Consider the following 112763-nt stretch of genomic DNA (forward strand, 5'->3'; position numbering starts at 1 on the left):
GGTCTACGCCCGCTACCTCTCCTACCTGATCCCGGTGGCCTTCGTGGTGGGCGTGGCGGTTCTGAGCCGCTTCACCCGCCGCAACCTCGGCTACGCGCTGGCCGGCACGGTCGGACTCACCCTGCTCCTGGCCCAGTTGGTGATCTGGTCCGCGGGCTCGAAGCTCCACACTCAGGTCTTCATACCCTGGGGCATGCCGGACGTGCTGTTCCTCGCGGCCGACTGGGGCCGGCTGAACATGATGCGGTCGACGGCCGCGGCCTTCGTCGTCCTGCTCGCGGTCGTCCTGCTGCTGCTGGCCGGCGGCCGCCGGGTGCTCTGGGCGGTCGGCATCTCGCTCGCGCTCTTCGCCGGGTTCGCCACCGCCACCATCACCGAGCAGCTCAGCTACCCCCACTGGAAGGCCCGCAAGGGCTCGGCGACCGGGTTCACCAAGAGCACCGGGATCAAGCCCGGGGACAACGTGGTGTTCGCCTGGGACATCGACTGGGCCCTGCGGGGGACGCAGGCCTTTGAGGTCTACCAGGGCCGGGTCTGGTCCCGCGACCCGCGCTGGCAGCCGATTCCGGCGGAGGCGACCGCAGTCGTCACCCCGCCGCCCGCCGAGGGCAAGGAGCCGGACTCGTACTGGCCGAACCACCCCGCCGAGTGGTACGTCGAGAAGTTCGACCGGAAGCAGGGCTGGACGCTCTGGCGCAAGCACTGACCGGACAGGGCGGACTCCGCGCACTGCACATACCCTGCGCACTGCACGCACTGCACGCACGCCGTCCACGGCCTCCCGGGGCGACGTGGGAATCCGTGCGACGACCCCCGGACCCGGCGCGACGAACCGCTGACGCGCCGGGTCCGGGTGTCCGGGGGAGGCGAGCCGGGCCGGCGCCCGACGGTCCCTCAGGGATTCCCGGGTCGGGTGGACTTCGGTGAACGGGCTGCGGTCCGCCGACGGCGTCCGCTAACACTGGCGGCATGGATGATGACGCTGTGCAGTTGCCGGACCACCTCACCGTTCGGATCGCCCACACCGACGACCCGGTCTCCGCGGTGGCGGGCCTGGAAGCCTGGGCGGCCCGCGAGCGGTACCCGAATCTGCTGATGATGCCACCCGTCTTCGGCTGCCTGGAACGCACCGAGGAGGGGGCCTGGCGGATCCTCGGGTTCCGCTCGACCACCCCGCAGACGGCCCGGGACGACCTCGGCCATGTCTTCCGCTGCTGGGCGCTCGCCGAGCCCGGCCAGTGGGGCGCCGCCACCTGGGAGATCACCGACGAGGAACGGGCCGCCTACACCGCCGGGTACCAGCGGCTGGAGTGGGAGCGACTCGACGAACTGGCCGTCGCCGGGCGACAGTACCGGATCTTCCGCGCGGAACAGGTCCTGCGCGGGGGCCCCGAGGGCGTCGAACCTCCGCGTCCCACCGATCCGGACCCAGCCCCGGTCGGCCAGGGGTACAAGGCGCTCTCCCGCGTCAACGGGTTCGTCATCGACCCGGCCGCCGACGTCACGCTGGTGGACGGCATCCTCCGGCTGGACATGATGTCCCTGGTGCCGACCGGCCACGGCATTCCCGAGGACGTCCGGGCCGAGGCCCGGCTCGCCTCGTACCTGTACCCCAATGTGTTCGTGCTGCCGGTGCACTGCGCCGTCGCCGAGTACGAGGACGGCCGCTGGGGGCCGATGACCAACGCCTGCGAGACCCCGCAGGCCGCCCGCGACAGCCTCGCCGCCTATCTGCGCGAGTTCGCGCCGAGCCTGCTGCCGCACCTGACGGAGGACGAGCGCGCCCGGTACGCCGAGGCGGCCGACCGCCTCGACGCCGAACGCGGGAACAGCGTCGAGGCCGCCGACCGCCGGTTCCAGCTGGTCCGCGTCGAACCGGTCGTCCGCCTCGGCCCCGACGGACCCGAACTGCCCCGCACCTCGGACTGGGACCCGGACGTCCCGTTCAAGGTGCAGGAGCAGCAGGAGCGGGAGGCCGGCCTCTGCTACGACGACGAGGACGACGAGGTGGAGGCGGACGGCTGAGGCGGCGCCGGCGGGGTCAGCGGGCGGTGGGCGAGGGGGAGAGCCCGGCGGTCGGGGTGGCGGCGGCCGTCGGCGCGGACGTGGTCGCCGAGGCCGAGGAGGTCGGCTCGGGGGTGGCGGTCGCGCAGCCGGGAGCGGTGGGCGTCGCGGTGGCCGAGGCGGACGCCGACGGGCTCGGGCCCGTGGTCGGGGTGCCGGAGGGGGCCGCCGTGGGCGTGGTGGTGGGGCACTCGGTCGGGGTGCCGGTGGGCGTCGCCGTGGGTGTGGCGGTGGGCGTCGCGCTCGGGGCCGGGGTCGCCGTGGCGGACGGCGAGGGCGACCCGGTGGGCGTGGGCGTCCCGGTCGGCGTCCCCGTCGGCGTGGTGCCGGGGGTCGTGGTGGGCACCGTCGTGGGAGTTGTGGTGGGGGACGGGCTTCCGGACGGCGACGGCTGGGTGACCGGCGGCTCGGCGCTCGACGAGGGCTCCGGCAGAGGCTGCACCGGCGTCGGCGTGGTCGTCGGGGCGGTCGGCGGGGTGGCGGCGGCCGGGAGGTCCGGGGTGGTGGTCGTGGTGCCGCTGCCGAAGTGGGCCATCCAGTTCTTGACGGTCCGAAGGTACTCGCCCGAGTTGTTGTAGCTGAGGATGGCCCGGTCGAGCTGCGCCGGGTCGGAGAGGTTCCGCCCGCCGGCGCAGAGGTAGCGCCCGGCGGCCTCGGCGGCGTCGAAGATGTTGTTGGGGTCGGCCTTGCCGTCACCGTTGGCGTCCACGCCCCAGACCGCCCAGGTGGAGGGGATGAACTGCATCGGGCCGACGGCCCGGTCCCAGCGGCTGTCGCCGTCGTAGCGGCCGCCGTCGGTGTCGGCGATCGCGGCGAAGCCGTTGCCGTCGAGCACCGGGCCGAGGATGGCGCGGTAGGTCGTCCCGGCGGCGTCCACCCGGCCCCGGTCGGCCTGGCCGGACTCGACCTCGCCGATCGCGGCCAGCAGTTGCCACGGCAGGTGGCAGCCGGGCGAGCGCTGCGCGAGCGCGGCCTCGGCCTTGTGGTAGGCGGCGGAGACGGTCTCCGGCAGCGCGGGCCCGGTACGGAACGGCCCGGCGGACGGGTCGCCCGGCAGGGTGGTGGGCGGCTGCGGCTGCGGCAGGGCCAGCGGGCCGCCGCCGTCCACCGGGCCGCCGGTGCCGGGCGTGCCGAACGCCGTGGGCAGCACGGTGCCGGGCGGCACGGGGAAGGAGGAGCCCCGCGTGGCCGGGTCGGTGACGGGCGGCACGGCGTCGGCGGCCGCGACCGGGACGAGCCCGAGGCCCGTCACCTGAGAACCGGTCAGCGCGGCGAGCGCCGTGAACGCCGCTGCCGTCCCTGTCACCCGCTTGCCCAGTCGCAGCCTGCGGCCGCCCTGTCCGCTGCCGAACCTCGCCATCATGCGGTGCCCCTCCCCGTTGCCGTCCGGACTCCCCGAGAACGGACAGGCTGTCAACATCGTGCCTGCCAGTGCATGACAGAGCTCGTTTCCGGAATGATTAGTATCACGACGATCTGACGCGGACAGGGTGGCCGATGGCGGTCCGGGGCCCCACGGTTCGGTGAACGGGCAGTTCACGGTGGTCGGTCCGGGCAACCGGCGCAGGGCCGGCGGCCCGCGCCCGGTCAGGAGGTGAGCGACACCGCGAGCGTCGTCGCCAGCGCGGCCTCGGCGAGGGTCTCCGCGGGCGCGTTGACGTCGTCGCCCGGACCGCGGTCCTTGACCACCGCGACGGAGTAGGTGTGACCGCCCGCCACCAGGTACAGGATCGGCCGGGTGCCGTCCTTCTTCCACGCGGTGGCGACGGCCTCCTGGCCGATCCCCGGCACGGTGGTGACCGCGAGGTCGCTGTCGGCCCTGACCCGCGCGAGCGTGTCGGGCGCGGTCTCCTTGATGGCGGCGTACGACTGGCGGGATCCCCAGGTGCAGCCCCAGACCGCGCTGCCGTCGCTCGCCGGGTCGGGGTGGGTGCCCCTGAACGGTCCGGCGGTCCCGACGACGGCGACGACCTGGGCGGACGTCAGCATCGTGCAGGCGTCGGCGGGCCGCTTGCCGGCCGGTGCGGGGTTCGCCGCTCCGGTGGCGGGTGTGGCGGGTGTGGCGGGTGTGGCGGGCGTGACGGGTGTGGCGGCCGTGGTCGCGGGTGGGGTGGACACCGGCGCGGACGCGGCCGCCGCACCACCGCCGCCCGAGGAGGAACACCCCGCCACCGCGACCGCCGCGAGTGCCAGCGCGGGCAGCCAGCCGTACCGGCGGCCTTCCTGGATCGATGAGTTGACCTGCATGGGGACTCCTTCCGGTGGCGCCCGCCGCTTCGGCGGACTGCGACGGTCAGGATGCTACTGGTTGCCGTCGGCCGGTATTTTCCGTTCCTGCAACGGGAGTTGCCCGGGCGCGTAACGGACGTGAACCGGGCGTGCCCGGGGGCGGAACGGGCGGTTCGGGGCACGGGGGTGGTACAGACCTGCCCGCCCGGGCTCCCCGGCGGCGCCTGCGGCCGCCGACCCTGACCTGGCCCGATGCGCCGCCCCGAACCCGCCGTGCACGGTCAGGACGGGTGTGCGGGCGGCCGGTTCTACACCATCGCCTCCCCGGGCGGGTGACGTTCTGGTGAAAGTGGTCATGCCAGGAATCGCGGCCCGGCATGCTGTGCCCGTTGACCATGCGGATGGAGGCCCTGACAGTGAGCACGAACCTGCCGGAGACCGTCGCCGAGGGGCCTGCCGTCCTGCCGGCGCCACCTCGGGTGATCGACGACCTGGCCCGCGACCTGACCCATGCCGCGGCCGCCGTCCGGGCGGTGTCCCGCGTCGGCCGGAGCGGCGGGGACGTGTCGGTCGCGGCGTACACGGCGGTGGTGTGCACCGGTCGTTCGGCCGCCCGCGCGCTGGAGGAGGCCGCCGCCTGGTGCCGCCAGGCCCCGGAGGCCGAGGTCCACTCACTCGCCTGGGCCCGCGTCCCGGGCCACCGGGACGACGTCTTCGAGTACCGCGTCACCCTGGCCGTCAGCTTCCCCGACCACGAGACCGGTGAGCATGTCGGCGACACCCATCACGCACCCCACTGACCGCGGTCGGGCCGCCCCGAGTGCCCGCGGGCGGGACCGGCACTCGTCGGTCCCGCCCGCGGGCAGCGGCTCCGTCCGGTCTCAGGCACCTTGCGGCGACGGGCAGATGAGGTCACGGGCCGGGGTGCGGCCGGTCAGCAGATAGCCGTCGACGAGGTCCCGCACGCAGGAGTCGGGCCCGGGCGGTCAGGGGATCAGCAGGCCCCAGTAGAGCGCCCAGGGGACGAACACCACGGCGGCGACGGCCAGCAGGCCCAGCCGGACCCGCTCGGCGCGGGCGGGTACGGACGCGCCCGCGGCCGGTCCGCCGCCGGCGCCGCGGATGCGCCGGCGGCGGACGGCGAGCGTGGCGGCGAACCTGACGGCGAGCGCGGTGGCGGCCACCACCGCGGTGACGGCGGCGAGTTGGAGCAGGAGCCAGGGCAGCGGTCGGCCGAGCAGGACCGGGCCGGGGAGGGCGCCCGCCGTGACGACCATGAAGAGGAGGTAGAGCGGGCCGCCGGCCAGGGCCGTCAGCCCGGCGCCGGCCAGCCAGCGGGCGGGGCGGGCCGACGGGGTGCGCGGGGCGTCGGCCCGCCCTCCGGGCCGGAGGCGGCGGACCAGCGCCGTCAGCGGATAGCCGGCGAAGCCGACGCCGCACACCAGGACGGCCGCGAGCTGGAGCCACGGCCCCTCGTAGCCGGCGAGCGGGGTGAGCGCCGTGCTCCGGTACTCCTGCGGCGGCATCGCGTCGACGCTGATCGCGGGCGGCCCGTCGGCCAGGTGGTGGATCCAGGCGGACTCGGCGTCGGCGTAGTCCGGCGGGAGGTCGGACGGGCGGTCGAAGCCGTCGTCGGCGGTGCGGTTGAGGTTGTGCCGGACGCCGGGGACGGCGCGCAGGGTGTAGTGGGTGTTGCCGCCCCGGTCGAGCGCGTCCCGGATGATCGCCGCGCTCTCCTGGGGCGCGGCCTCCCGGTCGAGCGTGCCCCATTCGGCCAGCACCGGCTGGCGCACCCCGGTCCAGGCGGGCACCGGGTCGTAGTCCGCCTCGGGGAAGAGCCCGGCGCCCGCCACCACCCGGGCGGCGGTCCGCTGCATGGCCGGGAGCAGCGACCCGTGCACGCCGTGGTGGCGCAGGTAGCCGCCGTACGCCCAGGCCTGCTGGCGCAGCGGGCTGAGGCCGACCGCCCCGGCGGTGACCACGAACGCGACGTCCGACGAGCGGCCGGCGGCCAGCGAGACCACCCAGGCACCCTCCGACAGCCCCCACACCCCGGTCCGCGACCGGTCGACGCCGGGCCGCTCGCGCAGCGCGGCGAGTGCGGCGAGGGCGTCGTCGGCGAGCTGGGAGTAGTCGCGGTGGGTCATCGAGTACCCGTCGGTGCGCTTGTCGTAGACCAGCGTGACGATGCCGTGCCGCGCGTAGGCCTCGGCGGCGGGGCGCAGTTCCTCCCGGCCGCCGGGTCCGGCCCCGGGCACCATCACCAGCGCGGGCCCCGGTGCGCCGCCCGTGCCGCCGGGGGCGAGCACGGTGCCGTGCAGGGTGACGCCGTCGGCGCCGGTGAACCGGACGTCGGTGGCGGCCACGTCCGCCGTCGCGTTCCCGGTGCCGGCCGAGGCGGGTGGCTGTCCGAAGGCGGCGGACGGTGCCAGGAGCAGCACCGACAGTGCGGCGAGGAGGGCGGCCCGCAGCAGGCCGGCCCGGGCGGTCCGGCCCGGTGGCCGCTCGCGCGTCCGCTTCGGTGGACGAGGCATGGTGGTTTCCCCATGAGGTCGGGCCGTCTCCCGGCGGCGGTGGATCTCCGGCGGGTCCAGCCTGGCCCGCCGGCCACCCGACGGACCATCAGGAGGGCCCCCGTCCGGGGGTGGGGGCAGCCCCCGGGCCTCAGTACGCCACTGTGAAGCGGGTGCGGGTGGACGGGGTGCTCGGCCTCGTCGAGGAGGGCGACGGCGAGGTCCTCCATGGAAATGCCCTCGGTGTCCACCACGAGTACGTCACGGCCGAGCCGGTAGCGGCCGGTGCGCTCGCCGGGGGTGAGGAGGGCTGAGCCGGGCGGTGCGGGGTTCAGGCGGGCTCGGCCAGGCGGGCCGGTGCGGGCGCGTCGGCTGCCGCAGGGGCCGGTGCGGGGGTCGGTGCGGGGCGCGGGCGCTGGGTCTGGGCGGCGACCAGTGAACCGAGCACGATCAGCGCGCCGAGGGCCTGGACGGGTGAGAGGTCCTGGCCGAGGGCGAGCCAGCCGAGGGCGGTGGCGACCACCGGGCTGAGCAGCCCGAGGAAGGTCACGGAGGTCGGCGGCAGGGCCCGGATGCCCCGGAACCAGAGCGCGTACGCCACGGCCGCGCCGATCAGGCCGAGGTAGCCGTAGCCGAGCAGGTTGGCGCCGGTGAGGTGGGAGGGCGGGGCACCCTCCACGGCGAGGGCGACGGGGAGCAGCAGCAGGCCGCCCGCGGTGAGCTGCCAGCCGGTGGTGGCGAGCAGCGGCGCCGGTGACGTCCACCGCTTGGCGAGGACCACGCCGGTGGCCATCACCACCGCGCCGCCGAGCGCGGCGGCGACCCCGAGGGTGTCGAGCCGGGCGCCGGCCCGCAGCACCAGCAGGCTGACCCCGGCCACTCCGGCGATGCCGGACAGGACGGTTCGCAGCGAGAGCCGTTCGCCGAGCAGCCCGGCGGAGAGTCCGGCGGCGAGCAGCGGCTGGACGGCGCCGACGGTGGCCGCGACCCCGCCGGGCAGGCGGTAGGCGGCGATGAAGAGCAGTGCGAAGAACGCGCCGATGTTGAGCGCGCCCAGTATCAGTGAGCGCCACCACCAACTGCCCTTCGGCAGGCGGCGGGTGACGGCGACGAGCAGCAGCCCGGCGGGCAGGGCCCGGAGCACGCCGGCGAGCAGCGGGCGGTCGGGCGGCAGCAGTTCGGTGGTGACGAGGTAGGTCGAGCCCCAGATGACGGGGGCGAGGGCGGTCAACAGGACGATTCCGAGTCGATTCCTTAGCACTAAGCCAATGTATCTCAGCGCTAAGGCACATCTGGGTCCAATCGGGTGGTGTGAGGTATCTCACCGCTAAGGAATCCTCTAGGCTGAAGTGGTGGCAGATCACGTGGACCGAGTGGTGAAGCAGTGGGGCGCGGAGCGCCCGGACCTGGACGTCTCCCCGATGGAGGTGATCGGCCGGCTCAAGCGGCTCTACCGGCTGGTGGACGCGGAGCTGAAGCGGAACTTCGCCGACTACGACCTGGACGCGGCCTCCTTCGACGTCCTCGCCACGCTGCGCCGCAGCGGCCCGCCCTACCGGCTGACCCCCACCGGCCTGATGCGGTCCGCGATGGTCACCTCCGGTGCCATCACCCAGCGGCTCGACCGGCTGGAGGCCCGGGGTCTGGTCACCCGTACGCCCAGCGGCTCGGACGGCCGCAGCCGGGACGTCGCCCTCACCCCCGAGGGCCACGCCCTGGTCGACCGGGCGCTGCCGGCCCATCTCTCCGCCGAACGCCGCGTCCTGGCCGGTCTGGACGCGGCGCGGACCGACGCGCTGGTGGACGCGCTGCGGACGCTGCTCGCGGCGCTGGGGGACGACGCGCACTGACCCGGCCCCGGCCCGGGCGGCCCGTCACTGGGACGGCGTGGTGGTTTCCAGGGCGGCGGTCAGGAGGGTGTGGACGGCCGCGGCGGCGGCCCGGGTGACCGGGTCCGGGTCGTCGAGGCGGTCGGCGATGAGCTCGGCGGCGGCCGCGACGACCGGGGCGGGCAGGGTGGTCTCGCGCAGGTGGAGCAGCTGGGCGGCGGCCCGGTCACCGGCACTGCTGGTCCGGCCGGTGGGGATCAGGGAGGTCAGGCCGCGCGGCTGCTGCTGAGGGCTCGTCATGCGGCCATTCTTCCGGCTGTCGCGCCGCCCGCCGGTCACCCGCCCGTCGCCGCGCGGGTGGCGCCGTCCGTACCGGTGAGGGCGGGTCGGCGGCGCCCCGCGTCCGAACCGTGCGGGGACGGCGACGGGCGCCCGCGCGGGGGAGTCCCCGCACGGGCGCCCGTCCGGACGGCGCGCCCCGCCCGTTGCCGGGGCGTGAGGATCACGGCGTGAGGACCAGCCGGATCGGATTGCCCTCCTTCTTCTCCAGCGCCTCGACGGCCTTGGCGGCGTCGGAGAGGGGGAAGGTCGCGCTCACCGAGCGGGAGAACTCCAGCCGCCCGCCGCGCACCAGGTCGACCAGGTCGACGACGTCCTCGGGTGCCGAGCCGTAGTGGCCGCGGATCTGCTGCTTGAGGTAGCTCAGCAGGGTGCCGTTGGTGACCGTCAGCGGCTTGTCGGTGAGGCCCACCAGCACCAGCCGTCCGTTCGCCCCCAGCGAGGCCATGGCCTGCTCGCGCACCGGTGCCACCCCGGCGAAGTCGAACGCCGCGGCCAGGCCCCGACCGCCCGTGGCGGTGCGCACGGTGGCGGCGAAGTCCGGGTCGGCCGGGTCGAGGGCGAGGTCGGCGCCGAATTCCAGGGCCCGGTCGCGGGCGGCCGGCAGCGGGTCGACGGCGATGATCGGGTACGCGCCGATGGCCCGCAGCGACTGGACGCCGTGGGCGCCGAGGCCGCCCACGCCCCAGACGCCGACGGCCTCGGCGGGGCGCACCGCGCCGGTGCCGGTGATGGCGGCCCAGGGGGTGGAGACCGCGTCGGGGATGAAGCACGCCTGCTCGAACGGCAGGTCGTCCGGGATGGGGACGAGGGTGCCGACGGTCGCCAGTGCGTACTCGGCCCAGCCGCCGTCGTAGTCGACGCCGCGGGTGTGGACGGCGCCGTCGCGGGTCTCGCCGGCCTGGAGCAGCACCCGGTCGCCGACCCGGGCCCCGGTGACGCCCTCGCCGAGGAGGTGGACGGTGCCGGCCACCTCGTGGCCGAGGGTGACCTTGTCGCCCTTGAGGAAGAGGGGCTTGAGCATGCCCTCGATCAGGTGGACGTCGGACAGGCAGACGCCGGCGGCCTCGACCTTGATCAGGACCTCGCCCGGGCCCGGAGTGGGGACGGGGACCTCTTCCAGGGCGAAGGCGCCCTGGGCGACGTCGAGCCGTCCGGCGAGCATCGTTGCGGTGGCGGTCATCCGGATCTCCCTTCCGACGGGGCGGCGGCAGGGGGGTCGCCGACCCGCAGACTTACTTGTTGTTCAACAAGCAAGTTCGACTCTATCATGGGGGTATGGACAATCACGGGGAGCCCTCGGCGGCTCGGACCGCACCGACCGGGTCCGCGGCCGGCCCGATGACCGGCCCGATGGCCGGCCCGCAGACCGGTTCGGCGGCGCGCGAGGCGTCGGGGCAGTCCGGTCGGCGGACCCAGGCGCAGCGTCGGGCCGCGGCCGAGTCGGCGCTGCTCGCCGCGGCCGCCCGGCTGATCGCGGAGCACGGCAGCGCCGGGGTGACGCTGGCGCGGGTGGGCGAGGCCGCGGGCTTCAGCCGGGGCCTGGCCACCCACTACTTCGGCTCGAAGGCCGTCCTGCTGGCCCGGCTGCAGGAGGTGGTGCTCGCCGACGCGACGGCCTCGGCCGTGCCCGAGCGGGCGGGCGGCGGCGCGGTCGAGGAGCTGTTGCGCTTCACGGAGACCTGGCTGGAGGTGGCCCGGCACCCGACCGACCTCCAGCGGGCGCTGCTGGTGCTGGGTGCCGAGGCACTGGCGGGCGCGTCGGAGCTGGCCCCCGCGGTGGCCGAACTCGACGCGCGGATGCGGCTCTGGGTGGCCTCGGTGGTGCGCCAGGGCGCGGCGGCCGGGCAGGTGCGGGCCGGAGTGGACCCGGAGGCGTTCGCGGTGGTCGCGGTCGCCGTGCTCAAGGGCCTGGTCGTGCAGGCCGCGGCGGCGCCCGGAGAGCTGGAGCTGACGGCGGCGGGCGCCGAGGCCCGGCGGTGGATCGCGGGCGCGCTCGCGCCGTGAGGCCCGCCCGGCCGGCGGCGCCGGGGCGGTTTCGCCGGTTTTCCTCCGGAATCGTCCGCATGGCCGTGGCGATCCGGGGCAGGCGCCTGCTGGGCGGGCACTCGGCCCGCCCGGCACGGAGAGGAGTCGCCGCGATGGGTACGGACGACAAGCTGCACAACGCCGCGGAGAAGGCCCGGGGCAAGGCCAAGGAGGTCGCGGGCAAGGTCACCGGTGACCGGACCAAGGAGGCCGAGGGCAAGGGCACCCAGGTGAAGAGCGACCTCAAGCAGGCGGCCGAGAAGGTCAAGGACGCGACGAAGCACTGAGCCCGGCCGGGCGGACCGTCGTACGCGCCGAGTCCCGCGCGTACGGCGGTCCGCCCGGCACGGGCCGCCCCCGTCAGGGCCGCACGGCGACCGCCTTGAAGAAGGTGTAGTGGAACGTTCCGCCGGGCTCCGCCGTCCGGCGCAGATCGGCCAGCCCCCGGTCGAACGCGGCGGCCGTGGTGAGACCGGCGGCGAGCGCGTCGGCGCGTACCGACTCGACCATGGCGATGAAGGTCCGCCGGGTGAAGCCCTCGACCAGCGCCGGGCGGCTCCCGTCGGCGTACACGGTGCGCGGCTCGACGGCGACGTCCCGGAAGCCCGCGTCCGCCAGCAGCGGGTGCAGCCGCCGGCCGAGCAGAGCGTCACCGCCGGCCGCCGCCTGCAGCCGGACCAGCTGGTCCACGACCGCCCGGGCGGGGGCGCTGTCCGGGTGGAAGAAGGCCGAACCGTGGTCGCCCTCGACCACCGTGATCGTGCCGCCCGGCCGCAGCACCCGCCGCAGCGCGGCCAGTGCGGCCTGCGGCCGCGCCAGGTGTTCCAGCACGAAGCAGACGAAGACGTGGTCGAAGGAGCCGTCCGCGAACGGCAGGTCGTGCAGGTCCCCGTGGTGCCAGTCCACCCGGGCGCCGGGCGCGTGGGCCGCCACCGCTTCGCGCGCCCGGGCGAGCGACTCGGCCGAGAGGTCCGCCGCCGTCAGCCGCACGCCCGGGCTGGACGCCAGCAGGTGCACCGTCTGCGCCCCGACGCCGCAGCCCGCCTCCAGCACCCGGCCGCCCGCCGGGTACGCCGTACCGGCGTGCAGCAACTCCGCCAGGGTGTCGGCCTGTTCGCCGAGCCGCCGCGCCTCGGTGACCGAATACCCGTGCACATAGCCGGGACGGTGGTCCTGAACGTCCTCGTGCACCGCCGTGCGGTGCGTCGTCTCCGTGGTCATGCCCCCACCCTGGCCGCACAATGGACCGGTGAACAGGTCCAATGAGAGCGCCGTTGACAGGTCCAAAAGGGCCGGCGCCTCCGACTTCCTCCAGCTCGACACCGCCGACGCCCCGCCCGGCGGGCTCGCCGACTGGCTGGCCCGGCGGCTGCGGGAGGCGATCGCCGACGGCCGCCTCCCGGTCGGCACCCGGCTGCCCGCCGGCCGGGTACTGGCCGGAGAGCTGCGGGTCTCCCGGGGGGTCGTCACCGACGCCTACCGGCGCCTCGCCGAGGAGGGCCAGGTCGCCGGCCGGGGGAGGGGCGGCACCGTCGTGGTCGGCGCGCCCGCCCCGCCCCGGCCCGCCCCGACGGACGCCGCGGACCCGCCGCCACCCGGGCGGTCGTGGCACCCGGGCGAACCCGCCGCACTGTTCGACGCCGACCCCGTCCCCGAGACCTTCGACGCGCTGCGCGCCGCCCCCGCCCGGATCGACCTCTCGCCCGGCGTGCCCGACCTCGCCGCCTTCCCCCGCGCCGCCTGGCTGCGCGCCGAGCGCGTCGCCCTCGACGGCCTCCGCCCCCACGACCTCGGCTACGGCGACCCGTGCGGCACCCCCGCGCTGCGTCGGGCCGTCGCCCACTGGCTGGCCCGCAACCGCGGCATCCGGGCCGACCCCGACGAGGTGCTGATCGTCGTCGGCACCGCCCAGGCGCTCGGTCTGCTCGGCCAGGTGCTCGGCGGCAGCGGCATCACCGAGATCGCGGTGGAGGACCCGGGCTCGCTCGGCACCCGCCAGCACCTCGGCCACTGGCTCACCGCCACCCCGCCCGTACCGGTGGACGCCGAAGGCCTCCGGGTGGACGCGCTGCGGGCCACCGGCGCCCCCGCCGTCCTGGTCACCCCGGCCCACCAGTACCCGACCGGCGTGGTGCTCGGCGGCGGGCGGCGGCGCGAACTGATCCGCTGGGCCGGCGAGGGCGGCCTGGTCGTCGAGGACGACTACGACGCCGAGCACCGCTACGACCGGCCCCCGGTGCCCGCGCTGCGCGCCGTCCTCCCCGACCGGGTCTGCTACGCGGGCAGCGTCTCCAAACTGCTCGCGCCCGCCCTGCGCACCGGCTGGCTGCTCGTCCCGCCCCGGTACCGGGAGGCCGTCGTCGCGGCCAAGCGGTTCGCGGACCTCGGCAACGCCGTCCTGCCGCAGCTGGTCCTGGCCCGGCTGATGGACTCCGGCGAGCTGGAACGGCACCTGCGGCTGCTGCGCCGGCGCCACCGCCGCCGCCGGGACGCGATGATCGCGGCGATCGGCGCCCACCTGCCGGGCGCGGCCGTCCACGGCGCGGCGGCCGGGCTGCATCTGATGCTCACCTTTCCGGCGGGCCTCCGCTGCTCCGACACCGAACTCGCCGCGGCGGCCCTCGCCCACGGGGTGAAGGTGCAGCCGCTGTCCTGGCACGCCCGGCTGCCGCACCCGCCCGGGCTGGTCCTCGGCTACGCGGCGGGCGCACCGGGCGGGATCGAGGACGGCATCGCGGTGCTCGGCCGACTGCTGCGCCGGATGGGGTGAGGCGGGGGCGGCGGGTGGGGTGACGCGGGGCGCCGACGGGCGCGTTGCGCGGCCCGGGGCCGGACCGGTCTCGGTACCGTGACGCACCGACCCCCCCACCCCCACCCCGGGAGGCCCGATGCCGTCGCTCCGGCGGACCGTCCGTGCCGCGGCGCTCGCGGTGCTGCTCACCGCCCTGCTCCCGGTCCTGGCCGGGTCGGCGTGGACACCCCATCGGGCGGCCCGGTGGTCGCCCGCCCCGACCGAGAGGGCGACGCCCATGTCCACACCGGAGTCCCGGCTGCTCGCCGGCCGGCGGATCGTCTACTCCTACCCCGGCCCGGTCCCGCCGCCCGCCCTGCTCCGGGCCATCCGCGAGGGCCGGGCGGCCGGGGTGATCCTGTTCGGCGAGAACGTCACCGGAACCGAACAACTCCACTCCGCCGTCGACCAGTTGAAGCGGGCCGCGGCGGAGTCCCCGGGGTCCGCGCCGCTGCTGCTGATGACCGACCAGGAGGGCGGAAAGATCCGCCGGCTGCCCGGGGCGCCCGAACTCTCCGCCCGCCGGACCGGCCTGGCGCCGGACCCGCTCGCCGAGGCCGCCCGCTCGGGCACCGGGGCCGGGAGCAACCTCGCGGGCGCCGGTCTGAACGTCAACCTCGCACCCGTCCTCGACGTCTACGACACCGCCGACGACTTCATCGACCACTTCGAGCGCTCCTACGGCCAGGACCCCGCCACCGTCGGCGAGTTGGGAAGCGCCTTCCTCGCCGCCCAGCAGAGTCTGCGGATCGCCGCCACGGCCAAGCACTTCCCCGGCCTCGGCTCCGCCGCCCGCGACCAGAACACCGACGAGCGGCCCGTCACCCTCCCCGTCCCGCTCGCCGACCTCCGCGCCCGCGGTGAGGAGCCGTACCGGGCCGCGATCGCCGCCGGGGTGCGGCTGGTGATGGCCTCCTGGGCCGTCTACCCGGCGCTGGACGGGGAGCGCCCGGCCGGCCTGTCGCCGGTCGTGGTCCAGGGCGAGCTGCGCGAACGCCTCGGCTTCCGGGGCGTCACCGTCACCGACGCCCTGGAGGCCGGCGCCCTCGCCCCGTACGGCGACACCGGCGCCCGGGCGATCGCCGCCGCCGAGGCCGGGATGGACCTGCTGCTCTGCTCGGCCCGGGACGTCCAGCAGGGCGACGACGCGGCGGCCGCGCTCGCCGAGGCGCTGGACGGCGGCCGGCTCGACCGTGCCGCTTTCACCGGGGCGGTCCACCGGATCGGCGAACTCCGGTCGGCCGTACGGTAGTCCGCCCCGTCGGGGCCGCCGGACGGGCGCTCCGCCCGCCCCGGCGGTCCCGACGGCACCCGGTCAGCTGCCGCTGTGGCGGAGCATGTCCTCCCGCTCGACGACCTTGACGCGCTCGCGGTCCTCCGCCGCGCCCAGGGCCCGCTCGTGGGCGTCGAGCCGGTACCAGCCGTCCCGGGTGGTGTAGCGGACGCCGCGCTCCTCCAGGAAGGCCGTGACGGCGTCCGGCTCCGGTGCGGTGGCGCCGGGGAGGCGGCCGGCGGTGTGGTCGTCGAGCAGGCAGGCGACGGTCTCGTTGGCGTCGCCCTTGGTGTGGCCGATGAGCCCGACGGGGCCGCGCTTGATCCAGCCGGTGACGTAGACGGCGGTCTCGTGGCTGCTGTCGGCGGCCAGCACCCGGCCGGCCTGGTTGGGGACGGTGCCGGAGGCCAGGTCGAAGGGCAGCTTGGGCAGCTCGTCCGAGTAGTAGCCGACCGCCCGGTAGACGGCCTGGACGTCCCAGTCGGTGAAACGGCCGGTGCCGCGGACGTTGCCGGTGCCGTCGAGCTCGGTGCGTTCGGTCCGCAGCCCGACCACGCGCCCGTCCTCGCCGAGGATCTCCTCGGGGGACTCGAAGAAGTGCAGGTGGACCCGGTGGGGGCGGGTGCCGGTGTCGCGGATGGCCCACTTCTCCAGGGTGGAGGCGACCATGTCGGCGTGCCGGTTGCCGCGGCGTTCGGCGATGGAGCCCTCGTCGTACTCGATGTCCTCGGGGTCGACGATGACCTCGATGTTCGGGGAGTGGTCGAGTTCCCGCAGCTCCATCGGGCTGAACTTGGCCTGCGCGGGGCCGCGGCGGCCGAAGACGTGGACCTCGACGGCCTTGTTCTGCCGCAGGCCCGCGTGGACGTTCGGCGGTATCTCGGTGGGCAGGAGCTCGTCGGCGGTCTTGGCCAGGATCCGGGCGACGTCCAGGGCCACGTTGCCCACGCCCAGGACGGCGACCTTCTCGGCCTCCAGGGGCCAGGTCCGCGGGACGTCCGGGTGGCCGTCGTACCAGGAGACGAAGTCCGCGGCGCCGAAGGAGCCGTCCAGGTTGATCCCGGGGACGTCCAGGGCCCGGTCGGCCATCGCGCCCGTGGCGAAGACCACCGCGTCGTAGAAGCGGTGCAGGTCGTCCAGGGTGATGTCGCCCGGGTAGTCCACGTTGCCGAAGAGCCGTACCTGCGGCTTGTCCAGCACCCGGTGCAGCGCGGTGACGATGCCCTTGATCCGCGGGTGGTCGGGCGCCACGCCGTAGCGGATCAGCCCGAACGGCGCGGGCATCCGTTCGAACAGGTCGACGGACACCCCCGGGTCCTGCGCGGCGTCGGACTTCAGCAGCGCGTCAGCGGCGTAGATGCCGGCCGGACCGGCGCCGACTATTGCGACACGGATGGGACGAGGCATGCGAGACGTTCCTCCAGGCAGCGCGGACAGACGGATCGAGACAAGCCCACCCGGTGGGCCCGCGGTAGTCGGTGGCGGTCTATGGGCCCATAGCTCCAAGCTATGACCGGCGTGTCCCGGCCGACCCGCGTGCTCCTGACGGCATCAATGTCACCGGCCCCGCCGAGAGCCGGGCAGTCATGTCACCCAGAAGCATATGGCACCAGGTGACAGAATCCTCGGGCAGCCCTCGGGCAGCCCTCGGGCAGCCCTCGGGCGGCCCTCGACCCGCCACCACCGGTCCCGCCCAGGAGGAACCCCGCATGCACCCGAGCCCGGCAGGCCGCACCGCCGCCTCCACCGGACTGCGCGACCGCAAGAAGCTCAGGACCCGCGACGCGCTCCGCCACGCCGCCCTCGACCTGTTCGGCTCCCGGGGCTTCGAGGGCACCACCCTGGACGACATCGCGGCCGCGGTCGACGTCTCCAAACGCACGGTGCTGCGCTATTTCACCGGCAAGGAGGACGTCCTGCTCGCCGTGTTCCGGGAGATGGCCGCACTGACCGCGCACGAACTCGTGCGCAGACCCGCCGGTGAGGCCCCGTTGACCGCGCTGCGCGAAGCCACCCGCCATGCCCTGTGCGAGGTGGCCCGGGCCCTTCCCGACCACCGCGGCACGCCGACGTGCGTCGCCGTCCTGGAACTGGTCGCGCGCACGCCGGGTCTGCTCGCCTCCCTCCACCACGCCCTCCTGGCCCACCAGGACGCGCTCGCCACGATCCTCGCCGCGCGTGAGCACCTCGGGGACCCGGCCGACCCGCGCCCCCAGCTCCTGGTCTCCGTGCACGCCGCGGCCATGACGGTCGCCGTCCGCTCCTGGCAGGCGAGCGGCACCCGGGACCTGGACACCCTGCTCGGCACCGTCGACGCCTGCTTCGGCAGCCTCGGCTCCGCGATCGCCGGCCGCTGGTCGGAGGCCGGCTGATCCGCCCGGCCGCCGCCGCTCAGGTGTCGAGCAGGGTGCGCAGATCCACGGTCCGGTAGCCGCGGGCGTGGACGGCGTCGATGACCAGGGGCAGCGCCTCGGCGTCCAGACAGGTGCCCGGGCCGTTCTCCTCCGGTGTGCCGACGTGGAGCTGGAGGATGGCGCCGAGCCCGTGCCCGGCGGCGGCCATCGTCCGGACGGCGGACGGGTGCCGGTCGGCGAACTCCCCGGTGGGGAAGAAGGTGGCCGGCGCCGTCCGCTCCCGCGGCACCGCCAGGGTGGTGTCCAGGCCGGTGTCGTTCCAGGCCGCGTTGAAGGTCGGCGCCAGCACCCGGTCCTCGGTCGGGATCCGCCGGACCTCGGTGCCGAGCAGCCGCGCGGGCGGGGTGGCCGCCGCGACCAGGGCGAGGACGGCGGCGAGGGCGGCCACGGCGGTGGGGATGTGTTTCACGCTCCGTCCAACGCGCCGGCCCCCGCCGGGACACGCGCGGCCCCGGGCACGCTGGGATCTCGCCATCGAAGGTCAACTTTTAGCCTGTTGCACGGTTTCCTGTGCAGAACTTGACCCAGGCATTGGAAACCCATGAGAAGGTCACGTCATGGCACATGTGAAATGTCACATGTGCCATGACGTTGTGTCCACCAGATGAACAAGATGAACGTCAGGAGACTTCGATGAACCGAATCGCCAAGATCGCGGCGGGCGCCGCCGGTGCGGTCGCCCTGCTCGCCGTCCCTGTCCAGGCCGGCGCGGCCACCACCGGTGCGACCACCCTCACCACCACCACGACCTGTGGTGCCTGGGGGCTGCAGTCCGGACTGGGGACCACCCTGTGTGCCGACGTCACCGGTGACAGCGTGCAGCTCTACGGCCAGATCAGCCTGGCGGGCCCGCCCAGCCCGGGCAGCCCGGAGCTGCCGACCCGTCAGCTGCTCACCAGCGTCTCCGGCCAGGTGGTCGGCGGCGCCTCGCTCGGTACGGTCAGCGGCGGCACGCTGTTCAGGGCCACCACCGTCCGGGTGAACGGCTTCAGCGGCACCGTGCCGTGCGGCTCCACCGTCCACGGCAGCTTCAGCGTGGTCGACTTCGGGTGGGGCCCGTCCCCGGTCACCGTGGACGTCCCGGTCGTCTGCTGACCGCCGACCACAGCGGCTGACGGGTCCGGGGCTGCCAGCCCCGGACCCGTCGGTCGTTTCCGGGTGTCTCCTGCCCCGTCGGCGTGGGCCGGGCCCGGCCTTCCCCGGTGGCCGTCGACGGTGACAACTTGAAGAAATCTTCATCCATAAGGATGATGCTTCCTGGCCGTGTGCGCCCCGCGTGCGAGGCCCGGGTGCCCGGCCCGGCTGTCCACCCACGCGAGGCACACCCACGCGAGGCCCGGCCACCCGGGCACCACCCGCCCGGGCAGCAACCACCCGAGCACCAGGGAGAGAGCGGACGATGGCGGTCCCGCTGTACCAGGCCAAGGCGGAGTTCTTCCGCACCCTCGGGCATCCCGTCCGGATCCGCGTCCTGGAACTGCTCCAGGACGGGCCGCGCCCGGTGCGCGAACTGCTGGCCGAGATCGGGATCGAGCCGTCCAACCTCTCCCAGCAGCTCGCGGTGCTGCGCCGGACCCAGCTGGTCACGGCCACCCGGGAGGGCAACACCGTGGTCTACGCGCTGAGCACCCCGGACGTCGCCGACCTGCTGCGCGCCGCCCGCCGCATCCTCACCGAGCTGATCACCGACCAGGGCACGCTGCTCACGGAGCTGCGGGCGCCCGCAGCCCAGCTGAGGAGCGGCTGAGCGCCGGGTGGCCCCGCCCCGGCCGGGCCACCCGACGGCCGTGCCCGCCGCACCCGACCCACCGAAGGAGAACCCGGCCATGGCCGACGGCACCAGCGACGAGAAGAGCAGGCGCAAGGCCATGCTCATCCGCGCGGGCATCTACATCTTCGCCACGCACCTGTTCGCCGGCTTCGTGCTGCTGCTGTTCACCCTCGGCGACCGTCACTGAGGTAGCGGCGGCTGGTACTGGTCCAGGCGTAGACGCCGTCGACCAGTTCCCGGGTGCCGTTGAGGTACCAGAGGCCCGCCGGGTGCCGGCGCAGCAGCCGGCGGCGCAGGGTCTCGCTCTCCTCCCTCAGGTCCGAGATCCGGGCGCGGACCTCCAGGACGGCCTCGCGGCGGGTACAGCCGCGGACCCGTTGCAGGGTCAGGACGGTGTTGAAGGCGGTCGCCGTCTGGCGCTCCTCCCGTTCCAGTGAGAACAAGTCGTTGATCAGCGTCGCGGCGTCGGCGGTGTGCGCGCGCAACCGGTGCAGCGCGGGCTCGGCGTGCAGCCCGTCCGGCGCGTCGGCGCCCTGGACCCGTTCCAGTATGTTCATGAACGGGTAGAGGCAACTGGCGTGGCGGCGCAGGCCCATGGTCTCGGGGAGGCCGGGGGCGGTGCCCTTGGCCCGGTGCGCGGACTCGGTGAGGAAGGTCTCCAGACAGGTCCGCCATTCGCGGGCGGCCCGGTCCCGCCAGGCGGGCGACATGGGACCGCCCTGGCGGTGCCAGAGTTCCCGCCAGGCGTACAGGAGTTGGGCGCCCACCGAGGTCGGGGTCGGGTCGTCTCCGGCCAGGACGGCGAGCAGCGGGTCGATGATCGCGTGGGCCTCGGCCGGGTGGCGGCCGGGGGTGCCGTCGAAGCGGTCGTCGAGGATGGTGAACCAGCCGAGCAGGTCCACCAGCAGGTCGAGTTCGGCGCCCCCGGCACGGGGGTACGCGTGGCCGATCAGCTTGGGCAGCCCGTAGGCCTGGTAGCGGGGCAGGCCGCTCAGGGGAAGCAGGCCGTGGTCCAGCACCCAGTCGGCGTGCCGTGCGGTGGTGGCCCGTAGCTCGCCGGAGGCCTGCGACCCCTCGGGGGTGCGCAGTTCGGCGGGGATGCGGGCGGGCATGAGGACGGCGGCCGGGCAGACGGTGGCGGGCGGATGGGCGGTCAGGGCCGGCTGAACCGCCGAGGCCGGCCGTGGCACGGCGGCGGTGCGCGGCACCGGGGCGGCGGTGCGTGCCGCCGGGACGGCCCGTGCCGCCTGGGCGGCCGGCGACAGCGGTGCCGCCCGCGGGCCCGGGATCAGGCACGGGCTCGGGGCCTCACCGTCACCGGGGGCCGCGCCGTCCTGCGGGGTGGCGGCGCCGCCGGGGCGGGAGCGGGACGCGTGACCGTTGCGCGGGGTCAGCCGGATGCGCAGCCCCTGGGCCTGGACGGTCGTCCAGACCACCTCGCGGGCCCTGGTCCCCGCGACGGCCACCGGCCGCCACCGGCGCAGAATCGCGGCGGCGGCCACGGTCAGCTCGGCCCAGGCGAAGGCCTCGCCGATGCACTTGTGCTTGCCCGCCCCGAACGGCAGGAACGCCTGCCGCCCGGCACCGGCCGCGTCGCCGCCCTCACGCCAGCGTTCGGGCCGGAACCGCAGCGGCTCGGGGTAGAGCGCCGGGTCGCGGTGCAGGGCGGTGAGGCTGTACAGCAGCTCGGTGCCGGCCGGGATCAGGTACGGGCCGAGCTCGACCGGGACGGCGGCGGTCCGCATCAGGAAGGCGTTCGGCGCGTGCAGCCGCACCACCTCCTGGGTGACGCTGCGGGTGTACGTGAGCTTCGCGAGCGCGTCGGGGGTGGGCACGGCGCCGGCCGGGAGGTGCTCGTCCAGCTCGGCGAGGACGCGGGTCTCCACCTCGGGGTGCCGCAGCAGTTCGTCGAGCAGCCAGGTGAGCGTGGTGGAGACGGTCTCGGTGCCCGCGCCGAACATGGTGATCGCCTCGGAGCGTACGTCCGCCTCGGTGAGCGGCCGTTCGGTGGCCGGGTCGGTGGCGGCGCGCAGCAGCGCGGGCAGGGTGCCGTTCGTGCCGCCGGACCGGGCGCCGCCGCTGACGGCCTGGTCGACCACCCGGTTGAGCACCCGGACGGCGTTCTCGAAGCGACGGTTGACCGGTAGCGGCAGCCGGGCGAGCTTCGGGTGCGGGTAGAGCGACTGGACGATCTGGCCCTTGACCAGGTCCGGCAGCGCCCGGTGGAAGTCGACGGTGGCGTCCTCGCTCAGCCGCGCGTCGAACAGCGTCCTGGTGACGATCTCCAGCGCGAGGTGGTTCATCTCCTTCGCCACGTCCAGTTCCTGGCCCGGTCGCCAGCGTCCGGCCCGTTCCTCGGTGACCTGGTGCATCACCGCGAGGTAGTCGGCCATCCGGTCCGGCCCGAAAACGGGCTGGATCAGCCGGCGGCGGTCCCGGTGGGCCTTCCCCCCGGACATCAGCAGACCGTCGCCGAACGCCGTTTTGAGAGTGTCCTGGACGGCGCCGCGTGGGCAGTCGTAGGCGAGGGCGACGAGCAGGGTGTGGACGAGACTCGCGTCGGTGACCACGCAGACCGTCCGTGGGCCCAGCCGGACCTGCACCACACCGCCGTGGCGGGAGAGCGAGCCGAGGAAGCCGAGCGGGTCGCGTAGCAGGGCCGGGGCGTGGCCGAGGCCCGGTACGGCGCCGGGCGCCGGCGGGGGAGCGGTCGAGGGGGTTTTCGCGGGAGCCGTTCCGGGCGGAACGGCTCGTCTACGCGTCTCGGTCGTCAGGATCATGGCATCACCTCTCACCAGATGGGCCGACGCGGCGGTACTGCCGGAGCCGGAGCCGCGAGAGCCGGGAGACGAGGGTCCCTCCAGCGCGGACCCCCGCGCGCGCCGCTCCCGGAGGGCGCACTCAATAGAGAACGCGCCGTTCGATCAGGCGTTGCGCCAAATGCCCGTGGATCACCCCATTGGTGGATCGGCCGCGCGCACTCGGGCGGAATTCCGGCTCCGGGCGGGCCGGACGGCGGTTCGGGGGGTGGCGCGGACGGCTCAGAACCGGCGGCCGGGGCCGGCCGGTTCCTCCTCCGGGCGGGCGGGCGACAGCCGGCGCGGATGGCCCGGTTCCAGCGGGATCGTCTCTTCCACGGGCGGAGTCTGGCCCGGTCGCCCCCGTGCCCGCAACTGACCCATCGGCCGATCGAGCGGACGCGCCGGCGCGGGTCGTCCGGCAGGCCCTTCCGCGGCCCCGGCCGACCTGCGCGGACCAGGCCGGAGCGGGGGGAGGACCGTTGCCCGGCAGGCAGGGTCTTTCGGCCCTCGGCCGGAGGCCCTCCGCAGGTCCAGCATGGTCCGGAACCAAGGAGGATCCTGATGACCCGTCTGCGCCACCGGCCTGCTCTCGACGTGCGGGTGGAGATCCGAGGCGAACTCCACCGCGACGACGCCGAGTACGCGCGCGCCCGGGCGTTGGAGCTGACGGCGGCGCTCGGACCGGACGCGCACGCGGCCCGTATCAGGCTCACCCACACCCGCTGCCGGGAGGTGTCCAGGCCCGCCGTGGCCCAGGCCGAGATCGAACTGGACGGCGTCGGCACGGTCCGGGCGCAACTGGCCGCCGGGACCATGCGCGAGGCGGTGGACCTGGCGCTCGGCACGCTCGGCGGCCGGGCCGCGCGGCTGCGCGAGCAGGGGGACATAGGGCTCGCCGCGGCGCACGACAGCGCTTATCGGCCGCAGTACGCCCCGCGCCCGCTCGCCGAACGACGGATCGCCCGCCGGAAACCGGTCGTTCTCGCCCGCCGCGCGCCGGACGAGGCCGTGCGCGAGATGCTCGCCCTGGACCGCCGCTTCCATCTCTTCTCCGACGCGCTCACCGGCCAGGACAGCCTGGTCCACCGCCGGCCGGGGGGAGACGGCTTCCGGCTGGTCCGGGCCCATTCGACCGCCCGGTTCGGCGGCTCCGCGCTGCCCCTGACCGAGAGCCCGCACCCCGCGCCGCGGCTCGACCTGTCCGAGGCGGCCCGCCAACTCTGGCTCACCTGCTGGCCCTTCGTCTTCTACGCCGACCCCGGGGACGGCCGCGGCCGGGTGCTGTACCGCCGCTACGACGGCCACTACGGCTTGATCACGCCGGTAGCGGAGGCCCACTGATGGGCAGGAACTGATCGCCACCGGCTGACGGGTACGCGACGACGGCCGGTGCGGCACGGCGGCCACGACACGGCCGGCGTGGGCACGACAGGCGTTGGCACGACAGGGCGTTCACGACCGACGGGCACCTCCACAAGACGGGAACTGGGACCATGGACTGCGAAGAAGTCATGCTGACCGTCCGGATCACCGCCGCGGAGCGGGGGCTGCTGCGCGAGCTGGCGCGTGGTCACGGCAGCGACGTCTCCGAGGTGGCGGCGGACGGTCTGCTGGACGTCATCCCCGCCCTGCACGGCGACGCGGGCGTGCTGCGCCTGCTGTGCGTCCTCTCCCGCCCCGCGCCCTGCGCCGTGACGCTCTGGCTGCCCGCGCCGCTCGCCGACCTCCTCCCGCTGGTCGGTGACCGGGTCACCCGGGCGAGCGGACTGCACATCGGGCCGGCCAGCGCCGCCCTGGCCGCCGCCCTCCGGCTCTGGCTGGCCGAGGACCCGGACCAGCTGGCCGCCTCCCTCTCCCGGCTGCACGCGCACGGCCAGCCGGTGGGCGTCGTGCCCGTGGTCCGGTCGCCCGCGCTGGGCGCCCGGGTCGCGGCCTGACGGGGCCTCGACCGGTCTCCGGCAGCGTGCGGGAGTGGGGTGGGTGACACCTGTTCGGACCTGGGGCCGACGCGGCCCGGGTGGCATGTCCGGGGCGGGAAATCGGCTGGTCAGGGCTCTGGCCACGGACCCCCGGCGGGTCTAGCATTCCGGTCACGGCCGCCGGTGTCCGAGCCTGTGGACGACCGGCCGGGTGGCCGCCACCACCCCATGCCGGGGAGCGCACACCCCCCCGAGTGCGCTCCCCGGCGCCGCTGCCCGCTGCCCGCTGCCTGTTGCCGCCACGACCGCCGGAACCATCGCTCCTGAACCATCGTCCCCACTGTCACCGGCCGCCACCCGAGGCGTCCGGCCGACCGCAAGGGAGCGTCCGCGTTGAAGAAAGTTCTGATCACCGGCGGCGCGGGATACATCGGCAGCACCGTGGCCTCCGCGCTGCTCGACCAGGGCATCACGCCGGTCGTCCTCGACGACCTCTCCAAGGGCCGGGCCGAGTTCGTCGAGGGCCGCGTCTTCTACCGGGGCGACATCGCCGACGCGGCCCTCCTCGACCGCATCTTCGCGGAGCACCCCGACATCGACGCCGCCCTGCACTGCGCCGCGCGGATCGTCGTCCCGGAGTCCGTCTCCCAACCCCTGTACTACTACCGCGAGAACGTCGCCAAGACCGTCGAACTGCTGGAGTCCCTCCAGCGCAACGGCTGTACCCGCGTCGTCTTCAGCAGCTCCGCCTCGATCTACGCGCCCACCCCGGACGCCCGGGTCGACGAGAGCTGCCCGGTCGACGCCAACAGCCCGTACGCCCGCACCAAGCAGATGATGGAACAGGTCCTCCAGGACTGGACCCGCGGCCATGGCGCCGAGGAGGTCCGCGTCATCACCCTGCGCTACTTCAACCCGATCGGCGCCGACCCGCGGCTGCGCACCGGTCTGCAGGACCTCCACCCGACGCACGCCCTCGGCAAGCTGATCGAGGCCCACGCCACCGGCACGCCGTTCACCATCACCGGCGTCGACTGGGCGACCCGCGACGGCTCCGGCATCCGCGACTACATCCACGTCCAGGACGTCGCCGAGGCCCACGCCGCCGCGCTCACCCGCTTCGACGAGGTCATCAAGCCCGCCGCCGACGACCGCTACCGGGTCATCAACATCGGCACCGGCGAGGGCACCACCGTCCGGGAACTGGTCACCGCCTTCGAGCGCGCCGTCGGCACCACCCTCGGCACCCGCGAGGCGGACCCCCGCCCCGGCGACGTCATCGGCTGCTACGCCGGCATCGACACCGCCCGCGACCTCCTTGGCTGGACCCCTCGCCGCACCATCGGCGAAGCCGTCACCGACGCCCTCGCCTGGCGCACCAAGTGGTCCACCCACCTGGCCGCCTCCTGACCTTCCCGCCGCGTCCTCCGGTGGGCCCGCGCGTCGCGAACGCGCGGGCCCACCGGTCGTTGTGCGGACTGCGGCGTGATCCACCGCGGCAGACCACGGCCGGCGGCTGATCCACGTGATCGGGGGCGGCGGTGGCCAGTCGGCTGAAGTGGGCTTTGGTCAACCGGATTTGACGGCGGTGGCGGACTTCTGCCAGTTGTCGTGGAGACGGTCGAGGTAGGACTGGGCCTGGGAGCCGGGCTTGATGCCGCGGGCGAAGGCGGACATGTTGCCGGCGCCGGTGTTGTAGCCGAGGGCGAGGAGTTCGTCGCGGGTGAGGGAGGTGGCGGGGCGGGCGGGGAGCTGGGCGGCGAGGTCGTGGAGGTGCCAGGCGGCGGCCTCGATGGCGAGGTCGCGGTCGTCGGGGAGCTCCTCCCAGCGGCGGTCGGCGAAGTCCCGGCCCTGCTTGGTGTCGTCGAAGGCGGCGCGGTGCATGTTGGCGATGCCGAAGGAGGCGTCGGGTTTGGTCCGCTGCCAGGCGCGTTCGAGGTCGGGGTCGTGGGGTTTGTACGACTCGTTGTAGAGGATCGCCATCAGCAGCTGGGGGTTGATGCCCGCTCGGGCGGCGTGGGTGCGGACCGGGGCCGCGTAGTCGGCGGGGTCGTAGCGGCCGGAGGGGCGGGAGGGCGACGGGGCGGACGCGGCCGGGGCGGTGGTGGTGCCGGCGGACGGGGGCGAGGGGGAGGCGGCGGAGTCGGCGGGGGCCGGGTGGCCGCCGCCGCGGATGATGCCCCAGCCGGCCGCCGCCAGGACGGCGGCGGCCAGCCAGCGGCCCCAGCGGGGGCCCGTCCGGTCTTTCGTCACTGCCGCCCGCCCGTCCGTTCGTTGATCCCGATGGCCCGTTGGTGGTTCCGGCGGCAGTGCCGCGCCGGGGTGTTACTCCGTCGGCTTCTTGTCGTCGTCCAGGTTGCGGATGAAGTCCTTGGCCTTCTCGACACCGGTGTCGATCTGGCTCGCGTACTTTCCGTCGGTCTTGTCGTCGATCACGTCGCCGACCTTCTCCAGCCCCTGGCCTATGACGCCGCTGTGCTCGCGGGCGAGGTCGGTGGCCTTGTCCGCAAGGTTCTTCAGGTTCTCGAACATGGTGACGCGCTGCTCCTCTGATGCGTTCCTGATGGGTGCCGACGGGTGGGGATCACGCCCATCCTAACGAGGCCCCACCTGGCGGTTCCGCCGCAGCCGGGAGGGCGGCGGGTGACGCGGCGGGGGCGGGTTTGTATGCTCCAGCCGAGTTCTACAACAGTGTAGAAGTTCGGGAACCGTCATCCGGACGGTTCGCGTCCCGGTACGCAGGACGGCGCGCCGGTGCCGTGGCAGCCGAGTTGACGAGGGGTGTGTGGATGGCCGGGCAACGGGCGAGAACGCCGGACCGGGGCACGCGATCGCGACCGGGGGCGCATCCCGGGGAGTCCGGCGTTCCTGCGCAGCGCTCGGGCGCGGCGGGCCGTGGTGCCGACGACGGGGGCGCCCGGGACGACGGTGCGCGGGGTGGCGGCGGTGAGGCCACGCCGAGGGCGGTCGCGGCGCGGCGGCGGGAGGCCCCGCGGCGCGGTGGCCCGCCGGTGGTGCTGGTGGCCGTCGGGCTGCCGGTGCTGGGCGCGGTGGCGGACGAGCTGAACGGACCGGGCACCGGGCTGCTGTTCGCGGTCGGCGCGGTGCTGGGCACGGCCGCCGCGGTGGTGCTGTGCAGCCGGCCGGGGCGCTGGTGGGTGGTCACGGCCGCACCGGTGGTGGTGCTGGCGGTCCGGGCGGGCGTCGAGTACCTCGCCCGCCGGGAGGACTACCAGGGCAAGGCGCTCGCCTCGGGGGCGCTGCGCTGGGTGGTGGGGGCGTTCCCCGTGATGGCCGAGGCGGTGGCGGCCGCACTGCTGGTGATCGCCGTCCAGACCGTGCTCGGCAGGAGCGGGAGCAGGAGCGGGAGCAGGGGCGGGAGAGGACGCGGCACCGGGGGCGGTAGCGGGAGCAGGGGCGGGAACGCCAGGAGCCGAGGGAGTCGTCGTGGCTGACCGGAAGAACACCAGGGCGCGGGCCCCGCGCCGCACCGCGCCGCTGACCGTCGCCGGGCGGGGCCTGGCCTGCACCGTGTCGGCGGCCGTGCTGGGGGCCAGCGGCTTCACCTGGTACGAGTACCGCAGCCTGGACAGCGGCATAGTCAAGTCGGCGGCGCTGGCGGAGGCGAAGAAGAACGCGCCGCCGCACCTCGACAAGTCGGTGAACCTGCTGCTCATCGGTCTCGACAGCCGCAAGGACATGGACGGCAACGACCTGCCCAAGGAGTTCGTCGAGGACGAACTGCACGCGGGCTCCAGCGAGATCGGCGGGTACAACACCAACGCCCTGATCGTCCTGCACATCCCGGCCAACGGCGGCAAGGTGGCCGCGCTCTCCGTCCCGCGGGACGACTACGTCCAGACCGTGGGCGCGGACGGAAAGATGCACAAGATCAAGGAGGCGTACGGGATCGCCAAGGACGCCGCCGAGCAGAAGCTGGCCGGCAAGGGGCTGTCCAAGCCGGAACTGGAGCGCCAGAGCAGGGAGGCCGGCCGCTCGGCCACCATCCAGACCGTGCAGGCGTTCCTGAACATCCCGATCGACCACTTCGCCGAGGTCAATCTGATCGGCTTCTACGACATCGCCAAGGCGGTGGAACCGATCCAGGTCTGCCTCAACCACCCGGTCGACGATCCGATCGTCGCCCGCACCGCGACCCGCGAGGGCGGCGGCACCGGGCTGAAACTCCCGGCCGGGATCAGCTCCCTCAACGCGGCGCAGGCGCTCTCCTTCGTCCGCCAGCGCCACAACCTCCCCAACGGCGACCTCGACCGCACCCACCGCCAGCAGGCGTTCATCTCCTCGGTCGAGTACCAGCTCAAACAGCAGGGCATCCTCAACGACTTCGGGAAGCTCCAGCGGCTGTTCGACGTGGTGAAGAAGGACGTCGTCATCGACAACGAGTGGAACATCCTGGACTTCGCGCAGCAGGCCCCCAACCTGACCGGCGGCAACGTCGAGTTCAACACCCTGCCGATCACCGGGTTCAAGACCATCGGGGGCCAGGAGGTCAACACCGTCAACCCGGACCTGATCAAGCGGATCGTGCAGCAGCTGTTCAACCACGATCCGGCGCCCGCCGCCCCGGCCGGGGGCGGCGACACCGCTGCGCCCGGGGCGACCGACCCGACCACCCCGGCCGCGTCGAGTCCGGCCAGGGAACGGGCCACCGTGGACGTGTACGGCGGGTCCGCCGCCGGCGAGTCCAAGGCGCTGGCCGAACTCGGTTACCAGGCCGGCAAGGTGGGTGAGGCCGCGGGCCGGCCCAAGGCCACCACCGTCACCTACGGCAGCGGGGCCAAGGCCGACGCCCAGCAGATCGCCGCCCATTACGGGGTCACGGCGGTGGCCGCCGCCGGCGCGCCCGCCGGCCACGTCGTGGTGACCCTGGGCAGTACGTTCAGCGCCTCGCCCACGACGCCGCCCCCGGCGGGCTCCGGGCCGCAGCCCGCCGACGCCGCCCCGGACCCGGCCGCCGGCCTCCCCATGCAGGGCCCCGCGGTGAAGGCCGGCGGGATCCCCTGCGTGGACTGACGGGCGGCGCGGCCTGCCCGCGCGGCCCGGCGCCGGTCCGAGCCCGAGCCCGAGCCCGAAGCCGGTGCCTGAGCCCGAGCCCGAGCCTGAAGCCGGTGCCCCCGGAACCGGACCCGGCCGCTCCGCGTCTTCAGCCGGAGCGGCCGGACGACCGGGCGCCGCAGGGGTGGCGAGAATGACGGGTGGGGAACCGCGTGCGTAGCAGATCGGGCAACAGGACGGCGAGCGGCCGGGGTTGGTGGCGCCGGACCCGGACGGCCCTGGTGGTGCTCTGCGTGGTCGGGCTGCTGCTCTCGGCGGCCCTGGTCGTGGTGCGGCTGGCGGGCTGGGACGACGGGACGTCGCTGGCCCTGCCGATGGTGCTGCTGCCGTACGCGGCCCTGACCACCGTCCTGGCCCTGGGCGTCCTGCTGGTGCTCCGCTCGTGGTGGGCGGCGGGTCTGGCCGGACTGCTCACGCTGGTCCAACTGATCTGGCTGGTACCGCGTTTCGTGCCGGACGGCGGCTCGGTGGCGGCCGACGCGCCCCGGCTCCGGCTGGCCACCAGCAACGCGTACATGGGGCAGGTGGACGTCGCCGCACTGGTCCGCCTGGTGCGTGAACAGCGGGTGGACGTCCTCGCGGTGGAGGAGCTGAGCGGCTCCGCCGCCGCCGCCCTGGACCGGGCGGGCATCGCGGAGCTGCTGCCGTACCGGGAACTGCCGGCCGGCCAGGACACCGCGCTCTACTCGCGACTGCCGCTGACCCCACTGGCCGTCTCCGCCTCGGCGCAGGTGGCGGCCGAGGTGTCGGTCGGCGGCCGGACGGTGCGGCTGACCGCCGTGCACACCTACTACCCGCTGGGCGACGCCCGGCGCTGGTCGGAGGACTTCGACGGCCTGCGGGCCGCGGCGGCCGACAGCACCCGCAACGCCGTGTTCTTCGGCGACTTCAACGCGACCCTCGACCACGCGCCGATGCGCGACCTGCTCGCCACCGGACTGGCGGACACCCACGCCGAACTGGGCCGCGGCGGTGCGCCGACCTGGCCGGAGGACAACGCCGACTTCCCCTTTCTGCCGCCGGTGATCCAGATCGACCACGTCCTGCACGGCGACGCGCTGAGCGCGGTGTCGGTGGCCGAGCACACCGTGCCGGGCGCCGACCACCGGGCGGTGGTCGCCGAACTCGCCGTCACCGGCTGAGGGTTCGGCGGTCTGAGCGGACTTCCGGCCGCCCCGGGGTGTCCGGCCGCGTGGCGCTGCCACCGCCGAGAGGTGAACGGCGGTGGCAGCGGGGGGTGGTGGGTGATCAGGAGGTCCGGGAGTCGGCCGTCGGCAGGGTGACGACCTCCGCGCCCCCGTCGGCGGGCGCCGGGAGGTGCGCCGCCGGAGCGGGACCGCCCCGCCGACGGGCGAGGGCCAACAGGCAGGCGCCCGCCGCGACACCGCAGAGCAGCACGACCGCGCCGACGGAGGCCGCGTGGCCGACGGCGTCCGTGAACGCCTGCGCCACGTCCTGCGGGCGGGGCCGGCCGAGCGCGCCGAGGCGCTCCTCGAACCGGGTGGTCATCAGGGTGCCGAGGACGCTGGTGCCGAGCACCGCGCCGACCTGGCGGGCGGCGTTGACCGTCCCGGCCGCCGCGCCCTCCTTGCCGCGCGGTACGTGCCCGACCGCCAGTGCGGTGGAGGGGGCGTTGGCCAGGCCGCAGCCGAAGCCGAAGACCACCAGGGAGAGGGCGTACCCGCCGAACGCGTCCGTCGGCTCGACGGTGGCGAACAGCGCGGCGCCCGCCGCCGCCAGCAGCAGCCCGACGACGATCAACGGCGCGGCCCCGAACCGCCGTCCGAGGATCCCGGCGACCACCGAGGCGAGAATGAACGTGCCGAACTCCGCCAGGAGTTGGACGCCCACCTGAAGGGCGGTCAGCCCGCGCACCTGCTGCAGCCAGAGCACCTGGAGCAGCGAGAGCCCGACGAAGCCGAACAGCACGGTGGCGGCCAGCAGCAGGGCTGCGCTGTACGACGGGTCGCGCATCAGCCGCAGATCGAGCAGCGGGTGGTCGCGGCGCAGTTCGACCACCGCGAAGACGGCGAGCAGGACGGCCGCGCCGACGGCCGCGGCCAGCGGCAGACCGCCGGCGTAGCTGTGGTGCCCGCCGTCGATCAGCCAGTAGATCAGCAGCGCCAGCCCGGCCGTGACGAGGAACTGTCCCGGCCAGTCCAGCCGCCCGCCCTCGACCCGCGACTCCGGCACGCCGAGCAGCGCGGCGCCGGCGGCGAGGGCGGCGATCACCGGGCCGAGCCAGAACGCCGTGTGCCAGGTGGACCAGCGCAGGGCCAGCCCGGCCGTGATCGGTCCGAGGGCGAGCCCGAGCCCCGACGTGGCCGCCCAGGCGGAGATCGCGCCGGCCCGGCGGCGCGGGTCGGGGAAGGCGTTGGTGATGAGGGCGAGCGAGCTGGGGGTGATCAGCGCGCCGCCGAGCCCGGCGATCGCCTGGCCGGCCAGCACGGCGGACAGGCTCCCGGCGAACACCAGGACCACCCCGCCGACGGCCATCGCGAGGGCGCCGAGCAGGAAGATCCGCCGCCGCCCCCACCGGTCGGCGAACGCGCCGGCGCCCAGGACGACGGAGGCGACGACCAGGGTGTACATGCTCGGGACCCAGACCAGGTCGGCGGAGTCGAGGCCGAGGTCCTCGCGGACCGCGCCCAGGGTGCCGATGGTCTGGGTGGTCTGGACGAAGACCGTGAACAGGCCGAGGCAGGCGGCCAGTAGAACGAGTCCGCTGCGGTCAGTGCGCGACATCGGACGCCCCCGGGTGGGTCGTGGCGGTCGCGGGGGCGCTCGCTGCGAGGGCCGCGGTGCCGGCTCCCGTGCTGGTCCCGTTGCTGGGGCGGACGGGGGCGGGCCCTGGATCCGCGCCGGCTGTGGTGGCCGGTGCGGTACGGCGGGCGAGTTTCACTGGGCTCTCCATGGCTGGGGTGTGTGGGGTTGTGCGGAAGGGGGTGTGCCGGAGCGCGCCGGGCTGGGCCGGCGGGGTTCGCGGGACGCGACTCAACGGGGCAGGTGGGGGGCGGCCGGATCTCAAGCCGCTCCGCCAGGGCCGCCGACTGCCCGGGGAGGGAGGGGGACCGGCGGCTGGTGGGCGACGGGGCGACGGGGGTGCCCAGGGTGCGGACGGGCCGGTCGGGGCCGGTCTGCGGCGGAGGTCTCCGCCGGTGGACTGTGCACGCTCGTCGTCCCCTCGTCGCCGGTTGGTTGGAATCTGAAACTCACCCTAGCCTGGCGAGTTTGATAATCCAACTTAAATGGTGGCGTGGGGACGGTTCGACCGGTCAGCTCGGTGAACGGCCCGGGGCGGCGGTGCCGGTCGGGGGCAGGACCGTGGTCGGGCCGGTCGCCGGATTCGTCGCGGTCGTCGCGGTGGACGGCGCGCCGGTCGCGGAGGACGGGCCGGACGGCCTCGGTGCCGACGGAGGCCCGGACGACCCAGGGGTGGACGACGGCCCGGACGATTCGGGCGCCGACGAGGTGGACGACGTGGGCGAGGACCCGCCCGAGGAGGTGCCCGGCGCCGAGGACGGCCCGGACGGCTTACCGGACGAGCTCGACGCCGAGGCCGAGCCGGACGAAGGCCCGGAGGAGGAGGTTGCTTCAGAGGTCGAAGCCGACGACGAGCCGGACGACGAGCCCGAGTAAGAGCCGGACGACGCGCCCGGGGACGAGGCAGAGGTCGAAGCCGAGGTGGCCCCGGAGACGGACGCCGAGGGCGACGACGGCTTCATCGGCGCGGCCGGCGGAATGCCCACCGCCAGCGGCCCGCTGGGCCCCGGAACGGGCCGGTCGATCACCTCGACCCGCCCGGTGGCCCGGGCGAAGAAGGTGCCCGTGTCGACGTTCACCAGCACGATCTCCGTCACCGGCTGGGGCGCCGGCACCACGACGACCAGTGTGGTCGGCCGGAAGCCAGGCCAGGCCTTGCCGGTGTACTCGGCGTCGCTCACCAGCACCGGGGGCTTGAGCGGGTTGCCGCAGGCGCACCGCACCCGCGGCACGCCCTGGGCGTCCACCAGGACGGCGGTGCCGGCCTGCAGCACGGACTGGTAGCCGGTCACGGCGCCGCTCTTGTAACCGTGGTTGGTCACCCGGGTGTCCACCCGCAGGTAGGCCGAGGTCAGCGAGCGCAGATAGCCCGGGATGGCGGACTGGCTGATGCCCTGCGCGGAGGCCCAGGCGCGGCCGACGTCCCCGGAGGACGTCATGGTGATCAGGCGCTCCACGTCGCAGCTCGGCTTGGACATCGACCCCGCGTAGAGCCCGGGGGACGTCCCCTCCACGCTGTGGATGCCCGCCGCCGGTGCGGCGGTGGTCCGGGTCCCGCTGGGCCGATCGGTCGGCTGGGCCGGCGGGGACGCGGGTGCCGGGGCCGTCACGCCGGCCGTTTCCACCGACTGGGTGAACGGGGCCTGACCCGGATCGGAGGGCTGCTGGAGCGCGACCTCGTTGGCGGTCGGGACGGCATCGTTGTGCTGGTTGCTGACGATCAGCACCGTGGCCACCGCCGCCAGCACCACTGCGCCGGCGACCAGCGTCAGCTTCCGCCCCGAGCGCCACCAGGGCGTCCGGGGCCCGCGGGAAGCACCGCCAGGCCCGCCAGGCCCACCCGGCGCCCCCGGTCCTGGAGGGCCCGAGGGGCCGGACGGGGGAGCGGTCGGCGGGCCCGCGCCGCCGTCGGACGGTGGCCCGGACGCCGGGGGCCCGGACGGCGGGCCGGAGGGAGGGCTGGGCGGCGGGCCCGGCGACGGCCCCGGCGGCGGGCCTGCTGGGGGGCCGGGCGGGGGTGGTTGGGCACTCATCGAGGCTCCGTTTCGCAGGCGGCCGGCGAACACGGCCGGCACAGGAAGCTCCTGCCACTGGCTTCCATTTCTGCCCGGCTTCCCAACCCCCGCAACAGCGGGTCTCCGAGGGTGTGCAGCGCGCGGCGGCCGCTCCTGGGTGAATCTGGAGTCAGACGCGAGGGGGGCACCCGAGTCCACCAGGAGCCCGCATGCACCAGGAGCCGCACCCCGTGCCGCCCGGCCCGCCCGGCGCCCTGCGGGGCTGGCTGGACGCCTTGGCCGTGGTGGTCGCCGGACTCGCCGCGATGGCGGCGGTGGCCGCGCTCGGTCTCTGGCTGGCGGGCGCCAACGGCCTTCCGGACGGTGGATTCCCCTCCGTGCTGGCCGGCACGCTGGCCCTCGCGGTCGGCGGTTCCGTCCAACTGGACGGCGGCGCGGGCTTCTTCGCCAAGGTCGATGCCGGGATCACCGCCATGCCGCTCTCCGTCGGCCTGGTCGGCGCGCTGGTGATGGCCGAGGTGTTCCTGCGCCAGCTGCGCTTCCGGGCGGTCGCCGGGGGAGGGGAACTGCTCGGCCGGGTGGCCCGTACGGCGGTGCTCTGGGTGGTGGCGCTGGTGCTGCTCACCCTCGGTGCCCGGCACACCTTCGTGGTCCCGTTGGGCGGCGGCCTCGCCGATGTTCTCGGCGGCGCCCTGGGCCTGACCCCCGAGGTCGGCTTCCACGCGGACCCGCCGAGCACCGTCGGTCTCGGGCTGCTCTGGCTGCTGGTGGTGCTGGCGGCGGCCTTCGCGGTGTCCCGCCGGGCGCCGCTGCCACGCGGCCTGGTGCCGTTCCAGCAGGCGGTCCGGCCGGCCGCGTTCGCGATGCTGCTGGTCCTGCTGGCGTATGTGGTGATCGGGGTGGTGGCCGGCGCCGTGACGGCCGTCGTGCACGGCAACGCGCGCGAGACCATGGCCGTCGTCCTGCTGGCGCTGCCCAACCTGGTCTGGCTCGCCTTCGGGGTCGGGCTCGGCGCCGAGTGGCACGGGCACCTCGTCGGCGCGGTCGGCCTGCCGGTGCCGAACGCGCTGGCCGAGGTGCTGCGGGCGCCGAACGGACAGGACGCCACCGTCGGCCTCGGCACGCTCGCCGACCACGACGCCCGCGCCTGGTGGCTGCTGCCGCTGGCCGCCGTCCTGCTGCTGGCGGCGGGCTTCCTCGCGGCCTACCGCTCGCCGCGCGGCGTCCGGCTCTGGCAGCACGCGGTACGGCTCGGCGTGGCGGCGGCCGTCACCGTGCTGCTGGTCGGCGTCTGGTCGCGGGTCTCGGCCGACTACGGCCTCTCGGTGCTGGGCGTGGGCGTCGGCGAGGGCGGCCTCGGCGACCTGCTCGGCGCCGTTCTCGGCGGCGGCAATCCCCTGGCCGGGCTGGGCGGCGGCACCCTGGCGCTGCGCCCCGACCTCTGGGTGGCGGTGCCGCTGGCGGCCGGCTGGGGGCTGGTCACCGGCTGGCTGGGGGGCCTGCTGGCGGCTCATGTGGGTAGGCGCGGTGAGGTCGAGACGGGGCAGCCGGCGGTGAACGGCCCGGTCCCGCCGGGATAGCGGCCCGGACAAGCGGACCGGGCTAGGGTCCGGGCCACCGTCGCGGCGGGTGGACCACCGGTGAGGCCCAGGCCGGGGGCTCCGGCACGGCGGGCGAACGGGGGCCGGGCGAACGGGGGACGGGCGAGCGGGGCGCGGGCGAGTGAGGAGCGGGTGAGTGAGGGGCGGCGGCCGCGTCGTGCGGCGGTACGACCCGGGTCGGCGGGCCGGTCGACCGCCACTGGCCGGTCGGTGCGGGCCCGGCGGCCACCGCACCGGCCGCGCGGAGTTCGGCGACGAACCGCAGACAGCTGGTGTACCGCTCCTCGGGGGCCTTGGCGAGCGCCCGGGCCAGTACGGCGTCGACGGCGGTGGGCAGGTCGGGGCGGTGTTCGCGCAGGGTGGGCGGCGGGTCGTTGAGGTGGGCCCAGAGCAGGGCGACATCGCTCTCCCGGCGGAACGGCGGCGCCCCGGCCAGCATCTCGAACACCACGCAGCCCAGGCTGTACTGGTCGCACCGGCCGTCCAGCGGCCGTCCGGTGATCTGTTCGGGCGCCGCGTAGTCCAGGGTGCCGACGATCTGGCCGACGCCGGTCAGCCCGCTGAGCGAGAGCGACTTCTTGGTGAGGCCGAAGTCGGCCAGGTAGAGGTGTACGGGGTGTTCGCTGTCCGTGCCGGCGGCGACCAGCACGTTGCCGGGCTTGACGTCCCGGTGGACCAGGTCGTGGTCGTGCGCGGCGTCCAGGGCGGAGGCGATCTGCAGGGCCAGCCGGGCCGCTCGCCTGACCGTGAACGGCTCGCTCCGGTCGATCAGGGCCCGCAGGTCGCCGCCCTCGACGTAGCGCATCGCGATGAACAGGATGCCGTCGGTCTCGCCCGCCTCGAACACCGGGATGATGTGCGGGTGGTCGATCGCGGCGGCGGCCTCGGACTCGTGGATGAACCGCTGCCGGAACACCTCGTTGCGGGCCAGTTCGGGTGCCAGCAGCTTCACCGCGACCGTCCGGCCGAGCCGCAGGTCCTTCGCCCGGTAGACGACCGCCATGCCGCCCCGCCCGATCTCCGACTCCAGCCGGTAGCCCGCCACCCGCCGGCCGACCATGCCCGACGGCAGGTCCAGCGCCGCGTCGTCGCCGTCGGGCTGTTCCGGCGGGAGGTCCTCGTCGCGGGGCCGCTCCGGCGGGGTCACGGTTCACCGGTCCGGGTGCGCTGGTACGAGCCGGGCACCGGCCCGGCGGGCCGGTCGGTGGCGGCGTACGTCTGGAGCTGGAGCCCGTCGCAGTAGCACCAGCGGTCGCGCGCCGGGTCGAACAGCCAGAGCTCCTCGCCGTCGATGACCAGCCCGATCCGCAGACCCCGGGCGCGCTCCCGGAAGACCTCCAGGTCCGCGTCCCCGGCGGCGAGCTCCTCCAGCAGGCCCCGGTAGCGGGCCAGCGCGCCCTCGGCCTCGGCGAGCGCCGGGCGCGGGTCGGCGGTCCGGGCGGGCGGCCCGGTGGCGGCGGGCGGTGTGTTCGGGAGACTGACCAGCAGCCGGCCGTCCACCCAGGCGGACCAGCCGTTGGAGCACAGCACGTGCGCCCAGTAGCCCTGGCGGCCGACCAGCCGCACCGGCAGCAGCGGATCCAGCCGGACCGACGGCTGTGCCGGGTCCGGGGCCGCCCAGGTGGCCATCCCGTCCGGCGGGGCGACGTGGGTGGGGCGGAACGCGAACTCGTCCATGGGTGGCGGTTTCCTCGGCTCCTGGCTCGGCGGTTCCCCCGGCTGCCCTCGCGGGCTCCGGGGCGGTCTACCCGCGCATGATCGCGGGCTCCTGCCGGCGCAACAGGGCGAGCACGGCCACGCCCAGGACCACCGAGAGCGCGACCAGCATGCCCATGGAGAGCAGCCAGCCGGCGCCGTCGTGGCGGAACATCGGGTCGGCGGTGATGGCGGTCGGCAGGATCGTGTGCAGGTCGATGGTCCTGGCCATCGCGGCCAGGCCCCAGCGGGAGGGCACCAGCCAGGCGAACTGTTCCAGGCCTGGCACCCCGTGCAGCTTCAGCATGGCGCCACTGAACACGATCTGCACCACCGAGAGGAGCACCAGCAGCGGCATGGTGGCCTCCTCCTTGCGGACGGCGGCCGAGACCAGCAGGCCGAGCATCATGGCGCAGAAGGAGAGCATCGCGACGGCCAGGATCAGCTCGGGCAGCGGCGGCATCAGCACCCCGTCCGGTACGGCCGTGGTGAGCGTGACCCCGGCCAGGCCGACGACGGTCAGGACGGCCGCCTGGACGACGGTGACGGTGCCGAGCACCACCACCTTGGAGACCAGGTACGCGGATCTGGACAGCCCGACCACCCGTTCCCGCTGGTAGATCGGCCGCTCCTTGACCAGCTCGCGCACCGCGTTGGCCGAGCCGGTGAGCAGGCCGCCGATGCAGAGCGTGAGCAGGCAGTTGAGGGCGTTGTCCGAGGTCAGCCGGGTACCCGCCATGGCCCGGCACATCACGCCGATGAGGAACGGCAGCGCGGTCATCACGGTCAGGAAGAGCCGGTCGGCGGCGAGCACGGCGGTGTAGCGGCGGACGAGCGTGCCGAGCTGGGAGAACCAGCCCTGCGGCTGCTCCGGACCGGCCGCCGCCCCCTCCGCCGGGGTCCGGGGCCCGGGGTGGACGGCGGGCAGCGCCTCGGCGGTCACGTACCGCTCGTACTGCGGGGATTCGCGGAAGCGGCGCTGCCAGGCCTCGTGGTCCTCGCTCTCGAACGCCTCGAACGCCTCGGGCCACTCGGTGAAGCCGAAGAACGGCAGCGCCTCGCCGGGCGGGCCGTAGTACGCGGTGCGGCCGCCGGGGGCGAGCACCAGCAGCCGGTCGCAGACGTCCAGGCTGAGCACGCTGTGGGTGACCACGACCACCGTGCGGCCGTCGTCGGCGAGGCCGCGCAGCATCTGCATCACTGAACGCTCCATGCCCGGGTCGAGGCCGGAGGTGGGTTCGTCGAGAAAGAGCAGCGACGGTCTGGTCAGCAGCTCCAGGGCGACGCTGACGCGTTTGCGCTGGCCGCCGGAGAGCCGCGAGACGACCAGGTCGGCCCGGCGGTCCAGACCGAGTTCGTGGATCACCTCGTCGACCCTGGCCTCCCGCTCGCGCTTGTCGGTGTCGCCGGGGAAGCGCAGTTCGGCCGCGTAGGAGAGGGCACGGCGGACGGTGAGCTGGGTGTGCAGGATGTCGTCCTGGGGCACCAGGCCGATCCGGCGGCGCAGTTCCGCGTAGTCCCGGTACAGGTCGCGCCCGTCGTAGAGGACGGTGCCCTCGTCGGCCGGGCGCAGCCCGGTCAGGGCGTTGAGCAGGGTGGACTTGCCCGCGCCGCTGGGGCCGGCCACCGCGAGCAGCGCCTTCTCGGCGAGCGGGAAGCTCACGTCGTCCAGCAGCACCCGCCGTTCGGCGCCGACCCGGACGACCAGGCCCTGGATGTTGAGCGAGATCTCGCCGGTGTCGGTGTACTCGACGAGTTCGTCGCCGGCCAGGCAGAGCACCGAGTGCCCGACACCGATGATGTCGGCCGGGCCGACGGGGGAGCGCTCGACCGCCCGGCCGTTGACGTAGGTGCCGTTGTGGCTGGTCAGGTCGACGATCTCGTGACCGCCGTCGGGCCGGGCGCGCAGCTCCGCGTGGTGGCGGGAGACCACCAGGTCGTCCAGGACGAGGTCGTTGTCGTCCGCCCGGCCGATCTGCACCGTCCGGTCGGGCAGCCGCAGTACGGCGCTCGGCCGCCGGAAGACACCGGACGCCGCCGGGGCGACCAGGGACGGCCGGTCGCCCGGCTTCGGCGCGGGCAGGCCCGTGAGAGTGGCGGACGGGCCGTCCGCCTGGCTGCCGAACCGCAGCCGGGTGCCCGGGCCGACGTCCTCCTGCCGGACCCGGCGGCCGTCGGCGAAGGTGCCGTTGGTGCTGCCGACGTCCTCCAGCAGCCAGTGCCCGTCGGCCGCCCGCAGCACGGCGTGGTGCCAGGAGACCCGGGGGTCGTCGAGGACGATCTCGCTGGTCGGGTCGCGGCCGACGTGGTACGCCCGGCCGGGGTCGATCAGCTGCGAGTCCCTGTCGGTGACGAGAACCATCGGCGGCGCGGTGGGCACGCCTGCGCCCTCTCCCATAGCTCGGATTCTATCGCCGCCGGGCCGCCGGGGCCGGTCCGGTTCCCCGCCGGCGCCAATGAATTGGACTGGACCACTGGATCAGTGACCGGCCACTGCCCTATCGTTCGGGGTGCCGCCCCGCCGTATCGGAGTGCGGCCCTGCCGTTCGGGGTGACGTGCACGACTCCCCGCGAACCCTCCGGGATGGAACATGAGCGTCTGGCCCCAGTTGCGCGATTCCCGGACCGTCAGGGCCGGCCGGGCCCCGGGAACGGTACTGCGCTGCGGGCTGATGGACACCATGCTGGCCGACCTCTCGGTCTCGGTGGTCCTCTTCTTCGAGCAGACCCTGGACGAGGACCGGCTCGCCGCCGGGCTGGCGCGGGCCCTCGACCGGGTGCCGGTGTTCGCCGGCCGGCTCCGCACGGACGGGGAGGAGCTGACCGCCGTCTGCGACGACTCCGGTGTGCCGATGGACAGTTACCAGGTGGACGGCACGCTCGCGGAGGCGATGGGCCGGGTCACCTCGGTCGGCGCGCAGCTCGTCGACCCGGTGGACGCCCCGGCCGCGCGGGCGGGCGGTCTGCCGCTGCTCACCGTCCGGATCACCCGGCCCTCGGGCGGCGGCACGGTGCTGGGCTGCTCCTGGCACCACGCGATCGGGGACCTGCAGAGCTTCATGCTGCTGCTGCGCGCCTGGTCCGCCGCGGTGGAGGGGGAGGAGCTGCCGGAGGCCGAACTGGTCGAGGACCAGGACGCGTTGCTGGAGAAGGTGCTGCCCGCCGAGGACTGTGGCCGGCCCGGCTTCCGGCTGCCCGGGCCGGAGGAGGCCGCCCAGCTGGCCCGCGAGGTGGCGAGCGGGCCACGGGCCAACCGGACCGTCCAGCTGTACTTCGGTGACGCCGAAATCGCCCGGATGCGCGAGGACTTCACCGCGAAGGCCGGGCGCCGGCTCTCCTCGGGCGATGTCCTCTGTGCCCATGTCACCAGCGTCCTGCGGGAGTTGGACGACGACCGGGAACAGCGCTGGCTGACCGTGCCGGTCGACGCGCGCCGCTGGCTGGGCCTGCCACCCGCCCTGGTGGGCAACCTGCTCAGCGAGGTCCACCTGCCGCAGACCCCGCAGGACGGGCCCGCGGCGCTCGCGGGCGCACTCCGGGCGGCGCTGGACGACTTCGCCACCGGGCACCTCAACCTGCGCGCCAACCTCGGCTTCCTGGAGGCGATCGGCCGGGCCCGGCTGCGCGACTGCATGCCGCTCGGCTTCGACCCGCAGCGGCGGCGCTTCAGCTTCTCCAACTGGAGCCGCTTCGGCGCGTACGAGCTGCGGTTCCAGGGCCAGCGGCCGGTGTTCTTCAGCCCGGCCGCCAACTACCCGCTGCCGTGGGTCTCCTGGACGGTCGAGGGCTTCCACGGCACCGGTTTCCTCACCACGGTGGTGCTGCCGGCGCGGCTCGCCGCCCGGCTGCGCGGCGCCGAGGGGCGGGCGGCGCTGCACCGCTTCCGCGACCCGGCGGACGTGCTGCCGCCGCTGGCCGCCACCGTTCCCAAGGTGCTCTGAGGGAGCGGTACCTGGCAGACGGGAAGGGGGGCGGCCGGCCGGCCGCCCCCCTCCCGTCCGTGCCCCGGGATCAGGCCGGGAACGCCTCCTCGATCGCCGTCCACAGCCGGACCCGGGCCCGCAGCGCGGTGCGCACGGTCTCGGCGCAGGCCTCCCACTTGGCGGTGTCGTCGCCGCAGAGGTCGATCAGCATCTGCATCGCCATCGGGGTGTGCTGCTCGCCGTCCACCTCGATGTGCCGGGCCAGGTAGTCCTTGAAGACGGTCAGCCCGCCGTCCGGGTCCTCGATCTTGATGACCTGCGCGAACATGTCCGGGATGAGGTCCTCGCGGCCGAAGGCGAAGGCCGCCGCGCGGCAGTGCACCGGCGCGTTCTCGATGATCTCCCAGGTGGTCGCGGTGAAGTCGACGGCGGCCTGCGGCACCCCGGCGGTCTTCAGCGCCTCGGGCACCGCGGTGCCCGAGCGGAGCAGCTCCAGGAAGGCCTCGACCGGCTTCGGGTCGGCGCCGGCCTGCCGCATGCCCTCGACGTACAGCTCGAAGTGGCTGGTGAAGCCCTCGCCGAGTTCGTCGCTCTCCTCCACCAGCACGATGTCGTTGATCAGCCGACGGCTCGCGGTCGGCCCGTTCGGAACCCACGGCACGTCGACGCAGGTCAGCTCGCGCTGCAGGCTCTTCAGCAGCGACATGAAGTCCCAGACGGCGAAGACGTGCCGGTCCAGGAAGGTGCGGACGCGCTCGACGCTGTTCAGCCCGCCGTAGACGGTGTGCCCGACGACCTCGCGGCGCAGCGGGTCGATGGCCTGCTGGAGGCCGGTCAGGCCGGGGTGCGAACGGTCCCAGTGGTAGCGGTTGGTGGACATGGAGACTCCTTGGGGCGGGGTGGTGGTAAGGGCCGTGCCGGGGTGGCTACTTCATGACGGCGTACAGGGCGTGGCGCAGCTGCTCCCGGCCCGGCTGGAGGGCGCGGTCGAGTGCGGGGGCGAAGGGCAGGACGGTTCCGTCGGGGCGGGTGATCCGCCGGGGCGGGGCGATCAGGCGCATCTCCTCGGCGGCGGTGGCCAGTACCTCGGCGCCGATGCCGCAGCTCCGGTTGGAGTCGTCGACGACCACCAGCCGGCCGGTGCGTTCCAGGGAGGCGGCGAGCGCCGGCCAGTCGAAGGGGTGGAGGGTGCGCGGGTCGAGGACCTCGACGGAGATGTCGTCGGCGACCTCCTGCGCGACCGCCAGCGCGTCGTGCACCAGGTGGCCGACGGCGACCACGGTGACGTCCGTCCCGGTGCGGTGCACCCGGGCCGAGCCGAGCGGGACGGGGGCCAGCTCCCAGGTGACGTTCTCCCGGACGGGCAGCGCCGCGGCGGGCGCGAACACCACGACCGGGTCCGGGTCCTGGACGGCCGAGCGCAGCAGGCCGTAGGCGTCGGTGGGGGTGGCGGGCACCACGGTCTTCACCCCGGCGTGCGCGAACAGGCTGTACGGGTGGTCGGAGTGCTGGCCGGCCCAGCCGTCCCGGGAGCCGGAACCGGGCACCAGGCAGGTCAGCGGGACGCTCGCCTGGCCGCCGCTCATCAGCGAGAACTTGTGGGCCTGGTTGACGAGCTGCTCGAAGACCAGAAAGAGCAGCGAGGGGATCTGGAACTCCAGCACCGGCCGCCGCCCGGCGAGTGCCGCGCCGACCGCCATGGCGGTGAAGGCCTGTTCGGACAGCGGGGTGTCCACCACCCGGTCCGGCCCGAAGCGGTCCAGCAGGCCGAGCGTCGGCCCGGCCAGCCCGGCGCCGATGTCCTCGCCGAACAGGCAGACCGAGGGATCGGCGGCCAGTTCGTCGGCGAGTGCCCGGTTGAGCGCCTTGGTGTAGGAGAGCCGGCTCATGCCACCGCCCCCGCCCGCGGCCTGGTCCCGTCGGCGTACAGGTGGTCCAACGCGCCCGCGGGGTCGGGATGTTCGGAGGCGAGGGCGAACCGCTCGGCCTCGGCCAGCTCGGCCGCCACCTCGGCGTCCAGTGCTTCGCCGCGGGCCGCGCCGATGGCCTCGGCCGCCCGGAGCAGCGGGTCGCGGGCCCGCCAGCCGGCCACCTCCTCCGGGGTGCGGTAGCGCAGCTTCATCCGGCGCTCCATGGTGTGGTGGCCCTCGAATCGGTAGGTGCGGCACTCCAGGAAGGCGGGGCCGCCGCCGGCCCGGGCCCGCCCGACGGCCTCCTCGGCGGCCGACCGGACGGCCTCGGTGTCCATGCCGTCGACCTCGGCGGCCGGGATGCCGAAGGCGGCGGCCCGGCCGAGGGCGCTGCCCGCCACCGCGGTGGCGGCGGGCAGCGTGGTGGCGTAGCCGTTGTTCTCGCAGACGAAGACGACCGGCAGCCGCCACATCGCGGCCAGGTTGAGCGACTCCAGCAGGACGCCCTGGTTGAGCGCGCCGTCCCCGAAGAACGCGACCGCGACCCGGTCCTCGCCGGCCTGCCGGGCGGCCCAGGCGGCGCCGACGGCGATCGGCGCGCCCGCGCCGACGATGCCGTTGGCGCCCAGGATGCCCAGCGAGAGGTCGGCGGCGTGCATCGAGCCGCCCCGGCCCTGGTTCAACCCGTCGACCCGGCCCGCGAGTTCGGCGAGCAGCCGGCGCGGGTCGGCACCCCGGGCGAGGACGTGGCCGTGACCGCGGTGGGTGCTGGTGAGCCGGTCGCCGTCGCCCAGCGCGGAGCAGACGCCGACCGCGACCGCCTCCTGCCCGATGTACGGGTGGATGCCGCCGGTGATCACCCCGGACCTGACCAGGGTGAGCGCCAGTTCCTCGAAGTCGCGGATCAGCCGCAGCATCCGGTACCGCCGCTCCGGCGTGTCGAGCGGTGTCGTCACCCGGTCTCTCCCCGCCAGACGGTGGGGCAGATGTCCGGGTCGGCGTAGTCGGGCCGGCCGTCGGCGGTGCGCCGGACCACCACGTCGTGGTTGTAGACCACCGGGCTGCCGTCCGCCTTCTCGTGCCGGCGGTACTCGTTGGCGCCGTCCTGGAGGTGCAGCGAGACCGCCCGGCGCGGCGCGGTGGAGAGGTTGGCGCCGCTGCCGTGGTAGGTGCGGCAGTGGTGGAAGCTGACGTGCCCGCGCGGGATCACCATCGGGACCTTGCGCACCTGCTGCCCGTTGTGGGCGGCGTTGGCGGCCAGGATGTCCTCCAGCTCGGCGCGGGAGCGCTGGGCGAAGTGGCGGGTGGAGTCCTCGCCGGAGTCCAGCTCGCGCCAGCGGTGGCTGCCGTCGACCATGGTGATGGTGCCGTTCTCCTCCCCGCAGTCGTGGAACGGGAGGAAGGCGGTCAGCATCCGGTCGGAGGTCGAGGTCTGCCAGTAGTGCCTGTCGAAGTGCCAGGGCACCTGGTTGCTGGGCTCCCCGGGCACCGGCGGCTTGTAGATCAGGGTGGCCTGGAAGACCCGGATCTCCTCGGCCTCGGCGAGCAGCGCGGCGACGGCGCCGAGCAGCGGCTTGCGCAGGATCGAGCCGATGGCGTCGCTCTCGTAGTGCACGTAGTCGTTGTGCCGCTGGATCGGCCCGTGGGCGGGCTCCCAGGAGGCGAGGTTGGGCGGGCGGACCGCCAGGGTGCGGTCGCGGTGGCCCTCGTAGTACTTCTCGGTGGCGGCCTGGAGGGTGTCCAGCTCCTCGTCGCTGAACAGCCGGCGGGAGAGGTACCAGCCGTGTTCGAGGTAGCCGGCCACCTCCTCGGGGGTGGGCAGCATGGCGCGTTCGGCGTCGGTGAGCCGGAACTCGGTTGCGGTGGTCATGGGGTGGGCCTCCTCGGGGAGAGGGCGAGGGTGGGTTTCGGCGGGGCGGGGTGGTCCGGTCAGGCGGCGGCGGTGGACTTCTGCCGCTCGACGGCCTCGTACAGGGCCTTGATGTTGGCGGTGCCGAAGGTGCCCGCGCCCTGGCGCTCGATCAGCTCCAGGAAGTGCGTCCGCCGCGGGTGCGTCGAGCGGACGAAGATCTGGAACAGCTGTCCGCCGTGGTCCTGGTCCACCAGGACGTCGAGCTCGCGCAGGGTCTCGATCGGGATGGCGGTCGAGCCGAGGCGCTCGGCCAGGGCGTCGTAGTAGGCGCCCGGGGTGGTGAGGAACTCCACGCCGCGGCCGCGGGCGGTCCGGACGGCGGTGGCGATGTCGGCGGTGCGGAAGGCCAGGTGCTGGACGCCGGCGCCCTCGTTGGCGTCCAGGAACTCGTCGATCTGGCCGGGCCGGCGGGTGGTGTCGGGTTCGAGCAGGGTGAAGGTGACGTCGCCGGAGACGCTCTGCACCACGCTGGAGTCCATGGCCTGCTCGCCGACCTCGATGTACTCGCCGAAGATCCGGTGCAGGCCCAGCGCGGCCTCGCAGAACTGTACGGCGGGGCCGAGTTCGCCGGCCGGGACGCAGATCGCGACATGGTCGAGCGCGTCCAGCAGGTCCTTCGGGCCGCCCTCGCCGCCCTCGTCGGCGGCTCCGGCGGGGGTCGCGGTGGTGCTCGTGGCGGTCGTGGCGGTGAACCGCAGGGCCACGTCGCCGAAGCCGGCGACCAGCCCGCCGGCCCGGTCGAGCACCCGGGCGCCGTGCCGCTCCGCCCGCTCCAGCGCGGCCTGCGGGTCGGTGCAGCCGAGCGCGAGCACGGCGACGCCGTCCCCGTGCCGGGCCGCGAACCGGGCCACCGGGTGGTCGGGGTCGGCGGCCGAGGCGAGGGACAGCCGGATGCCGCCCTGGCGCAGCCACACGACCCGCAGCCCGGGTTCCGGCTGCCCGGTGGGTTCGTCGGGCCCGGACGCCCCGGGCGTGGAGGTTTCGGGCGTGAACTCCTCGGCCGTGAAACCGAAGTCGGCGCAGAGGCCGGCGGCGGTCTTGTCGGCGTCCGCGCAGTGGTACTCGACATGGGTGATGGTCTGGATGGACAACGGTTCTCCCCGGACGTACGGAAAAGACGGTGGGCGGAGCGCTACTTGGTGGCCCGGGTGGACGCCGGGCCGAAGATCAGGCTGAGGTTGTGGCCGCCGAAGGCGAAGGCGTTGCTCAGCGCGGGGCGCGGCGGTGCGGACCGGGCCGCGCCCCGGACGTGGTCGAGATCGCAGGCGGGGTCGGGGTCGGTGAGGTTCACCGTGGGCGGCAGCGTCCCCCGGGCCACCGCCAGCGCGGTGACCACGGCCTCCAGGGCTCCGGCGGCACCCAGCAGATGGCCGGTCGCGCCCTTGGTGGAGCTGACGGCGGGCCCGTCCCCGCCGAAGACGGAGCGCAGCGCGGCCGTCTCGGCGACGTCGCCCAGTTTGGTGCCGGTGCCGTGCGCGTTGACGTAGCCGATGTCGGCGGGGGACAGGCCCGCGTTGGCGAGTGCGGAGCGCATCGCGTCGGCGGCGCCCGCGCCGTCCGGGCGCGGCATGGTCGGGTGGTGGGCGTCGGTGGAGGCGCCCCAGCCGGTCAGGTCGGCGTAGCCGGCCGCCCCGCGCGCGTCCGCGTGCTCGGCGCGTTCCAGGACCAGCACGGTGCTGCCCTCGCCGAGCACGAAGCCGTTGCGGCGGGCGTCGAACGGCCGGCTCGCCTGCTCCGGGTCGTCCCAACCACTCGACAGCGCACGGGCGTTGGTGAAAGCGGCGGCGATGGTCGGGTGCAGTGAGGACTCGCTGCCGCCACACACCACCACGTCCGCGTCCCCGGCCCGGATCAGCCGAAGCCCCTCGGCGACGGCCTGGGCGCCGGCCGCGCAGGCCGTCACGATCGCCGAACTGTAGCCCCGGATACCGTGCTTGATGGCGATCCGGGCGGTGGCCATGTTGGAGAGCATGCCGGGCAGCAGGTACGGGCTGACGCCGGGCCGGCCGCGTTCCAGCCGCCGGTGCGACTGCTGCTCGAAGGTCTCCAGCCCGCCGCCGCCGGTGGCGAGGACGACGGCGGTGCGGTGCGGGTCGGCGTCCCGGCCGACCACCAGGCCGGCGTCGGCGAGCGCGTCGTCGGCGGCGGCGAGGGCGAGCAGCACGAAGCGGTCCACGCAGCGGGTCTCGGTCGGTGGCAGCACCTCGCGGCCGTCCACGGCGGGGGCGAGCCCGGCGGCGGTCAGCCAGCCGTGCGCGGCGTGGCCCTCGGGCAGGGCCCGGATGCCGGAGCGGCCGGCGGTCAGCGCGTCGAACACCTCGGCGGGCTTGCGGCCCAGCGGGGTGACCAGGCCGATGCCGGTGATGACGGCGGCGGGGCGCCCGCCGGCCGGGCTCATCGGGCGCCCGCCGAGTCCAGGTAGCGCTGCCGGAGCAGCACCTTGCGGACCTTGCCGGTCGGGCCGAGCGGGATGTCGTCGCCCGCCACGACCAGGACCTGCCGGACGGTCGCGGCGGTGGCCTCGTCGAGGGCGGCGGTGACCTCCTTCGTCCGGTCGGTCCGCGGGTCGGCGTCGGCCGCCAGGATCAGCAGCACGTCGGTGACGACCCGGTCGCCGTCCCGGACGGCGACCACCGTGCAGTCCGCCACGTCCGGGCAGCGGGCCAGTACCCGCTCCTCCGACATCGCGGTGAACAGCCGCTTGCCGCCGCCGAGTTCGATCGAGTCCACGGCGCGGTCGACGTGGTAGTAGTAGCCCTCCTCGTCCCGGTACATCAGGTCGCCGGTGAGGAAGCGGCCGCGGAGCCGGGTGCGGAAGGTGGTGGCCGAGTCGTTCCAGTAGCCGAGCGCCAGGGTGGGGGAGGTGGTGGCCAGTTCGCCGACCTCGCCGGGGCCGAGCGGCTCGCCGTCCGGGCCGACCACCTCGCAGTCCACGAAGGCGTGCGGGCGGCCGACGCACCGGCCGTAGCGCTCGGTGCCGGGGCCGTGGGTGATGAAGAAGTGGGAGTGGCCCATCTCGGTGGAGCCGAGGCCGTCCACGAACAGCGATCCGGGGGCGCGCACCCGGCCCTGGCGGGTGACGGTCTCCCGGCTGCCCGCGGCGATCAGCCGGCGGATGTGCACCTCGTGCGCGCAGTCGCCGGTGTTCCACCAGAGCGCGACGGAGTCCAGGTGCCGCTCGCTGAGGTCGTGGTGGGCGAGCTCGGCCCAGGTGGCGGCGAAGCCGATCACCCCGGTCGGCCGGCGGCGCTCGATCGCGTCCAGCACTCCGGTGCCGGACTGCTTCGACAGCAGGGCGAGTTCGGTGTGCGAGCTGAGCGCCAGGTTGACCGCGATCAGGGTGGCGGCGTGCGGCGCGGGCAGCGCGCTGAGCATCCGCTCCTGGCCCTGCGGGCGGGGCATCCGCAGCCGGTGGCGGATCGCCGCGTACAGGCTCGCGTGCGAGTGCACCACGGCCTTGGGCATGCCGGTGGTGCCGGACGAGTGGGTGATCGCCACCGGGTCGCCGGACCAGTGGCGGTAGGGCGCCGGGGCGGCGTCCGGGTCGCCCGCGCCGAGCGTGCCGATCTCGGGAAGCACGGGGGTGCCGGTGTCGTGGCCGGCGAGGGCGGCGAGGTGCGGGCCGTCGGCGAGGACGCCGGCCGCGCCGAGCCGGCCGATGTAGCGGGCGGCCCGCTCGCCGTCCACGTTGGGGTTGAGCAGCGCGGGGATGGCACCGAGCCGGGTGAGGGCGAGGAAGGCCAGGACGTGGTCGGCGGCGTCGGTCGCGTACACCACCACCGGGTCGCGGCGGGTGATGCCGAGGGAGTGCAGGGCCGCGGCCCGGGCCCGGACGGCGCGGTCGAGTTCCCGCAGGGTGAAGGGGTGCCAGGCGGCGTGGCCGTCCACCGGGGTGTCGAAGGCCAGCAGCGGCTCGTCCAGGCCGAGGCCGAGCGCCATGCGGCTGGTCAGTACGTTGCCGGCGCCGACGTCCGGGTCGTCCGCCAGAAGGGTGCGGATACTGCGGATGCTCACGGTGGTGGATCCTCCGATGGTGCTGGGTGTGCTGCGGCGGCGCGCGGCGGGTGGGGCCGTCCGCCCGATGGCGGTGGGTGGGCGCGGTGGGGCGCGCTCCGTGCGGGGTGCTCGAAGGGCGCGGAGGTGTCCGGCCGGGGCGGCCGGGGGGTCAGCCGGCGGCGACCAGCAGGGCCACGGCCCGGTCGGGGCGGCCGTCGTCGTCCGCCTGCTCGGCGGCGATGACGAGGACCTGGTCGGCGTCGCCGTCCGCGAGCAGCAGCGCCGCCAGGTCGAGCGCGTCCTGCGGGACGTGCCCGGGTACGGCCTCGGCGGGGCTGATCGCCACGACGGGGCCGGTCAGGCCCCAGCGGGCGGCGATGTGCCCGAGTACGGCGTTGGGGTTGGACTGGAAGAACAGCAGGGGCGGCACCCGCTGCCCGGAGGCGGCGGCGGTGTCGATGGCCCGCGCGGTGGCCCGGTCGCCGCCGCTGCTGGCGAGCAGCAGGGCGGTGCGGCCGGGGGCCGGTGCGTCGGCGCCGTGGTGGGCACGGAGACAGCGCTCGGCGGCCTCGGCCACCAGCGGGCTGAACGAGGAGGCGGAGAAGCCGGGCAGCGGGGGGAGTCCGCCGGGCAGCTCCGGGTCGGGCCAGCGGCCCTCGGCGAGGATGCGGGGTCCGTTCATCCGGCGGCCACCAGAAGTGCGGTGTTGGCGCCGCCGAAGGCGGAGTTGAGGCTGAGCGCGTAGCGGGGGCGAGCGGCGCGCGGGCCGTCCAGGACCAGGTCGAGGCCGACGTCCGGGTCCGGGTCCGGGCCGAGCCAGCCGGCGTTCACCGGCAGCAGGCCGTCGCGCAACGCCGCTATGGTGACGGCGAGTTCGAGCAGTGCGGAGGCCTCCAGGGCGTGGCCGTGGACGGACTTGCTGGAGCTCGTCGGCAGCCGGTCGGCATGCGCCCCGAAGACCCGCCGCAGCGCGCGCGCCTCGGCCAGGTCGGCGAGCGGCGAGCCGGTGCCGTTGGCGTTGACGTAGCCGACCTCCGTCGGGTCGGCGCCCGCCCGGGCGAGTGCCGCCTCGACGGCCCGCGCCGCCCCGTCGCCGTTCGGTTCGGGGCGGCAGACGTGGTGGGCGTCGCCGGCCCGGCCCCAGCCGGCCAGCCGGGCGAGCACGGGCGCGCCGCGCCGCTCGGCGGCGGGCCCGGCCTCGACGACCACGGCGGCGGCCGCGTCGCCGAGCAGGGTGCCGGTCCGTCCGGCGCTGAACGGGCGCAGCTCGCCGTCGCGGGCCAGCGCCCGGCCGGCGTCGAAGGCTCCGAAGACGCCCGGCTCCACCAGGTGCCCGGCCGCCACCAGGACCCGGGTGTGCCGGCCGGCGGCGACCAGTGCGGCGGCGTCGGCCACCGCCGTCCCGGCCGCGACGCAGGCGCCGGTGTAGACCCGGGTGACGCCCCGGACCCCGAGGGCCGCTCCGGCCCCCGCGGTGACGGCCGCGGTGACCTCCCTGGTCCGCAGATCGCTGTGCAGGGCCAGCAGGACGGGCATCTTTGCGCCGTCCGCGGCGGTCAGGCGGGCCTGCCGGCAGGCCTGGGCCGTGACGTCGAGCACGGCGTCGGCGAGCGCCACCGGTTCGGCGAGCAGCGCGGCCCGGGTGGTCCGGCGCCGGGACACGTCGAACCGGGTGACCGGGCCGAACGCGGCCTTGCCGTGGGCGGTCGCCTCGGCGAGCGCGTCGAGCCCGCGGCCGACGGCGCTGAGCACGCCGAGCCCGGTGACCACGGGCCGGACGGCGGGCGGGGCGTGGCCGGTCATGGCTGCGCGGCTCCGGCGGGCGCGGCGGCGAGGACGGCCTCGCGCAGCAGCTCGGTGGCGGCGTCGACCGTGCGGACGGCCTCGAACCGCTCGTCGTCGAGATCCAGCTCGATGCCGTAGCGCTGCTCGAACTCGGCTATCAGCCACGTCAGTTCGAGCGATCCGAGCTCTTCGGGAACGGTGTCGGCGGTGCGCTGCCCGAACGCCGCCAGCATGCCGAGGACCTCGGCCCGGCCGGGGAGTGCGGTGCCGGTCACGCCGGGCTGCCCGCGGTGGCGGTGGTGGTGGCGGCGGCGGTGGTGGCGTTGATCCGCGCGGCGATGTCGGCGGTGAACTGGTCGAGCGTCATCAGCGCGGTGGACTCCATCTCGTCGAGGTCGAACTTGACCCCGAACTCGTCCTCGACCTGCACCGACAGGTCGGCCAGGGCGAGCGACTCGAGGTCGAGTCCGGCCGGGCCGAGGTCGGTGTCGCCGGTCACCTCGGAGACGTCGTACTGCATTTCGGTCAGTGCGGCGAGGACGAACTCGCGGATGCGGTCCTGCATGGTGTGCTCCTTGTGCTCGCGCGCGTGCGGCGCGCGCGGTGTCGGGGAAGGTCGGGTACGGGCCGGGTCTCAGGTCGGGACCGCGGCGGTGGCCGCGTCGCGCAGGGCGGCGGGGTCGCGCAGCAGTTTCCCGGTGGCGGTACGGGGGAGGAGGGGCAGGAAGGCGAGGCGGCGCGGCCGCTTGTAGGCGGCGAGCCGCCCGGCGAGTCCGTCCTGGACGAGGGCGGGGTCGGCGCCCTCCTCGACGGCGAGGTAGGCCTCCACGGCCCCCGCGTCGAAGACCACGACGGCCTCGCGGACCCCGGGCAGGGCGGCGAGCGTCTGCTCGACCTCGGTGAGGTCCACCTTCAGGCCGCCGATCGAGACCTGGGAGTCCCGGCGGCCGAGGACGGTGACCCGCCCGGTGGCCCGGTCCAGCACGGCGGCGTCCCGGGTGTGCAGCCAGCCGTCCGACCAGCGGGTCGGATCGTCCAGCCCCGGATACGGCGAGGCGGCCGTCCGGATCTGCAACTCTCCTTCCACCATCCGTAGTTCCATCCCGGCGACCGGCTCCTTCGCCGGGTGCAGACCGGCCGTCAGATCGGTCGCGATGACGCCGAGTTCGGTCATCCCGTACATGGTGCCCAGCGGCACGCCGTAGCGGGCGGTGAAGAGGTCCGGCAGTCCCGGGCGGACGAGTTCGCCCGCCACGATCATCCGGCGCAGCTGCGGCAGCGGCGGGGGTGCGGCCGTGCCGGACAGCAGTTCGGCGTGGAAGGGTACGCCGATCACCGTGGTGGGCCGGTCGTCGGCGGCGACGGTGGCGAGGATGCCCGCGGCCGTCATCCGTTCCGGCACGGTCAGCGGGGCGCGGGCGTGCAGGCTGTTGAGCAGCCCGCCGACCAGTCCGAGAACGTGCACCACCGAGGAGAGCAGCACCACCCGCTCGCCCTCGCCGGGAAAGTCCACCAGCTGCTGGTAGCAGCCGAGTTCGCGGATCAGATCGCTGGCGGTGCGGGCGATCACCTTGGCCGGGCCGGTGGACCCGGAGCTGAGCTGGACCAGGGCGTGCCCGGTCCCGGCGGGCCGGCCGTTCGACAGTCGGACGGCCAGCGGCTCGACCTCGGAGAAGCCGCGCAGCGACCCCGAGGGCCGGTGTGCCGACCCTACCAGCACCTGTGGGGCCAGCCGTTCGACCGCCAGGTCGATCTCATGGTCCGTCAGGCGGTGGTCCAGCAGGATCACTTGGGCGCGCAGCCGCCAACTGGCCAGCAGCACGGCGACGAAGGCGGTGGAGGGCGGCAGCCGCAGGGCCACCGTCCCGCCGGGGCCCAGGCCGGCGGCGGAGAGCCGCTCGGCCTGTCCCTCGACCAGGGCGCGCAGGGCGTCGCGGTCGAGGGGTGTGCCGAAACGAAGGCACTCCTCGCCCCCGGGGCCGGCCAGCAGGAACCGTTCCGCCCAGTGTTCCGGGGCGTCGGTGTGCGGGGGCGAGAAGGGCGGAGGTGAAGAGAGGGAAATGCCGGTCAACGCCACTCCACGCAGTGAGGAGATTTGACATGGACGCCGTTCAAACCAATACGGCCAATTCCGTTGCCAGACGATTGCACAGACGATTGGTCAAATCAAGGTCTATACCAATGTGGTCTGGACCTCCTACGCTCCCGTTCCGGGACAGGTCCGAGCGCGGCCGTCCGGGAACGAGGATGCCCGTGGGACCACTCACGCTGGCCGGGATCGAGCGCGCTGCGCGCGCCGAACTTCCCCCAGAAATTTGGGACTTCATCGAAGGTGGAAGCGGTGCGGAACGCACCATGGCGGCGAACCCGGAAATGTTCGGCCGGTACGCACTGCGGCCCCGTACGCTCGTCGACGTCTCGGTCTGCTCGCTCGCGCAGACCCTGCTCGGAAGCCTGCTCGAACTGCCGGTCGGAATTGCCCCGATGGCCTACCACCGACTGGTCGATCCGGAGGGGGAGACCGCCACCGCCCGCGCGGCCGGCCGGGCCGGGGCGCTGCTCGTCGCCGGGATCTTCGCCAGCCGCACCCTGGAGGAGATCGCCGCCGCGGCCACCGGCCCGCTCTGGCTCCAGCTGTACTGGCTGCGCCGCCGCGACGCCCTCGCCGCGCTGATCGAACGCGCCGAGGCGGCCGGCTTCGGCGCCCTGATGCTCACCGTGGACGCCCCCCGGATCGGCCACCGGCTGCGCGACCTGCGCAACGGCTTCGCCGTCCCGCCGCAGATCCGCGCGGTCAACCTGGACCCGGCCCTGATGGCCGCCAGCCACCGTGCCGACGCCGGCTCCTCGGGCATCGCCGACCACGCCCGGGAGCAGTTCGACCCCACTCTGACCTGGGACGATCTGGCCTGGATACGTGAGCGCAGCCGACTGCCGCTGGTCCTCAAGGGCATCCTGACCGCCGAGGACGCCAGGCTCGCCGCCGAGCACGGCGTCGACGCGGTCGTGGTCTCCAACCACGGCGGCCGCCAGCTGGACGGCGCCCTGCCCGGCCTCGCCGCCCTCCCCGAGGTCGTGGAGGCCCTTCCGCCGGACTTCCCGGTCCTGCTCGACGGTGGTGTGCGCAGCGGCACCGACATCGCCGTCGCGCTCGCCCTCGGAGCCCGCGCCGTCCTGGTCGGCCGCCCGGTCCTGTGGGGGCTCGCCACCGGGGGAGAGGCCGGGGTGGCCCGTGTCCTCACCCTGCTGAGGGACGAACTGGAGCACACCATGGCCCTGTTGGGGCGCCCCCGGCTCGCGGAGCTGAACCGGACCGCCCTCGCCCCCTGGCCCGTGTCGTAGGGCCCGGCCCGTCAGGACCTGCCCGGCCTGTGCCCAGCAGCCCGGCCCGCACCCCGAACCGGCCCCGGCCCGCACCCCGAACCGGCCCCGGCCCCGCGCCGGGGCCGCGCCCGTCCGCCCCGCCGGACCAGGGCCCCGCACCCGCACAGAAAGACCGACGCCATGAAGAAGCAGGACGCCTTCCCCGGCTGGGACTGGGACGACCCCGACGGCCTCGCCGCCCGCCTAGACGGCTTCAGCGCCGGGGTCGCCACCTGTCAGAAGCTCGAACCGGCCCCCACCGGCCTTCCGCGCGATCACGAGGGATTCCGCGAACTCGGACTCACCGGAATCGAGTTCGCCGCCTTCCGGACCGCCCACCCGGCCGGCCTCGGGACCGACCTCACCGCCCTGCGGGCCCCCGGCACCACGACCGAACCCGGCACCCTCTACCGCGTCGACGGAGACCGCTGGTTCACCCAGCTCGACATCGCCGAACCGCTGCCCTTCGCCGACGCCAGCGTGGACTGGGTCTACGCCGAGCACCTGATCGAGCACGTCACCATGCCGGTCGCGGTCGGCTGGCTGCGCGAGGCCCGACGGGTGCTCCGCCCCGGCGGCGTCCTGCGGATCACCACCCCCGACCTGGCCCGCTACCTGGCCGGCTACACCACCGACGCCGGCTTCCTCGCCAAGCACCGCCGACGGCTCACCACCATGGGCTTCGGCCCGCCGATGCCGCAGCGCCCGGCCTTCCTGGTCAACCAGATCTTCCGCTACTACGGCCACCAGTGGATCTACGACCTGGACGAACTGCGGCACGTGCTCACCCTGGCCGGCTTCGAGCCCGGGCAGATCCGGCACTGCGCCTACCGGGAGGGTGTCCGCGCCGACGTCGCCGACCTCGACACCGCGTTCCGCACGGACGAGACCGTCTACGTCGAGGCCGACCGCTGAGAGCCGGGCCCCCGCTCGTCCGGCGGGCTCCGAACCCCTGCCCGGGCGGCCGTCCGCAGGTTGCCCGACAGGCCACGACCCGCTGCCCGTAAGGCCGTTCGACGTTCGTCGGCGGACACCGGCCACTGCCCGCCGGGCCGTCCCCCGGATGCCCGCCGGGCGGTGACCCGCCGCCCGCGAGGTCGTTCGCCGATCGTCCGCCGGGGCCCGACCTCCCGCCCTTCAGGCCGACCGCCGGGGCCCGGTGCGCAAGCCCGGCCCCGGCGCAGGCCGTTCGACCCCCCAGCCCGATGGGATGACCACATGCCACTGCACCCCCAGGCCGAGGCGCTGCGCGACCGCCGCGCGAGCGCCGGCACGCCCCCGCTCTACACCCTCACCCCGGCCGAGGCCCGAGCCGCCGACCTCGCCGACATCCGGGCCGCCGCCGGCACCCCCGAACCGGTCGCCGCCGTCGAGGAGCACCGCGTCCCCGGCCCCGACGGCGGCCGGCTCGCCCTCCGGCTCTACCGCCCCGAGCCCACCGGCCGCAGGCTGCCCGCCCTCCTCTATCTCTTCGGCGGCGGCTGGACCCTGGGCTCGCCCGACACCAGCGACGCGATCTGCCGCCGCCTCACCAACGCCGTCGGCTGCGTCACCGCCTCGGTCGGCTACCGCCTCGCCCCCGAACACCCCTTCCCGGCCGCCGTCCACGACTGCCGTGCCGCCGCCCGCTGGCTCGCCGACCACGCCGCCGACCTCGGCATCGACCCCGAACGCCTCGCCGTCGGCGGCGACAGCGCGGGCGGCAACCTCGCCGCCGCCCTCACCCTGCTCGCCCGCGACGAGGGCGGCCCGGCCCTCCGCCACCAACTGCTCGTCTACCCGAACACCGACCACCGCGCCGACACCGCCTCGCTGCGCGAGCACGACGACCCGCTGCTCTTCAACCGCCGCTCGGTCGCCTGGTACTGGGGCCACTACCTCGCCGACGCCGCCGACGGCGACCACCCGCACGCCTCCCCGCTGCGCGCCCCGAGCCTGGCCGGCCTGCCGCCCGCCACCGTGATCACCGCCGAGTACGACCCGCTGCGCGACGAGGGCGAGCAGTACGCCGAGGCCCTGCGCGCGGCCGGCGTCCCGGTCGAGGCCCGCCGGTACGAGGGCGTGCCGCACGGATTCTTCGCCATGACCGGCGTCCTGGACGCCGCCGGCGAGGCCCAGCGGTACGCCGCCGAGCGGCTGCGCGGGGCCCTGCGGTGAGCGCCGCGCCGCCGCTGGCACTCGGCGAGCTCCACGCCTCCCTCTCGGACCCGCTGCTGGACGCGATGACCTTCCTCAACGAGGTCACCACCCGCTACCCCGGGGCGGTCTCCTTCGCCCCCGGCCGCCCCTACGAGGGCTTCTTCGAACCCGAGGACGTCCACACCTATCTGGACACCTACCTCGCCCACCTGGCCGACCGCGGCCTCGACCGGGACGCCGTCCGCACCGCCCTGTTCCAGTACGGGCCCACCAAGGGCATCGTCGCCGACCTGGTCGCCCGCACCCTGGCCAACGACGAGGGCCTCACGGTGGCCCCCGAGGCCCTGGTGCTCACCGTCGGCGCGCAGGAGGGCATGCTGCTGACCCTGCGCGCGCTCTGCGCCACCCCGGACGACGTGCTGCTGGTCAGCTCGCCCTGCTACGTCGGCGTCACCGGCGCCGCCCGGCTGCTGGACCTCACCACCGTCCCGGTGCCCGAGGGCCCGGACGGCGGGCCCGACCCGCAGGCCGTCCGGGCCGCCGCGGCCGCCGTCCGGGCCGGGGGGCGGCGGCCCCGCGCGCTCTACGTCGTCCCCGACTTCGCCAACCCCTCGGGCACCAGCATGCCTGTCCCGGCCCGGGCCCGGCTGCTGGACGCGGCCGCCGACGAGGGGCTGCTGGTGATCGAGGATAACCCGTACGGCTTCTTCGCCCGTGACCCCGGCGAGCGGCCCACCCTGAAGGCGCTCGACCACCGCCGCCAGGTGGTCTATCTCGGCTCCTTCGCCAAGACCTGCTTCCCCGGCGCCCGGCTCGGCTATGTGGTCGCCGACCAGGAGGTGGCCGGGCCCGGCGGGCGCCGCTCGCTGCTCGCCGACGAACTCGCCAAGCTGAAGAGCATGACGACCGTCAACACCCCGGCGCTGAGCCAGGCCGTCATCGGCGGCATGCTGCTGCACCACGACTGCCGGCTGCGCGCCGCCAACGCCCGCGCGACGGCCTACTACGCGGCCAACATGACGGCGCTGCTGGGGGAGTTGGAACGGCGGTTCCCCGAACCGGAGCGCCGGCGCCTGGGGTTGGCGTGGAACCGTCCGGAGGGCGGCTTCTTCGCGGTGCTGACCGTGCCGTTCACCGCCGACGACGCGGCCATGGAGCGGTGCGCCCGCGACCACGGGGTGCTCTGGACGCCGATGGCGCCGTTCTACCCGGGGGGCGGGGGCGAGCGGCGGCTCAGGCTCTCCATCAGCTCACTGACGACGGAGCAGATCGCGGACGGCGTCGAGAGCCTGGCGCGCTTCGTCCGCGCCCAGGTGTGACCGCCGGGAACACCTGACGGCCGGGAGCGCCTGACCGGGCGTTTCGCCCTGGAACGCGCCGGGCGACATCGGTCACCGCCTGGCGCGTTCGGGGTCATGGGACCATCGGCCGCACCAGCGACGGATACGGCACTACGGCCCGGCCGGCCCGCCCGGGTTCTCTCCGGCGTCAGCGCGGGCCGCCGAGGGGAACAGCCCGGGATTGTCCCGGACGTACTCCCGCAGCCCGGTGGGCGGCCGTCCGGTGACCAGCTCGATGTCGCCGGTGGCGCGGTCGTAGCGGTTGAGGGCGTGCAGGCGGGCCATGGTCGCCAGGTGCTCGAAGACGTGGCCGGGAAGCCCCAGCGGGCGCAACTCCCGGTCGACCCACCGGTCGTACGGCGGGTCGAGGTAGCGAACGGGCCGGCCCAGCACCGCGGAGAACTCCGCGGCCAGCTCCGTCAGGTCCCGCGAGACGGGTCCGGTCAGTTCGTAGCGGCGGCCGGCGTGCGCAGCGGGGTCCGCCAGGACCGTCGCGATGACCTCCGCGACATCCGCGGCCGCGACGGGGGAGGTGCGGCCGGACCCGAAGGGCAGCCGGATCGTCCCGTCCCTCGCCATCGACTCGTACGCGAAGACCCGGAAGAGCGGATTCTCCAGGAACACGGTCGGCCGAACGTGTGTCACGGGCAGGCCCGACCAGTCCAGGACCTGTTCGGCCAGCCAGTGCTGGCGCTGCTGCGCCGATTCGGCCGTACTGGTGAGATCCATCTGCGAGACGGTCATCTGGCTCATGTTGACCAGCACCTCCAGGCCGCCGTACCGGCGGGCCGCGGAGGCCACGGTCACCGTCGCCTCCAGGTACTGCGCGGACACGCCCATGCCGAAGTACATCCGCCCGCAGCCGTCCAACGCGCGAGCGACGTCCGCACCGCGGGTCAGGTCTCCCACCACGACCTCGGTACCCAGTGCGCGCAGCACCTCGGCCCGCTCGTCATCCACCCGGACGAGGGCGCGGACCGGCAGGTTACGCCGTCGCAGCGCGTCGGCCACCAGCCTGCCCACGCCGCCCACACTGCCGGTGGCGCCGGTCACGAGAACCGGTTGCTCGCCTGTCATGAGGCTCCTCCTGTCATCGAGTCGTGCTCTCCGGCGGCCTGGGGCCCCGGGCACGAGGGTACGTTCGCCGCGCCCGGTCGGCAGGATCCGGCGGCCCTTCCCCGCCCGTAGCCGGTCACGCAGCGTGTCGTCGACGGCGCGTGACAGCCGAAAGCGGGGGCGGGGCCGAATGGGCCCCGCCCCCGCTTCCGCCGGTGCTCAGCGCACCCGGGTGGAGAACAGCCGCGCCGACCAGTACACGGCGGCCACCGTCATCACGGCCACCACCAGCAGTCCCTGCCAGACCGCGCTGTCCCCGAGGTGGCCCGAGAACAGCGCCCGCATGCCCTCCACGGCCCAGTAGAAGGGGTTCCACCGGGCCGTCTGCTGCAGCCAGTCCGGCGCCAGGGTGAGCGGCAGCAGCACCCCGGAGAGCAGCGCGATCGGCTGCGCGATGGTGTTCACCACGGGGGCCATCGCCGCGTCGCTCGGCACCATCAGGGCGATGCCGTAGGAGACGGCCGAGGTCATCAGCGCCAGCAGCCCCAGCAGCAGATAGGCGAGCAGCAGGTTCACCGGCCCCACCCGCAGGCCGAACGGCAGGGCGATCACGGTGATGATGACCGCCTGCACCAGCAGCGCCACCATCTCCCGCAGCGCCCGCCCGAGCAGCAGCGCCAGCCGGCTGACCGGGGTCACCCGGGACCGCTCGATGATCCCGGCCTTCAGCTCGCCCAGCAGGCTGAAGCCGGTGAACAGGCCGCCGAAGATGCAGAGCACCGCCAACAGGCCCGGTACGTACACCTGGTAGGCGTCGGCGTAGGAGGACGCGCCGTCCGGCGCCAGCACCTTCTTGAGCAGCGGTGCGAACAGCAGCAGGTAGAAGACCGGCTGGATGATTCCGACGGCGATCCAGACCGGGGTGCGGATCATCAGCAGCAACTGCCGCTGGAAGACCAGCCAGGTGTCGCGGGCGAGCTTCATCGGTGTCCCCAGAAGGTGGAGTCGGAGCGTGGAGGCGGAGAGGGGCTGGAAAAAGGGGGAGAGAGACAGGGCCGGAGCCGCGGCGGGTCAGGCCTGCTTCAGCGAACGGCCCGTCCGCGCCAGGAACACGTCGTCCAGGCTGGGCCGTTGGAGCTGCACGGTGCCGGGCGTCACGCCCGCGCCGTCCAGGACACGCAGCAGCTGCGGGATGGCCGCCGCGCCGTCGTCCAGGTAGAGCCGCAGCCCGTCCTCGCCCTGCAGCTCCAGCCGGTGCAGGTACGGCTGCGCGCGCAGGGCCCGGGCCGCCCGCTCGGCGGTGGAGCCGTCCTCCTCGGAGCCCGCCCCGCCGGGCTCCAGCCCGACCAGCACGACGTCCCCGGAGATCTCCCGCTTGAGCGACTCCGGGGTGCCCTCGGCCACCACCTCGCCGTGGTCGACGATCGCCACCCGGTCGCAGAGCGCGTCCGCCTCGTCCAGGTAGTGCGTGGTCACCACGACCGTCATGCCCTCGGTGCGCAGCCGGCGGATCTCCTCCCAGAGCCGGCCGCGGCTGACCGGGTCCAGGCCCACGGTCGGCTCGTCGAGGAAGAGCACCTGGGGCGCGTGGATCACCCCGAGCGCGATGTCCACCCGGCGGCGCTGGCCGCCCGAGTAGGTGACGCACGGCCGGTCGCCGAACTCCTCCAGGTCGAAGGCCTTCAGCGCGGCCTCGGCGGCGTGCTGGGCCGGTGCCTTGGCGGCGCCGTACATCCTCGCCTGGAGGACGAGTTCCTCGCGGGCGCTGACCGTGTCGGTGGTGCCGCCGCCCTGGGCGACGTAGCCGATCCGGCGGCGGACCTCGGCCGGGTCGGTGAGCAGGTCGGCCCCGGCGATCCGGGCCTGCCCGCCGTCCGGGCGGATCAGGGTGGCGAGCATCCGCATGGTGGTGGTCTTCCCGGCCCCGTTGGGGCCGAGGAAACCGAAGATCTCGCCTGCGGCGACGGACAGGTCGATGCCGCGGACGGCGTCGACGGTGGTGTTCTCACCGCGCTTGCGGGAGGTGTTCTTGCGATAGGACTTGCGCAGTCCCTTGGTCTCGATCAACCAGAACTCCCGTGCTGGGATGGGCTGCCGGGGCACCTGAGAAAACGGTGCTGCGCGCCCACCCTAGAGTCTCCGACGGTCGGGAAACAATGGCCTAGACCAATGGATGTGCACGTTCTTCGGCCGTCGGCGCCGCGCCGGGCACCGCGGCCGCCCCGCCGGTGACCAGCGCCTCCAGCCGGTCCGCCGCCGTCACCGCCCCGCCGCCCGCGCGCAGCGCGGCACCCACCCGGACGGCGGACTCCCGGTGGGCGGCCGAGTCCAGGACGGTCCGCAGCCGGTGCGCCAGCAGTTCCGGTGCGACCCGGGCGAACGGTACCCGCAGCCCGGCGCCGGCCGCCGCGACCTGCGCCGCGACGAACGGCTGGTCGTGCCGGATCGGTGCCGTGACCAGCGGAATCCCGTGTGCCAGGGCCTCGCCGACGGTGTTCATCCCGCCGTGGCAGAGCACCGCGTCCAGCGCCCCGCGGGCCATCAGCTCCAGCACCGGTGCCCGGTCCACCGCCACCGCGTGGGGCGGCAGTTCGGGCAGCAGCTCGCGCGGTGCGGCGATCACCGGCTGCACGTCGTCCCCGCACAGCTCCAGCGCCCGGACCGCCCGCGCGTGGAAGTCCGCGCCGATGTCCCCGGCCAGCGTGCCCATGGTCACCAGGACCCGCCGCCGCCCCGGCAGCAGCCGCTCCCAGGGGAAGTCCGGGTCGGCCGGCCGTTCGGCCAGCACCGGCCCGACCAGCGCGTAGTGGTCCGGGAACGGCTCCGGGCCGGTGAGCGCGGAGCCGGTCAGCGCCAGCACCAGGGCGGGGGAGAAACGGGGATCGGTGTACTCCTCCCCGGGCAGTCCGGCCCGCTGCCAGAGCCCGCCCAGCAGGCCGGTCATCCACGCCTCGACCTGCGGCAGCGTCCGGAACGGCCGGCCGAGCTCCATCGCGCCGGGCGCCAGGCTCGCCCACGGCAGCCCGTGCCGGTGGGCGACCAGCGCACCGGCCGGGGTGTGCTGGTCGACCAGCAGCGCGTCCGGCCGGTACTCCCGGACGACGGCGTCCAGGGGCTTCGCGGTGAACCGCGCGTACGGGACGATGAAGCCCTCCCAGAGCGACCGCAGGGCGGCGAGCCCGTGTCCGCCCTGCGCCCGGAACGCCCGGGTGCCCGTCCCCAGGACCATCGCCCCGGGCCCGAGCAGCGGCCGCAGCACGGACTCCGTCCCCGTCCAGGCCACCTCGTGCCCGCGCGCGGTCAGCTCGCGGGCGAGGCCCACCGTCGGGTTGATGTGCCCGGTCAGCGGCGGCACCACCAGCAGGAAGCGGCTCATCGGCGCACCTGCGCCGCGATCAGCCGCTGCACGTCGGCGACGGTCAGGGCCTCCAGGCCGGCCAGGTCGAGCCCGGCGCGCAGCCGGTCGAGATCGGCCGCCGGGCCGTAGCGCTCACGCAGCTTCGCGGCCAGGGCCGCCAGTTCGACCTCGTCCAGCGTCAGGTCGCCGTCCAGCCGGGCCTGCGGGGTCACCAACGATGCCCATTCGGGCGGCGCCTCGGCGGCCTCCAGCAGCAGCGCGATCAGCTCCGGGCTCACCGGGGCGGGGGAATCGGGGGGTTCACGATCGGTCATCGGGGGGGCTCCACCTGCTCGACGGCACGGGGCGTGTGAGTCTCAGAACGGCCCGAGATCACTTGTGCGACCCGTCGGGCGTCGGAATACTAGCCCGCGTGACAGCACTGGAGGCAGTGGCCGTTCACCTCCCCCACCTCACCGTGCCCATCGAGGCGGTGGGCGAGCGGATCGGCCTGACCCCACGTCAACTTCGACTCTTTCGCCGCTTCCACGGCCTGGACCAGTTACGGCTGGACCCGGACGGGACGCTGCCCGACCTGCTCGGCGCCGCCGTCGAGGCCCTACCGCAGCTGCGCGGACGCGAACGGCATGTCCGGTTCGTGATCCACGCGCGCAGCATGCCGGTGGCGGTGCCCTACCCGCTCAACCCGCTGCACCAGCTCCTCGGCCGCTACGGCCTGTCCCACGCCAACGCCTTCACGGTGACCCACCACGCCTGCGCGGTGGGCCTGCTGGCGGTGGACCTGGCAGGCAGGCTGCTGGCCGGCGACCCGGATCCGGAGGCGCTGGCGCTGGTGCTGGCGGGGGAGAAGACCTTCACCAAGGACGCCCAGGTGGTACCCGAGACCGGGATCTTCGCCGAGGGCGCGGCCGCCTGCCTGGTCCGCGCCACCGGCGAGCGCAACCGGGTGCTCTCCTACGCCGTCCGCCACCGGCCGGAGTTCGACGGCCGGCTGGCCGAGGACCCGGACCTGCTCGCGCGCTACCAGCGGGAGTACCCGGCGGTGATGATCGAGGCGATGGAGGCCGCCCTCGACCAGGCAGGTCTGGACCTCTCGGACCTCGCGGCGGTGCTTCCGCACAACGTCAACCAGGCCTCCTGGCGGATGATCTGCCGCCGGATCGGCTACCCGGTCGACCGGGTGGTGCTGGACAACGTGCCGAAGGTCGGGCACAGTTTCGCTGCGGACAGCCTCATCAATCTCCACACCGCCACCACGCGGGGGCTGCTCCAGCGCGGCGACCGCTACCTGATCGCCGCCGCCGGTGTCGGAGCCACCTTCTCCGCCATGGCCGTCGAACACTGACGTACCGTCAGCCTGGCGGGCCCGGGCGACGTATCGGCGCGGCGGGGACGACCACCTCGGCCGGCCGCCCCCCATTCACATTCCACGTACGACGGGACGGGACACCCATGTCAGAACCCGCGGTCCAGACCACCGATACCGAACTGCGCGACCGGATCCTGCGGAGCATCGGCGAGCTGCTGCCCCGCGTCCTCAAGCGCGACCTCCCCGAGATCCCGGAGAACGCCTGCCTCTTCGACGACCTCGGCCTCACCTCGGCCGGCACCATCGAACTCATCCTGGAGGTCGAGGAGTCGCTGGACATCCAGGTGGACGTCGAGCAGATCGACGAGGACGACCTGCGCTCGGTGACGAAACTGGCCGACTACGTCGCCGGGCACGTCATCCCCGAGGACTGACCGGGTGGCCGCCGAGACCGGCCGGGGCCTGCGGATCAGCAAGGTCCTGGCGAGGTACGTCGACGGCCGGTCGGAGACCTCGCTCGACCCGGACCTGCGGGTCTTCGTCTCCGACCTGGTCCGCCCGTACGGCCTGCCGCTGCGGGAGGACCTGCTGGGCGAGGGCGTCGGGCACTCCTACGCGGAGATGGCCGAGGGCCTGCTCGGCGAGGCCCTGGCCGACAGCGGACCGGTGGACCTGCTGATCCTGGCGTTCGACACCCCGGACGTCCGCCCCGGCGCCCCCGCCTCGCTCGCCATGAGCCGGTCCTGTCCCGGCTCGCCGCTGGCCTTCGCCGTCTGCGACCAGGGCTCGGCCGCCGCCTTCACCGCGCTGCGGATCGCCGCCGACTACCAGCGCACCGGGGTCTGCCGCCGTGCGGTGGTGGTCGTCGTCGAGCAGGCGGCGCTGCACTACCGGCCGGCCGAGCCGGTGGAACTGCCCGAGCGGCACTGTGTCGTGGTCCTGGTCTGCGAGGAGGCGGACGGGGATGGACTGACGGTACGTCAGGCATCGGAGCCGGAGCCGGCGTCGGAGGCCTTGGAGAAGGCCGTCCGGGCGCAGGCCGAGACCCTGGGCGCGGGCCTCGCGCTCGTTCTGGGCCCGGGCCTGGCGGTGGGCGACGACTCCGGGGAGGCGGTGACGGCCTCCGCCGCCCAGCCGTTCACCGGGGTCTGGGCGGAGCTGGCCGGGCGGCTGCCCGGCTGGCAGGCAGAACAGCGGCCGGTGCTGGTCGCCGGCCACGACCGCAGGCTCGGCGTGCTGAGCACCCTGGCCCTGCGGCCCGGCCCGTGACGGCCGAGCCGGCCGCCGACCCTGCCGATTCCGCTGATTGCGCCGACCCTCCGGGCCCGACCTGCCCGACCGTTCCTGTGAGTTGGCCCGACCTGTCCGAACTGGCCGACCTGCCCGAACTGACCCGACCGATCGACCCGGCGGGGCGGCCCCGGCCGTCCGACGGGGCAGTTCCGACCGGCCCGTCCGTCCGGCCCGAACTGCCCGGCCGGTCCGTTCCGGCCGACCCGGCCCGCCCGTCCGTCCGGCCCGAACTGCCCGACCGGGCAGGCCCGATCGCCCGGGCGGACCCGACCGGCCCGGCCGACCTGATCGACCTCTGGGTCATCCCGACAGACCAGCCCGAGCCCGTGCTCCAGCGGCTTCGGCACCTGCTCGACCCCCGTGAACGCGCCCGCGCCGCCGGCCCCGACCGGCTGCTCGGCCGCCGCTTCACCGCCGTCCACGGCGCCGTCCGGCTGCTGGTCGCCGAGCGCCTCGGTATTCACCCCGCCGAGGTCGTCTGGCGTCACGGTCCGCACGGCAAGCCCGAACCGGTCACCGACGACGGCCGGTTGCGGATCAGCTACTCCGCCTCCGGCACCCTCGCCGTGCTGGCGCTGGCCGAGCACCGGGAGGTCGGTGCCGACGTCGAGGAGATCCGCGACGCCCGGGTGGCCTCCCGGATCGCGAACCGCTACTTCCCGGGCGCCGAAGCGCGATTCCTGGCCGATGCGCCCTCGCCCGCCGCCCGGGCCGAGCGCTTCACCCGGCTCTGGTGCCGCCGCGAGGCCTGCGTCAAGGCGTACGGCGGGCGGCTGGTCCAGGGCTTCGGCCTGCCGCTGGCCGGACCGGCCCCGCTGCGCCTGGCCGAGGTGGGCGCCCTGGGCGAGGGCCCGTGCCAGGTCCACGACACCCCCGTCCCCGGACCGTTCCGGGCCGCCGTCGCGGTCGTCGGCGAGCGGCCGGTCCGGGTCCGAAGCCGAGCCTGGAATCCGCCGACAGCCCTTGCCTGGCAAGAAAGCTGACGATCCGTCAGTTATCCCAGATTTCTGGTCTGGACCACTTCTCGGGGCCGCTGATAGCGTCCCGATCCGCATCCCGCCGAGACCCCGGCCAGCCGAAGGGCGCGTATCACGTGACAGAGACCAGCCGACGGATCACGGTCCGGTACGGTGGCGCGAGCAGCGGCTCAGGGCCGCTCACCCTCGGCCAGGACAACATGATCCGCTGCATCCGGCGCGACAACCCCGAGCAGATCAACAAGGAGTCCGTCTGGCCGGTGCCCGACGACACCACCCTGCCCGCCGCGCTCGACGCCCTGCGCGCTCTCGTCGAACGCCATGAATCGCTGCGCACCGCCTTCCCGCCCGGCCCCGGCCCGGGCGCCTTCCCCGACCGTCAGGAGGTGTGCCCGGAGGGCGAGTTCACCGTCACGACGGTGGAAGCGGGCGGCCTCCAGGCCGTCGAACTGGACCGCCTGGCCGATGAGTTGGGGCGTATCGGGGTCGCTGTCGGGTTCGACCTGACGGTCGCGCCGCGGCTGCGCTTCACCCTCCTCACCGAGGCCGACCGGGTGCTGCGGCTGATCGTGGTGGTCTGCCACGCCGGTGCGGACGGAGCGGCCACCGCGCTGCTCATCCAGGACTGGCTCGCCCTCGCCGCGGGCAAGGAGCTCCCGCCCGCCACCGCGCGGACCCCGCTGCAGGTGGCCGCCCTCGAACAGAGCGACCAGGGCCGCCGCAAGGCCGCAGCGTCCCTGCGGCACTGGGAGAAACTCCTCGCCACCGGCCCGCAGGCCGTCTTCGCCGACTCCCGGATCACCGGCCCTCCGGACGGCGTCGCCGCGGTGGTCCTGCGCTCCCGCGCGGCCGCCGAGGATCTGGCCGCGGCCTCCCGGCGGACCGGGGCGAGCCCGTCCGTCGTCCTGCTCGCCGCCTTCGCCGCCCTGGTCGCCCGGTGCGCGGACCAGCAGGCCCTGGTGATCTCGGCGCTGTCCGCCAACCGTCAGCGGGCCGTGCTGGCCGACCATGTCGGCACGCTCGCCCAGGACGCCCTGCTCACCCTGGACGCCGACGCCGCCGACCTCGACGAGCTGATCGGCCGCGCCAAGTCCGCCTCCCTCGCCGGTTACTGGAACAGCACCATGGACGCCGCCAAGGTCTGGCAGACCATCGAGGACGTCGCCCATCTGCGGGGCTCCCGCTTCGCCCGGCAGGTCGTCGTCAACGATCTCAGCCTCACCATCCCGGAGTCCATGTCGGACGCCCGCCCGGCGCCCGTGGCCGACCCCGAGCTCACCTGGCTGCCCGACCAGCCGATCCCGGTCCGGATCATGTTCAACATCCTGCGGATCTCCGGGAGCCTGGAGTTCGCCCTGGTCACCTGCCCACAGGTGCTCGACCGGGCGGAGACCGCGGAGTTCGCGCACGGTCTGCTCGCCGTCCTCAAGGCCGCCGCGGCCGGTCCGCTGCCGCTGGCCGGCCTGCCTTCCCTGCCCGCCCTGCGGCCGACCGTCCGAAGCGGCGACTGGCACCGGATCGACGGCTCCTGGATCGACCTGGACGCCGTTCGCGCCCTGCTCGCCCATGCCCTCGGCGGTACCGCGGCCGCACGGGTCGAACTCACCGACGGCCGCCTGGTCGCCCGGCTGCTCACCGCGGACGGCACGCTCACCCCGCTGACCGCCCACCGCGCCGTGGTCGCCGCCCTGCCCGGGCGGGACACCGCGATGGCCCCCCATCACTACGTCGTCCACCGTGCCGGGCCGGGCGCTCCACCGCCCTGGGACGCCCTGCCGGTGGCCGCCGAAGGGGGCGGTCGCGCCCCGGAGGTCGCCGCCCGGCTCGTCCGGCTCACCTGAAAGGGTGCGCTCGGCGCGGCGGCAGCTTCACCCGGACGTGTCACCGCGTCACTCGTTCGGCCCCTTGTTCTGCGTGTCGCCCCATGGGCCGTCCCAGGAGCAGGCGGAGGTCGTGCCCGAGGTGAGCCCCCACGGGCTGGGCACCTCACCCGGCTCCTCCGCGTCGTCCTGGAGCGGCAGCCGGTCGATCACCGCGACCAGCGCGGGCGGCAGTCGCGGCGCCATGCCGCGATGGCAGCGGGAGAGGACGTCGCGCCGCACGTCGTCCGGCAGCAGCGGTTGGCCCACCCGCAACGGGCCTGTCCCGCCCGGGCGTTCGGCGGCGGTGAGCTGGTCCGACCAGGCCCGCCAGTAGTCCGCGTCGTCGGTCTCGCCCAGCTTGAGGTGGTGCAGGTGCAGACAGTACGCCGCCGTGCCGCTCCCGGAGCCGGCGGCGAACCGCCACCAGAACTCCGCGCCCTCCGCGCGGCCCGTGGCGTACAGCAGGGCGCCGAACACCTCCGCGCCCTCGGGCTGGATCCGCCGCGCGTCGACCAGGAGGTCCAGGCCCCGGGAGGCGTCCGGCGCGCTCAGCACCAGGGCGACCACCAGGCCCAGTTCGAAGGCGGCCTGCTCGTGCTCGGACGGCAGGTGCGCGGGGGCGGCCGTCAGCCTGGCCCGGCGCAGCGCCGCGATCCGTGCGGCGTGCGCCCGTTCGGCCCGGGGGACCAGCAGCGGCGCGCCCGGTTCGGTGAGCGCCTCGGGCCGGGGCCGGGGGTTCACTGACCGCCCTCCCGGTCGGGCAGTTCGCGGACCCCGAGCCGTCTGGCGAGCCGGTCCCTGGCGTGCCGGAGATTGGAGTGGACGGTCGCCACCGGCCGGCCCAGGTAGGCGCCGATCACCTTGACGTGCAGGCCGAGCAGATAGCGCAGCACGATCACATCCCGTTGCCGGTCCGGGAGTTCGAGGATCGCCGCGTAGAGCCGGACCTCGTCCGCCTCGCTGTGCAGCAGGCCGTTCGCCACGTCCTTGAAGGCGCCGATCACGGCGGCGAAGGTGACGGCCTCCACCTCGACCGGCTCCTCGCCGGCCACCCAGTCGGCGACGTGCCGGTTGGCCAGCCGCCAGGCGTACGCGGCCGGCTCCTCGAACCGCAGCACATGCGGCCAGCAGCGCGCGAGGTCCTCCTTCACCGCCTCGACGACCAGCGCCATGTCCGCGCGGTTGCCTATCCGGGTCAGGGCGAGTGCCCGCCAGGCCGGTTCATGGGTCTCGCAGAACGCCGAATAGGCCAGCTCCAGGCGGATGTTGGCGGGCTCCTCGGCGGTCTGTCCGCCTTCGCCCCGGCCCCCGTCGCGGTAGTCGCGCTCGCCGTAGCCGCCATAGCCGCCGGGCCCGCTGTACTCACCGGGCCCGCCGTGCTCACCGTACCCACCGTCGCCGTACGCCCCGGCCGGGCTTGCCACCGTCGGCCCGCCCCGGTGCCCGCGCGGGCGGACACCCCTGTCGATCGTCATCGAGCCTGCTTTCCGCGGCCGTGGTCTGCATGCCGGGCCGCCTGAGGGTGGGGGCTGTCTGGTGCCCACCGACATTCCATCAGCTCTGTTACTCCAGGCTGCAATTCGAACACAGATTGTCATCTTCTCTGATCTGATGATCGTTCGTTGCCTCGAACCCGGCTGTGACAGGGGGTGATTGGTCCCCGGGTGCGATGGGCACCTATCGAAAGGTCCTGCCACCAGGTCCTGTCATCGGGTCCTGCGCACAGAGCCCGGCCGCCGTGGGCCCGGCCGTCGTGGGCCCGGCCGACGCCCCGGGCCGGGGCCGTCACCCCGGGGGGAGCGCAATGAGCCACTACGACGGGGCCGACCTGCGGCTGAACGTGCCGCACTCGGCCCGGATGTACGACTACTACCTGGGCGGCCTCACCAACTTCGCGGCCGACCGCGAGGCCGCCGGCCAGGCGCTCGCCGTCGCACCCTGGCTGCGCGCCGCCGCCCGCGCCAACCGGGCCTTCGTGCACCGCTCGACCCGGGCCCTCGCCCGGGCCGGCATCGACCAGTTCCTCGACATCGGCACCGGCATCCCCACCTCGCCCAACCTGCACGAGGTCGCCCAGCGGATCCACCCGCAGGCCCGGGTCGTCTACGCCGACAACGACCCGATCGTGCTCTCGCACGCCCAGGCCCTGCTCACCGGCACCCCCGAGGGCCGCACCGCCTACGTCGCGGCCGATGTCACCGACCCCGCCGCGCTGCTCGCCTCACCCCGGCTACGCGAGACCATCGACCTCACCCGCCCGGTCGGGCTCTCCCTCAACGCCCTGCTCCACTTCGTCCCCGACGCGCTCGGCGCCTACGAGATCGTCGAGCACCTCAAGGACTCCCTGGTCCCGGGCAGCGCCCTGGTGATGTCCCACGTCACCCCGGAGTTCGCCCCCGAGGAGGTCGCCCGGCTGGTCCGCGTCTACGAGGCCGGCGGCACCGCCGCGCAGGCCCGTACCCGGTCCGAGTTCACCCGCTTCTTCGACGGCTGGGCCTTCGTCGCCCCCGGCCTCGTCCCCACCCCCCGCTGGCGCCCCGACCACCCCGGCGACGGCGCCGGCCCGGTCGGCGACGCCGAGGCCGCCTCCTACGCCGCCGTCGCCCTGAAGCCGTAGGGCCCCCCGGTCCCACCCGACCGCCGGTGCGGTCCGCCGGGCGCGGGGACAGACTGGGGGTGGATCCTGCCGCCGAGGCTGGGAGAGCCATGCTGCTCGGACTCACCACCGCCGTGGTCGCCACCGTCTGCTTCGGCTTCGGGTCGGTCTTCCAGGCCCGCGGCGCCCGGACGGCCCCCCGGGCGGACCGGGTGCGGGCCGGGCTGCTGGCCGCGCTCGCCCGGTCCTGGCAGTTCCTGCTGGGCACGGCACTGGACATCGCCGGCTTCGCCCTGAGCATCGTCGCCCTGCGCAGCCTGCCGCTCTTCCTGGTCCAGGCCCTCACCAACGCGAGCCTGGCGGTGACCGCGCTCGCCGCCGTCCGGCTGCTCGGCGCCCGCCTGCGGCGCGGGGACGTCTGCGGGATCGCGGCCGTGGTCGTCGGCCTCACCCTGCTGGCACTCGGCTCGGGCCGGGAGGGCCGCGAGCACGCCGGGCCCGTCTTCCACTGGGCGCTGCTGGCCGCCACGGTGGTGATGGTGCTGCTCACCCTGGTCCTGGTCCGGCGTGACGGGAACGCCGCCGCGGCCGGCCTCGGCCTGCTCGCGGGGGCCGGCTTCGGCGTGACCAGCCTGGCCGTCCGCGTCCTGGACCCCACCGGCCCGGTCGGTTTCCTGACCGACCCGGCGACGTACGCGCTCGCCGCCGGAGGCCTCGGCGGGTACCTGGCGTACGCGCTGGCGCTGCAGCGCGGCACGGTGACGGCGGCGACCGCCGCCGGAACGGTCACCGAGACCTTCGGTCCGGCGCTGGTCGGGGTCGTCGTGCTGGGCGACGCGGCCCGGCCCGGCTACGCCTGGTGCGCGCTCACCGGCTTCGCGGTGGCCGTCGGCGGCACCTTCCTGCTCTCCCGCTTCGGCGAACCGGAGAGCGAGGCCGCCGCCGGCGCCCGGGCCGCCGCCGAGCAGGAGACGGAGGCGGCGGTCCCGCCCCGGTAGCCCGGGCGGCGCCGCCGTGCGAAGGTGGCTTGCCGGACAAAACGGACGGCGAGGCACGGACAGAGCGGCAGGTGACCATGGCGGACGAGGTCCACCGACGACCCCACCGGGCCCGCCGGCCCGGCCCCGCCGCCGCCGATCGCCCGGTCGTTCTGGTCACCGGCGCCTCCTCCGGCATCGGCGCCGTCACCGCGACCCGCCTGGCGGCCGCCGGCTGGCAGCTGCTGCTCTCCGGCACCGACCGCGCCCGCCTCGACGCCGTCGCCGCCCGCACCGGAGGCCACGCCCTGCCCCAGGACCTCGGCAAACCGGACGGTCCGCTGCGCCTGGCCGAAGCCGCCCTCGCCACCGCCGGGCGGGTGGACGTGCTGATCGCCAGTGCCGGCCTCGGCTGGCGCGGACCGTTCGCCACCATGCCCTCCGACGCCCTCGACCGGATGATCGAGGTCAACTTCGCCGCCCCGCTCCGGCTGGTCCGGCTGCTGCTGCCCGGCATGCTGGAACGGCGCCGCGGGCGGATCGTCCTGCTCGGCTCGATCGCCGGCCAGGTCGGGGTCCGTGACGAGGCCGTCTACGCGGCCACCAAGGGCGGGCTGGCGATGTTCGCCGAGAGCCTCCGGTACGAACTGCGCGGCACCGGCGTCGGTGTACGGCTCGTCCTGCCCGGACCGGTGGACACCCCGTTCTTCGCCCGGCGCGGCACCCCCTACCAGCGGGAACGGCCGCGCCCGGTCTCGGCCGACCGGGTCGCCGACGCCGTCCTCGCGACCATCGCCACCGACCGCGACCGCCTCTTCGTCCCGCACTGGCTCGGCCTCCCCGCGCGCCTCCACGGCGTCGCGCCGGGGGCGTTCCGGCGCCTGGCGGCCCGGTTCGGCTGAGGCGGGGGAGGCGCAGACCGATGGACCGGGCCCGCGCCGCCCGCCGGGCCGCGGCAGTGGCCGCGGGCCTCCAGCTCCTGCACCTCGCACCGGCGGCCGTCCGGCTGCCGCCCGTGCGCCGCACGGCGGCCCGGCACCTGGCCGGCTACGGTTCGGCGCCCGGTCATGTGGCGCTGACCTTCGACGACGGACCCGACCCGCGCAGCACCCCGTACGTCCTGGACACCCTGGACGCACTCGGCGTGCGCGCCACCTTCTTCCTGCTCGGCGCGATGCTGGAGCGCGCCCCCGGCCTCGGCCGCGAACTGGTCACCCGCGGCCACGAGGTCGCCGTCCACGGCTGGTACCACCGCCGGCCGTGGTACCCCGCGCCCGCCCGTGACCTGTGGGAACTGCGCCGCACCGCCGAGGCGGTCACCGACCTCTGCGGCGCCCGTCCGCGCTGGTACCGGCCGCCCTACGGCGTCCTCACGGCCGGCCCGGCCCTCGCCGCCCACCGCCTCGGACTGCGCACCGTCCTCTGGACCGCCTGGGGCCGGGACTGGACCGACGACGCCACCGCGGCCTCCGTCTACGCCACCGCCCGCCCCGGCCTCACCGACGGCGCCACCCTCCTGCTGCACGACTCCGACTGCACCTCCGCCCCCGACTCCTGGCGCGCCACCCTCGCCGCCCTCCCCCTGATCGCCACCCACTGCCGCACCCACACCCTCACCCTCGGCCCCCTCCGCGACCACGGCCTGCACTCCGGCCGCGACAGCCGCCTGTGGACGCCGGCCCTGCACACCACCTGACCGGTGCGGGGTGATGTATCGGCCGGCGTTCGGGGGCGGGACGGGGGAGATGGGCTGCTATCGTCCGCAATGTGCCGCCCCACCGGCTAACTTTGTTGGTGTCAGAGGGATTTGGGAGCTAATACGTGAATAGCGACGGCGTCGAGTGCCTTCCGCGGCGGGCTTTCCGGCTGGTCGTTACGGGCGGTGGTACCGGCGGCCACACGTACCCGGCCCTCACCGCGGTGCGGGCGTTGGAGCGGCGTCTTGCGGCGTCCGGCCGGGAGCTGGAGGTGCTGTGGGTCGGCACGGCGGCCGGGTTGGAGGCGCGCGTCACCGCGGCGGAGGAGATTCCGTTCGTGACGGTGGCCACGGGCAAGATCCGTCGCTCCAGCAATCCGCTGAAGCTGGCGTCGCCGGAGAATCTCAGGGACATGGGCCGGGTACCGCTGGGTGTCGCGCAGGCCCGCCGGATCGTCTCCGAGCGGCAGCCGGACGTGGTGCTGGCGACCGGTGGCTACGTGGCGGTGCCGGTCGGGCTGGCGGCCCGGATGTGCCGTCGGCCTCTTGTCGTGCACGAGCAGACGGTCCGCCTCGGGCTGGCCAACCGTGGCTTGGCACGCGCCGCGACGGTGTTCGCCGTGTCGTCCCCCTCGACGCTCGGACACCTGCCGGAGGCCGCCCGCCAGACGGCGGTGGTCACGGGCAACCCGGTACGGCCGGAGGTACTGGCCGGCCACGCAGAGAAGGCGGTCGAGGCGCTCGGCCTGCACGGCTTCGACCGTGCTCTGCCCACCGTCTACGTCACCGGCGGCGCACAGGGCTCCCAGCAGATCAACGGGCTCGTCCGCGAGTTGCTGCCGTGGCTGCTGACGCGGGCCAACCTGGTCCACCAGTGCGGTCCCGCGAACATCGACGAACTCCGCCGGCATGCCGCCGGCCTCCCCTCTCACCTTGCGGACCGCTACCTGATCACCGGGTTCGTCGGCGCCGAACTGCCCGACGTCCTGGCCCTGGCGGACGTGGTGATCTCCCGCTCGGGTGCCGGGACGATCGCCGAGCTGACCGCGCTGGGCAAGGCGGCGGTCTTCGTCCCGCTGGCCACGTCGGCCGGCAACGAACAGGAGCACAACGCCCGGCACCTACAGGAGGCCGGGGCGGCGAGGGCGCTGCTCGGCCGGGCGACGCCCGATGCCCTGCGGGAGGCGGTCGCCCCACTGCTCGCCGACCGGGCGCTGCGCGAGGACGTCGCGCAGCGGGCCCGGTCGCACGGTCGGCCCGATGCGGCGGAGCGGTTGGTGGAGGTGCTGCTGTCCGTCGCGGTCGACGGGCAGCGGTCCTAGGCCAGGTGGCGGTCGGCGTCAGCCTGGATGGTCTTCACGCAGATGAGGAACGCCGGGTAGGCGTCCTCCCAGGGGTCGTGGACGTCCTGGCCGTCGAGGTAGAGCCGCAGCTTGGGCGCGGCCTGTTCGTCGGCCAGCTCGTGGAGTTCCTTGAGGACGTCGTTGTCCATGGCCAGGACGGTGTCGGCCCAGGCGAGCATGTGGTGGTTGACCTCTGTGCTACGTCTTCGGCGCCGCCACCCCGGGCGAACTCGGGCTGTACTCCAAGAAAGCCCAGCTGCTCGATGAAGGGGTGAGGACCTCGCACCGCCGTACGCTCCTCGCAGGTTCCCTCGCCGGCCTTGTCCCGGTTCCCTCACGCGCACCGGCGCCCGGCCGACTCGGTATGGACGATCTCGACGCCATCGCCGAGCGCGTGCACGCGCTCGGCGCGCTTGACCGCCAGAGCGGCGGCGCGCTACTACGCCCTTGACGACTCATCCCGGGCCCGGGTGAAGGCCATGGTCGGTGCGCGCCTGGCCACCGCGCTCTACCTGCAGGGCTCCCGTGAGGAGGCCGACCATTACGCCGCGTCGGTGGCGGGGCTGGCCGTCACCGTCAAATCCGTCCGGCTCGACCTCGCCGTGGCGGAGATGCGGGCGAACGCGGCGGCAGCCTGACCGAGCGCGACATCGAGCCGGCCGGGCCTGTTCTCAGGCACCGGGGCAGTCGGGGGGCAGGTGCCCGAACGCGTGGAGCATGTAGATCGTCCGGGCCGCGTTCGCGGTGCCGAGGTGAGAACAGGTACACAGCCCCCTTCTTCGGGTGGACAGCAGCCCTGACCTCCTCGGGTGGACAGCAAGCCTTGACCCGAGGAGCGTACGCCGAGACAGCGCTACGCCCAGCCGTGCGTCTATCAGGAATTCCAGATACTCCCGGTCGACGGCGTCACCGGAAGAAGTGCCGTGATCACCGGGCTGAGGCGGCGCCTGTCCGTCTCAACGGGGTCAGCGAGCGCCAGCTCAGGGCTCCCGTCATTGCCAGGTTCACCGGGACCGGACAGGTGTCTCCGGCAGTGCCGTGTGGTCCCGGTCCGGCACCGCTGTCGCAAGCGGTGCCGGACCGGGCGTCCCCCGCTACTCCGCCGCCAGGCCCACCCGTCCCAGGGCCGCCGCGAAGCCCGTCCGCCAGGCCTCGGGGGAGGCGCCGGGTGACGGGGCCGGGGCGGGGCGGGCCAGGGCGGCGAGGGCGCTCCGGACGACCTCGGCGGGGCGGGCGGAGGTGACGTCGGCGTGGCCCAGCTCCAGTTCGTGCTGCAGGTTGTCGCGGCCGTGGCCCTGGACGACGTCCAGCAGCAGCAGGCGCCGACCCAGTGCGCGGGCCTCGCTGCAGGTGTCGCCGGAGCTGGTCACCACCAGGTCGGCGGCGGCCATCAGGGCGGGGATCCGGTCGGTGTACCCGAACGGGTGCAGACGGGGGCGGCCGTCGGCGGCCCGGCGCAGCCGGCGCTCCAGCTCCCGGTTGCGTCCGGCCACGGCCAGTACGTGCGGCCCGGCGTCGGCGAGAGCGGCCGCCGTGCGGGCGAGCGGGCCGAGGCCCCAGGAGCCGGACATCAGCAGCACGCACCGGGCGTCCGCCGGCACGCCCAGCCCGGCCCGCGCCGCCGCCCGCCCGGGCGGGCGGTAGAACGGCGCGCGCAGCGGTGCCGGCAGTACGGCGATCGCCGCGTCCGGCCGGTAGCGCCGCACCGCGCACGCGGCGACCTCGGAGGTGACCAGGAACAGGTCGGTGCCGTCCTGCACCCAGAGCCGGTGCGGCGTCACGTCCGTGCAGAGCACCAGATGCCGGAACCCCCGCCCCGGCAACCGGTTCACCGCCGAGCTCGCGGTCGCGAACACCGACACCACCAGCTCCGGGCGCTGCCGCGCGACCAGCTCCCGCAGGGCCGGCACCAGCCGGGCCCGCGCCGCCGCGTCGGCCAGCAGCGCGAGCCGCGCGCCCGGCCGCAGCGCCGAGAAGTGGAGGGCGTCGTACACCCCTGGCAGGTCGAGCAGCCGCCGGAAGACCGCCTCCCCGGCCGCGCCCGCGCGCTGCCCGAGCAGCGCCATCGCGTCGACCGTGGACGTCGTCCAGCCCCGGGCCCGCAGCGAGTCCGCGCACGCCTGGGCCATCACGTCGTGCCCCTGGCCGAGCGAACCGGAGACCAGCAGGGCGTGTGGCACGGCGGTGCCCCGGCTCAGGACGGGTCGGGCCCGGCGCCGGTGGCGTCCCGGTACCAGTCCGCGTACCGCCGCACCCCGTCGGCGAAGTTGGTCCGCGGTGACCAGCCGAGCAGCCGCTTCGCCTGGGCGGACGAGATGCGGCGCCCGGCGTAGTCGGCGGCGCGCGCCTCGATGTGCGAGATGGTGACCGGTCCGAGCAACCGGTCGACGGTGTCGGCGATGTCCCGGACGGAGACCGCGGCCGAGCCCTCCAGCGCGAAGGTCTGGTCCTCGGCGGCGGGGGAGAGGGCGCGGACGTGGGCGTCCGCGAGGTCCTCCACGTAGACGAAGTTGCGGCTCTGCCGGCCGTCGCCCGCGATGGTGATCGGCCGCCCGGCCAGGGCCGCCTGCACGAACCGGGCCACCACCAGCTCGTCGCGCATCCGCGGGCCGTACGGGATGCCGTAGCGCAGGATGGTGAAGTGCCGCCCGTACAGCTCCCGGTAGCTGTGCACCAGCATCTCGGCGGCGAGCTTGGTGGCGACGTACAGGTGCCCGCTGCGCTCCAGCTCGACCGGGACGTGCTCGTCCACCTCCTGCTCCTCGCCCTCCGGCCCCTCCCCGGCGAGCGCGGCGCCGTACACCCAGACGGTGCTGGCCAGTACGGTCCGGCTGAGGCCGCTGCGCCGGGCCGCCTCCAGGACGGTCGCGGTGCCGTCGATGTTGGTCCGCACGGCCCGGACCGGGTCGGCGGAGACCTGTTCGACGTCGGCCATCGCGGCGAGGTGGAAGACCACCTCGCTGCCGTCGAGGGCGGTGGTCAGGGCGGGCAGGTCGAGGACGTCGATACGGGAGTGCTCGGCGTCGGGGTTGAGGTACTTGTCGGTGGCGTCCACCGCGAGCACCTCGTGCCCGGCCGACAGCAGCCGGTCCACGACGTGTGAGCCGATGAATCCGCATCCCCCGGTGACGGCTACGCGCACGTTCTCTCTCCTAGTCCGGTCTCTTCGGTCGGTGCGGGCGGCCGGTCCCGGGCCTGCCGGGGACCGGCCGCCCGGGGGTCATCCCGCGAACCGGCGGTGGACGGCCGAGACCGCCTCGATCACCTGGTCGGTCTCGTCCGCGGTCATGTCGGAGTGCACCGGCAGGCAGATCTGCCGCGCGCAGAGGTCCTCCGCCACCGGTAGCGGCGCCGTCCGGTAGGGCGCGAACACGGGCTGCAGGTGCAGCGGCAGGTCGTACACCTCGCCGGAGAGCCGGACGCCGTACTCCTCGGCCACCGTCCGCTTGAACGCGGCGCGTTCGACGCCGTGCGGCAGCAGCGCCACGTACTTGTAGTAGTTGCCGCGGCAGCCGGCCGGTTCGGCCACCGTCCGCAGCCCGTCCAGCCCGGCGAGCGCCGCGTCGTACCGCTGGGCCACCGCGCGCCTGGTCTCCACGAACTCCTTGAGCCGGCGCAGGTGCACCGCTCCGGCGGCCGCGTTCAGCTCGCTCATCCGCCAGGACGCGCCGAAGCGGACGTGGTGGTTGGTGGTGAACGAGCCCTTGCCCTGGTCGCGGTAGATCCGCGCCTCGTCGCGCAGCTCGGCCGACTCGGTGAGGATCATGCCGCCCTCGCCGCTGGTGACGACCTTGGTCGGGTAGAAGGAGAAGGCGCCGGCCAGGCCGAACGACCCGGCGGGCCGCCCCTGGTAGCTGCTGCCGTGGGCGTGGGCCGCGTCCTCGACCAGCGGGATGCCCCGGCGGTCGCAGACTGCGCGCAGGGCGTCCGCCTCGGGTGTGATCAGCCCGCCGATGTGCACCAGCACCACGGCGGCGGTGTCCGGGGTGAGGGCCGCCTCCAGGGTTTCGGGGCTGAGCGCGAAGGTCGCCGGGTCCACGTCCGCGAGGACGGGCCGGCCGCCCGCGTGGACGACGGCGCCCGCGGTCGCGTAGAAGGTGACGGCCGGGACGACGACGTCGCGGTCCCGGACGCCGACGGTGCGCAGCACCACCTCCAGGGCCGCCGTGCCGCTGGCCACGGCGACCGCGTGCGAGGCGCCGTGTTCGGCGGCGAACGCCTGCTCGAAACGCTCGGTCCACGGGCCGAGCGTCAGCGCGCCGGTGGCGAGGATCTCCGTCACCGCGTCCGCGACGGCCGTACGGTCGCTCTCGTCGAACACGATGCGAGCGGCTGGAACCCCCATTGGGCCACCTCCGGCAGCGGGATGAGCACATCATCGAAAAGGGTCGGATCTGGACGGACCGGACAAAAGGGTCAGGCCAGGCACATCACGCTACTTCGCCCGGCCGCCCACGGCCCGTCGTCACCGCCCGCCCGGGTGACGCGACCGGGGGCGCGGCGCCGTAGGGGGAGGCCCGCCGTACTCCGTTCGGGACCGCTTCCTACTGCATGCGCAGTACGGAAAGTGTCTGCGGAGCGAGGACGACCCGACGGCCCCGGCCGACCGAGGATGGCCATGCTGCGGGCGACCCGGGCCGCGAGGCCACCGGGGGCGCCCCGGCGCGCACTGTGATCGTCCTTCGAAGGAGTCTGCTCTTCCGTGGCCACATTCCTGTACCGCCTGGGCCGATGGGCCTTTCTCCGGCGCCGCCTGGTGACTCTGCTCTGGGTCGCGCTGCTGGCGACCGCCGGTGTCCTGGCCGCCAAGGCGCCGGCCGCCCCCGACGACGGCTTCGCCATGCCGGGCACGGAGGCGCAGAAGGCCTTCGACCTCATGGAGGAGCGCTTCCCCGGCGCCAAGGCCGACGGGGCCTCGGCCCGACTGGTCTTCGTCGCACCGTCCGGGCAGAAGATCACCGCCACCGCGAACCAGCAGGCGGTCGAGCGGACCGTCGCCGAGCTCGCCCACGGTGAGCAGGTCACCGGCGCGGTCAGCCCGTTCCAGGCCGGCGCCGTCTCCGAGGACGGCTCCACTGCCTACGCGACCGTGGGCTACGACGCCAAGCCCGGCGCCCTGTCGACGGCCGCCACGGACGCCCTCGAACAGGCCGCGCAGCACGGCCGCGACGCCGGCCTCACGGTCGAGATCGGCGGCAGCGCGCTGCTGCCCAAGTCGGAGATGGGCGGCAGCAGCGAGGCCATCGGCATGGCGCTGTCCGCCCTCGTCCTGCTGATCACCTTCGGCTCGCTCGCCGCCGCCGGACTGCCGCTGCTGACGGCGGTGGTCGGGGTCGGCCTCGGCATCGCCGCGATCACCGCGCTCGGCAGCACGCTCGGCCTCTCCAGCACCACCAGCACCCTGGCGATGATGCTCGGCCTCGCGGTCGGCATCGACTACGCCGTCTTCATCGTGTCCCGCTACCGCGCCGAACTCGCCGAGGGCCACGAGCCCCGGGAGGCCGCCGCGCGGGCCGCCGGCACGGCCGGCTCCGCCGTGGTCTTCGCCGGGCTCACCGTCGTGATCGCGCTGGCCGGGCTCTCCGTGGTGGGCATCCCGGTGCTCGCCAAGATGGGCATGGCCGCCGCCGGGACGGTCGTGATCGCGGTGCTGGTCGCCCTGACCCTGGTGCCGGCCCTGCTCGGCTTCCTCGGCCGCCGCGTCCTGCCCCGCCGGATACGGAACGGCGGCACGGTCCGGCAACGGGCCAACGGTGGCGCCCGGTGGGCCCGCTTCGTGCTGCGCCGCCCGGTGGCCGTACTGGTGGGCGGCGTGCTGGGCCTCGGCATTCTCGCCGCGCCCGCCCTCGACCTGCGGCTGGGGCTGCCGGGCGACGAGTCCAAGCCGACCTCCACCACCCAGCGGCGCGCCTACGACCTGCTCTCCGACGGTTTCGGCCCCGGCTTCAACGGCCCGCTGAGCGTCCTGGTGGACGTCAAGGGGGTGGCCGATCCCAAGGCCGCCGCCGACCGGGTCGCCAAGACCGTCTCCGGTCTGCCGGGCGTCGTCTCGGTCACGCCCGCGATGTTCAACCGGACCGGTGACACCGCGGTGCTCACCGCCGTGCCGTCCACCGGGCCGGCCGCTGCCGAGACCAAGGACCTGGTCCACGCCATCCGCGGCAAGGCGGCCGACCTGAAGACCGCCACCGGCGCCACCGTTCTGGTGAGCGGTGCCACCGCGATGAACATCGACGTCTCCCAGAAGCTCACCGACGCGCTGGTGCCCTACCTCGTCGTCGTCGTCGGCCTGGCGGTCGTCCTGCTGCTGGTGGTCTTCCGCTCCGTCCTCGTCCCGCTCAAGGCGGCGCTCGGCTTCCTGCTGTCGGTGGCCGCCGCGCTCGGCGCGGTCGTCGCGGTCTTCCAGTGGGGCTGGCTGGCCGGGCTGATCGGAGTCGACCAGACCGGTCCGGTGATGAGCATGATGCCGATCTTCATGGTGGGCGTGGTGTTCGGCCTGGCCATGGACTACGAGGTCTTCCTGGTCACCCGGATCCGCGAGGCCTACGTCCACGGCGAGGAACCCGGCGAGGCCGTGGTCACCGGCTTCCGGCACAACGCCCGGGTCGTCACCGCCGCCGCGTTCATCATGATCAGCGTCTTCGCCGGCTTCATCGGGATGAACGAGCCGATGATCAAGATGATGGGTCTCGGCCTCGCCGCCGCCGTCGCCTTCGACGCCTTCGTGGTCCGGATGGCGATCGTGCCGGCCGCCCTGGCACTGCTCGGGCGCAGGGCCTGGTGGCTGCCGCGTAGCCTGGACCGGATCCTGCCCGACATCGATGTCGAGGGCGCCCGGCTCCAGACCCCGGCGCCCCGGCCGGAACCGGTTCGGCACTCCGTCGGCGTCTAGATCGTTCCCCTTCCGTCCGGGGGCCGTCGACCACCGCGCCGACGGCCCCCGGCCTGCCGGTCACCGCCCCGCGGCGGCGGCCGGCGACCGTACTGGCAGAACCCCGGCCAAGGGTGCCGCCAGGGCATCCCTGGATTCGGAGAGCACGAGAATGACCGACCTCTGGCAGCGCGTGCGGCGCCGCCACCCCCGCCTGCTGGACACCCTGGCCGTGATCGTCCTGACCGCGCTGACCTGCGTGAGCACCATGGTCGACCGCGCCGGCCACTACGGCCCGCCCGACCCGGTGGCCGTCGTCCTCGCGGCCGTGTCCAGCCTCACCCTGCTCGCCCACCGCCGCTACCCCCGCGCGGTGACCGCCGTCACCCTCGGCTTCGGCATCCTGCTCACACTGACCGGCCTCCGGCTCACCCCCGCCCTGGTCGGCCCCGTGGTGCTGGCCCTCTACTTCCTGGCCGTGCGCACCGACCGGTCCACCGCGCGCAACGCCACGGTGATCGCCGCCGTGCTGCTCAGCACCACCGCCCTGGCCGTCCAGTCCGGTGCGCCGCTGAGCGACAAACTCGGCGTCATCAGCTGGGTCCTGCTGCCCGGCGCCATCGGTGACGCGATCCGGACCCGCCGTGCCCACCTGGCCGCGATCGAGGAACGCGCCGAGCGCGCCGAGCGCACCCGCGAGGAGGAGGCCCAGCGACGGGTCGCCGACGAGCGGATCCGGATCGCCCGCGACCTGCACGACGTGGTCGCCCACCACATCGCCCTGGCCAACGCCCAGGCCGGCATCGCCGTCCACCTGATGGACACCCACCCCGCCCAGGCCCGCGAGGTGCTCAGCCACCTCACCGAGGCCACCGGTTCGGCGCTCCAGGAGCTCAAGGCCACCGTCGGCCTGCTGCGCCGCGCCGACGACCCGCAGGCGCCGCTGGAGCCGGCCCCCGGGCTCGGCGAGCTCCCGCGCCTGATCAACTCGTTCGAGCGCGCCGGGCTCGCGGTCCGGCTCGCTGTCGAGGGCGAGCCGCGTCCGCTGTCCCCGGGGGTCGACCTGACGGCCTACCGGATCGTCCAGGAGTCCCTGACCAACGTCGCCAAGCACGCGCACGGTGCCACCGCCGACGTGACCCTCGCGTACTCCGGCAGCCGGGTCGCCCTCACCGTCGCCAACGGCGCGTCCACCGTCCGGCGACCGGGGGCGCCCCGCCCGCCGGGCCCCCGGCCCGCCGCCCCGCGATCCGCGACCCCCTGGCCCGCGATCCCCGGCCCGGCGGCCGACGCGACCGGCTACGGCCTGATCGGCATGCGCGAGCGGGCCTCCGCCGTCGGCGGGCGGCTCCACGCCGACCGCCGCCCGGACGGCGGCTTCCGGGTCTCCGCCGAACTGCCCCTGCGCACCGCCGCCGCCCGAGAGGACAAGGACCAGTCATGACCATTCGCGTACTGCTCGCCGACGACCAGGCACTGCTGCGCGGCGCGTTCCGGGTGCTGATCGACGCGGCCGAGGACATGGAGGTGGTCGGGGAGGCCGCCGACGGCCGCGAGGCGGTCGAACTCGCCCGGGCCACCCGGCCCGACGTCGTCCTGATGGACATCCGGATGCCCGGCGTCGACGGCCTGACGGCGACCGCCGCCATCTGCGGCGACGAGGAGCTCACCGGGACGAGGGTGCTCATCCTCACCACCTTCGAGATCGACGAGTACGTCGCCCAGGCCCTGCGGGCGGGCGCCGGCGGCTTCCTCGGCAAGGGCGCCGACCCGAAGGAACTGCTCGCGGCGCTGCGCACGGTGGCGGCGGGCGAGGCCCTGCTGTCGCCCGCCGCCACCCGGGCCGTGATCGACCAGTTCCTGGCCCAGCCCGACCCCGCCCCCACCGGCACACCCGAGCGGCTGTCCGTCCTCACCGCCCGCGAGCGCGAGGTGATGGCCATGGCCGCCACCGGCCTGACCAACGAGGAGATCGCCGAGCGGATGTACGTCAGCCCCTTCACCGTCCGCACCCACGTCCACCGCGCCATGGCCAAGCTCGACGCCCGCGACCGGGCCCAACTCGTCGCCATCGCCTACCAGTCGGGCCTGGTCCGCGGTGGGCGGCCGACGCCCTGACCCGGGCCGCCGGCCCCGCTGCCGGGGTCTGCCGTGCCACCCGCTCGGCGGACAGACGGAACGTGTGCGAACGGGTAGCGTGCGGCGGGGCGGACCGACCGGCCCCGCCCGTGCTCTTCTCGTCCCTGGATGGGGGACCGCATGCCCGGAACACCGCGAACCGCACCGCGCGGCGCAGCAGGAGGACCGGTCCGGTGGCTTCTGGCGGCACTGGTGGTCTCGACGCTCGCGGCCTGCTCCGGGGGCGGCGGTGCCGGGCCCGCGTCCCCGGCCGCATCGGCCGGGGCGTCGGGAACGGCCGAGCCCGAGTCCTCGCCGCCCGTGGAAGGCGGGGGGCGGCAGCCCTCGGAGAACCGGACCTCGGTGGGTGGGAACCAGGGCGGGTTCAACGCCGCGGGCGAGGTGTCGGCGAGCGCCAGCGGCATCTGGCCGACGGTCCGCGTCTTCCTGGAGAGTTCGTCCCGGAGCACGTTCACCGCCGAGATCAGCCAGGTCGTCGACTGCACCGGGAACACCAGGTCCGCGCCGGCGAGTCCGCGAAGCCGGACGGTCACCGTGGTCGGCGGCAGCAGCACCACGGTCACGTTCACGCTCCCGGGGCCGAGGCCACCGGCCGGCAGCGAACGCGTCATCTGCCTCACCGTGACCGTGGGCGGCTCCAGCCGGAACGCCACCGCCTCGGGCCACGTCGTGGTCGAGAGCGCGTCGGAGGGCCAGAGCGGCAGCCCGGGCTCCGCCTCGCCCGGGGGCGGGAGCTCCTACCCGCCGGCCACGCCCGGGGCGCCCGGTGGCGGAACAGCGTCTGCGAGCACGCCCTGAGGCCTGCGGAGCAGGAGCCGCCCGGAGGCACCGGGGCCGGCGGCCCGGAGCCGGTGGCGCCCGAACCGGCGGCCCCTGAACCGGCGGCCTCCGCACCGGGGAGCCCGTCGCAGGAGGGGCCGCCGCAGGAGGCACCGGCGGCGCGGCCGGAGACCTGGAGCGGCTGGATCGGCCGGATCGCCTCGTGGATCGCCCCCACCACCTTCGTCACCGCCCTGCTGCTCTTCTTCGGCTACGCCTACACCGACGCGCTCTACAGCTTCTTCGGCGTGGACGCCGCGACGCTCGGCTTCGCCACCCAGGACTACCTGCTCCGCAGCTCCGCCGCGCTCTACCTCCCGGTGGGAGCCGTCCTCTGCGGAGCCCTCCTCGCGGCGCTGGCCTACCACTTCGCGACCAGCGCCGTCCGCGACGACCCGGGTGCCTCCCGGGCCGTCCGCCGCTTCTGCCGCGTCATCGGGCTCCTGGCCGTTCCGCTCCTGGTGCTCGGCTTCCTCGCCGGATTCCAGACCATCGACGCGGGCGCGATGGGCACGCCGCTCCTGCTGGGCGGCGCCCTGCTGCTGGCCGTCCTCGCCCGGCTGCTGGCCGTGCGGAGCGCCGGCGCCCCCTACCCGTTGCCCGGGGAGCGGGCGGCGCTCGGCATCAGCGTCGCGATCATCGCGCTCTGCTCGTTCTGGGCCGCCGGGGGCTACGCCCACGAGAAGGGCACCAGCGACGCGCACCGCCTCGCCGGCAACCTCGCCCTGCGCCCCGCCGTGATCGTCGACACCACGGAGCGTCTCTACCTCCAGTGGCAGGGCGTGGACGAGCGGGCACTGCCGGACCCGGGGCCGGCCCAGCGCTTCCACTACCGCTATCGCGGCCTGCGTCTGCTGGCCCAGTCGAACAACCGGATGTTCCTCGTTCCGTACACCTGGACCTGGAACGAGGGCAACGTGCTGATCCTGCCCGTCGACGCCGACGTCCGGGTGATCTTCCACCCCGGCTGACCCGGGCCGGGGTCTGGCCTGGGGCGACCTTGGCCGGGGCGGGCGGGGACCATCGGCCCGGGTGGGTGGGTCCTCTTCGGCCCTTACGGGACGGGCGCGGTGGGCGTGGGATGGAAACAGCCCAAGTCCTCCCGCTCGAAAGGCAGAGACCATGAAGGCCGCCGTCGTCCAAGACTTCGCCCAGCCGCTGGTGATCGAGGACCGCCCGGTCCCGACGCCCGCGCCGCACCAGGTGCTGGTCCGCCTGGAGGCGTCCGGGATCTGCCACACCGACATCCACGCCGCCCATGGTGACTGGCCCGTCAAGCCCAGTCCGCCGTTCGTGCCCGGCCACGAGGGTGTCGGCATCGTCGAGGCGGTGGGTGGGCAGGTCCGCCACACCAAGGCGGGGGAGCGGGTGGCGATCGCCTGGCTGGCCGACGCCTGCGGGCGCTGCGACCACTGCGTCTCGGGCTGGGAGACGCTCTGCCTCGGCCAGCACAACAGCGGCTACTCGGTGGACGGCGCCTACGCCGAGTACGCGCTCGCCCACGGTGACTACGTGGTGCCCGTCCCCGACGGCATCGACCCGCTGGACGCCGCACCGCTCACCTGCGCGGGCGTCACCACCTACAAGGCGCTGAAGGTCTCCGGCGCCCGCCCCGGCACGCGCGTCCTGGTCTCGGGCATCGGCGGCCTCGGCCACCTCGCCCTGCAGTACGCCCGCGTCTTCGGCGCCGAGACCATCGCCGTCGACATCACCGACGAAAAACTCGCCCTCGCCCGGGAACTCGGCGCCGACCACGTCCTCGACGCCCGCACCCAGGACATCGCGGCCGAAGTCCAGAAACTCGGCGGCGCCGACGCGGCCATCGCGCTCGCGGTGAGCAACGCCTCCTTCCAGGCCGCCTACGCCTCGCTGCGCCGCGGCGGCACACTGGTGCTGGTCGCCCTGCCCGCCGGAGGGAAGCTCGAACTGCCCGTCTTCGAGACCGTGCTGAACGGCACCAAGGTGACCGGCTCGATCGTCGGCACCCGCCAGGACCTCGCCGAGGTCTTCCGCCTGCACGCCCTCGGCCGCACCCGCGTCATCCGCGAAACCCGCAAACTCGACGACGTCAACGCCTGCATCGAGGAGGTGCTGGCCGGCAAGGTCTCGGCCCGCCTGGTCTTCGACCTCCGCTCCTGAGCCGCCACCAAGCCGTCACCGCGCCGCGCGGGGCCGTTCCCGGCTCCGCGCGGCGGTCTGCCCAGAGGTGACTGGACCTCAGATGCCGGTGTCCCCGCCGGCCGCCCGGACCCTGGGCAGGCGCGGCGCCGTGACAGGCGGCGGTGATGGCGCGGCAGAAGTCCGCGTGCGCCCGGGTGGTGAGGGCGGCGGCACGGTGTACGGCGCGGTCTCCTTCCCGGGGCGGTGATGGCACACTTCGGACACACCTGAGGTTGACACCCGTCGGGATGTCGAGGCTTCTCGCACAGAAGTCTCGGGATGTGGAAGAGCAACATCACTGGGAGGAGTGCTGTGGACCGGACATCGGCCCAGGCCGAAGCCGCCGGAGGCTCCTGGGTGATCGGCATTGACGTCGGAGGCTCCGGCATCCGGCTCGCCCTCGCCCCCGACGCCTGGCCCGCCGACCTGTCCCGGGCGCGCACCGTCGAACTCGCGAGCCCTGCCCGGATCTCCGGCGCCGGCCACGACGCGGACGCCCTGCTCGGCCGGCTGCTCCCCGCCCTCGGCCCGCTGGCCGCCTCGGTGCGAGCGGACGGGCGAGCGGACGGGCGAACCGGTGGGTGCGTCAGTGCCGTTGCCATCGGAGCCACCGGGATGGCACTGCTCGGCCGCGACCTGGCGGCGAAGCTGCCCGCCCCGCTGGCCCGCGCCACCGGAGCGGGCCGGCTGGTCCTGGCCGGCGACGCGATCTCCGCCTACGCGGGCGCGCTCGGGGCGCGGCCGGGCGTGGCCGTGGCCGCGGGCACCGGCCTGGTGGCGATCGGCTTCCACCCCGACACCGGCTGGCGACGGGCCGACGGCTGGGGGCAGTTGCTCGGCGACTGCGGCGGCGGCGCCTGGATCGGCCGGGCCGGTCTGGAGGCGGCCCTGCGCGCGTACGACGGCCGTGCGGGTGGCTCGCCGGCCCTGCTGGAGTCGGCGGAACGCCGCTACGGCCCGGTGACCGGCCTGCCCGCCGCGCTCCAGCCGCGCCCGGACCGTGCCGCCCTGCTGGCCGCGTTCGCCCCGGAGGTCGCCATGGCGGCGGAGGCGGGCTGCGCGGTCGCGGGCGGGATCGTCCGGCGGGCGGGGGAGGAGATCGCCGTCAGCGCGGCTGCTGCTGCCGGAGCCGCCGCGCTGACGGAGCCTCAGATCGCTTTGACCGGAGGCCTGTTCAACCTACCATCGGTTCGCGGGGCCGCCGTGGCCACCCTGGCAGCCGTCCTGCCGGCCGCCCGCCCGCGTCGGCCCGACGGCCCGCCGCTGCTCGGCGCTCTCCGCCTCGCGGCCACGGCCGCCGCCCCGCCCTGGCCGCTCGACCCGCCACTTCTGGACGTGCGGACCTGGACCGGGTGAGCTCCCGGCCCGGCCGTCAGGAGGTCCGGACGGTGATGCCCCCGTTGGAGGTGCGGAGGTCGAGCCGGTACCGGCCGTTCGGGTCGTTGCCGACACCGATGTTCTTGCTGCCGTTGTCGGTGTCGGCCGAGACCTTGTAGGCGTCGGCCGGGACGGTGAGGGCGATGCCGCCGTTGGAGGTCTTCGCCTTCACGTCCTGGGCCCTGACCGGGGTGAGGTCGATCCGGCCGTTGCTGGTCTCCGCCTGGACGTGGTCGCCGTTCAGCCCGGTGCCCTTGATCGCGCCGTTGGTGGTCCTCACCTCGGCCGGGCCGGCCACGCCGTCCAGGGTGATGCCGCCATTGGTGGTGGACACGTTCACCTGGCCGACCTGGGAGAGGCTGATCGCCCCGTTCGAGGTCTGCCCGCTGATCGGCAGCCCGGCCGGGAGCTCCACGGTGTAGCCGACCGAGCAGTGGCGTCCGCAGCCGTGCAGGACCAGCGCGCCGTTCTCCACCGTGACGGTGGTGCCGGGCTTGTCGCCGGAGTAGTCGACCGAGCGGTGGACGGAGACCGTGTCGGCTCCGGCCCGGCCGTGCAGGGTGACGCTTCCGGTGGTGCTGTCCAGCCGGACGGAGGTGATCTTCTCCGGGATCGCGGAGTCGTCCTTGAAGTTCTTGTCGGGTGAACAGGCGCTGAGTCCGCCCACGGTGATCCCGGCGAGCACGAGGGCTCCGACGTAGCGGCGCTGCTGGCGCATTCCTCTACCCCACATCTGAGAAAGTCGCTGGTGAAGGCCCCCCTGTGGAGCCGGTTCGAGTACGGTATCCCGGTGCTGACGGTCCGGGGCATGGGGCTAACCCCCCGATCCCCGCTGGGGATTACTGGCGCGTTGGGGTGGTGCGGAGTGCACCGGCTGGACGGCCTGTCCGACGGCTTCGGCGGGGCCTCGCCGCGCGCCGCTCGGGGCCCCTACCGCTCGGGGCCCGTGCCGCCTACGCCTTGCGCGCCAGCGCGCCGTACATGCTGACCCGCTCCGCGCCCTCGCCGGGAGCGCCGTCCGGCCGCCAGAGCGGGACGGTGACGACTCCGGGGTCCAGCACCTCGAGCCCGTCCAGGAACGCCTGGACCTGCTCCCGGCTGCGGCCGACCAGTGGGGCGGTGGCCCTGTCGTAGACCCCGGTGACCCGGTCGCGGACCTCGGCGGGGATGAAGTCGGCCGTGCCGTGCGACAGGATCAGACAACTGCCGGGCGCCAGTGCGTCGAGCAGCGTGTGCACCACCTCGTACGGCCGGTCCTCGTCCCGCAGGAAGTGCAGTACGGCGGCGAGGACCAGTGCCACCGGGCGTCCGAAGTCGAGCAGGTGCTCGGCCTTGGTGGCGGCGAGGACGTCGGCCGGGTCGCGCAGATCGGCCTGGAGCACGGCGGTCCGGCCGAGGGGCGTCCCGGCCATCAGGGCGCGCGCATGAGTCAGCACGATCGGGTCGTTGTCCACATAGACGACCCGCGATCGCGGATTGACGGTCTGCGCGATCTCATGGGTATGGCCGGCCGTGGGGATACCGGTGCCGATGTCAAGGAACTGGTCGAGGCCGAGGGCCGCCGCCGTCCGCACCGCCCGGTGCAGAAAGGCCCGGTTGGCCCGTGCGGTGGACCGGAACTCGGGGTTCGCCGCCAGCGCCCGTTCGGCGGCGGCGCGGTCGGCGGGGAAGTTGTCCTTCCCGCCCAGGTAGTAGTCGTACATCCGGGCCGGATGCGGGATCTCGGGGTGCAGATCGGCGGGGACGGAGGGCTCACCGTGCTCCCGCATCGTCTCGTACTCCACCGTTGCCTCCCCGCACCTATGATCTGATGATCTATTGGCGGACAGCCTAGGTGTTCAGGTGGATCCCCGTGCACGGATGGTCACTTCACCCGCTGTTGTGCGGAAATGGCTCACTTGCCTCATATGTGACGCCCCTTCAGCGGCCACCGGGCGCCGGGCGTCGGTGATCGGCCCACCGTCGGGGACGGTCACGCGCGGGCGCGGCGGCTCGTCCGCGTTCTCGGGGTGGGCGGGACGTGCGCCATGGATCGTGGATGTCATGAGTGGTCCTCCCTGTCGATCCGGACGCCGGGCGGCCCGGATGTGCGTTCGGGTGACTCAAGGTAGATTGACTGTCGCTCTCCGCGCACGCGATTTTTCCGCTTTCACCTGATCGGGTGAGCCCGTGCTCGTCGGGCGAGCCGGGCCCTGCCCCGGAGCCGGTCCTTTGCCGCAAGGGCCGCGATACCCCGCCGGGTACACTGGGGGACTGGTCATCACCATGAAAGGCGGCCCGGACATGCAGGTGGACGAGGAAGCGGTCGGAGCGGTCCTGAACCGCCTCCGCCGGGCGCAGGGCCAGCTGGCCGGAGTGATCGCGATGATCGAGGCCGGTCGGGACTGCAAGGACGTCGTCACCCAGTTGGCGGCGGTCTCACGGGCCCTGGACCGGGCCGGGTTCAAGATCGTGGCCAGCGGCATGCGTCAGTGCATGGCGGCCGCGGACACCGACGCCCCGCCGATGAGCGAGGCCGAGCTGGAGAAGCTCTTCCTCACCCTGGCCTGACCCGGCCCGCCCCGGGCGCCGGCCCCGCATCCGCCGATCCGGACCGGCCGGTACACACCCGGCCGGTCCGTCTGCGGCGACCACCGTGCGACGGGCTCGGTACAGGGGGCGGCGGCCCCCGGTGCCGGTGCGGCCCGGGGAGGTCATGGCCGGACGCCGCCCGGCCGAGCTGCGCCCGCCCTCGCAGGGGCCCGCGACGACGAGACGACCGCCGCCGTTCCGGCAGACCCGTCCGCACCGTCGCCGGCTCCGAACAACCGCCGGACGACGGCCCGGTACCGGCCCGTCGTCCGGCGCGCCGCCCTGCCGTGTGCCCGGCCGGGTGACAGGCTCACATGCCTCGCCGTGGCGCCCACCCAGGGCGCCGTCCCCGCCGACCCCCGACCCCGACCCTGTTCCGGAACCGTCACCACAACCACCGGGCCGCCACTGATGACCGTCTCTATCGCCCTGTTCACCCAGGACCTGCGCCTGCACGACAACCCCGTGCTCCGGGCCGCCGCCGACGCCGCCGACGAGGTCGTGCCGCTGTTCGTCCTCGACCCGGCCGTCGCCGCCGTGGGCTTCGCCCCGCCCAACCGGTCCGCCTTCCTCGCCGACTGCCTCACCGACCTGGACGCCTCGCTGCGCCCGCTCGGCGGCCGGCTGGTGCTGCGCGGCGGCCCCGTCGCCGCCGAGACCGCCCGCCTCGCCGCCGAGGTGGACGCCGTCTCGGTCCATGTCGCCGCCGGTGTGAGCGGCTTCGCGCACCGTCGCGAGCAGGCCCTGCGCGAGCGGCTCGGCGAGCGGCTGCGTGTCCACGACGGTTCCCTGACCGTGGCCGTGCCGGGCGCGGTGACCCCCGAGGGCAAGGACCACTACGCCGTCTTCACCCCGTACTTCCGGGCCTGGCAGCAGACCCCGCGCCGCACCCTGCACCGGGTGCCGAAGGTGCTGCGCACGCCCGACGGGATCGCGAGCGAGCCCGTCCCGGTCGCCGCCCCCGACTCGCCGGGCCTGCCGCCCGGCGGCGAGAGCGCCGGGCGGCGGCGGTGGCAGGCCTACCCGCTCGAACAGTACGGGGACCTCCACGACGACCTCGCCGCCGACGGCACGTCACGTCTCTCGCCCTACCTGCACTTCGGCTGTCTCTCGGCCGCCGAACTGGTCGCGGCCGCCGAACGCCGGGGCGGCAGCGGCGCCGAGGCGTTCGTACGGCAGCTGGTCTGGCGGGACTTCCACCACCAGGTGCTCGCCGCCCGCCCGGAGGCCGCGCACCGCGACTACCGGCCCCGGGGCGACCGCTGGCTGCCCGACGACGAGGAGTGCGAGGCCTGGCGCCAGGGCCGGACCGGCTTCCCGCTGGTGGACGCCGGGATGCGCCAGCTCGCCGAGGAGGGCTGGATGCACAACCGCGCCCGGCTGGTCACGGCGTCCTTCCTGGCCAAGACCCTCTACAAGGACTGGCGGATCGGCGCCCGCCACTTCCTGGACCTCCTGGTCGACGGAGACCTGGCGAACAACCAGCTCAACTGGCAGTGGGTGGCCGGTACCGGCACGGACACCCGGCCCAACCGGGTGCTCAGCCCCCTCGCCCAGGCCGACCGGCTGGACCCGGACGGCGCCTACGTCCGCCGCTGGGTGCCCGAGCTGGCCGGGCTCGCGGGCCGAGCCGCCCACCGGCCGTGGCGCCTCGACCCGCCGCCCGCCGGCTACCCCGCCCCGATCGTCGACCCGGACGCCGTCTCCGCCCGTCTGCGCCACGCCCGCGGACTCGGCTGAGCCCGCCCGTGCCGCCGGCCCGCCGCGCCGGCCGTCGGACACCCCGGGGCGTTTGCGGCGGAGCCGTGGTCCCGGCTCAGCGCGGCGGCTCGGCGGCTGTGGGGCCGGCGGCGGCCGCCCCTGCCGTACCGACCCCTGCCGTACCGACCCCTGAGGTATCGGCCGCCGTGGGGCCGGTCGCCGCCGCCACTCCGTGCCCCGCGACCGCCCTGACCGCCAGGGCGGCGGCGAACGGATCGATCATCGTCCGGCGGGCCTGCTGCATCGAGGTCAGCCGGTGGACGACGACGATCGCCAGCACGGCTGCCACCAGGCTGATCGTCTCCCCGACGGCCTCCAGGAGGACCGCACCGCGCACGATGTCCAGATCGGACGAGTCCGCGAGGGTGTTCGAGATCCGCCCGATCACCAGGGAACCGACCCAGGCCGACCACCACAGGGTCAGGATGGTCTGCGGCATCGTGCGCCGCCGGCCGTCCGCCGCCGGCGGGGCGCTCGCCTGCCAGCAGTCCACCATCAGCCGCCAGGGGAACCACAGGTGGACCAGCGGGGTGATCCAGGCGCCGATGGTCCAGCCCTTGCCGAGGCGGTGCCCGTTCGGAGTCAGCAGGTCGGCGTTCTGCCGCACCCGGTAGAACCAGATGACGAACACCACGGCGGTGGCCACCATCGCCAGGGCGGCGAGCCCGCTCAGCCCGTCGGACAGGGTGCTCAGGGTGTCGAGCAGGCCGCTGTCGACGTCGTCCGTCCCGTCGATCAGGCGGCCGTAGAACGTGTGGGCCCAGAGATCGGTCGCGACCAGTCCCAGGGAGATCAACCCGTCGAGGCCCAGCAGAACGAAGAGCGCCACCGCCAGGCCGTGCGGCGAACGGTACGCCGCGGGCCACTCCGGCGCCGCCTCCGCGCAGCCGAAGCAGCGCCAGTTCCCACTCGCCACGGGGCGCACCCCGCAAGCCACACACATCATCAGACCGTCAACTCCTGGACCGTCGCGCGCTCTCGACGCGCGAACCGGTGAGACCATCGCCCCGACCGGGGCGGGCCCGCCGACTCTATGGGGTTGCTGCACTTCGGTGCCATCGAGAATTCCCAGCTCAGCGGCGGTATCAACGCAAGTCCGACAGATCGCGCCCGACACCGGGCGGGCAGCGGATTCACGACCAGGGAGGGCGGGCGCACCGTGGCCCAGATCATCGAGGACTTCATCGAGGCGTGCATCGTCGGGCCGCGACCCCGACCGGTGCTGATGGCCGTGCGGTACGACCCCGGCGACCCTTTCGCGCTCTCGCTCGGCTTCGGGGCCAACGCCTCGGCCGAGCCGGAGGGTTCACTGTCCTGGACGGCCGCCCGAGAGCTGTTCGGTACGGGGCTGCGCGCGCCCGCCGGTCTGGGCGACCTCCGGGTCGGGCCGTGGTCGCCCGACCTGGTCGGCGTCGAGTTCCACGGGGACGAGGGCTGCGCCGTGGTGGTGCTGCCGGCCCGGGACCTCGCCGATTTCCTCGCGCGGACGTACGACGAGGTCGCGCCGGGCGCCGAGCACCGGCTCGTCCGGTGGCCCGACACGGTGGCCGAGCTGGTGGGGGAGTCCGGCTGAGCGGCCCCGGAGGACGGCCGTGCGGCCCGGGGCCGGTGACCGCCCCGGGCCGCCTCGGCGTGCGCTCCGTACGAGCCCGAGCCGCCCAGCCCGAGCGCGCCCCCGAGTAGCCGGTCGGAACACCCGCCCCGGGCGTCCTGACCGTTCGTTCAGCGGTCGGCCGCCAGGCCCGGGGCCAGCCGCCGGGCCTCGACCTCGGCCCAGACCGCCTTGCCCCGGGCGTGCCGATCGGCGCCCCAGCGGTCTGCGGTCCGCTGCACGATCAGGAGCCCGTGGCCGCCCGGCAGGCCGGGCCGGTGCGGCAGCTGCGGCTCCGGCAGCGCGGCCTCGCCGTCGCTCACCTCGATCCGCAGGCGTTCGCCGGTGGCGTCCAGCAGGAGCTCCAACGGGCCGCCGCCGTGCATCATGGCGTTGGCCACCAGTTCGGCCACGAGCAGCATGACGTCGTCGACCACGTCGGGGTCGGCGCCGTCCTCCGGAGTCAGCCACGACCAGTCGGCGAGCGCCTGCCGGGTGAACGCCCGGGCACGGGCCACCGGTTTGGGGAGCCCGGCCAGCAGCAGCCGCCGTCGCTGGCCGGCCGCCGGCGGGCCGACGCCGGACCGGCTGTCGTCCAGGGTGCCCCGGCCCCTCGTCATATGCGGTTCACCCCTTCGTGCTCTTCGCGGTGAGCGTGCCTCGCGACGGGTGTCCTCCGCACTGGGTGCTCTCCGCCGTGCATGCTCTTCGCGGTCGCAGGTCGTCTGGTCGGATTCCCGGGTGGCCCGGAGTTATTCCTGGAGCGGCTGATTCGATCGCCGCCCGCCCGGCGGCGAACCGGAGCGGCGCGGTGGCACCTGCCGAAGGGCCCGGGCGCGACGCGACCGGGCAGCGTCCCGCCGTTCACGCGGCGAGCGCCGCGCCGACCGACTCGTGGATCGAGAACACGGCGCCGGCACCGGTCAGTTCCAGGACCCGGGCGACCGGCGGGGCGATCGCCGCGAGCCGGAACCCGACCCCGGCCGCGTCGGCGGCCAGACGGGTCTTCAGCAGCAGATTGAGGCCCGAGGAATCACAGAAGCCCACGGCCTCCAGATCGACCACCACCAGCGCCGGGCGCTGCTTCACCAGCGAGGCCAGCGCCTCCTCGGCGGGGGACAGGCTGTCGATGTCGAGGTCGCCCGCCACCGCGCAGACCGCCGCCTCGGCCCCGGTGTGCCGGACCTCGACGGTCAGCGCGGCCGGTACGACGGGCGCGGCCGTCGCCGTCGGGTACTGCTCGTGATCGACTGGCATGGTTGTCGTCTTTCCCCTCCAGAGAGTGCCCTCCGACCTTACGCGGGGGAAAGCCGGCGGCCAAGGCGCGGGGGCCGCCGGACGGGCGTCCCGGCCGCGAGGCGGCCGGGACACGTTCGTTCAGTCCTCGTCCAGACCGTCGCGGAGCCGCTTCAGCGTCCGGCTCAGCAACCGGGAGACATGCATCTGGGAGACCCCGAGCCGGGCACCGATCTCGGACTGGGTGAGTTCCTCGACGAACCGCATCGAGAGGATCAGCCGGTCGCGATCCGGCAGCGCGGCGACCAGCGGCTTGAGCGAGACCAGGTCTTCGACCTTCTCCAGCCTGCTGTCGTCGTCACCGAGCCGGTGCAGCAGGGAGCCCTTGGAGTCCTCGGACGGGTCCGTGCTCATGTCCAGCGAGCCGACGGTGTGCCCGTTGGCGGCGGTGAGTCCCTCGATCACCTCCTCCTGGGAGAGCGAGAGGTGCCCGGCCAGCTCCGCGACGGTCGGCGCGCGGTCGAGTCGCTGCGACAGCAGCTCCTGGGCCTTCGCCAGGGTGAGCCGCAGCTCCTGCAGCCGGCGCGGGACGTGCACGGCCCAGGTGGTGTCGCGGAAGTGCCGCCGGATCTCGCCGAGGATGGTGGGCAGGGCGAAGGTGGTGAACTCCACCCCGTGCTCCGGGTCGAACCGGTCGATCGCCTTGATGAGGCCGATGGTGCCGACCTGGACGAGGTCCTCCTGCGGTTCGCGGCTGGAGCTGAACCGCCGGACGGCGAAGCGGACCAGGGAGAGGTTGAGCTCGATCAGGGTGGCCCGGACGTAGGAGTACTCCCGGGTGCCCTCCTCCAGCCCGCCGAGCCGCCGCATCAGTGTGCGGGTCAGCGCGCGTGCGTCGGCCGGCGCGACCTCGCGCGGCGCCGTGATCTCCGCGATCTCCGGAATCTCCGCTGTTCCGGGCGTCCTGGGCGTCCCGGGGCTCTCGGGCCTCGGTCCGGGCACTCCACCGCCCGGACCCGCGTCCCTCGTCCGGGCCTGGCTTTCGGCGAACGAGTGCGCGGGGGCGAGGAGGGCATCACTGGGCGCAGCCATGTCGGTCCTTTCATCGGTTCCGCGACGGTCCGTGCCCCTGTACCCGCGATGTCCGAGGTGATTCCTCCCGGCGGTGTGACGAAGTCGTGAAGGAGATTTGTCACATTCCGGGGCGCGGGTCCTCACACTGGTCGGCCGCCGTCGGGCACGGCTCCCCGGGCCGCCCGGCGGCGGGCGCCACCGGCACCCGCGGGAGCGCGTGCGGATGGTGTTCGTGGACGTGCGCGACCAGGTGCTCGCGGACCTGGCAGCGCAGCTCGAAGGCGTCGTCGGCGTTGGCGGCGGTCATCAGGGCGCGCACCACGATGGTGGTCGGTGTGGTGTCGACCACCTGGAGGGCCCTGCCCTCACCGTCCCAGAGCGCGTTCTTGGCCAGGAAGTCGTCGAACACCATGCGCAGTGCGGCCACCGGAGCGCTGTGGTCCAGGTGGATCAGTGCCGTCCCGGTGATCCGGCTGGTCCGGCGGGACCAGTTCTCGAACGGCCGGCCCGCGAAGTAGGACATCGGCATGACCAGCCGTCGCTGGTCCCAGGTGGCGACCACCACCGAGGTGAGGGTGATCTCCTCCACCGTGCCCCACTCCCCGGCCACCACCACGACGTCACCGATCCGGACCAGATCGCCGAAGGCCATCTGGACGCCCGCGAAGAGGTTGGCGAGGGTGCTCTGCGCCGCGATCCCGGCGACCACACCGACCAGTCCGGCGGAGGCGAGCAGGCTGGTCCCGAGGCCGCGGACGGCCGGGAACGTCATCAGCATCGCCCCCAGGGCGACCACCGCGACGGCCGCCTGGCAGATCCGCCCGAGCAGTCCGGCCTGGGTCCGGGCCCGGCCCGCCCACGCGGGGTCGCGCCGGCGGACGGCGAGGTGCAGCGCGCCGTCCACCAGCAGCCGCACCAGGCGCGCGGTGAGCCACGCGCAGGAGGCGATGGCGGCGAGCACCAGCAGATGCCGGACGGCCCCGTGGACCGCCGGGGCCGCGCGCACCCACGGCTCTCCGGCGAGGATCAGCCCGCAGGCGGTGGCCGCGAGCAGCGGCGGACGGCAGCCGCGCAGGAGGGCCGGCACCCGGCCGGTGTGTCCCCGCGCGGCCAGCAGGCGGGCGACCGCCTCGGACGCCAGGTTCAGGACGTAGGCGGCGATGGCCGCCGCCGAGGCGACGGCGAGCAGGCGGACGAGGCTCCACCCCTCCACACGGATCCCTCCTTCGGACGCGCTCGGGATGCTCCGGGTGGCCCGCCCGCTCCGCAGCCGCCGCGGGGGAGCGGCCGGGCCGGGCGTCCGCCTGCCCGCTGCGCCGTCGTTCACGCCGGTCCGGCCGGAAGTCCCGGTCCGGCGGGCCGGTCCGATGGACCGTCCGGAGCCGGTCAGCCTCGGTGCCGGTCCGTTCCGCGGCCGGGCACGCCGAAACCGGGTACACCGAAGCCGGGCATGGTCCGGCCCGGGCGGGGCAGGCGGTTCGGCGAGCGGCCGCCGGACGGTGGCCGGTACCTCGGGAGGAAGGGACGCACGATGACGAAGATCGAGGAGTCGGTCCAGGTCGACGTGCCGCTCTCGGCGGCGTACGAGCAGTGGACCAGGTTCGAGGAGTTCCCCCGGTTCATGCGGGGTGTGGTCAGTATCGAGCGGCGGAGCCCCGGGCTGACCCGCTGGGTGGTCGGTGTGGCCGGGGCACAGCGGGAGTTCGAGGCCCGGACGACGGAGGTGGTGCCGGACGAGCGGGTGGCGTGGGCCACCGTGGCCGGCGAGGTCCGTCAGGCCGGGGTGGTGACCTTCCACCGGATCGGCGAGGGCACCACGAAGATCATGCTCCAGCTGGACGTCGAGCCGCACGGACTGCTGGAACGGATCGGCGAGGCACTGGGCTTCGTGGACCGTCAGGTCATCGACGATCTGCACGACTTCAAGCGGTTCGTCGAGGAGGGGCGCGGTCACGGCGGTCCGGCCCCGGCCGGCTGACCGGCGGCCGCCGACCGGTGCCGGTCCACCCGGTCCACCCGGTCCACCGGACCCACTTGGTCCACTCCGCCCGGCCGCGTCCCGTCGGCCCGGCCGGGCCGGAGTTCCCGCACCGCCCGATGTTCCGTCACACCTCGTTCATGTCCTGGTCGCCGGCCTTCGGATGAATGGGGCCCGCCCCCAGTTGTACAGCCAACTGTGGGCAGCCCTACCCAGCCTCCGTGACCAGCCGCGGACGGGCCCCGGTCCCCGCCCCCCCGCGGACCGGCCTCCCGAGCGGCGGACAGGACAACCGTGGCCACAGGCAGCGCCCTGGCGCTCACCTCCTCCGCCGACCCCTTCGAGGGCGACAAGCTCACCTTCCACTGGACGACCGACGCCCCCGACGCCAAGAACTGGGTCGGCATCTACGACGGCACCCGCCGGCCCGGCAACGGCGGCTCGCTGCTCTGGAAGTACACCGCCGCGGCGTCCGGCGACGTCCAGCTCGACACCTCCGCGCTGACCGGCGGCCCCTACACGGCCTACCTGCTGGCCAAGGACGGCTACGGCATCCTGGCGCAGACGGCCCCGTTCAGCTTCCGGCCCAAGCCCGTCGTGGTCCGCCCGCACAGCGCGGTCGACGCGCTCACCACCGCCCCCGCAGCCCCCGGCGCCGCCGTCACCGTGAAGCTCGGCGGGCTCTGGTCCCGCCCGGCCGGCAACCCGGCCGGCACCGCCGCGTTCCGCAAGGTCAGCGGCCCGGCCTGGGCCTCCGTCGGCGCCGACGGCACCCTGACCGGCACCGCCCCCGCGGCATCGAAGAACCCCGAGGTGGTGGTCGTCGGCGTCAAGGACAGCGCGGGTGCCACCGACACCGTCACCGTGCAGATCCCGGTCGCCGACCCGGCCGGGCCGCTGCTCCTCAAGGCGGCCGGCTGGAACCTCTGGGACGCCGGCACGCACTCCACCGACGCGCTGGAGAAGCAGCTGCGCGTGGTGCTCGCCCAGGGCCTGGACGTGCTCGCCCTCCAGGAGACCGGTGGCACCGCGGCCCGGGCGCTCGCCGACGCGCTCGGCTGGTACGCCTACCAGAGCCCGGGCAGTGTGGGCATCCTCAGCCGCTACCCGCTCACCGCCGTCACGCCCGTCACCGCCGCGCTGCCCGCCGCCGGTGTCACCCTCCAGCTGCCCGGCGGGCGGACCGTCCGCTTCTGGGCCGCGCACCTGGACGAGGCGAACTACGGTCCCTACGCCGTCCAGGACGGCCAGAGCGCCGCCCAGGTGACGGCCGCCGAGAACGCCTCCGTCCGCCTCCAGCAGACCAGGGCGCTGGCCGCCGCCGTCCGGGCCGACGCCGCCGGGCGCACCCCGGTCGTCCTCGCCGGGGCGCTTTCCTCGCCCTCGCACCTGGACTGGACGGCGGCCACCGCCACCGCGCACGGTGGCGTCGGCCCGCTCGCCTGGCCGGTCACCACCGTGCTCCAGGCCGCCGGACTGACCGACACCTTCCGCGAGGAGAACCGCAACCCGGTCAAGGCCCCCGGCTTCACCTGGTCGCCGGTCCGCAAGCAGCGCGGCGGCCGGCCCGAGCCGCAGGACCGGATCGACTACGTCCTGTACACCGGCTCGTTGAAGCTGGTCGAGGCGCACACACTGGTCGCCGACTGGCCCGCCACCGGCACCGACCCGGACGCCGTCGCCGCCAACCAGTGGCCGTCCGACACGGCCGCCGCCGTCGCCACCTTCCGGCTCTGAGCACTCCGCAGCTCTGACTGCCCACCCGGCACGGCCGGTTCACACGGCCCAGCCGGTTCCCACAGCTTCGAGAGGCCAGTTCGTCATGTCCGATCTCTCCCGCCGCACCTTCGTCGGCGCCACCGCGGCCGCGGGTGCGGCCGCCGTCGTCGGCCTCCCGGCCGCACCCGCCGGCGCCGCACCCACCGCGGGCCGGCTCACCGGCACCATCAAGGACGTCAGGCACGTCGTCGTGCTGATGCAGGAGAACCGCAGCTTCGACCACTACTTCGGCACACTGGCCGGCGTCCGCGGCTTCGGTGACAAGCAGGCGCTCCGCTTCCCGGACGGCGGCGACGTGTTCCGCCAGCCCGACGCCCGCCGCAGCGACGGCGGGGTGATGCTGCCGTACCGGATGGACACCTCCAAGTACAACGCGCAGAACGCCGGCGGCCTGCCGCACGACTGGGCCACCGGCCACCAGGCGATCAACAACGGCGCGATGGACAAGTGGATCGCCGCCAAGGGCGAGCGCACCATGGGCTACTTCACCCGGGACGACATCCCCTACCAGTACGCCCTGGCCGACGCGTTCACCCTCTGCGACGCCTACTTCACCTCCCTCGCCGGGCCGACCGACCCCAACCGCCTCTATCTGTGGACCGGTACCGCCGGGCCGGGACGGGACGGCACCACCGGCCCGTGGATCGACAACACCCCGGTCACCGACAACCCCGTCGCAGACTGGACGACCTACGCCGAGCGGCTCCAGGAGGCGGGCGTCTCCTGGCGGGTCTACCACAACCCCAGCAAGGACGACCGCACGGGCGACTACGACGACAACGCGTTGTCGTACTTCAAGCAGTTCCACAACTTCCCCGCCACGGACCCGCGGTACATCAACGCGATGACCAGGTTCGACCCGGCCGCCTTCGACGCCCACTGCAAGGACGGCACCCTGCCGACCATCTCCTGGCTGGTCGCGCCCTACCTGTTCTCCGAACACCCGGAGGCAGGCCCGGCGTACGGCGCGCACTGGGTCAACACGGCGCTCCAGTCGCTGATGTCCAACCCGGAGGTGTGGCAGCACACCGTCTTCCTGGTCATGTACGACGAGAACGACGGCTACTTCGACCACATGGTCCCGCCCACCCCGGAGCCCGGCACGCCCGAGGAGTTCACCCAGGGCCGGGCGATCGGCCTCGGCAACAGAGTCCCGCTCTGGGTCATCTCCCCGTGGTCGCGCGGCGGTTGGGTCAACTCCCAGGTCTTCGACCACACCTCGGTGCTGCGCTTCATGGAGCTGGTCACCGGTGTCACCGAGCCGAACATCTCGGGCTGGCGCCGGGCCGTCTGCGGCGATCTCACCAGCTGCTTCGACTTCGCCGCACCGGACCTCTCGATACCCGGGCTCCCCGACACCAACGCGCTGATGGCCAGGGCCGACGCGGGCACCAAGCTGCCGGGCGTCGCCCTGCCCGCGGCCGGCGCCCAGTCCATGCCCGTCCAGGAGCGCGGCGAACGCCCGCACCGCCACCTGCCGTACCAGCCCTGGGCCGACGTGGACGTGGACCGCAGGACCGGCAGGGTCACCTGCACCATGAGCAACGACGGGACGGTCGCCTTCCCTTACACCGTCTACCCCAACATCCTGCTCCCGTTCGCGGGCACGCCCTACACCGTGGCGCCCGGTGCCACCGCGACCCACGTCTGGGACGCCGCCGGGACCAACGGCCGCTACGACTTCACCGTCCACGGCCCGGACGGCTTCGTCCGCCGCTTCGCCGGCACCGTCGTCCGCGACGGCCAGGACGGCCAGAACGACATCGGCGTACCGATCGTGACGGCCGACCTCGTCAACTCCTCCCGGCTGACCCTCCAGTTGGTCAACGACGGCCTCACCGACCTCGGCTTCACCGCCGCGCCCAACGACTTCGCGGGCACCGCGCAGACCGTCTGGGTCAAGCCCGGCAAGCAGGTCAACCTGGCCTGGCCGCTGGACAAGCAGGGCCGCTACGACGTCGTCGTGACGGCCGCCACCGGCCTGCGCTTCACCCAGCGCTACGCGGGCTGGGTGCACTGAGCACGGCCACGGCCGGGGGCGCCGAACGCGGTGACCCCCGGCCGTGGCCCGGCCGCCCGGCCGTGGCCCGCCGCCGGCGTCGAAGCCATGCGGAGGATCACCAGCCCCTGCCCGCCGCCGGACTCGCCGACGCCGAGGCCGGCTGGTCGGTGGTGCTCTCCAACCTGAGGACCTGCCTCGAAACCGGCCGCCCCTCCCGCGGGAGCCGTGGCCGATGCCCCGGTCGGACCGACCCGAGGTGCCGTCATCGCCTCGCCCGGGCCGGCCGCAGCCGCTCGCCGCGGACGATCCGGCGCAGCCAGGCGAGTCGGGAGAACCGCTCCCGGCTCGCGACCGAGGCCCGGTCCAGTTCCTCCATCAGCCGCCGGCTGCGGTGTTCGAGGTCGAGTTCGTCCAGGATCCGGTCGACCTCGGCCAGTATCGCGCCGTGCAGCTGCCAGGCCTCCGGGTGGTCCTGGACCTTGCGCAGCAGCATCTGGGCCACGTTCTCCCGGCAGGCCCAGGCGGCGGCCAGCTCGGCGCCGAGCCGCTGCTCGGCCTCCTCGGCGTTGCGGCTCACCTGGGTGGTGACCAGCACCGCGAAGCTGACCAGCGCGCCGCCGACGTGGTCGAGCAACTCCTCCAGCCCGACGGCCACTTCCTGCGGGAACAGCCGTTCGCCCGGAGCGCGCCGCTTGGCCAGATCGGTGAGTGAGCGGGCCAGCACCCGGATCACGACCACGCAGATCTCAAGCGTGTCCAGTCCGGTACGCAGCACCAGCCGGGAGAGCAGGCCCTCGCTGATCCGGGGGTTGAGGCGCAGGCTGTCCTCCGCCTGCCGCAGCGCGCCGTCCACGTCCGCGATGGCCTGGTCGAGCCGGCGGGCCTCGTGCAGCCGTTCGGCCGCGCGCTCCACCGGGGTGGGCCGGCCGAGCTCCTCGGCGATGCCCAGGAGCAGATGGCGGGCGCGCCGGGCCAGGTCCTCGATCGACTCGCCCGCCGTGTCCACCCAGACCGGCGGGGCGAACAGCAGGTTGAAGAGCAGACCCACCGCGGCGCCGATCACCGTCTCCAGCACCCGGTCCCAGGCCTGCGAGGCCAGCCGGGTCACCCCCAGGACCAGCATCGCGCTGATCGCGACCTCGTTCACGAACTCGTCCACCCGGACGAACTGGCCGATCGTCAGCGACGCCAGGACGATCAGCCCCAGGCTCCACCAGGAGAGCCCCGTCACGGTGCTGAACCCGATCGCGATCAGCACCCCGACCACGACCGAGTTGACCCGGCGGATGCTGGTCGTCAGCGTGGAGTAGAGGGTGACCTGGACGACCAGCAGCGCGGTGAGCGGCGCGGTCAGCGGGGCCGGTTCGCTGCTCAGCCGCACCGCGACCGCGTACGAGAGGGTCGCGGCCACCGTGGCCCGGACCGTCAGGACGACGGCGGGTTCCCTGGCACGGCGCCGGACCGCGGTGACGAGGGGTTCCGGGAGAACGGGCATGCCGCCCTTCTTTCCCGCTCACCGCGCCTTACACCGCGGATCGGCCGACCGGTACCCGAATGCCCCGGCCGTGGCCCGCGTCGGTCAGCGGCGGCCGTCGCGCAGCAGCCTCCAGGGCGCGAGCGCCGACTCGACCTGCACCCCGAGGCTCATCTTGGACGCGCCCTTGACCCGCTCCTCGAACCGGATCGGAACTTCCCGGATCCGCAGCCCCCGCTGGACGGCGCGGTAGTTCATCTCGACCTGGAACGAGTACCCGTTGCTGTTCACGGACGGCAGGTCGATCGCCCGCAGCGTGTCGGCGCGCCAGGCCTTGAACCCGGCGGTGGCGTCCTTGACGCCCAGGCCGAGTATCGCGTTGACGTAGAAGTTCGCCCAGGCCGACAGCGCCTTCCGGTGCCACGGCCACTCCTCGGCGGTCGAGCCGCCGGGCACGTAGCGGGAGCCGAGCACCACCGCGGTGTCGTCGGCGAGCAGGGTCTCCACCATGACCGGGAGCACCGAGGCCGGGTGGGACAGGTCGGCGTCCATCTGGATCACCACGTCGGCCCCCTCCGCGAGGGCCCGGCCCATGCCCGCGAGGTACGCCCGCCCGAGGCCGTCCTTCCCGGTGCGGTGCAGTACGGCGATCGTGCCGCCGGAGTCCGCCGCGAGCTTGTCGGCGACCTCGCCGGTGCCGTCCGGCGAGTTGTCGTCGACCACCAGCAGGTGCAGGTTGGGCAGTTCCAGCTCCGCGAGCAGGCCGGCGAGGACCGGCAGGTTCTCCCGCTCGTTGTACGTGGGTACGACCACAACGACCTTGGGGGAGGCCTCGACCATGTTCTGTCCCTCGCGCGATCTCCGGCCGGGGCCCTCGCCCCGTCGGACGGTTGTCCACTACGGCCGTGCGAGTCTAAGGCGTGTCCGCGCCACGGCCGCGCGTGCCCCGTCCCGGCCCTGCCCCCGGCCGGTCTCACTCCCGGCCGTACACGGCCCGGACGTTGTCCCGGGCGGGGCGGGCGGATCCGGCCGGGCCCGCCGCGAAGGCGCGCAGCACGTTCTCGGTGACCTTGCGGACCAGGTCGCCGGCCCGGGCGTCGATGCCGTGGTCGGCGCTGCTGCCGCCCGGCCCCCGGGCGTCCAGGGCCTCCACCCAGCGCATCGTCCCGGTGGCGAACACCCCGGCGCCGCCCGGCAGGGTGGAGTAGGCGGTGTCGGCGAACGAGCGCCTGCCCTCGCAGACCACCGGGGAGTGCGCGAGGATCTCGATCGGACGCGGCGTCGGGAAGGCCGTGTTCACCCGGTCGTACTCGACGCCGACCAGGTGCGGGAAGGACGCCCCGGCGGCGGCGCCCGTCCCCTCGAAGACCCAGTGCCCGGGGGAGCCGACCACGTACGGGGCGTCCACCGGGTAGCCGTCGTAGATCACGCCGAGCATCGAGCTCTCCGGGTCGGCGCCCGGCCCCGCCCGGAAGTCCGTGGTCGCAGGCGCGCCCGCCCGGTAGCCCGGATCCTCCTGCCAGGCGTCCTTGTAGCAGACCACCACCCGGTCCGGGCCCAGCTCCGACGGCTCGAAACGGACCCGGCGGTAGCAGCAGTTGGCGCCCAGGACGGCCAGGTTGGTCCCGGCGTCCCGGGCCGCGGTCACCTGTGCGCGCTGTTCGGGGGACCAGTACTCGTCGTGGCCGAGCGAGAGCACGGCGGTGGCGCCGCGCAGCAGCCCTGGCTCCCGGGCGACGTCGATCCCGGTGGTGTACGCCAGCGGGATCCCGAGCCGTTCGGCGAGCGCGATCAGCGGCGCCTCGTAGACCAGGAAGAGCCCGGCCCCGTGGTCGTAGTCGTACGGCCGGTCGAAGGTGACGCGCAGCGAGCGGGTGGCCAGCCCGCCGGTCGGCCCGTTGTAGAGGCTGTGGCCGCCCCACTCGTTGTACGCCTGCCAGGTGGCGGGCGCGCTCATCACCACCGTCCGCCCGGCCGTGGCCGCCGAGCGGACGGTGAGCGGGACGTACCGCTGCCCCGATCCGTCCTCGGCGTCCAGCCGGAGCAGATAGGCGCCCTCCGGCCAGCCGGCGGTGTCCACCGCGAGGGTGCGCCGCCAGCCGGTCAGCACCGTCCTGGTCGGGCCGTCGACCCGGGGCGCGGCCTGCCGGGCGCCGGGCACGTGCGCACGGCGCCAGACCAGCCGGGCCCGCGCACCGCCGTACCAGCCCATCCGGTACGCCGACACCGTGAACGCGGCGGCCGCGGTGGAGACATGCAGCCCGAAACCCTCGCCCGGCAGCACGCTCACCCGGTCCGCGAACCCCTCGATCGCGTGGGCCGGGCCCGGGTTGGTGACCTCCCAGTCGGCCGAGCCGGGAGCCGAGTTCTCCGACGGGAGACCGGTCCGCGCGGGCTCGGGACCGCTGCTCGGTGAGCCGGCCGAGGGCTGCGGGTCCGGGTCCGGCCGGCGGGTGCCGCATGAGCAGACACCGGCCGCGGCGGCCAGTCCCAGCCCCAGAAAGTGCCGCCTGCTCCCGGGCGTTCGCCGCTCCGCCACTACCGTCTCCCTCATGTTCGCGCTCACCCGGCCGGGCCGCCCCCGCCGACCCGCGCGGTCATCCTTGCCGGTCGCGGCTCCGGCCGGAGCCCGCCGCGCTCCGGCGCGCCGAAGGTTCAGCACACCGTGTCACCGCACCGTTCCCGGCCCCGCCGTGACGGCCGTTCAGGGCACCGCGGGCGCGACGCGCGCGGCCGCCCTCCGCCGGACCGGTCGCCCCGTCACATAGCCTGACCGGGCCGTCCGTACGGCGGCCAGGTGGTCCGGAGCCGTGGGCGGCCGGAGTCGTGGACAGGGGTGTACGTGGGCTCGTCAGCTTCGGCCGATCCGGGGGGCACTCCGTCGGGACGGCAGCGTCTGCGGGCGTGGCTGCTGGAGGGCCTGGTCGACCTGGCCAAGCAGCACCCGGGCCCGCACGCCGAGGCCCCCGCCGCGCACCGGGTCCAGCGCTGGTGGCGGGTGATGTGCCTGACCGGTCTGGACTACTTCTCCACACTCGGCTACCAGCCCGGCATCGCCGCCCTCGCGGCCGGTCTGCTCTCCCCGGTGGCGACGATCGTGCTGGTGGCGGTCACCCTGCTGGGAGCGCTGCCGGTGTACCGGCGGGTGGCCCAGGAGAGCCCGCACGGCCAGGGCTCGATCGCCATGCTGGAACGACTGCTGTCGTTCTGGAAGGGCAAGCTCTTCGTCCTGACGCTGCTCGGGTTCGCCGCCACCGACTTCATGATCACCATCACCCTGTCGGCGGCCGACGCCACCGCCCACCTGGTGGAGAACCCCCATCTCAGCGGCGTCCTCGGCGGCAGACAGGTGCTCATCACCCTGGTGCTGATCGCACTGCTCGGCGGGGTCTTCCTCAAGGGCTTCAGCGAGGCGATCGGCCTGGCGGTGTTCCTGGTCGCGGTCTACCTGACGCTGAACGTCGTGGTGGTGGTGACCGGTCTCTGGCAGGTGCTGCACGCCCCGCACGTGGTCACCGACTGGAAGAACGGGCTCACCGCCGAGCACGGCAACGCGATCGCGATGATCGGCGTCGCGCTGGTGGTCTTCCCCAAACTGGCACTCGGCCTCTCCGGCTTCGAGACCGGGGTCGCCGTGATGCCGCACATCGAGGGCGACCCGGACGACACCGAGGAGCGCCCCACCGGCCGGATCCGGGGCGCCCGCAAGCTGCTCACCACCGCGGCCCTGATCATGAGCGTCTTCCTGATCACCACCAGCTTCATCACCACCTTGCTGATCCCCGCCGACGCCTTCAAGGCCGGCGGCCCGGCCAACGGCCGGGCCCTCGCCTACCTGGCCCACGAGTACCTCGGCAGCGCCTTCGGCAGCGTCTACGACCTCTCCACCATCGCCATCCTCTGGTTCGCGGGGGCCTCGGCGATGGCCGGGCTGCTCAACCTGATGCCCCGCTACCTGCCGCGCTACGGCATGGCGCCGCAGTGGGCCCGGGCGGTGCGCCCGACCGTGCTCGTCCTCACCGCCATCGCCTTCCTGGTCACCTGGCTCTTCGACGCCAGCGTGGACGCCCAGGGCGGCGCGTACGCCACCGGCGTGCTGGTGCTGATCAGCTCGGCCGCCATCGCCGTGACCATCGCCGCCCGCAAGGCCCAGCAGCACCGCTGGACCGCGGCGTTCGCCGTGATCGCCACGGTCTTCGTCTACACCACGGCGGTGAACGTGGCCGAGCGGCCCGACGGGGTCAAGATCGGAGCCTGCTTCATCGCCGGGATCATGCTGCTCTCGCTGCTCTCCCGGCTCAAGCGGGCCTTCGAGCTGCGCGTCACCGACGTGGTGCTGGACGAGGTCGCCGAGCGCTTCGTCCGCGACTACACCCACCGCCCGCTGCGGCTGATCGCCAACGAGCCCAACAGCCGGGACCTCGCCGAGTACCGTGACAAGAGCCGCCAGATCCGCGCCGACAACGACATCCCCGCCGACGACGACCTGGTCTTCGTCGAGGTCACGGTGCTCGACCCGTCCGACTTCGAGGCCGAGCTGACGGTCCGCGGCGAGGTGCTGCACGACCGCTACCGGGTGCTCGCGCTGCAGAGCTCCAGCGTCCCGAACGCGCTGGCCGCGCTGCTGCTCCGGGTGCGGGACCTCACCGGCCAGCGGCCGCACATCTACTTCGAATGGACCGAGGGCAACCCGCTCGCCCAGTTCCTGCGGTTCTTCCTGTTCGGCCACGGCGAGGTCGCGCCCGTCACCCGCGAGGTGCTGCGCGAGGCCGAACCGGACCGGGACCGCCGCCCCCGCGTCCACGTCGCCTGAGCCCGGCGGAGGCGGCCGGGGCGCTACCGGCGGGGGTGTGACTTGCTCCAGGCGGGGGCGACGAATGCCACCAGGGCGACGGCGAAACCGATCTGGAGGAGGTGGCGGATCCAGTCGATGCCCGAGGTGTGGCGGACGCCGATCCAGCCGGACACCGCGTTGCCGAGCCAGGCCCCGGCGGCGCCGAGCAGCATGGTCAGCCACCAGGGGATCGACTGCGGTCCGCGGAGGATCAGTTTGGCGAGCACACCGAGCACGAAACCGATGAGCAGGATCCACAGGAGCTGGAACATCGCATTCCACCCTTTCCGGGCTTTCCGGGACGGAGCACCGACCGCGCGAGGGCGCGCGGTTTCCCCATGATCGCCCGGATCGGCCGTTCGGGCATGTCGGCGGCTCCGCCCGCCGGCGTACTCAGCCCTCCGGAAGGGTCAGGTTGGCGCCGCTGTCCGGGTCGAAGACGTGCAGCCGGTCGGTGTCGATCCACAGCTCCAGCGGGCCGCCCTCGACGGCCCGGGTCGCGGTGCCGATCCGGGCGACCACCTCGCGCCCTCGCGCCCCGGCCCCGGTGTCCTTCCGTTCGGCCGCGAACTCCTCCAGGGCGCCCGGGGTGAGGGCCTCGCCCTCCGCCGTGAAGTGGACGTAGACGTCCGAGCCGACCGACTCCAGCACCTCGACGTCCACCGTCGCCGTCCGGCCGCCGTGCGGACGCTCCAGCAGGGCCGCGTCCTCGAAGTGCTCGGGCCGGATGCCGACGATCACCCGGCGCGGCGCGCCGGCCCGGGCGAGCCGGCGCCGGACCGGGTCGGCCATCGCCAGGTCGCCCAGCGCCGTCCGCAGGGTGTCCTGCTCCACGGTGGCGTTCAGGAGGTTCATGCCCGGGGAGCCGATGAACCCGGCGACGAAGAGGTTGACCGGACGGTCGTACAACTCCTGTGGTGCGCCGATCTGTTGGACCAGGCCACCGCGCATCACCACCACCCGGTCGCCGAGCGTCATCGCCTCGACCTGGTCGTGGGTGACGTAGACGGTGGTGGTGCCGAGCCGGCGCTGCAGCCGGGAGATCTGGGTGCGCATCTGCACCCGGAGCTTGGCGTCCAGGTTGGACAGCGGCTCGTCCATCAGGAAGGCCTTGGGGGCGCGGACGATCGCCCGGCCCATGGCGACCCGCTGGCGCTGGCCGCCGGAGAGGTTGGCGGGCTTGCGGTCCAGGTGCTCGGTGAGGTCGAGGATGCGCGCGGCCTCCTCGACCTTGCGGGCGATGACGGCCTTGTCCGTCCTGGCCAGCCGGAGCGCGAAGCCCATGTTCTGGCGGACGCTCATGTGCGGGTAGAGCGCGTAGCTCTGGAACACCATGGCGATGTCCCGGTCCTTGGGCGCGCGGTCGTTGACCACCTGGCCGCCGATCCGCAGGGTTCCCGCGGTGATGTCCTCCAGACCCGCGATCATGTTGAGGGTGGTGGACTTCCCGCAGCCCGAGGGGCCGACCAGGATCACGAACTCGCCGTCCGCGACGGTCAGGTTGAAGTCGTGGACGGCGACGGAGCCGTCCGGGTAGCGTTTGGTGATCCCGTCGAGGACGATCTCGGCCACGCTCTGCCTTCCCGGTCCGCCGGCCGGCGGACCCATCCCTGGACGCGCCCGCCGACCGGGCTCATCCCTTGACTGCGCCGGCGGTGAGGCCGGCCACGATGCGGCGCTGGAACAGCAGCACGAACACCACGATCGGCACCGTGATCACCACGGCGGCCGCGGCGATCGAACCGGTGGGCTGCTCGAACTGCGAACTGCCGGTGAAGAAGGCGATCGCCGCCGGGACGGTCCGCGCCGCGGTGGTGGAGGTGAGCGAGATCGCGAACAGGAAGTCGTTCCAGCAGAAGATGAAGACCAGGATCCCGGTGGTGAACACACCGGGCGCCGCCAGCGGCGCGATCACCAGCCGGAACGCCTGCGCGGGCGTCGCACCGTCCACCTTCGCCGCCTTCTCCAGGTCCCACGGGATCTCCCGGAAGAACGCCGACAGGGTGTAGATCGCCAGCGGCAGCGAGAAGGTCGTGTACGGGATGATCAGGCCGGGCCAGGTGTCGAAGAGGCCCAGCAGCCGCTCGATGTCGAACAGCGGCGAGACCAGCGAGATCGGCGGGAACATCGCGATCAGCAGCGACAGCCCGATCAGCAGACGCTTGCCGGGGAAGCGCAGCCGGGCCACCGCGTAGGCGGCCATGGTGCCCAGCACCACGGCGATGGTGGTCGCGATCACCGCGATGCCGATCGAGTTGACCAGCGCCCGGGTGAACTCCGAGGTCCGGAAGATGCCGCGGTAGTTCGCGAGCGTCCACTGGCGCGGGACGAAGGCCCCGTCGCCGAGCGTGCCCGGGTCCTTGAAGGAGAGCGCGGCGATCCACCAGACCGGGAACAGCGCGTACAGCACCACCAGCAGGTTGACGGCCCCCCAGCCGGTGAGCGTCCTGGTGCGGCGGGATGTCATCGGCGCTCCGTTCCGCCACCGGGCGCCGCGGCGCCGAACACCTTGATGAAGACCAGCGCGATCACGGCCACGCAGAGGAAGATCAGCACCGAGATCGCCGAGCCGATGCCGAGGTTGAGCGCGGTGAACAGGTTGTCGTAGCCGAGGATCGACACCGAGCCGGTGTCGTTGGAGCCCCCGGTCAGGATGTAGATGTTGTCGAAGACCCGGAACGCGTCCAGGGTCCGGAACAGCAGGGCGACCAGGATGGCCGGCTTCATCAGCGGCAGGATCACCAGCCGCAGCCGTTGCCGGAGGGTCGCGCCGTCCACCATCGCGGCCCGGACCGTCTCACCGGGGACCAGCGCCAGCCCGGCCAGCAGCAGGAGCGCCATGAACGGCGTGGTCTTCCAGATCTCGGCCAGGATGATCAGGCCGATCGCCTGCCAGTGGTCGGTGAGCGGCGCGCTGCCCGCCGGGAGCAGGGCCGCCAGATAGCCGGTGCCGGGCGTCCAGGCGTACTGCCAGGAGTAGGCGGCGACGACGGTGACGATGCCGTACGGCACCAGGACGGCGGTGCGTACGGCGCCCCGGCCGAACGCCGCCCGGTGCATCACCAGGGCCAGGGCGAGACCGAGGACCAGCTCGATCGTCACCGAGACCGCGCTGATCAGCACCGTCACCCGGAGCGCCTGCCACCAGAAGGAGGAGGTCAGCACGGCGGCGTAGTTGTCGAACCAGATGAACTCCGCCTGCTGCGGGAACCGCAGGTCGTAGCGGTGGAGGGAGAGGTAGACGGCGTAGCCGACCGGATAGGCCGTCACCGCGGTCATCACGGCCACCGCCGGGGCGCAGAGCAGCCAGGCGAGCCGGCGCTCCTGGCGGGAGCCCGCGGAGAGCCGCCGCTCCGTCGCGGTGGGAGTGGTGGGCACGGTGGGTGCCTTGGGTGTTTCGGGCGTGGTGGGTGCGGTGGGCGGCCTGGTCACGGGATCAGCCCCTTCGAGGCGAGCGCGTCCTCGATCTGGCCGGACAGCGAGGAGACGGTGCTCTCGGGGTCGATCGCCGAGGGCGGCGAGAGCGCGTGCGAGATGGCGATCGAGACGTTCTGGTAGGCGGGTGTCCGCGGCCGGACCGAGGCGGAGTCCAGGGCCGTCAGCACCTCGGCGGCGAACGGGTAGCTCGCCGTCAGCTCGGCGGCGGTGTAGAGGCTGCGCAGCGACGGCGGCAGGCCGCCCTTGAGCGCGTTGACCAGCTGGTTGTCACGGTTGCGCAGGCAGAGGGTGGCCTCGTGGGCCAGTTCGGGGTGGCGGCCGTAGGCGCCGACGGCGAGGTCGATGCCGCCGATCGTGACGCTCGCCGGGCGGTCCGCGGTCACCGCCGGGTAGGGCGCCCAGCGCAGGTGCGGGAACAGCGCGGGCCGGTTGGCCTTCATCGACGGGTAGACGAAGGGGTAGTTGAGCTCGAAGGCGGCCGTCCCGGACTCCATCGCCAGCCGGTTCTGGTCCTCCATCTGGTTGGCGAGCGAGGGGTCGGCGGCGGGGGAGTGCGCGAGGTCCCGGATGATGCCCGCGGCGGTGACGGCGGGCGCCCCGAGCGAGGGGGCGGAGGCGTCCGGGGTGAGGATGGTGCCGCCGGCGCTGGTCACCAGGGTGTTGAACCAGACCGTCAGCCCCTCGTACTGGGCGCCCTGCACCTCGACATGGTGCGGTTTTCCGGCCCTGGCCAGGGCTTCGGCCTGGCCGAGCATCTCGCCCCAGGTGCGGGGCGGGCCGGCCACCAGGTCATCGCGGTACCAGAGCAGTTGGGTGTTGGAGTTGTACGGGACGGCGTAGAGCCGGTCCTTCCAGGTGGCCGTCGTGAGCGCGGCCGCCAGGGTGTCGGCGCGGGCCTGCTCCTTCAGCGCCCCGGTCCACTCGCGGATCCAGCCGGCCTCGGCGAACTCCGGTGCCCAGGTGACGTCCAGGCCCATGATGTCGACGCCCGCGTCGTGCGCCGCGAGCCGGCGGACCAGTTGCTGGCGCTGGCCGTCGGCGGTGCGCGGCAGTTTGTTGTAGCGGATCTCGTAGCGGCCGCCGGAGGCCTGGCCGCAGGTGTCGGCGGCCTGTTGGAGGGCGCCGGAGTCGTCGGGGAAGTTGTACCACTCCAGGACGGTCGGGCCGGTTCCGCCGCCACCGCCGCCACAGGCGGCGAGCACCAGCACCAGTGCGAGCGCGGCCGGCCGGGCGGCCCGGCGCGGGCTTCTGCGGCTCCTCGGCATCTCACTCCCGAACTCGGCGTCCTGCGGGAGGACACGCTAGGGGGTGGCGCGTACGCGGAGTGTGACCTCGGGGGTGACACGCCGGGCCGGGGCCCGGTGGCGGAGGGGGGACGGCTGCCGTCCGGGGCCGGTCAGGGGCGGTGCGGAGGCCTGTCCGGTCGTCAAGTTGTCTGGACAGCTTGGAGTCCACGGGCCGTCACCGAAGCGCCATCCAACACGCCGGTCCCGTCCATCTGGGGCGCATAGACATAACGGGTCTGGGCCGAACGGTGGCCCAGCGCCCGCGAACAAGGAGTCACCCCCCGATGAGTCCGATGCCCGAACTGTCGCGCCGCACCCTGCTCGGCGGCGCGGCGGCGGCCGCGATGCTGTCCGCCCTCCCGCTGAGCGTGCGCGAGGCGCTCGCCGCGCCGGCCCGGCCCGGCCGGCTGGCGGACA

106 protein-coding genes and 1 pseudogene (1 of these 107 running past the window's edge) are annotated in these 112763 nt (G+C 74.4%); 51 read left to right on the forward strand and 56 right to left on the reverse strand.

What is annotated here, in order from left to right:
* Together ACIP82_RS20015 and ACIP82_RS20020 are read left to right on the forward strand one after the other, a co-directional pair.
* On the forward strand, positions 1-706 hold a 706-nt coding region (locus tag ACIP82_RS20015), incomplete at its 5' end, for a hypothetical protein (protein WP_400654798.1).
* A 263-nt stretch (positions 707-969) separates the two neighbouring features.
* Positions 970-2025, forward strand: a complete 1056-nt coding sequence (locus ACIP82_RS20020; RefSeq protein ID WP_363610266.1) for a DUF5954 family protein — start codon at positions 970-972, stop codon at positions 2023-2025.
* Positions 2026-2041: 16 nt separating this feature from the next.
* On the opposite strand, the gene ACIP82_RS20025 is transcribed toward ACIP82_RS20020, so the two are convergent.
* Positions 2042-3427 (reverse strand): lytic transglycosylase domain-containing protein, encoded by a 1386-nt coding sequence (locus ACIP82_RS20025; protein WP_400654801.1) that lies wholly within the window; start codon positions 3425-3427, stop codon positions 2042-2044.
* Positions 3428-3651: 224 nt separating this feature from the next.
* Positions 3652-4311, reverse strand: coding sequence for a hypothetical protein (locus tag ACIP82_RS20030; protein WP_400654803.1), 660 nt, complete (start codon positions 4309-4311; stop codon positions 3652-3654).
* Between the two features lie 398 nt (positions 4312-4709).
* Between ACIP82_RS20030 and ACIP82_RS20035 the strand changes: the two genes are divergently transcribed.
* Positions 4710-5093: a hypothetical protein gene (locus ACIP82_RS20035; protein WP_363610263.1), complete on the forward strand. Its 384-nt coding sequence runs from the start codon at positions 4710-4712 to the stop codon at positions 5091-5093.
* Positions 5094-5174: 81 nt separating this feature from the next.
* Here ACIP82_RS20035 and ACIP82_RS20040 read toward each other — a convergent pair.
* Together ACIP82_RS20040 and ACIP82_RS20045 are read right to left on the reverse strand one after the other, a co-directional pair.
* A pseudogene (locus ACIP82_RS20040) lies at positions 5175-5261 on the reverse strand (hypothetical protein); the annotation flags it as partial.
* 18 nt (positions 5262-5279) lie between these two features.
* Positions 5280-6827 carry a prolyl oligopeptidase family serine peptidase gene (locus ACIP82_RS20045; protein ID WP_363610261.1) on the reverse strand — a complete coding sequence of 516 codons (1548 nt, stop codon included), beginning with the start codon at positions 6825-6827 and terminating at the stop codon, positions 5280-5282.
* A 143-nt stretch (positions 6828-6970) separates the two neighbouring features.
* On the opposite strand from ACIP82_RS20045, the gene ACIP82_RS20050 reads away from it, so the two are divergent.
* On the forward strand, positions 6971-7120 hold the full coding sequence (locus ACIP82_RS20050) for a hypothetical protein (protein WP_400654806.1): 150 nt from the start codon (positions 6971-6973) through the stop codon (positions 7118-7120).
* A gap of 17 nt (positions 7121-7137) precedes the next feature.
* Here the strand turns inward: ACIP82_RS20050 and ACIP82_RS20055 are convergent, their stop codons facing one another.
* A complete protein-coding gene (locus ACIP82_RS20055) occupies positions 7138-8067 on the reverse strand; it encodes an EamA family transporter (protein WP_400654808.1) in 930 nt (309 codons plus the stop codon).
* A 91-nt stretch (positions 8068-8158) separates the two neighbouring features.
* On the opposite strand from ACIP82_RS20055, the gene ACIP82_RS20060 reads away from it, so the two are divergent.
* Positions 8159-8656, forward strand: coding sequence for a MarR family transcriptional regulator (locus ACIP82_RS20060; protein ID WP_363610255.1), 498 nt, complete (start codon positions 8159-8161; stop codon positions 8654-8656).
* Positions 8657-8680: 24 nt separating this feature from the next.
* On the opposite strand, the gene ACIP82_RS20065 is transcribed toward ACIP82_RS20060, so the two are convergent.
* Together ACIP82_RS20065 and ACIP82_RS20070 are read right to left on the reverse strand one after the other, a co-directional pair.
* Entirely contained in the window at positions 8681-8935 is a 255-nt protein-coding gene (locus ACIP82_RS20065) for a hypothetical protein (protein ID WP_363610253.1), read from the reverse strand.
* A gap of 202 nt (positions 8936-9137) precedes the next feature.
* Positions 9138-10157, reverse strand: coding sequence for a zinc-binding dehydrogenase (locus ACIP82_RS20070; RefSeq protein ID WP_363610251.1), 1020 nt, complete (start codon positions 10155-10157; stop codon positions 9138-9140).
* A 95-nt stretch (positions 10158-10252) separates the two neighbouring features.
* Between ACIP82_RS20070 and ACIP82_RS20075 the strand changes: the two genes are divergently transcribed.
* A complete protein-coding gene (locus ACIP82_RS20075) occupies positions 10253-10981 on the forward strand; it encodes a TetR/AcrR family transcriptional regulator (protein WP_400654812.1) in 729 nt (242 codons plus the stop codon).
* A gap of 134 nt (positions 10982-11115) precedes the next feature.
* Positions 11116-11289 (forward strand): CsbD family protein, encoded by a 174-nt coding sequence (locus ACIP82_RS20080; protein WP_363610247.1) that lies wholly within the window; start codon positions 11116-11118, stop codon positions 11287-11289.
* Positions 11290-11362: 73 nt separating this feature from the next.
* On the opposite strand, the gene ACIP82_RS20085 is transcribed toward ACIP82_RS20080, so the two are convergent.
* Positions 11363-12223: a methyltransferase domain-containing protein gene (locus ACIP82_RS20085; protein WP_400654814.1), complete on the reverse strand. Its 861-nt coding sequence runs from the start codon at positions 12221-12223 to the stop codon at positions 11363-11365.
* 28 nt (positions 12224-12251) lie between these two features.
* On the opposite strand from ACIP82_RS20085, the gene ACIP82_RS20090 reads away from it, so the two are divergent.
* Both ACIP82_RS20090 and ACIP82_RS20095 read left to right on the forward strand, forming a co-directional pair.
* A complete protein-coding gene (locus ACIP82_RS20090; RefSeq protein ID WP_400654816.1) occupies positions 12252-13772 on the forward strand; it encodes a PLP-dependent aminotransferase family protein in 1521 nt (506 codons plus the stop codon).
* A 118-nt stretch (positions 13773-13890) separates the two neighbouring features.
* A complete protein-coding gene (locus tag ACIP82_RS20095; protein WP_400654818.1) occupies positions 13891-15045 on the forward strand; it encodes a glycoside hydrolase family 3 N-terminal domain-containing protein in 1155 nt (384 codons plus the stop codon).
* A gap of 63 nt (positions 15046-15108) precedes the next feature.
* Here ACIP82_RS20095 and ACIP82_RS20100 read toward each other — a convergent pair whose 3' ends face one another.
* The gene (locus ACIP82_RS20100; protein ID WP_400654820.1) at positions 15109-16473 is read right to left on the reverse strand and encodes an FAD-dependent oxidoreductase; all 1365 of its coding nucleotides are present in this window, start codon (positions 16471-16473) and stop codon (positions 15109-15111) included.
* A 302-nt stretch (positions 16474-16775) separates the two neighbouring features.
* Between ACIP82_RS20100 and ACIP82_RS20105 the strand changes: the two genes are divergently transcribed.
* Positions 16776-17438 (forward strand): TetR family transcriptional regulator, encoded by a 663-nt coding sequence (locus ACIP82_RS20105; RefSeq protein ID WP_363610237.1) that lies wholly within the window; start codon positions 16776-16778, stop codon positions 17436-17438.
* A gap of 19 nt (positions 17439-17457) precedes the next feature.
* Here the strand turns inward: ACIP82_RS20105 and ACIP82_RS20110 are convergent, their stop codons facing one another.
* Positions 17458-17889, reverse strand: coding sequence for a polysaccharide deacetylase family protein (locus ACIP82_RS20110; RefSeq protein WP_400654823.1), 432 nt, complete (start codon positions 17887-17889; stop codon positions 17458-17460).
* Between the two features lie 224 nt (positions 17890-18113).
* Between ACIP82_RS20110 and ACIP82_RS20115 the strand changes: the two genes are divergently transcribed.
* The 3 genes from ACIP82_RS20115 to ACIP82_RS20125 all read left to right on the forward strand — a co-directional run bounded on the left by ACIP82_RS20115 (position 18114) and on the right by ACIP82_RS20125 (position 19438).
* Entirely contained in the window at positions 18114-18575 is a 462-nt protein-coding gene (locus ACIP82_RS20115) for a hypothetical protein (RefSeq protein ID WP_400654825.1), read from the forward strand.
* A 304-nt stretch (positions 18576-18879) separates the two neighbouring features.
* The gene (locus tag ACIP82_RS20120) at positions 18880-19227 is read left to right on the forward strand and encodes a metalloregulator ArsR/SmtB family transcription factor (protein ID WP_363610231.1); all 348 of its coding nucleotides are present in this window, start codon (positions 18880-18882) and stop codon (positions 19225-19227) included.
* Between the two features lie 40 nt (positions 19228-19267).
* Complete coding sequence (locus tag ACIP82_RS20125; protein WP_363610229.1) at positions 19268-19438, forward strand: DUF6126 family protein; 171 nt, start codon at positions 19268-19270, stop codon at positions 19436-19438.
* Here the strand turns inward: ACIP82_RS20125 and ACIP82_RS20130 are convergent.
* A complete protein-coding gene (locus tag ACIP82_RS20130) occupies positions 19416-22031 on the reverse strand; it encodes a cytochrome P450 (protein ID WP_400654828.1) in 2616 nt (871 codons plus the stop codon). The genes ACIP82_RS20125 and ACIP82_RS20130 overlap by 23 nt on opposite strands.
* Positions 22032-22613: 582 nt before the next feature.
* On the opposite strand from ACIP82_RS20130, the gene ACIP82_RS20135 reads away from it, so the two are divergent.
* From ACIP82_RS20135 to galE, 3 genes are all read left to right on the forward strand, one after another.
* On the forward strand, positions 22614-23393 hold the full coding sequence (locus ACIP82_RS20135; RefSeq protein ID WP_363610225.1) for a sigma 54 modulation/S30EA ribosomal C-terminal domain-containing protein: 780 nt from the start codon (positions 22614-22616) through the stop codon (positions 23391-23393).
* Positions 23394-23545: 152 nt separating this feature from the next.
* Positions 23546-23989 (forward strand): hypothetical protein, encoded by a 444-nt coding sequence (locus tag ACIP82_RS20140; RefSeq protein ID WP_363610223.1) that lies wholly within the window; start codon positions 23546-23548, stop codon positions 23987-23989.
* Between the two features lie 375 nt (positions 23990-24364).
* On the forward strand, positions 24365-25381 hold the full coding sequence (gene galE, locus ACIP82_RS20145; protein WP_400654831.1) for a UDP-glucose 4-epimerase GalE: 1017 nt from the start codon (positions 24365-24367) through the stop codon (positions 25379-25381).
* A 159-nt stretch (positions 25382-25540) separates the two neighbouring features.
* Here galE and ACIP82_RS20150 read toward each other — a convergent pair whose 3' ends face one another.
* Complete coding sequence (locus ACIP82_RS20150; protein ID WP_400654833.1) at positions 25541-26224, reverse strand: transglycosylase SLT domain-containing protein; 684 nt, start codon at positions 26222-26224, stop codon at positions 25541-25543.
* A gap of 72 nt (positions 26225-26296) precedes the next feature.
* Complete coding sequence (locus tag ACIP82_RS20155) at positions 26297-26503, reverse strand: antitoxin (RefSeq protein WP_363610219.1); 207 nt, start codon at positions 26501-26503, stop codon at positions 26297-26299.
* A gap of 479 nt (positions 26504-26982) precedes the next feature.
* Here ACIP82_RS20155 and ACIP82_RS20160 point away from each other — a divergent pair, with 479 nt between their 5' ends.
* The 3 genes from ACIP82_RS20160 (at position 26983) to ACIP82_RS20170 (ending at position 30189) form a co-directional block, all read left to right on the forward strand.
* Entirely contained in the window at positions 26983-27426 is a 444-nt protein-coding gene (locus ACIP82_RS20160; RefSeq protein ID WP_400654835.1) for a DUF6542 domain-containing protein, read from the forward strand.
* Entirely contained in the window at positions 27419-29005 is a 1587-nt protein-coding gene (locus ACIP82_RS20165) for an LCP family protein (RefSeq protein ID WP_363610215.1), read from the forward strand. Before ACIP82_RS20160 ends, ACIP82_RS20165 begins: the two co-directional genes overlap by 8 nt.
* Before the next feature lie 194 nt (positions 29006-29199).
* Positions 29200-30189: an endonuclease/exonuclease/phosphatase family protein gene (locus tag ACIP82_RS20170; protein WP_363610213.1), complete on the forward strand. Its 990-nt coding sequence runs from the start codon at positions 29200-29202 to the stop codon at positions 30187-30189.
* Positions 30190-30295: 106 nt separating this feature from the next.
* Here the strand turns inward: ACIP82_RS20170 and ACIP82_RS20175 are convergent, their stop codons facing one another.
* Positions 30296-31903, reverse strand: a complete 1608-nt coding sequence (locus tag ACIP82_RS20175; RefSeq protein WP_400655048.1) for an MFS transporter — start codon at positions 31901-31903, stop codon at positions 30296-30298.
* 419 nt (positions 31904-32322) lie between these two features.
* On the reverse strand, positions 32323-33546 hold the full coding sequence (locus ACIP82_RS20180) for a DUF6777 domain-containing protein (RefSeq protein WP_400654838.1): 1224 nt from the start codon (positions 33544-33546) through the stop codon (positions 32323-32325).
* A gap of 488 nt (positions 33547-34034) precedes the next feature.
* Between ACIP82_RS20180 and ACIP82_RS20185 the strand changes: the two genes are divergently transcribed.
* Positions 34035-35405 carry a streptophobe family protein gene (locus ACIP82_RS20185; RefSeq protein WP_400654840.1) on the forward strand — a complete coding sequence of 457 codons (1371 nt, stop codon included), beginning with the start codon at positions 34035-34037 and terminating at the stop codon, positions 35403-35405.
* Positions 35406-35427: 22 nt separating this feature from the next.
* Here ACIP82_RS20185 and ACIP82_RS20190 read toward each other — a convergent pair whose 3' ends face one another.
* The 3 genes from ACIP82_RS20190 to ACIP82_RS20200 form a co-directional block, all read right to left on the reverse strand.
* Positions 35428-36486, reverse strand: a complete 1059-nt coding sequence (locus ACIP82_RS20190) for a serine/threonine-protein kinase (RefSeq protein ID WP_400655050.1) — start codon at positions 36484-36486, stop codon at positions 35428-35430.
* Between the two features lie 83 nt (positions 36487-36569).
* Positions 36570-37103, reverse strand: a complete 534-nt coding sequence (locus ACIP82_RS20195; RefSeq protein WP_363610207.1) for a hypothetical protein — start codon at positions 37101-37103, stop codon at positions 36570-36572.
* 67 nt (positions 37104-37170) lie between these two features.
* Complete coding sequence (locus ACIP82_RS20200; RefSeq protein ID WP_400654843.1) at positions 37171-39519, reverse strand: FHA domain-containing protein; 2349 nt, start codon at positions 39517-39519, stop codon at positions 37171-37173.
* 193 nt (positions 39520-39712) lie between these two features.
* On the opposite strand from ACIP82_RS20200, the gene ACIP82_RS20205 reads away from it, so the two are divergent.
* Positions 39713-41062 (forward strand): acyltransferase, encoded by a 1350-nt coding sequence (locus ACIP82_RS20205; RefSeq protein ID WP_400654846.1) that lies wholly within the window; start codon positions 39713-39715, stop codon positions 41060-41062.
* Positions 41063-41132: 70 nt separating this feature from the next.
* On the opposite strand, the gene ACIP82_RS20210 is transcribed toward ACIP82_RS20205, so the two are convergent.
* From ACIP82_RS20210 to ACIP82_RS20265, 12 genes are all read right to left on the reverse strand, one after another.
* Positions 41133-41924 (reverse strand): DUF3050 domain-containing protein, encoded by a 792-nt coding sequence (locus tag ACIP82_RS20210; RefSeq protein WP_363610201.1) that lies wholly within the window; start codon positions 41922-41924, stop codon positions 41133-41135.
* A 46-nt stretch (positions 41925-41970) separates the two neighbouring features.
* Positions 41971-42933, reverse strand: a complete 963-nt coding sequence (locus ACIP82_RS20215; protein WP_363610199.1) for a transketolase C-terminal domain-containing protein — start codon at positions 42931-42933, stop codon at positions 41971-41973.
* Complete coding sequence (locus tag ACIP82_RS20220) at positions 42930-43910, reverse strand: thiamine pyrophosphate-dependent dehydrogenase E1 component subunit alpha (RefSeq protein ID WP_400654849.1); 981 nt, start codon at positions 43908-43910, stop codon at positions 42930-42932. Before ACIP82_RS20220 ends, ACIP82_RS20215 begins: the two co-directional genes overlap by 4 nt.
* Positions 43907-44824 carry a phytanoyl-CoA dioxygenase family protein gene (locus tag ACIP82_RS20225; RefSeq protein ID WP_400654851.1) on the reverse strand — a complete coding sequence of 306 codons (918 nt, stop codon included), beginning with the start codon at positions 44822-44824 and terminating at the stop codon, positions 43907-43909. The genes ACIP82_RS20220 and ACIP82_RS20225 overlap by 4 nt, the downstream gene beginning before the upstream one ends.
* Positions 44825-44883: 59 nt before the next feature.
* The gene (gene hppD / locus ACIP82_RS20230; RefSeq protein WP_400654853.1) at positions 44884-45957 is read right to left on the reverse strand and encodes a 4-hydroxyphenylpyruvate dioxygenase; all 1074 of its coding nucleotides are present in this window, start codon (positions 45955-45957) and stop codon (positions 44884-44886) included.
* A gap of 41 nt (positions 45958-45998) precedes the next feature.
* Positions 45999-47264, reverse strand: a complete 1266-nt coding sequence (locus tag ACIP82_RS20235; protein ID WP_400654855.1) for a beta-ketoacyl-[acyl-carrier-protein] synthase family protein — start codon at positions 47262-47264, stop codon at positions 45999-46001.
* Positions 47261-48880: a class I adenylate-forming enzyme family protein gene (locus ACIP82_RS20240; RefSeq protein ID WP_400654857.1), complete on the reverse strand. Its 1620-nt coding sequence runs from the start codon at positions 48878-48880 to the stop codon at positions 47261-47263. The genes ACIP82_RS20235 and ACIP82_RS20240 overlap by 4 nt, the downstream gene beginning before the upstream one ends.
* Positions 48881-49031: 151 nt before the next feature.
* Complete coding sequence (locus tag ACIP82_RS20245) at positions 49032-49544, reverse strand: beta-ketoacyl synthase N-terminal-like domain-containing protein (protein ID WP_363610187.1); 513 nt, start codon at positions 49542-49544, stop codon at positions 49032-49034.
* Entirely contained in the window at positions 49541-50665 is a 1125-nt protein-coding gene (locus ACIP82_RS20250) for a beta-ketoacyl synthase N-terminal-like domain-containing protein (RefSeq protein ID WP_400654859.1), read from the reverse strand. The genes ACIP82_RS20245 and ACIP82_RS20250 overlap by 4 nt, the downstream gene beginning before the upstream one ends.
* A complete protein-coding gene (locus ACIP82_RS20255; RefSeq protein ID WP_363610183.1) occupies positions 50662-50922 on the reverse strand; it encodes an acyl carrier protein in 261 nt (86 codons plus the stop codon). The genes ACIP82_RS20250 and ACIP82_RS20255 overlap by 4 nt, the downstream gene beginning before the upstream one ends.
* Complete coding sequence (locus ACIP82_RS20260; RefSeq protein ID WP_400654863.1) at positions 50919-51212, reverse strand: acyl carrier protein; 294 nt, start codon at positions 51210-51212, stop codon at positions 50919-50921. Before ACIP82_RS20260 ends, ACIP82_RS20255 begins: the two co-directional genes overlap by 4 nt.
* Before the next feature lie 69 nt (positions 51213-51281).
* Positions 51282-52724, reverse strand: a complete 1443-nt coding sequence (locus ACIP82_RS20265; RefSeq protein ID WP_400654865.1) for a class I adenylate-forming enzyme family protein — start codon at positions 52722-52724, stop codon at positions 51282-51284.
* Positions 52725-52894: 170 nt separating this feature from the next.
* Between ACIP82_RS20265 and ACIP82_RS20270 the strand changes: the two genes are divergently transcribed.
* The 4 genes from ACIP82_RS20270 (at position 52895) to ACIP82_RS20285 (ending at position 57468) form a co-directional block, all read left to right on the forward strand.
* Entirely contained in the window at positions 52895-53989 is a 1095-nt protein-coding gene (locus tag ACIP82_RS20270; protein WP_400654867.1) for an alpha-hydroxy acid oxidase, read from the forward strand.
* A 162-nt stretch (positions 53990-54151) separates the two neighbouring features.
* Positions 54152-54925 (forward strand): class I SAM-dependent methyltransferase, encoded by a 774-nt coding sequence (locus ACIP82_RS20275; protein ID WP_400654869.1) that lies wholly within the window; start codon positions 54152-54154, stop codon positions 54923-54925.
* 303 nt (positions 54926-55228) lie between these two features.
* Complete coding sequence (locus ACIP82_RS20280; protein ID WP_363610173.1) at positions 55229-56167, forward strand: alpha/beta hydrolase; 939 nt, start codon at positions 55229-55231, stop codon at positions 56165-56167.
* Entirely contained in the window at positions 56164-57468 is a 1305-nt protein-coding gene (locus ACIP82_RS20285) for a PLP-dependent aminotransferase family protein (RefSeq protein WP_400654871.1), read from the forward strand. Before ACIP82_RS20280 ends, ACIP82_RS20285 begins: the two co-directional genes overlap by 4 nt.
* 132 nt (positions 57469-57600) lie before the next feature.
* Here the strand turns inward: ACIP82_RS20285 and ACIP82_RS20290 are convergent, their stop codons facing one another.
* The 5 genes from ACIP82_RS20290 to ACIP82_RS20310 all read right to left on the reverse strand — a co-directional run bounded on the left by ACIP82_RS20290 (position 57601) and on the right by ACIP82_RS20310 (position 62217).
* The gene (locus ACIP82_RS20290; protein WP_400654873.1) at positions 57601-58566 is read right to left on the reverse strand and encodes an NAD(P)H-binding protein; all 966 of its coding nucleotides are present in this window, start codon (positions 58564-58566) and stop codon (positions 57601-57603) included.
* A 198-nt stretch (positions 58567-58764) separates the two neighbouring features.
* Positions 58765-59529, reverse strand: coding sequence for an ABC transporter permease (locus ACIP82_RS20295; RefSeq protein WP_363610167.1), 765 nt, complete (start codon positions 59527-59529; stop codon positions 58765-58767).
* Between the two features lie 87 nt (positions 59530-59616).
* Positions 59617-60612 (reverse strand): ATP-binding cassette domain-containing protein, encoded by a 996-nt coding sequence (locus tag ACIP82_RS20300; protein WP_400654876.1) that lies wholly within the window; start codon positions 60610-60612, stop codon positions 59617-59619.
* Positions 60613-60706: 94 nt separating this feature from the next.
* Positions 60707-61921 carry a glycosyltransferase gene (locus ACIP82_RS20305; protein WP_400654879.1) on the reverse strand — a complete coding sequence of 405 codons (1215 nt, stop codon included), beginning with the start codon at positions 61919-61921 and terminating at the stop codon, positions 60707-60709.
* Positions 61918-62217, reverse strand: a complete 300-nt coding sequence (locus ACIP82_RS20310) for a hypothetical protein (protein WP_363610161.1) — start codon at positions 62215-62217, stop codon at positions 61918-61920. Before ACIP82_RS20310 ends, ACIP82_RS20305 begins: the two co-directional genes overlap by 4 nt.
* A 98-nt stretch (positions 62218-62315) precedes the next feature.
* Here ACIP82_RS20310 and ACIP82_RS20315 point away from each other — a divergent pair, with 98 nt between their 5' ends.
* The 5 genes from ACIP82_RS20315 to ACIP82_RS20335 all read left to right on the forward strand — a co-directional run bounded on the left by ACIP82_RS20315 (position 62316) and on the right by ACIP82_RS20335 (position 67323).
* On the forward strand, positions 62316-63248 hold the full coding sequence (locus tag ACIP82_RS20315; RefSeq protein ID WP_363610159.1) for a 3-oxoacyl-[acyl-carrier-protein] synthase III C-terminal domain-containing protein: 933 nt from the start codon (positions 62316-62318) through the stop codon (positions 63246-63248).
* A 107-nt stretch (positions 63249-63355) separates the two neighbouring features.
* Positions 63356-63646, forward strand: coding sequence for an acyl carrier protein (locus ACIP82_RS20320; RefSeq protein WP_400654882.1), 291 nt, complete (start codon positions 63356-63358; stop codon positions 63644-63646).
* A gap of 4 nt (positions 63647-63650) precedes the next feature.
* A complete protein-coding gene (locus tag ACIP82_RS20325) occupies positions 63651-64481 on the forward strand; it encodes a hypothetical protein (protein WP_400654885.1) in 831 nt (276 codons plus the stop codon).
* Between the two features lie 77 nt (positions 64482-64558).
* Positions 64559-65488 carry a 4'-phosphopantetheinyl transferase family protein gene (locus ACIP82_RS20330; protein WP_400654888.1) on the forward strand — a complete coding sequence of 310 codons (930 nt, stop codon included), beginning with the start codon at positions 64559-64561 and terminating at the stop codon, positions 65486-65488.
* Between the two features lie 110 nt (positions 65489-65598).
* Positions 65599-67323, forward strand: coding sequence for a condensation domain-containing protein (locus tag ACIP82_RS20335; RefSeq protein WP_400654891.1), 1725 nt, complete (start codon positions 65599-65601; stop codon positions 67321-67323).
* Between the two features lie 48 nt (positions 67324-67371).
* Here ACIP82_RS20335 and ACIP82_RS20340 read toward each other — a convergent pair whose 3' ends face one another.
* Together ACIP82_RS20340 and ACIP82_RS20345 are read right to left on the reverse strand one after the other, a co-directional pair.
* A complete protein-coding gene (locus ACIP82_RS20340; RefSeq protein ID WP_400654893.1) occupies positions 67372-68085 on the reverse strand; it encodes a hypothetical protein in 714 nt (237 codons plus the stop codon).
* Positions 68082-68819, reverse strand: a complete 738-nt coding sequence (locus tag ACIP82_RS20345; RefSeq protein WP_400654896.1) for an RNA polymerase sigma factor — start codon at positions 68817-68819, stop codon at positions 68082-68084. Before ACIP82_RS20345 ends, ACIP82_RS20340 begins: the two co-directional genes overlap by 4 nt.
* A 329-nt stretch (positions 68820-69148) precedes the next feature.
* On the opposite strand from ACIP82_RS20345, the gene ACIP82_RS20350 reads away from it, so the two are divergent.
* The 5 genes from ACIP82_RS20350 to ACIP82_RS20370 all read left to right on the forward strand — a co-directional run bounded on the left by ACIP82_RS20350 (position 69149) and on the right by ACIP82_RS20370 (position 73935).
* Complete coding sequence (locus tag ACIP82_RS20350) at positions 69149-69961, forward strand: SAM-dependent methyltransferase (RefSeq protein WP_400654898.1); 813 nt, start codon at positions 69149-69151, stop codon at positions 69959-69961.
* Positions 69962-70050: 89 nt separating this feature from the next.
* Positions 70051-70938, forward strand: coding sequence for a DMT family transporter (locus tag ACIP82_RS20355; protein ID WP_400654900.1), 888 nt, complete (start codon positions 70051-70053; stop codon positions 70936-70938).
* Between the two features lie 77 nt (positions 70939-71015).
* Complete coding sequence (locus ACIP82_RS20360; protein ID WP_363610268.1) at positions 71016-71819, forward strand: SDR family NAD(P)-dependent oxidoreductase; 804 nt, start codon at positions 71016-71018, stop codon at positions 71817-71819.
* 20 nt (positions 71820-71839) lie between these two features.
* Complete coding sequence (locus ACIP82_RS20365; RefSeq protein ID WP_400654902.1) at positions 71840-72613, forward strand: polysaccharide deacetylase family protein; 774 nt, start codon at positions 71840-71842, stop codon at positions 72611-72613.
* Positions 72614-72783: 170 nt separating this feature from the next.
* Positions 72784-73935, forward strand: coding sequence for a UDP-N-acetylglucosamine--N-acetylmuramyl-(pentapeptide) pyrophosphoryl-undecaprenol N-acetylglucosamine transferase (locus ACIP82_RS20370; protein WP_400655053.1), 1152 nt, complete (start codon positions 72784-72786; stop codon positions 73933-73935).
* Here ACIP82_RS20370 and ACIP82_RS20375 read toward each other — a convergent pair.
* Entirely contained in the window at positions 73932-74135 is a 204-nt protein-coding gene (locus ACIP82_RS20375; RefSeq protein WP_400654904.1) for a hypothetical protein, read from the reverse strand. The two genes, ACIP82_RS20370 and ACIP82_RS20375, sit on opposite strands and share 4 nt — an antisense overlap.
* 234 nt (positions 74136-74369) lie before the next feature.
* Here ACIP82_RS20375 and ACIP82_RS20380 point away from each other — a divergent pair, with 234 nt between their 5' ends.
* Positions 74370-74594 (forward strand): hypothetical protein, encoded by a 225-nt coding sequence (locus ACIP82_RS20380; RefSeq protein WP_400654906.1) that lies wholly within the window; start codon positions 74370-74372, stop codon positions 74592-74594.
* A 456-nt stretch (positions 74595-75050) separates the two neighbouring features.
* On the opposite strand, the gene ACIP82_RS20385 is transcribed toward ACIP82_RS20380, so the two are convergent.
* The 3 genes from ACIP82_RS20385 to ACIP82_RS20395 all read right to left on the reverse strand — a co-directional run bounded on the left by ACIP82_RS20385 (position 75051) and on the right by ACIP82_RS20395 (position 78301).
* Positions 75051-76136 (reverse strand): hypothetical protein, encoded by a 1086-nt coding sequence (locus ACIP82_RS20385; RefSeq protein WP_400654908.1) that lies wholly within the window; start codon positions 76134-76136, stop codon positions 75051-75053.
* A 14-nt stretch (positions 76137-76150) separates the two neighbouring features.
* Entirely contained in the window at positions 76151-77098 is a 948-nt protein-coding gene (locus ACIP82_RS20390) for an NAD-dependent epimerase/dehydratase family protein (RefSeq protein ID WP_363610127.1), read from the reverse strand.
* 78 nt (positions 77099-77176) lie between these two features.
* Positions 77177-78301 (reverse strand): DegT/DnrJ/EryC1/StrS aminotransferase family protein, encoded by a 1125-nt coding sequence (locus ACIP82_RS20395; RefSeq protein ID WP_363610125.1) that lies wholly within the window; start codon positions 78299-78301, stop codon positions 77177-77179.
* Between the two features lie 357 nt (positions 78302-78658).
* Between ACIP82_RS20395 and ACIP82_RS20400 the strand changes: the two genes are divergently transcribed.
* The 7 genes from ACIP82_RS20400 (at position 78659) to ACIP82_RS20430 (ending at position 87301) form a co-directional block, all read left to right on the forward strand.
* The gene (locus tag ACIP82_RS20400) at positions 78659-80848 is read left to right on the forward strand and encodes an MMPL family transporter (protein WP_400654912.1); all 2190 of its coding nucleotides are present in this window, start codon (positions 78659-78661) and stop codon (positions 80846-80848) included.
* A 151-nt stretch (positions 80849-80999) separates the two neighbouring features.
* A complete protein-coding gene (locus ACIP82_RS20405) occupies positions 81000-82271 on the forward strand; it encodes a histidine kinase (RefSeq protein ID WP_363610121.1) in 1272 nt (423 codons plus the stop codon).
* Positions 82268-82945: a response regulator transcription factor gene (locus ACIP82_RS20410; RefSeq protein ID WP_363610119.1), complete on the forward strand. Its 678-nt coding sequence runs from the start codon at positions 82268-82270 to the stop codon at positions 82943-82945. Before ACIP82_RS20405 ends, ACIP82_RS20410 begins: the two co-directional genes overlap by 4 nt.
* A 363-nt stretch (positions 82946-83308) precedes the next feature.
* Entirely contained in the window at positions 83309-83764 is a 456-nt protein-coding gene (locus tag ACIP82_RS20415; RefSeq protein WP_363610117.1) for a hypothetical protein, read from the forward strand.
* A gap of 53 nt (positions 83765-83817) precedes the next feature.
* Entirely contained in the window at positions 83818-84756 is a 939-nt protein-coding gene (locus ACIP82_RS20420) for a hypothetical protein (RefSeq protein ID WP_400654916.1), read from the forward strand.
* A 151-nt stretch (positions 84757-84907) separates the two neighbouring features.
* Positions 84908-85924 carry an alcohol dehydrogenase AdhP gene (gene adhP / locus ACIP82_RS20425; protein WP_400654919.1) on the forward strand — a complete coding sequence of 339 codons (1017 nt, stop codon included), beginning with the start codon at positions 84908-84910 and terminating at the stop codon, positions 85922-85924.
* A gap of 333 nt (positions 85925-86257) precedes the next feature.
* On the forward strand, positions 86258-87301 hold the full coding sequence (locus tag ACIP82_RS20430) for a BadF/BadG/BcrA/BcrD ATPase family protein (protein ID WP_400654921.1): 1044 nt from the start codon (positions 86258-86260) through the stop codon (positions 87299-87301).
* 16 nt (positions 87302-87317) lie between these two features.
* On the opposite strand, the gene ACIP82_RS20435 is transcribed toward ACIP82_RS20430, so the two are convergent.
* Both ACIP82_RS20435 and ACIP82_RS20440 read right to left on the reverse strand, forming a co-directional pair.
* On the reverse strand, positions 87318-88040 hold the full coding sequence (locus ACIP82_RS20435) for a DUF4097 family beta strand repeat-containing protein (protein WP_400654923.1): 723 nt from the start codon (positions 88038-88040) through the stop codon (positions 87318-87320).
* Positions 88041-88275: 235 nt separating this feature from the next.
* A complete protein-coding gene (locus tag ACIP82_RS20440; protein WP_400654926.1) occupies positions 88276-89106 on the reverse strand; it encodes an SAM-dependent methyltransferase in 831 nt (276 codons plus the stop codon).
* A gap of 499 nt (positions 89107-89605) precedes the next feature.
* Between ACIP82_RS20440 and ACIP82_RS20445 the strand changes: the two genes are divergently transcribed.
* On the forward strand, positions 89606-89872 hold the full coding sequence (locus ACIP82_RS20445) for a metal-sensitive transcriptional regulator (protein ID WP_363610377.1): 267 nt from the start codon (positions 89606-89608) through the stop codon (positions 89870-89872).
* Between the two features lie 432 nt (positions 89873-90304).
* On the forward strand, positions 90305-91633 hold the full coding sequence (locus tag ACIP82_RS20450) for a deoxyribodipyrimidine photo-lyase (protein ID WP_363610375.1): 1329 nt from the start codon (positions 90305-90307) through the stop codon (positions 91631-91633).
* A gap of 76 nt (positions 91634-91709) precedes the next feature.
* Here the strand turns inward: ACIP82_RS20450 and ACIP82_RS20455 are convergent, their stop codons facing one another.
* Positions 91710-92570, reverse strand: a complete 861-nt coding sequence (locus ACIP82_RS20455; RefSeq protein WP_400654928.1) for a DUF4328 domain-containing protein — start codon at positions 92568-92570, stop codon at positions 91710-91712.
* A 243-nt stretch (positions 92571-92813) separates the two neighbouring features.
* On the opposite strand from ACIP82_RS20455, the gene ACIP82_RS20460 reads away from it, so the two are divergent.
* Positions 92814-93227, forward strand: coding sequence for an SsgA family sporulation/cell division regulator (locus ACIP82_RS20460; protein ID WP_363610371.1), 414 nt, complete (start codon positions 92814-92816; stop codon positions 93225-93227).
* Between the two features lie 149 nt (positions 93228-93376).
* Here the strand turns inward: ACIP82_RS20460 and ACIP82_RS20465 are convergent, their stop codons facing one another.
* The 4 genes from ACIP82_RS20465 to ACIP82_RS20480 all read right to left on the reverse strand — a co-directional run bounded on the left by ACIP82_RS20465 (position 93377) and on the right by ACIP82_RS20480 (position 96768).
* The gene (locus tag ACIP82_RS20465; protein WP_363610369.1) at positions 93377-93865 is read right to left on the reverse strand and encodes an ATP-binding protein; all 489 of its coding nucleotides are present in this window, start codon (positions 93863-93865) and stop codon (positions 93377-93379) included.
* 244 nt (positions 93866-94109) lie between these two features.
* Positions 94110-94502 (reverse strand): STAS domain-containing protein, encoded by a 393-nt coding sequence (locus ACIP82_RS20470; RefSeq protein WP_363610367.1) that lies wholly within the window; start codon positions 94500-94502, stop codon positions 94110-94112.
* A 120-nt stretch (positions 94503-94622) separates the two neighbouring features.
* Positions 94623-95573: an RNA polymerase sigma factor SigF gene (locus tag ACIP82_RS20475; RefSeq protein WP_363610365.1), complete on the reverse strand. Its 951-nt coding sequence runs from the start codon at positions 95571-95573 to the stop codon at positions 94623-94625.
* Between the two features lie 100 nt (positions 95574-95673).
* On the reverse strand, positions 95674-96768 hold the full coding sequence (locus ACIP82_RS20480) for a mechanosensitive ion channel family protein (protein ID WP_400654932.1): 1095 nt from the start codon (positions 96766-96768) through the stop codon (positions 95674-95676).
* Between the two features lie 318 nt (positions 96769-97086).
* Here ACIP82_RS20480 and ACIP82_RS20485 point away from each other — a divergent pair, with 318 nt between their 5' ends.
* The 3 genes from ACIP82_RS20485 (at position 97087) to ACIP82_RS20495 (ending at position 101332) form a co-directional block, all read left to right on the forward strand.
* On the forward strand, positions 97087-97533 hold the full coding sequence (locus ACIP82_RS20485; RefSeq protein ID WP_363610361.1) for an SRPBCC family protein: 447 nt from the start codon (positions 97087-97089) through the stop codon (positions 97531-97533).
* Between the two features lie 294 nt (positions 97534-97827).
* Positions 97828-99270, forward strand: a complete 1443-nt coding sequence (locus ACIP82_RS20490; protein ID WP_400654935.1) for an endonuclease/exonuclease/phosphatase family protein — start codon at positions 97828-97830, stop codon at positions 99268-99270.
* An 85-nt stretch (positions 99271-99355) separates the two neighbouring features.
* Positions 99356-101332 (forward strand): phosphocholine-specific phospholipase C, encoded by a 1977-nt coding sequence (locus ACIP82_RS20495; protein WP_363610357.1) that lies wholly within the window; start codon positions 99356-99358, stop codon positions 101330-101332.
* Positions 101333-101576: 244 nt separating this feature from the next.
* On the opposite strand, the gene ACIP82_RS20500 is transcribed toward ACIP82_RS20495, so the two are convergent.
* From ACIP82_RS20500 to ACIP82_RS20510, 3 genes are all read right to left on the reverse strand, one after another.
* A complete protein-coding gene (locus ACIP82_RS20500; RefSeq protein WP_363610355.1) occupies positions 101577-102809 on the reverse strand; it encodes an aromatic acid exporter family protein in 1233 nt (410 codons plus the stop codon).
* A gap of 84 nt (positions 102810-102893) precedes the next feature.
* Positions 102894-103628 carry a polyprenol monophosphomannose synthase gene (locus ACIP82_RS20505; protein ID WP_363610353.1) on the reverse strand — a complete coding sequence of 245 codons (735 nt, stop codon included), beginning with the start codon at positions 103626-103628 and terminating at the stop codon, positions 102894-102896.
* A 133-nt stretch (positions 103629-103761) separates the two neighbouring features.
* A complete protein-coding gene (locus tag ACIP82_RS20510; protein WP_400654938.1) occupies positions 103762-105342 on the reverse strand; it encodes a N,N-dimethylformamidase beta subunit family domain-containing protein in 1581 nt (526 codons plus the stop codon).
* Between the two features lie 288 nt (positions 105343-105630).
* On the opposite strand from ACIP82_RS20510, the gene ACIP82_RS20515 reads away from it, so the two are divergent.
* Positions 105631-107601: an amino acid transporter gene (locus ACIP82_RS20515; RefSeq protein WP_400654940.1), complete on the forward strand. Its 1971-nt coding sequence runs from the start codon at positions 105631-105633 to the stop codon at positions 107599-107601.
* Between the two features lie 23 nt (positions 107602-107624).
* On the opposite strand, the gene ACIP82_RS20520 is transcribed toward ACIP82_RS20515, so the two are convergent.
* The 5 genes from ACIP82_RS20520 to ACIP82_RS20540 form a co-directional block, all read right to left on the reverse strand.
* Positions 107625-107894 carry a GlsB/YeaQ/YmgE family stress response membrane protein gene (locus ACIP82_RS20520; protein ID WP_363610347.1) on the reverse strand — a complete coding sequence of 90 codons (270 nt, stop codon included), beginning with the start codon at positions 107892-107894 and terminating at the stop codon, positions 107625-107627.
* Between the two features lie 121 nt (positions 107895-108015).
* Positions 108016-109194, reverse strand: a complete 1179-nt coding sequence (locus tag ACIP82_RS20525) for a sn-glycerol-3-phosphate ABC transporter ATP-binding protein UgpC (protein WP_363610345.1) — start codon at positions 109192-109194, stop codon at positions 108016-108018.
* A 61-nt stretch (positions 109195-109255) separates the two neighbouring features.
* Positions 109256-110089, reverse strand: coding sequence for a carbohydrate ABC transporter permease (locus tag ACIP82_RS20530; RefSeq protein WP_400654943.1), 834 nt, complete (start codon positions 110087-110089; stop codon positions 109256-109258).
* Positions 110086-111000, reverse strand: coding sequence for a carbohydrate ABC transporter permease (locus tag ACIP82_RS20535; protein ID WP_400655055.1), 915 nt, complete (start codon positions 110998-111000; stop codon positions 110086-110088). The genes ACIP82_RS20530 and ACIP82_RS20535 overlap by 4 nt, the downstream gene beginning before the upstream one ends.
* Before the next feature lie 50 nt (positions 111001-111050).
* Positions 111051-112325, reverse strand: a complete 1275-nt coding sequence (locus tag ACIP82_RS20540; RefSeq protein WP_400654945.1) for an ABC transporter substrate-binding protein — start codon at positions 112323-112325, stop codon at positions 111051-111053.
* A 305-nt stretch (positions 112326-112630) separates the two neighbouring features.
* Between ACIP82_RS20540 and ACIP82_RS20545 the strand changes: the two genes are divergently transcribed.
* A protein-coding gene (locus tag ACIP82_RS20545) for a phosphocholine-specific phospholipase C (protein ID WP_400654947.1) crosses the window boundary here: on the forward strand, positions 112631-112763 show its beginning. 2987 nt of this gene lie beyond the right edge of the window; the window shows 133 of its 3120 coding nt (coding positions 1-133); it begins with the start codon at positions 112631-112633; its stop codon lies beyond the right edge, outside the window.

The sequence above is a fragment of the Kitasatospora sp. NPDC088548 genome, from assembly GCF_044753005.1.
Classification (GTDB): Bacteria; Actinomycetota; Actinomycetes; order Streptomycetales; family Streptomycetaceae; genus Kitasatospora.

Coding starts and splice junctions, on each gene's coding strand:
- ACIP82_RS20020 (WP_363610266.1), top strand. CDS start 970: ATGGATGATGACGCTGTGCAGTTGCCGGACCACCTCACCGTTCGGATC.
- ACIP82_RS20025 (WP_400654801.1), bottom strand. CDS start 3,427: ATGATGGCGAGGTTCGGCAGCGGACAGGGCGGCCGCAGGCTGCGACTG.
- ACIP82_RS20030 (WP_400654803.1), bottom strand. CDS start 4,311: ATGCAGGTCAACTCATCGATCCAGGAAGGCCGCCGGTACGGCTGGCTG.
- ACIP82_RS20045 (WP_363610261.1), bottom strand. CDS start 6,827: ATGCCTCGTCCACCGAAGCGGACGCGCGAGCGGCCACCGGGCCGGACC.
- ACIP82_RS20065 (WP_363610253.1), bottom strand. CDS start 8,935: ATGACGAGCCCTCAGCAGCAGCCGCGCGGCCTGACCTCCCTGATCCCC.
- ACIP82_RS20070 (WP_363610251.1), bottom strand. CDS start 10,157: ATGACCGCCACCGCAACGATGCTCGCCGGACGGCTCGACGTCGCCCAG.
- ACIP82_RS20075 (WP_400654812.1), top strand. CDS start 10,253: ATGGACAATCACGGGGAGCCCTCGGCGGCTCGGACCGCACCGACCGGG.
- ACIP82_RS20080 (WP_363610247.1), top strand. CDS start 11,116: ATGGGTACGGACGACAAGCTGCACAACGCCGCGGAGAAGGCCCGGGGC.
- ACIP82_RS20085 (WP_400654814.1), bottom strand. CDS start 12,223: ATGACCACGGAGACGACGCACCGCACGGCGGTGCACGAGGACGTTCAG.
- ACIP82_RS20095 (WP_400654818.1), top strand. CDS start 13,891: ATGCCGTCGCTCCGGCGGACCGTCCGTGCCGCGGCGCTCGCGGTGCTG.
- ACIP82_RS20100 (WP_400654820.1), bottom strand. CDS start 16,473: ATGCCTCGTCCCATCCGTGTCGCAATAGTCGGCGCCGGTCCGGCCGGC.
- ACIP82_RS20105 (WP_363610237.1), top strand. CDS start 16,776: ATGCACCCGAGCCCGGCAGGCCGCACCGCCGCCTCCACCGGACTGCGC.
- ACIP82_RS20115 (WP_400654825.1), top strand. CDS start 18,114: ATGAACCGAATCGCCAAGATCGCGGCGGGCGCCGCCGGTGCGGTCGCC.
- ACIP82_RS20120 (WP_363610231.1), top strand. CDS start 18,880: ATGGCGGTCCCGCTGTACCAGGCCAAGGCGGAGTTCTTCCGCACCCTC.
- ACIP82_RS20130 (WP_400654828.1), bottom strand. CDS start 22,031: ATGATCCTGACGACCGAGACGCGTAGACGAGCCGTTCCGCCCGGAACG.
- ACIP82_RS20135 (WP_363610225.1), top strand. CDS start 22,614: ATGACCCGTCTGCGCCACCGGCCTGCTCTCGACGTGCGGGTGGAGATC.
- ACIP82_RS20140 (WP_363610223.1), top strand. CDS start 23,546: ATGGACTGCGAAGAAGTCATGCTGACCGTCCGGATCACCGCCGCGGAG.
- ACIP82_RS20155 (WP_363610219.1), bottom strand. CDS start 26,503: ATGTTCGAGAACCTGAAGAACCTTGCGGACAAGGCCACCGACCTCGCC.
- ACIP82_RS20185 (WP_400654840.1), top strand. CDS start 34,035: ATGCACCAGGAGCCGCACCCCGTGCCGCCCGGCCCGCCCGGCGCCCTG.
- ACIP82_RS20190 (WP_400655050.1), bottom strand. CDS start 36,486: ATGGTCGGCCGGCGGGTGGCGGGCTACCGGCTGGAGTCGGAGATCGGG.
- ACIP82_RS20195 (WP_363610207.1), bottom strand. CDS start 37,103: ATGGACGAGTTCGCGTTCCGCCCCACCCACGTCGCCCCGCCGGACGGG.
- ACIP82_RS20200 (WP_400654843.1), bottom strand. CDS start 39,519: ATGGGAGAGGGCGCAGGCGTGCCCACCGCGCCGCCGATGGTTCTCGTC.
- ACIP82_RS20205 (WP_400654846.1), top strand. CDS start 39,713: ATGAGCGTCTGGCCCCAGTTGCGCGATTCCCGGACCGTCAGGGCCGGC.
- ACIP82_RS20210 (WP_363610201.1), bottom strand. CDS start 41,924: ATGTCCACCAACCGCTACCACTGGGACCGTTCGCACCCCGGCCTGACC.
- ACIP82_RS20215 (WP_363610199.1), bottom strand. CDS start 42,933: ATGAGCCGGCTCTCCTACACCAAGGCGCTCAACCGGGCACTCGCCGAC.
- ACIP82_RS20225 (WP_400654851.1), bottom strand. CDS start 44,824: ATGACCACCGCAACCGAGTTCCGGCTCACCGACGCCGAACGCGCCATG.
- ACIP82_RS20235 (WP_400654855.1), bottom strand. CDS start 47,264: ATGAGCCCGGCCGGCGGGCGCCCCGCCGCCGTCATCACCGGCATCGGC.
- ACIP82_RS20245 (WP_363610187.1), bottom strand. CDS start 49,544: ATGAACGGACCCCGCATCCTCGCCGAGGGCCGCTGGCCCGACCCGGAG.
- ACIP82_RS20250 (WP_400654859.1), bottom strand. CDS start 50,665: ATGACCGGCCACGCCCCGCCCGCCGTCCGGCCCGTGGTCACCGGGCTC.
- ACIP82_RS20260 (WP_400654863.1), bottom strand. CDS start 51,212: ATGCAGGACCGCATCCGCGAGTTCGTCCTCGCCGCACTGACCGAAATG.
- ACIP82_RS20270 (WP_400654867.1), top strand. CDS start 52,895: ATGCCCGTGGGACCACTCACGCTGGCCGGGATCGAGCGCGCTGCGCGC.
- ACIP82_RS20275 (WP_400654869.1), top strand. CDS start 54,152: ATGAAGAAGCAGGACGCCTTCCCCGGCTGGGACTGGGACGACCCCGAC.
- ACIP82_RS20280 (WP_363610173.1), top strand. CDS start 55,229: ATGCCACTGCACCCCCAGGCCGAGGCGCTGCGCGACCGCCGCGCGAGC.
- ACIP82_RS20290 (WP_400654873.1), bottom strand. CDS start 58,566: ATGACAGGCGAGCAACCGGTTCTCGTGACCGGCGCCACCGGCAGTGTG.
- ACIP82_RS20295 (WP_363610167.1), bottom strand. CDS start 59,529: ATGAAGCTCGCCCGCGACACCTGGCTGGTCTTCCAGCGGCAGTTGCTG.
- ACIP82_RS20305 (WP_400654879.1), bottom strand. CDS start 61,921: ATGAGCCGCTTCCTGCTGGTGGTGCCGCCGCTGACCGGGCACATCAAC.
- ACIP82_RS20310 (WP_363610161.1), bottom strand. CDS start 62,217: ATGACCGATCGTGAACCCCCCGATTCCCCCGCCCCGGTGAGCCCGGAG.
- ACIP82_RS20320 (WP_400654882.1), top strand. CDS start 63,356: ATGTCAGAACCCGCGGTCCAGACCACCGATACCGAACTGCGCGACCGG.
- ACIP82_RS20345 (WP_400654896.1), bottom strand. CDS start 68,819: ATGACGATCGACAGGGGTGTCCGCCCGCGCGGGCACCGGGGCGGGCCG.
- ACIP82_RS20350 (WP_400654898.1), top strand. CDS start 69,149: ATGAGCCACTACGACGGGGCCGACCTGCGGCTGAACGTGCCGCACTCG.
- ACIP82_RS20355 (WP_400654900.1), top strand. CDS start 70,051: ATGCTGCTCGGACTCACCACCGCCGTGGTCGCCACCGTCTGCTTCGGC.
- ACIP82_RS20360 (WP_363610268.1), top strand. CDS start 71,016: ATGGCGGACGAGGTCCACCGACGACCCCACCGGGCCCGCCGGCCCGGC.
- ACIP82_RS20365 (WP_400654902.1), top strand. CDS start 71,840: ATGGACCGGGCCCGCGCCGCCCGCCGGGCCGCGGCAGTGGCCGCGGGC.
- ACIP82_RS20375 (WP_400654904.1), bottom strand. CDS start 74,135: ATGCTCGCCTGGGCCGACACCGTCCTGGCCATGGACAACGACGTCCTC.
- ACIP82_RS20395 (WP_363610125.1), bottom strand. CDS start 78,301: ATGGGGGTTCCAGCCGCTCGCATCGTGTTCGACGAGAGCGACCGTACG.
- ACIP82_RS20405 (WP_363610121.1), top strand. CDS start 81,000: ATGACCGACCTCTGGCAGCGCGTGCGGCGCCGCCACCCCCGCCTGCTG.
- ACIP82_RS20410 (WP_363610119.1), top strand. CDS start 82,268: ATGACCATTCGCGTACTGCTCGCCGACGACCAGGCACTGCTGCGCGGC.
- adhP (WP_400654919.1), top strand. CDS start 84,908: ATGAAGGCCGCCGTCGTCCAAGACTTCGCCCAGCCGCTGGTGATCGAG.
- ACIP82_RS20435 (WP_400654923.1), bottom strand. CDS start 88,040: ATGCGCCAGCAGCGCCGCTACGTCGGAGCCCTCGTGCTCGCCGGGATC.
- ACIP82_RS20445 (WP_363610377.1), top strand. CDS start 89,606: ATGCAGGTGGACGAGGAAGCGGTCGGAGCGGTCCTGAACCGCCTCCGC.
- ACIP82_RS20450 (WP_363610375.1), top strand. CDS start 90,305: ATGACCGTCTCTATCGCCCTGTTCACCCAGGACCTGCGCCTGCACGAC.
- ACIP82_RS20465 (WP_363610369.1), bottom strand. CDS start 93,865: ATGACGAGGGGCCGGGGCACCCTGGACGACAGCCGGTCCGGCGTCGGC.
- ACIP82_RS20470 (WP_363610367.1), bottom strand. CDS start 94,502: ATGCCAGTCGATCACGAGCAGTACCCGACGGCGACGGCCGCGCCCGTC.
- ACIP82_RS20475 (WP_363610365.1), bottom strand. CDS start 95,573: ATGGCTGCGCCCAGTGATGCCCTCCTCGCCCCCGCGCACTCGTTCGCC.
- ACIP82_RS20485 (WP_363610361.1), top strand. CDS start 97,087: ATGACGAAGATCGAGGAGTCGGTCCAGGTCGACGTGCCGCTCTCGGCG.
- ACIP82_RS20495 (WP_363610357.1), top strand. CDS start 99,356: ATGTCCGATCTCTCCCGCCGCACCTTCGTCGGCGCCACCGCGGCCGCG.
- ACIP82_RS20500 (WP_363610355.1), bottom strand. CDS start 102,809: ATGCCCGTTCTCCCGGAACCCCTCGTCACCGCGGTCCGGCGCCGTGCC.
- ACIP82_RS20505 (WP_363610353.1), bottom strand. CDS start 103,628: ATGGTCGAGGCCTCCCCCAAGGTCGTTGTGGTCGTACCCACGTACAAC.
- ACIP82_RS20510 (WP_400654938.1), bottom strand. CDS start 105,342: ATGAGGGAGACGGTAGTGGCGGAGCGGCGAACGCCCGGGAGCAGGCGG.
- ACIP82_RS20520 (WP_363610347.1), bottom strand. CDS start 107,894: ATGTTCCAGCTCCTGTGGATCCTGCTCATCGGTTTCGTGCTCGGTGTG.
- ACIP82_RS20530 (WP_400654943.1), bottom strand. CDS start 110,089: ATGACATCCCGCCGCACCAGGACGCTCACCGGCTGGGGGGCCGTCAAC.
- ACIP82_RS20540 (WP_400654945.1), bottom strand. CDS start 112,325: ATGCCGAGGAGCCGCAGAAGCCCGCGCCGGGCCGCCCGGCCGGCCGCG.